106 protein-coding genes and 7 pseudogenes (2 of these 113 cut by a window edge) are annotated in these 115343 nt (G+C 64.9%); 63 read left to right on the plus strand and 50 right to left on the minus strand.

Annotated features, from left to right (window positions below):
* From istA to XH87_RS26825, 6 genes and pseudogenes are all read left to right on the plus strand, one after another.
* Positions 1-328 (plus strand): annotated as a pseudogene (gene istA, locus XH87_RS26800) (IS21 family transposase) (its annotated part extends 1163 nt beyond the left edge of the window); the annotation flags it as partial.
* An 8-nt stretch (positions 329-336) separates the two neighbouring features.
* Positions 337-1060 (plus strand): annotated as a pseudogene (gene istB / locus XH87_RS26805) (IS21-like element helper ATPase IstB); the annotation flags it as partial.
* A gap of 137 nt (positions 1061-1197) precedes the next feature.
* Positions 1198-1497, plus strand: a complete 300-nt coding sequence (locus tag XH87_RS26810; protein ID WP_271589537.1) for a DUF427 domain-containing protein — start codon at positions 1198-1200, stop codon at positions 1495-1497.
* A 59-nt stretch (positions 1498-1556) separates the two neighbouring features.
* Positions 1557-3320 carry an MOSC and FAD-binding oxidoreductase domain-containing protein gene (locus XH87_RS26815; protein WP_271589538.1) on the plus strand — a complete coding sequence of 588 codons (1764 nt, stop codon included), beginning with the start codon at positions 1557-1559 and terminating at the stop codon, positions 3318-3320.
* A 28-nt stretch (positions 3321-3348) separates the two neighbouring features.
* A complete protein-coding gene (locus XH87_RS26820; RefSeq protein WP_271589539.1) occupies positions 3349-3780 on the plus strand; it encodes a VOC family protein in 432 nt (143 codons plus the stop codon).
* A gap of 195 nt (positions 3781-3975) precedes the next feature.
* Positions 3976-4293 carry a hypothetical protein gene (locus tag XH87_RS26825; protein WP_271589540.1) on the plus strand — a complete coding sequence of 106 codons (318 nt, stop codon included), beginning with the start codon at positions 3976-3978 and terminating at the stop codon, positions 4291-4293.
* A 24-nt stretch (positions 4294-4317) separates the two neighbouring features.
* Here the strand turns inward: XH87_RS26825 and XH87_RS26830 are convergent, their stop codons facing one another.
* The gene (locus XH87_RS26830; protein ID WP_271589758.1) at positions 4318-5310 is read right to left on the minus strand and encodes an AraC family transcriptional regulator; all 993 of its coding nucleotides are present in this window, start codon (positions 5308-5310) and stop codon (positions 4318-4320) included.
* Between the two features lie 120 nt (positions 5311-5430).
* On the opposite strand from XH87_RS26830, the gene XH87_RS26835 reads away from it, so the two are divergent.
* The 3 genes from XH87_RS26835 (at position 5431) to XH87_RS26845 (ending at position 7870) form a co-directional block, all read left to right on the plus strand.
* Entirely contained in the window at positions 5431-5967 is a 537-nt protein-coding gene (locus XH87_RS26835) for a carboxymuconolactone decarboxylase family protein (protein WP_271589541.1), read from the plus strand.
* A gap of 47 nt (positions 5968-6014) precedes the next feature.
* Complete coding sequence (locus XH87_RS26840) at positions 6015-6521, plus strand: YkgB family protein (protein ID WP_158668436.1); 507 nt, start codon at positions 6015-6017, stop codon at positions 6519-6521.
* Positions 6522-7642: 1121 nt separating this feature from the next.
* Complete coding sequence (locus XH87_RS26845; RefSeq protein ID WP_271589542.1) at positions 7643-7870, plus strand: hypothetical protein; 228 nt, start codon at positions 7643-7645, stop codon at positions 7868-7870.
* 260 nt (positions 7871-8130) lie between these two features.
* On the opposite strand, the gene XH87_RS26850 is transcribed toward XH87_RS26845, so the two are convergent.
* The 3 genes from XH87_RS26850 to XH87_RS26860 all read right to left on the minus strand — a co-directional run bounded on the left by XH87_RS26850 (position 8131) and on the right by XH87_RS26860 (position 11851).
* Complete coding sequence (locus XH87_RS26850) at positions 8131-9078, minus strand: aldo/keto reductase (protein ID WP_271589543.1); 948 nt, start codon at positions 9076-9078, stop codon at positions 8131-8133.
* A 104-nt stretch (positions 9079-9182) separates the two neighbouring features.
* A complete protein-coding gene (locus XH87_RS26855) occupies positions 9183-10613 on the minus strand; it encodes an MDR family MFS transporter (RefSeq protein ID WP_271589544.1) in 1431 nt (476 codons plus the stop codon).
* A 62-nt stretch (positions 10614-10675) separates the two neighbouring features.
* Entirely contained in the window at positions 10676-11851 is a 1176-nt protein-coding gene (locus XH87_RS26860) for an HlyD family secretion protein (RefSeq protein ID WP_271589545.1), read from the minus strand.
* 155 nt (positions 11852-12006) lie between these two features.
* Here XH87_RS26860 and XH87_RS26865 point away from each other — a divergent pair.
* The 5 genes and pseudogenes from XH87_RS26865 to XH87_RS26885 all read left to right on the plus strand — a co-directional run.
* Positions 12007-12204, plus strand: a pseudogene (locus tag XH87_RS26865) (TetR/AcrR family transcriptional regulator); the annotation flags it as partial.
* 75 nt (positions 12205-12279) lie between these two features.
* Complete coding sequence (locus tag XH87_RS26870; protein ID WP_271589767.1) at positions 12280-12648, plus strand: TetR family transcriptional regulator C-terminal domain-containing protein; 369 nt, start codon at positions 12280-12282, stop codon at positions 12646-12648.
* Positions 12649-12723: 75 nt separating this feature from the next.
* Positions 12724-13227 (plus strand): hypothetical protein, encoded by a 504-nt coding sequence (locus XH87_RS26875; protein ID WP_271589546.1) that lies wholly within the window; start codon positions 12724-12726, stop codon positions 13225-13227.
* 333 nt (positions 13228-13560) lie between these two features.
* Positions 13561-14244, plus strand: a complete 684-nt coding sequence (locus XH87_RS26880) for a response regulator (protein WP_271589547.1) — start codon at positions 13561-13563, stop codon at positions 14242-14244.
* Complete coding sequence (locus XH87_RS26885) at positions 14241-16202, plus strand: sensor histidine kinase (RefSeq protein WP_271589548.1); 1962 nt, start codon at positions 14241-14243, stop codon at positions 16200-16202. The genes XH87_RS26880 and XH87_RS26885 overlap by 4 nt, the downstream gene beginning before the upstream one ends.
* A 137-nt stretch (positions 16203-16339) precedes the next feature.
* Here XH87_RS26885 and XH87_RS26890 read toward each other — a convergent pair whose 3' ends face one another.
* On the minus strand, positions 16340-16630 hold the full coding sequence (locus XH87_RS26890; RefSeq protein WP_035700964.1) for a hypothetical protein: 291 nt from the start codon (positions 16628-16630) through the stop codon (positions 16340-16342).
* Between the two features lie 235 nt (positions 16631-16865).
* Between XH87_RS26890 and XH87_RS26895 the strand changes: the two genes are divergently transcribed.
* Positions 16866-17090: a cysteine rich repeat-containing protein gene (locus XH87_RS26895; protein ID WP_158668676.1), complete on the plus strand. Its 225-nt coding sequence runs from the start codon at positions 16866-16868 to the stop codon at positions 17088-17090.
* Positions 17091-17160: 70 nt separating this feature from the next.
* Here XH87_RS26895 and XH87_RS26900 read toward each other — a convergent pair whose 3' ends face one another.
* On the minus strand, positions 17161-17583 hold the full coding sequence (locus tag XH87_RS26900; protein WP_035700812.1) for a GFA family protein: 423 nt from the start codon (positions 17581-17583) through the stop codon (positions 17161-17163).
* Positions 17584-17672: 89 nt separating this feature from the next.
* Positions 17673-18461: a methanethiol S-methyltransferase gene (gene mddA / locus XH87_RS26905; protein WP_271589549.1), complete on the minus strand. Its 789-nt coding sequence runs from the start codon at positions 18459-18461 to the stop codon at positions 17673-17675.
* 133 nt (positions 18462-18594) lie between these two features.
* On the opposite strand from mddA, the gene XH87_RS26910 reads away from it, so the two are divergent.
* Positions 18595-20142 (plus strand): winged helix-turn-helix domain-containing tetratricopeptide repeat protein, encoded by a 1548-nt coding sequence (locus XH87_RS26910; protein ID WP_271589550.1) that lies wholly within the window; start codon positions 18595-18597, stop codon positions 20140-20142.
* Positions 20143-20355: 213 nt separating this feature from the next.
* On the opposite strand, the gene irr is transcribed toward XH87_RS26910, so the two are convergent.
* On the minus strand, positions 20356-20841 hold the full coding sequence (gene irr / locus XH87_RS26915; protein ID WP_271589551.1) for a Fur family transcriptional regulator Irr: 486 nt from the start codon (positions 20839-20841) through the stop codon (positions 20356-20358).
* Positions 20842-21285: 444 nt separating this feature from the next.
* Here irr and XH87_RS26920 point away from each other — a divergent pair, with 444 nt between their 5' ends.
* From XH87_RS26920 to XH87_RS26975, 12 genes and pseudogenes are all read left to right on the plus strand, one after another.
* Positions 21286-22836 (plus strand): ABC transporter substrate-binding protein, encoded by a 1551-nt coding sequence (locus XH87_RS26920; RefSeq protein ID WP_271589552.1) that lies wholly within the window; start codon positions 21286-21288, stop codon positions 22834-22836.
* A gap of 202 nt (positions 22837-23038) precedes the next feature.
* A complete protein-coding gene (locus XH87_RS26925) occupies positions 23039-24010 on the plus strand; it encodes an ABC transporter permease (protein WP_271589553.1) in 972 nt (323 codons plus the stop codon).
* Positions 24007-24846, plus strand: coding sequence for an ABC transporter permease (locus tag XH87_RS26930; RefSeq protein WP_271589554.1), 840 nt, complete (start codon positions 24007-24009; stop codon positions 24844-24846). Before XH87_RS26925 ends, XH87_RS26930 begins: the two co-directional genes overlap by 4 nt.
* 2 nt (positions 24847-24848) lie before the next feature.
* On the plus strand, positions 24849-26468 hold the full coding sequence (locus tag XH87_RS26935) for an ABC transporter ATP-binding protein (protein WP_271589759.1): 1620 nt from the start codon (positions 24849-24851) through the stop codon (positions 26466-26468).
* A 367-nt stretch (positions 26469-26835) separates the two neighbouring features.
* Complete coding sequence (locus XH87_RS26940; RefSeq protein WP_199763053.1) at positions 26836-27012, plus strand: hypothetical protein; 177 nt, start codon at positions 26836-26838, stop codon at positions 27010-27012.
* Positions 27009-27218 (plus strand): hypothetical protein, encoded by a 210-nt coding sequence (locus XH87_RS26945; protein WP_035700793.1) that lies wholly within the window; start codon positions 27009-27011, stop codon positions 27216-27218. Before XH87_RS26940 ends, XH87_RS26945 begins: the two co-directional genes overlap by 4 nt.
* 277 nt (positions 27219-27495) lie before the next feature.
* A pseudogene (locus XH87_RS26950) lies at positions 27496-27888 on the plus strand (AEC family transporter); the annotation flags it as partial.
* A gap of 112 nt (positions 27889-28000) precedes the next feature.
* Positions 28001-28438, plus strand: coding sequence for an AEC family transporter (locus XH87_RS26955; protein ID WP_271589555.1), 438 nt, complete (start codon positions 28001-28003; stop codon positions 28436-28438).
* A 182-nt stretch (positions 28439-28620) separates the two neighbouring features.
* Positions 28621-28941: a hypothetical protein gene (locus XH87_RS26960; RefSeq protein WP_271589556.1), complete on the plus strand. Its 321-nt coding sequence runs from the start codon at positions 28621-28623 to the stop codon at positions 28939-28941.
* Between the two features lie 225 nt (positions 28942-29166).
* Positions 29167-29892: an outer membrane protein gene (locus XH87_RS26965; protein WP_035700959.1), complete on the plus strand. Its 726-nt coding sequence runs from the start codon at positions 29167-29169 to the stop codon at positions 29890-29892.
* Between the two features lie 163 nt (positions 29893-30055).
* A complete protein-coding gene (locus XH87_RS26970; RefSeq protein ID WP_271589557.1) occupies positions 30056-32212 on the plus strand; it encodes a methyl-accepting chemotaxis protein in 2157 nt (718 codons plus the stop codon).
* 237 nt (positions 32213-32449) lie between these two features.
* Positions 32450-33511, plus strand: coding sequence for an MBL fold metallo-hydrolase (locus tag XH87_RS26975; RefSeq protein WP_271589558.1), 1062 nt, complete (start codon positions 32450-32452; stop codon positions 33509-33511).
* Positions 33512-33573: 62 nt separating this feature from the next.
* Here XH87_RS26975 and aroQ read toward each other — a convergent pair whose 3' ends face one another.
* Positions 33574-34005: a type II 3-dehydroquinate dehydratase gene (gene aroQ, locus XH87_RS26980; RefSeq protein WP_035700781.1), complete on the minus strand. Its 432-nt coding sequence runs from the start codon at positions 34003-34005 to the stop codon at positions 33574-33576.
* Positions 34006-34337: 332 nt separating this feature from the next.
* Here aroQ and hemA point away from each other — a divergent pair, with 332 nt between their 5' ends.
* A complete protein-coding gene (hemA, locus tag XH87_RS26985) occupies positions 34338-35567 on the plus strand; it encodes a 5-aminolevulinate synthase (protein WP_035700778.1) in 1230 nt (409 codons plus the stop codon).
* A 315-nt stretch (positions 35568-35882) separates the two neighbouring features.
* Positions 35883-39392, plus strand: coding sequence for a PAS domain-containing hybrid sensor histidine kinase/response regulator (locus XH87_RS26990; RefSeq protein WP_271589559.1), 3510 nt, complete (start codon positions 35883-35885; stop codon positions 39390-39392).
* Positions 39393-39402: 10 nt separating this feature from the next.
* On the opposite strand, the gene XH87_RS26995 is transcribed toward XH87_RS26990, so the two are convergent.
* The 6 genes and pseudogenes from XH87_RS26995 to XH87_RS27020 all read right to left on the minus strand — a co-directional run bounded on the left by XH87_RS26995 (position 39403) and on the right by XH87_RS27020 (position 43401).
* The gene (locus XH87_RS26995) at positions 39403-40227 is read right to left on the minus strand and encodes an SDR family NAD(P)-dependent oxidoreductase (protein ID WP_271589560.1); all 825 of its coding nucleotides are present in this window, start codon (positions 40225-40227) and stop codon (positions 39403-39405) included.
* A gap of 16 nt (positions 40228-40243) precedes the next feature.
* Positions 40244-40807, minus strand: a complete 564-nt coding sequence (locus XH87_RS27000; RefSeq protein WP_271589561.1) for a cytochrome P460 family protein — start codon at positions 40805-40807, stop codon at positions 40244-40246.
* Positions 40808-40880: 73 nt separating this feature from the next.
* Positions 40881-41906 carry an alpha/beta fold hydrolase gene (locus XH87_RS27005; protein ID WP_271589562.1) on the minus strand — a complete coding sequence of 342 codons (1026 nt, stop codon included), beginning with the start codon at positions 41904-41906 and terminating at the stop codon, positions 40881-40883.
* Positions 41903-42301, minus strand: a pseudogene (locus tag XH87_RS27010) (Ohr family peroxiredoxin). The gene XH87_RS27005 and the pseudogene XH87_RS27010 overlap by 4 nt, the downstream one beginning before the upstream one ends.
* A 176-nt stretch (positions 42302-42477) precedes the next feature.
* Positions 42478-42669, minus strand: a complete 192-nt coding sequence (locus XH87_RS27015) for a hypothetical protein (protein ID WP_271589563.1) — start codon at positions 42667-42669, stop codon at positions 42478-42480.
* 60 nt (positions 42670-42729) lie between these two features.
* The gene (locus XH87_RS27020) at positions 42730-43401 is read right to left on the minus strand and encodes a response regulator (RefSeq protein ID WP_035700954.1); all 672 of its coding nucleotides are present in this window, start codon (positions 43399-43401) and stop codon (positions 42730-42732) included.
* Between the two features lie 291 nt (positions 43402-43692).
* On the opposite strand from XH87_RS27020, the gene XH87_RS27025 reads away from it, so the two are divergent.
* Positions 43693-45327 carry an MFS transporter gene (locus tag XH87_RS27025; protein WP_442868306.1) on the plus strand — a complete coding sequence of 545 codons (1635 nt, stop codon included), beginning with the start codon at positions 43693-43695 and terminating at the stop codon, positions 45325-45327.
* 68 nt (positions 45328-45395) lie between these two features.
* Here XH87_RS27025 and XH87_RS27030 read toward each other — a convergent pair whose 3' ends face one another.
* Both XH87_RS27030 and XH87_RS27035 read right to left on the minus strand, forming a co-directional pair.
* On the minus strand, positions 45396-45869 hold the full coding sequence (locus tag XH87_RS27030; protein WP_035700759.1) for a secondary thiamine-phosphate synthase enzyme YjbQ: 474 nt from the start codon (positions 45867-45869) through the stop codon (positions 45396-45398).
* 46 nt (positions 45870-45915) lie between these two features.
* A complete protein-coding gene (locus XH87_RS27035) occupies positions 45916-46431 on the minus strand; it encodes a hypothetical protein (RefSeq protein ID WP_271589564.1) in 516 nt (171 codons plus the stop codon).
* Here XH87_RS27035 and XH87_RS27040 point away from each other — a divergent pair.
* The 6 genes from XH87_RS27040 (at position 46409) to XH87_RS27065 (ending at position 49427) form a co-directional block, all read left to right on the plus strand.
* The gene (locus XH87_RS27040) at positions 46409-46732 is read left to right on the plus strand and encodes a hypothetical protein (RefSeq protein WP_271589565.1); all 324 of its coding nucleotides are present in this window, start codon (positions 46409-46411) and stop codon (positions 46730-46732) included. The genes XH87_RS27035 and XH87_RS27040 overlap by 23 nt on opposite strands.
* A 51-nt stretch (positions 46733-46783) precedes the next feature.
* Positions 46784-47158, plus strand: coding sequence for an AtpZ/AtpI family protein (locus tag XH87_RS27045; RefSeq protein ID WP_271589566.1), 375 nt, complete (start codon positions 46784-46786; stop codon positions 47156-47158).
* A 112-nt stretch (positions 47159-47270) separates the two neighbouring features.
* A complete protein-coding gene (locus tag XH87_RS27050; protein WP_271589567.1) occupies positions 47271-48020 on the plus strand; it encodes a F0F1 ATP synthase subunit A in 750 nt (249 codons plus the stop codon).
* A gap of 53 nt (positions 48021-48073) precedes the next feature.
* Entirely contained in the window at positions 48074-48304 is a 231-nt protein-coding gene (locus tag XH87_RS27055) for a F0F1 ATP synthase subunit C (RefSeq protein WP_007599451.1), read from the plus strand.
* Between the two features lie 65 nt (positions 48305-48369).
* A complete protein-coding gene (locus tag XH87_RS27060; protein ID WP_271589568.1) occupies positions 48370-48936 on the plus strand; it encodes a F0F1 ATP synthase subunit B in 567 nt (188 codons plus the stop codon).
* A gap of 5 nt (positions 48937-48941) precedes the next feature.
* On the plus strand, positions 48942-49427 hold the full coding sequence (locus tag XH87_RS27065; RefSeq protein ID WP_035700745.1) for a F0F1 ATP synthase subunit B family protein: 486 nt from the start codon (positions 48942-48944) through the stop codon (positions 49425-49427).
* A 98-nt stretch (positions 49428-49525) separates the two neighbouring features.
* Here the strand turns inward: XH87_RS27065 and XH87_RS27070 are convergent, their stop codons facing one another.
* From XH87_RS27070 to XH87_RS27090, 5 genes are all read right to left on the minus strand, one after another.
* Positions 49526-50179 carry a hypothetical protein gene (locus XH87_RS27070; RefSeq protein ID WP_271589569.1) on the minus strand — a complete coding sequence of 218 codons (654 nt, stop codon included), beginning with the start codon at positions 50177-50179 and terminating at the stop codon, positions 49526-49528.
* Positions 50180-50298: 119 nt separating this feature from the next.
* On the minus strand, positions 50299-50886 hold the full coding sequence (locus tag XH87_RS27075) for a GNAT family N-acetyltransferase (RefSeq protein ID WP_158671406.1): 588 nt from the start codon (positions 50884-50886) through the stop codon (positions 50299-50301).
* Between the two features lie 37 nt (positions 50887-50923).
* A complete protein-coding gene (locus tag XH87_RS27080; RefSeq protein ID WP_271589570.1) occupies positions 50924-52213 on the minus strand; it encodes a M16 family metallopeptidase in 1290 nt (429 codons plus the stop codon).
* A complete protein-coding gene (thrC, locus tag XH87_RS27085; RefSeq protein WP_271589571.1) occupies positions 52210-53628 on the minus strand; it encodes a threonine synthase in 1419 nt (472 codons plus the stop codon). The genes XH87_RS27080 and thrC overlap by 4 nt, the downstream gene beginning before the upstream one ends.
* Positions 53629-54176: 548 nt before the next feature.
* Positions 54177-54821 carry a response regulator transcription factor gene (locus XH87_RS27090; protein WP_035700717.1) on the minus strand — a complete coding sequence of 215 codons (645 nt, stop codon included), beginning with the start codon at positions 54819-54821 and terminating at the stop codon, positions 54177-54179.
* Between the two features lie 86 nt (positions 54822-54907).
* On the opposite strand from XH87_RS27090, the gene XH87_RS27095 reads away from it, so the two are divergent.
* Positions 54908-56248 (plus strand): histidine kinase, encoded by a 1341-nt coding sequence (locus tag XH87_RS27095; RefSeq protein ID WP_271589572.1) that lies wholly within the window; start codon positions 54908-54910, stop codon positions 56246-56248.
* Here XH87_RS27095 and XH87_RS27100 read toward each other — a convergent pair.
* From XH87_RS27100 to coxB, 9 genes are all read right to left on the minus strand, one after another.
* Positions 56245-56610: a nuclear transport factor 2 family protein gene (locus tag XH87_RS27100; protein ID WP_035700712.1), complete on the minus strand. Its 366-nt coding sequence runs from the start codon at positions 56608-56610 to the stop codon at positions 56245-56247. The genes XH87_RS27095 and XH87_RS27100 overlap by 4 nt on opposite strands.
* 115 nt (positions 56611-56725) lie before the next feature.
* Positions 56726-57478: an SURF1 family protein gene (locus tag XH87_RS27105; RefSeq protein WP_271589573.1), complete on the minus strand. Its 753-nt coding sequence runs from the start codon at positions 57476-57478 to the stop codon at positions 56726-56728.
* Entirely contained in the window at positions 57475-57876 is a 402-nt protein-coding gene (locus XH87_RS27110) for a DUF983 domain-containing protein (RefSeq protein ID WP_158669011.1), read from the minus strand. Before XH87_RS27110 ends, XH87_RS27105 begins: the two co-directional genes overlap by 4 nt.
* Before the next feature lie 89 nt (positions 57877-57965).
* A complete protein-coding gene (locus tag XH87_RS27115) occupies positions 57966-58862 on the minus strand; it encodes a cytochrome c oxidase subunit 3 (RefSeq protein ID WP_035700703.1) in 897 nt (298 codons plus the stop codon).
* Between the two features lie 78 nt (positions 58863-58940).
* Complete coding sequence (locus XH87_RS27120) at positions 58941-59594, minus strand: cytochrome c oxidase assembly protein (protein WP_158669010.1); 654 nt, start codon at positions 59592-59594, stop codon at positions 58941-58943.
* A gap of 5 nt (positions 59595-59599) precedes the next feature.
* Positions 59600-59776 carry a hypothetical protein gene (locus tag XH87_RS27125; RefSeq protein WP_035700697.1) on the minus strand — a complete coding sequence of 59 codons (177 nt, stop codon included), beginning with the start codon at positions 59774-59776 and terminating at the stop codon, positions 59600-59602.
* Positions 59773-60717 (minus strand): heme o synthase, encoded by a 945-nt coding sequence (locus tag XH87_RS27130; protein ID WP_271589574.1) that lies wholly within the window; start codon positions 60715-60717, stop codon positions 59773-59775. Before XH87_RS27130 ends, XH87_RS27125 begins: the two co-directional genes overlap by 4 nt.
* Before the next feature lie 61 nt (positions 60718-60778).
* Complete coding sequence (ctaD, locus tag XH87_RS27135) at positions 60779-62395, minus strand: cytochrome c oxidase subunit I (protein WP_271589575.1); 1617 nt, start codon at positions 62393-62395, stop codon at positions 60779-60781.
* Positions 62396-62482: 87 nt separating this feature from the next.
* Positions 62483-63337: a cytochrome c oxidase subunit II gene (coxB, locus tag XH87_RS27140; RefSeq protein ID WP_271589576.1), complete on the minus strand. Its 855-nt coding sequence runs from the start codon at positions 63335-63337 to the stop codon at positions 62483-62485.
* Between the two features lie 446 nt (positions 63338-63783).
* Between coxB and XH87_RS27145 the strand changes: the two genes are divergently transcribed.
* The 4 genes from XH87_RS27145 to XH87_RS27160 all read left to right on the plus strand — a co-directional run bounded on the left by XH87_RS27145 (position 63784) and on the right by XH87_RS27160 (position 67224).
* Entirely contained in the window at positions 63784-64317 is a 534-nt protein-coding gene (locus XH87_RS27145; protein WP_271589577.1) for an invasion associated locus B family protein, read from the plus strand.
* A 112-nt stretch (positions 64318-64429) separates the two neighbouring features.
* Positions 64430-65857, plus strand: a complete 1428-nt coding sequence (gene tldD, locus XH87_RS27150; RefSeq protein ID WP_035700726.1) for a metalloprotease TldD — start codon at positions 64430-64432, stop codon at positions 65855-65857.
* The gene (gene lepB, locus XH87_RS27155) at positions 65854-66630 is read left to right on the plus strand and encodes a signal peptidase I (protein WP_158669006.1); all 777 of its coding nucleotides are present in this window, start codon (positions 65854-65856) and stop codon (positions 66628-66630) included. Before tldD ends, lepB begins: the two co-directional genes overlap by 4 nt.
* Positions 66631-66654: 24 nt before the next feature.
* Positions 66655-67224, plus strand: coding sequence for a nucleotidyltransferase family protein (locus XH87_RS27160; protein ID WP_271589578.1), 570 nt, complete (start codon positions 66655-66657; stop codon positions 67222-67224).
* Positions 67225-67347: 123 nt separating this feature from the next.
* On the opposite strand, the gene XH87_RS27165 is transcribed toward XH87_RS27160, so the two are convergent.
* From XH87_RS27165 to XH87_RS27175, 3 genes are all read right to left on the minus strand, one after another.
* Positions 67348-67926, minus strand: coding sequence for a PAN domain-containing protein (locus XH87_RS27165; RefSeq protein WP_271589579.1), 579 nt, complete (start codon positions 67924-67926; stop codon positions 67348-67350).
* A gap of 112 nt (positions 67927-68038) precedes the next feature.
* Positions 68039-69409, minus strand: a complete 1371-nt coding sequence (locus XH87_RS27170) for a glutamate--cysteine ligase (protein WP_271589580.1) — start codon at positions 69407-69409, stop codon at positions 68039-68041.
* 99 nt (positions 69410-69508) lie between these two features.
* Entirely contained in the window at positions 69509-70003 is a 495-nt protein-coding gene (locus XH87_RS27175; RefSeq protein WP_035700674.1) for a MarR family winged helix-turn-helix transcriptional regulator, read from the minus strand.
* Between the two features lie 159 nt (positions 70004-70162).
* Between XH87_RS27175 and XH87_RS27180 the strand changes: the two are divergent.
* Both XH87_RS27180 and XH87_RS27185 read left to right on the plus strand, forming a co-directional pair.
* Positions 70163-70455 (plus strand): annotated as a pseudogene (locus XH87_RS27180) (glutathione transferase GstA); the annotation flags it as partial.
* A gap of 234 nt (positions 70456-70689) precedes the next feature.
* Positions 70690-70998: a hypothetical protein gene (locus XH87_RS27185; protein ID WP_271589581.1), complete on the plus strand. Its 309-nt coding sequence runs from the start codon at positions 70690-70692 to the stop codon at positions 70996-70998.
* Positions 70999-71300: 302 nt separating this feature from the next.
* On the opposite strand, the gene XH87_RS27190 is transcribed toward XH87_RS27185, so the two are convergent.
* From XH87_RS27190 to XH87_RS27205, 4 genes are read right to left on the minus strand one after another with little or no spacing between them, the layout of a single operon-like run.
* The gene (locus XH87_RS27190) at positions 71301-73514 is read right to left on the minus strand and encodes an FAD-dependent oxidoreductase (RefSeq protein WP_271589582.1); all 2214 of its coding nucleotides are present in this window, start codon (positions 73512-73514) and stop codon (positions 71301-71303) included.
* 18 nt (positions 73515-73532) lie between these two features.
* Complete coding sequence (locus XH87_RS27195) at positions 73533-74741, minus strand: acetyl-CoA C-acetyltransferase (RefSeq protein ID WP_271589583.1); 1209 nt, start codon at positions 74739-74741, stop codon at positions 73533-73535.
* A 56-nt stretch (positions 74742-74797) separates the two neighbouring features.
* Positions 74798-76588: an acyl-CoA dehydrogenase C-terminal domain-containing protein gene (locus tag XH87_RS27200; protein WP_271589584.1), complete on the minus strand. Its 1791-nt coding sequence runs from the start codon at positions 76586-76588 to the stop codon at positions 74798-74800.
* 41 nt (positions 76589-76629) lie between these two features.
* Positions 76630-77016 (minus strand): nuclear transport factor 2 family protein, encoded by a 387-nt coding sequence (locus XH87_RS27205; RefSeq protein WP_271589585.1) that lies wholly within the window; start codon positions 77014-77016, stop codon positions 76630-76632.
* A 202-nt stretch (positions 77017-77218) separates the two neighbouring features.
* Between XH87_RS27205 and XH87_RS27210 the strand changes: the two genes are divergently transcribed.
* The 6 genes from XH87_RS27210 (at position 77219) to XH87_RS27235 (ending at position 84761) form a co-directional block, all read left to right on the plus strand.
* Positions 77219-77809, plus strand: a complete 591-nt coding sequence (locus tag XH87_RS27210; protein ID WP_271589586.1) for a PadR family transcriptional regulator — start codon at positions 77219-77221, stop codon at positions 77807-77809.
* Between the two features lie 84 nt (positions 77810-77893).
* Positions 77894-78367: a type II RES/Xre toxin-antitoxin system antitoxin gene (gene parS, locus XH87_RS27215; protein WP_271589587.1), complete on the plus strand. Its 474-nt coding sequence runs from the start codon at positions 77894-77896 to the stop codon at positions 78365-78367.
* Positions 78364-78867, plus strand: a complete 504-nt coding sequence (locus XH87_RS27220; protein ID WP_271589588.1) for an RES family NAD+ phosphorylase — start codon at positions 78364-78366, stop codon at positions 78865-78867. Before parS ends, XH87_RS27220 begins: the two co-directional genes overlap by 4 nt.
* 456 nt (positions 78868-79323) lie before the next feature.
* Positions 79324-82764, plus strand: coding sequence for a hypothetical protein (locus tag XH87_RS27225; protein ID WP_271589589.1), 3441 nt, complete (start codon positions 79324-79326; stop codon positions 82762-82764).
* Positions 82765-83076: 312 nt separating this feature from the next.
* Complete coding sequence (locus XH87_RS27230) at positions 83077-83994, plus strand: sulfite exporter TauE/SafE family protein (protein ID WP_158669685.1); 918 nt, start codon at positions 83077-83079, stop codon at positions 83992-83994.
* A complete protein-coding gene (locus tag XH87_RS27235; protein WP_158669686.1) occupies positions 83991-84761 on the plus strand; it encodes a TIGR02186 family protein in 771 nt (256 codons plus the stop codon). The genes XH87_RS27230 and XH87_RS27235 overlap by 4 nt, the downstream gene beginning before the upstream one ends.
* Positions 84762-84830: 69 nt before the next feature.
* Here XH87_RS27235 and XH87_RS27240 read toward each other — a convergent pair whose 3' ends face one another.
* Together XH87_RS27240 and XH87_RS27245 are read right to left on the minus strand one after the other, a co-directional pair.
* Positions 84831-85604, minus strand: coding sequence for an MBL fold metallo-hydrolase (locus XH87_RS27240; protein ID WP_271589590.1), 774 nt, complete (start codon positions 85602-85604; stop codon positions 84831-84833).
* A 12-nt stretch (positions 85605-85616) separates the two neighbouring features.
* Positions 85617-86528 (minus strand): DMT family transporter, encoded by a 912-nt coding sequence (locus XH87_RS27245; RefSeq protein ID WP_271589591.1) that lies wholly within the window; start codon positions 86526-86528, stop codon positions 85617-85619.
* Positions 86529-86638: 110 nt separating this feature from the next.
* Between XH87_RS27245 and XH87_RS27250 the strand changes: the two genes are divergently transcribed.
* On the plus strand, positions 86639-87502 hold the full coding sequence (locus tag XH87_RS27250; protein WP_035700659.1) for a LysR family transcriptional regulator: 864 nt from the start codon (positions 86639-86641) through the stop codon (positions 87500-87502).
* Between the two features lie 23 nt (positions 87503-87525).
* On the opposite strand, the gene XH87_RS27255 is transcribed toward XH87_RS27250, so the two are convergent.
* Positions 87526-87795, minus strand: a complete 270-nt coding sequence (locus XH87_RS27255) for a hypothetical protein (RefSeq protein ID WP_333909199.1) — start codon at positions 87793-87795, stop codon at positions 87526-87528.
* 203 nt (positions 87796-87998) lie between these two features.
* Here XH87_RS27255 and XH87_RS27260 point away from each other — a divergent pair, with 203 nt between their 5' ends.
* The 3 genes from XH87_RS27260 to XH87_RS27270 all read left to right on the plus strand — a co-directional run bounded on the left by XH87_RS27260 (position 87999) and on the right by XH87_RS27270 (position 91771).
* Entirely contained in the window at positions 87999-90515 is a 2517-nt protein-coding gene (locus tag XH87_RS27260) for a glycogen/starch/alpha-glucan phosphorylase (protein ID WP_271589760.1), read from the plus strand.
* Between the two features lie 67 nt (positions 90516-90582).
* Positions 90583-90951 (plus strand): hypothetical protein, encoded by a 369-nt coding sequence (locus XH87_RS27265; protein WP_271589593.1) that lies wholly within the window; start codon positions 90583-90585, stop codon positions 90949-90951.
* A 4-nt stretch (positions 90952-90955) separates the two neighbouring features.
* Positions 90956-91771: an acyl-CoA thioesterase gene (locus XH87_RS27270; protein ID WP_271589594.1), complete on the plus strand. Its 816-nt coding sequence runs from the start codon at positions 90956-90958 to the stop codon at positions 91769-91771.
* A 222-nt stretch (positions 91772-91993) separates the two neighbouring features.
* Here the strand turns inward: XH87_RS27270 and XH87_RS27275 are convergent, their stop codons facing one another.
* The 3 genes from XH87_RS27275 to XH87_RS27285 all read right to left on the minus strand — a co-directional run bounded on the left by XH87_RS27275 (position 91994) and on the right by XH87_RS27285 (position 97304).
* The gene (locus XH87_RS27275; protein ID WP_035700623.1) at positions 91994-93610 is read right to left on the minus strand and encodes a phosphoenolpyruvate carboxykinase; all 1617 of its coding nucleotides are present in this window, start codon (positions 93608-93610) and stop codon (positions 91994-91996) included.
* 285 nt (positions 93611-93895) lie between these two features.
* Positions 93896-96490, minus strand: coding sequence for a CHAT domain-containing tetratricopeptide repeat protein (locus tag XH87_RS27280; protein ID WP_271589595.1), 2595 nt, complete (start codon positions 96488-96490; stop codon positions 93896-93898).
* 64 nt (positions 96491-96554) lie between these two features.
* The gene (locus tag XH87_RS27285; RefSeq protein WP_158669691.1) at positions 96555-97304 is read right to left on the minus strand and encodes a HugZ family pyridoxamine 5'-phosphate oxidase; all 750 of its coding nucleotides are present in this window, start codon (positions 97302-97304) and stop codon (positions 96555-96557) included.
* A 241-nt stretch (positions 97305-97545) separates the two neighbouring features.
* Here XH87_RS27285 and XH87_RS27290 point away from each other — a divergent pair, with 241 nt between their 5' ends.
* From XH87_RS27290 to XH87_RS27310, 5 genes are all read left to right on the plus strand, one after another.
* Positions 97546-98247 carry a response regulator transcription factor gene (locus XH87_RS27290; RefSeq protein ID WP_008542552.1) on the plus strand — a complete coding sequence of 234 codons (702 nt, stop codon included), beginning with the start codon at positions 97546-97548 and terminating at the stop codon, positions 98245-98247.
* A gap of 203 nt (positions 98248-98450) precedes the next feature.
* A complete protein-coding gene (locus tag XH87_RS27295; protein ID WP_199763070.1) occupies positions 98451-100247 on the plus strand; it encodes a sensor histidine kinase in 1797 nt (598 codons plus the stop codon).
* An 11-nt stretch (positions 100248-100258) separates the two neighbouring features.
* A complete protein-coding gene (locus XH87_RS27300; RefSeq protein ID WP_271589761.1) occupies positions 100259-100783 on the plus strand; it encodes an HPr kinase/phosphorylase in 525 nt (174 codons plus the stop codon).
* Between the two features lie 133 nt (positions 100784-100916).
* The gene (locus XH87_RS27305) at positions 100917-101318 is read left to right on the plus strand and encodes a PTS sugar transporter subunit IIA (protein ID WP_007597752.1); all 402 of its coding nucleotides are present in this window, start codon (positions 100917-100919) and stop codon (positions 101316-101318) included.
* A complete protein-coding gene (locus XH87_RS27310) occupies positions 101315-101632 on the plus strand; it encodes an HPr family phosphocarrier protein (RefSeq protein ID WP_271589596.1) in 318 nt (105 codons plus the stop codon). The genes XH87_RS27305 and XH87_RS27310 overlap by 4 nt, the downstream gene beginning before the upstream one ends.
* 145 nt (positions 101633-101777) lie before the next feature.
* Here XH87_RS27310 and XH87_RS27315 read toward each other — a convergent pair whose 3' ends face one another.
* Positions 101778-103403 carry a glycosyltransferase family 39 protein gene (locus tag XH87_RS27315; protein WP_271589597.1) on the minus strand — a complete coding sequence of 542 codons (1626 nt, stop codon included), beginning with the start codon at positions 103401-103403 and terminating at the stop codon, positions 101778-101780.
* Positions 103404-103518: 115 nt separating this feature from the next.
* Between XH87_RS27315 and lepA the strand changes: the two genes are divergently transcribed.
* Complete coding sequence (lepA, locus tag XH87_RS27320) at positions 103519-105330, plus strand: translation elongation factor 4 (RefSeq protein ID WP_035700612.1); 1812 nt, start codon at positions 103519-103521, stop codon at positions 105328-105330.
* Positions 105331-105625: 295 nt separating this feature from the next.
* Here lepA and XH87_RS27325 read toward each other — a convergent pair whose 3' ends face one another.
* The 3 genes from XH87_RS27325 to XH87_RS27335 are packed head-to-tail and all read right to left on the minus strand — an operon-like array spanning position 105626 to position 108613.
* Positions 105626-106642, minus strand: coding sequence for a methyltransferase (locus tag XH87_RS27325; protein ID WP_442868307.1), 1017 nt, complete (start codon positions 106640-106642; stop codon positions 105626-105628).
* 25 nt (positions 106643-106667) lie between these two features.
* The gene (locus tag XH87_RS27330) at positions 106668-107642 is read right to left on the minus strand and encodes a Bug family tripartite tricarboxylate transporter substrate binding protein (RefSeq protein WP_271589599.1); all 975 of its coding nucleotides are present in this window, start codon (positions 107640-107642) and stop codon (positions 106668-106670) included.
* Positions 107639-108613 carry a DUF1127 domain-containing protein gene (locus XH87_RS27335; protein ID WP_271589600.1) on the minus strand — a complete coding sequence of 325 codons (975 nt, stop codon included), beginning with the start codon at positions 108611-108613 and terminating at the stop codon, positions 107639-107641. The genes XH87_RS27330 and XH87_RS27335 overlap by 4 nt, the downstream gene beginning before the upstream one ends.
* Positions 108614-108777: 164 nt before the next feature.
* Between XH87_RS27335 and XH87_RS27340 the strand changes: the two genes are divergently transcribed.
* The gene (locus tag XH87_RS27340; protein WP_271589601.1) at positions 108778-108942 is read left to right on the plus strand and encodes a hypothetical protein; all 165 of its coding nucleotides are present in this window, start codon (positions 108778-108780) and stop codon (positions 108940-108942) included.
* A gap of 237 nt (positions 108943-109179) precedes the next feature.
* Positions 109180-109509 (plus strand): annotated as a pseudogene (locus XH87_RS27345) (winged helix-turn-helix domain-containing protein); the annotation flags it as partial.
* Positions 109510-110394: 885 nt separating this feature from the next.
* Here the strand turns inward: XH87_RS27345 and XH87_RS27350 are convergent.
* Entirely contained in the window at positions 110395-111618 is a 1224-nt protein-coding gene (locus XH87_RS27350) for an OpgC domain-containing protein (protein ID WP_271589602.1), read from the minus strand.
* A 380-nt stretch (positions 111619-111998) separates the two neighbouring features.
* Here XH87_RS27350 and XH87_RS27355 point away from each other — a divergent pair, with 380 nt between their 5' ends.
* A complete protein-coding gene (locus XH87_RS27355; protein ID WP_271589603.1) occupies positions 111999-113153 on the plus strand; it encodes an acyl-CoA dehydrogenase family protein in 1155 nt (384 codons plus the stop codon).
* A gap of 92 nt (positions 113154-113245) precedes the next feature.
* Here the strand turns inward: XH87_RS27355 and XH87_RS27360 are convergent, their stop codons facing one another.
* On the minus strand, positions 113246-115343 hold the 3' portion of the coding sequence (locus tag XH87_RS27360; RefSeq protein ID WP_442868317.1) for a putative bifunctional diguanylate cyclase/phosphodiesterase. The gene runs 47 nt beyond the window's last position; only the last 2098 of its 2145 coding nucleotides appear in the window; its start codon lies off the right edge, out of view — the gene reads right to left on this strand; it ends in the stop codon at positions 113246-113248.

The following is a 115343-nucleotide window of genomic DNA, read 5'->3' on the forward strand; positions in this document are numbered from 1 at the left end:
ACCCGGCGCCTTGCGCAACGGTGCTCCCTTCAAAGACTGGGTGCTGCCGGCCGCGATCGAGCGGATCCGACGCAAGCTTGCCAGCACCGACGATGGCAATCGGCAGATGGTCGACATCCTCGACGCGGTGCTGACTGACGGTCTACCCGCGGTGGAAGCGGCCTGTGCCGAAGCGCTCAATCACAGCGTCCATTCCGCCGATGTCGTTCTCAATATCCTGGCCCGTCAACGTGAACCCGCCCCACCGGCCAACATCATGACGCCGGCCGCACTGACGCTCCGTCATGCACCGATCGCCGATTGTGCCCGCTACGACAACCTCCGGAGGACCATCTGATGGAACGAACCCAAATCTTCGACCTCATGGGCGAGCTCAAGCTCTACGGCATGAAGGCCGCCTTCGACGAGATCATGGCAATTGCCGTCAAGCGCCAGCACGAACCTCAGCGCATTGTCGGCGACCTGCTCAACGCCGAGATCAACGAGAAGCAAAGCCAGGTCGATCAAATACCAGCTCACCATTGCCAAGCTGCCGCTTGCCAAGGACATCGCCGACTTCCAGTTCGATGGCACGCCGATCAATCAGACGCTCGTCAATGATCTCGCTGGCGGCGGCTTCATCGCCCAACAACGTAACGTCGTGCTGGTTGGCGGCACCGGCACAGGCAAAACCCACCTGGCCATTGCCATCGCCAGAAGCTGCATCCGATCCGGTGCCCGCGGCCGCTTCTTCAACGTAGTCGACCTCGTCAATCGCCTCGAGACCGAGACCCGCAATGGACGGCAAGGTCGGCTCGCCGAGCATCTGACCCGGATGGACTTCATCGTGCTGGATGAACTCGGCTATTTGCCCTTCGCCCAGTCCGGTGGCCAGCTTCTCTTCCACCTCGTCAGCCGGCTCTATGAGCGCACTTCCGTCATCGTGACCACCAATCTCGCATTCGGCGAATGGCCGACCGTGTTCGGCGACGCCAAGATGACCACCGCGCTGCTCGACCGGCTGACCCATCACTGCGACATCGTCGAGACCGGCAACGATAGCTGGCGATTCAAAAGCCGAGACGACGATCACGCCACCCGCGCTCGTCTCGCCTCCGCTATCCCGGCCAGCTCCGACGAGACGAGCGCTACCAACAAACCCCGCCGCGCAAAGGGGTCAAAATTGGACGCCGATGAGGGGTCAAATTTGCAAGCCGATTGACAGATATCGACGAATCTGCCCTCACTCCGGTGAAGCTTCAGACTTTCTGTCCGTACAAGGGTCTCTGCAGCTATTATTCCATCGGAGAGGCCCGCCAGGCGGCCTGGTCCTACCTCGACGCCTATCCCGAAGTCCGCCGTATCTCCAATTTTGTGTCATTCGAGCCGGACATCGTGACAGTCCATCTCGACGGCACGCAGATGCGTCTCGAAGCCGGCCAGTCGGTCGTTCCACACGGTCCCGATCGCAATCTTGACATCGCCGAGGTGGCTCCTGCGCCGACGCCTGGGGGCTAGCCCAAACGGGCTGCAACCGGCTAAAAAGATACCCCGGATCGGTCGAAACGGAGCGGCACATGGCGCGACTCCTGTCGGTGAATGTCGGACTTCCTCGCAACATCGCCTGGAAGAATCGCACCATACGCACCGGGATCTGGAAAAATCCGGTGCATGGCCGCTGTCGGGTCGGCCGATTGAACCTGGACGGAGATGGTCAAGGCGATCTGGGCGGCCACGGAGGCGAGCAACGAGCGGTCTTCGTCTACCAAATTGAAGCATATCGCTACTGGCAGAAGCAGTTGGGCCGCACCGATTTCGTCCACGGACAGTTCGGCGAGAATTTCACGATCGAAGGACTGCCCGACGATGCCGTTTGCATAGGCGATCGCTATCAAATCGGCCGCGCCGTGTTCGAGGTCACTCAACCGCGCGTGACCTGCTATCGCGTCGGCATTCGGACCAACGAGCCGAGGATGCCGGCACTGCTGACGTCCAGCGGACGGCCGGGGTTCTACTTCCGCGTCCTGCGCGAAGGCGAGGTCGGCGCCGGCGACGAAATCGTGAAGGTGGGAGAGGCAGACGAGCGGATAACCGTCGCCGAGATCAACGCGCTGCTCTATTCGCCCAATCACCCGCGCGATCGACTGGAGCGCGCCTTGCGGATCGAGGCGCTTTCGCAGGGATGGCGCGCGTCATTTGAGGCATTGCTTCAGAGCCAGACGACTGATGCGAGGAGGAGCGGCAACGCAGGCCTTGCTCCGGCAGCCGCGTCACATCCGGTCACTCCGGGATTTCGGCCGCTCGTCGTTGCGTCGATCGATCGAGAGGCCTTGGACGTCATCTCTCTTTCACTGCAGCATCCGGATCGTGAGCCACTGCCGCCGCCTCTGCCCGGCCAGTACGTGGTCCTGCGCCTTCCGCGAACCGAGGGCCCGCCGCTCATTCGCAGCTACTCAATCTCGGGTCCTCGATCGACAGAGGGCTATCGGATCAGCGTCAAGATCGAGCCGAATGGAGCGGCCGGAAATTACCTGAACGAGCACATCCACGCAGGCGATATTGTCGAGGTGAGTTCTCCGCGAGGAGGATTTACCCTGGAATCCGGGGAGCGGCCGGTGGTGTTGCTCAGCGCGGGGATCGGGGCAACGCCCGTTCTGGCCATGTTGTACGCCCTGGCAGCGGCCCGCGCGACACGACAGGTTTTCTGGCTGCATGCGGCGCGCGACGGGCGGCATCATCCGTTCGCGCATGAGGTACGCCGCCTGATGCTTGCCCTCCCCCAGGGCCGCAGCTTCGTCTGCTACAGCAGACCGGATCCCCGCGACAAGTTGGGCGAGGATTTCGATGCTCCTGGCCGTCTGTCGCAACCGGCCTTCGAGGACATCGGCATCCCGCATGAGGCGGATGTCTACCTCTGCGGGCCGGCTCGTTTCATGGCGGACATGAAACAGGCGCTCGCAGCGTTCGGTATGTCTCCCGGGCGGGTTCATATGGAAATCTTCAATGGCGGCGAGTCATTGACGCCCGGCATCGTCGGCGCAGCCATGCGAGCTCCGCACCCGCCCAAGGACGCCGCCGACAGCGGCCCGCTGGTATCCTTCGCGCGAAGCGGTATCGCCGTCCATTGGAAGCCATCGGCTTACGCAAGCATTTTGGAGTTGGCCGAGGCATGCGACGTTCCGGTCCGTTGGTCGTGCCGGACGGGCGTCTGTCACAATTGTGAGAGCGGCTTGATTTCCGGCGCGGTGGCCTATGAGCCGCTACCGCTCGATCAGCCGGCCGACGGCAATCTTCTGATCTGCTGCTCACAGCCGGTTCGGGACGTCGTGATCGATTTGTAGATCGCAAGGCGCAATCAGCGGGGCCATCATGAAGTTTTCGGTCGAGGTGATTACCGTTCCCGTGGCGGACGTCGAGCGGGCGCTGCGCTTCTATGTCGATCAGGTCGGCTTCGTGCTCGACGTCGACTATTCACCGAATGGCACATTCCGCGTGGTGCAGCTCACGCCCTCCGGCTCGAGCTGCTCGATCCAGATCGGCAAGGCCATCACCGACGCGCCCCCTGGATCGCTTCGTAACGCCTATCTCGTCGTCACGGACCTCGAGGCCGCGCGCCGCCACCTGCTGGAACGCGGCGTTCAGGTCAGCGATATCAGGCACAAGACGCCGATCGCCGCCTGGGACGGACGCTTCGCCCCAGGCCTCGATCCCGCGCGCGGGGACTACGCCAGCTTCGCCGACTTTTCGGACCCGGATGGCAATAGCTGGGTGCTCCAGGAACGAGGCTACCGCAAGGCTTGACGCGTGCGGCAACGTCCAGACAGGTCGTGCCCGGCGCAAGAGGCCGCTTCGACCCACGACCGGTCCCGTTCATCGATGCTTGCGAGACGAAAGAGCATATCTTCGAGATCGCGCAGCATTCAGCCCTTCGCCTCCATGACTATCGTGCCCCGCGAGGAGCCGCTCATTCCGAGCCTCCACCAAGGGAGCGCCAACATGTCCCATAGCTCGAACCAAACCAACTCGATCCGTTCCGCATTTGCAGGCCTTGTCCTCGTCGCGCTGCTGGCGCCCGCGCTTGCGGCCGATCGAAACACCTCCATCGATGCCCTTCCCGATCTGCCGGTGCGTGCGGCCGAGCATTTGGCTTCGGCCGAGCTGACGTCGCACCTGCCCTGGCTCGCTCCAGTCGGCCACCACCAGCCGAGCCGCGCCGACGCGCCTCAATCGGGCTCTCTGTCGGCCTGGGAGCGCGAGCAGCAACGACGCGATCAGATGCTGGATCGAAAGCTGATCATCTGCCGTGGATGCTGAGGTTGCCGCCTCGAGCGCGCTTGCCTATGCATTTTCGCCCCTCGATATCGCCTCTGCGCTCGCCAGCTCCAGCCCCTCAATCGTCGCTGGAGCCTGCGCCGCCTTTCGCCATTGCGCAGGGGTCAGGCCCATGTGGGCCTTGAACGCCCGCTGGAACGCCGCCTCCGACAGATAGCCGACCGCTTCCGCCACTGCTCCGGTCGAGATCGACCCTTTTCTCAATTCATTCGTTGCCAGCGTCATCCGGATGTCGGTCAACAGATCGCTCGGCGAACGTCCGACCTTCTCCTGGAATTGACGCGCAAGCGTCGCACGCGACATGTTGGCGAGCTGCGCGAACTCGGGCAGCGTCCATGCGCGCGCAGGCTCGTTGAACATCGCCGCGACCACCGGCGCGAGGCGCGGGTGACCTGCCAGAGCAAGCAGCCCGCGCGGTGCGTCCCCGGTCTCGCTGGCGAGGCGGAGCACGAGCGCGAACATCGCCGTCGACAGCGCGTTCAGCATCGCGCGGCCACCGAGATGATCGCTTGCCGCCTCGCCGCGCATCAGGGCAACGAGGCCCGCGAGCTGCCCGGCAGTATCCAGCTCGCCGGCCCGCGAGCTGGCACGCACGATGAGGACCGGCGGCAGATAGCTGCGCAGCAGCCGGTCATGCGGCGAGGCGATCGAAAAATGTCCGCACAACAGATCGAGCCGCGCGTCCGAGCCGGGATTTTCGCTGATCGTGAAGTTGAGTGACGCGCGGTTGTGAGCCTTCAGCGGCGCAGCGCCGCCGCCGTCGTGCATGACATGTCGTGGATTGCCGGGCAGCAGGAGAATGTCTCCGGCTTCCAGCCGCAGCGGCTTGCCGCCGGCCGGGTCGTCCAAGATGGCCGAGCCACCAACGACCGCGTGATAGGGCATCTCATTCGCCTCGCCCGGCCCCTGCTCGATCCGCCAGGGCTCACCGTAGGAGCAGCGCAGATCCAGGCGACCGCGCACTGGCATCATCTCGAACAGCCGGCTCAGCCAATCCATCATACCCTCTCAATCGAGACGAATGAGCATATATAGGAGCTTTTATAGCATTAAATATCTCATACCCGGACCATATTGTCACTCCGCAATCGTTCACCACCCCAACCAAGGAGTGCCACCATGTCCCGTCTTCCCATCCCGAACCTCGAAGCCGACGCTGGCGCGTCCGGCCAGGTCTACGCCCAGATCAAGAAGGCTATCGGCAGCGTGCCGAACACCTTTGCGGCGCTCGCCGCCCACGGCCCGGCCGCGCTCAAGGCCATCCTCGCTGCAGACACCGTGCTCGCCTCCGGGAGCCTGACCAAGTCCGACAGGGAGATCATCAAGCTCGTGATCAGCGAGGCCGCCCGCTGTGACTATTGTGTCGCCGCCCACAGCCATCTCGGAAAGCTCGTCGGCCTGACACCGGAGGTGCTGAAGCAGATCCGCGACGGTCGGCCGACTGGCGATGCCCAGCGTGATGCGCTGGTCGCCTTCGTCGACAAGCTCGCGCGCACCAGCGGCACGGTCAGCGACAAGGATTTCGCTGCGATCAAGGCTGCCGGCTACAGCGACGCACAGCTCGTCGACATCAGCCTCGCCTTCGCCACGACCGTGTTCACCAACGTCTTCAACCGCATCAACGACACCGAGATCGACTTCCCCGCCGTCGCGTGAAGCCACTGAGCGAAGTGTCAGATCTCAACCATGAAAGGATCACGACCATGACTACGCTTTCCGCAACTGCCCAAAACCCGATTGTCCGTGCGCTGAACGGCTCTGGCCTGCTCGCGGAAGACCTCGACTACCACGTCGTCCGCGCCTCGATGGTGATCATGTTTTTCTTCTTCGGCTATCAGAAGTGGTTTCCATATGAGTTCGAGCGGCTGGTCCCCTTCATCAGCAACGGGCCGTTGATCTGGTGGCTCTATCCCGCGTTCGGCCACGCCGGCGCCAGCTATTTCCTCGGCGTCTCGGAATGGACCTTCGGCGCACTGTTGCTCGCGGGCTTCTGGAGCCACCGGCTCGGCGTGCTCGGGGCGCTGGGCTCGACCGGCACCTTCATCGCGACCGTCACCATCATTCCCTTCATGCCGGAGGGTTGGGACGTCGCCGCGGGAGGCTTTCCCGCAATGACGGGCAACGTGCCCTTCCTGATGAAGGATGTCGTCCTGCTCGCTGTCTCCTTCTATCTGCTGCGGCAGGACCTAGTTCGCCTGACGCGGCAATAGGGTGGCACCCTGCTGAAGCGCGAAGCGTCGCCGGCGAGAGTCCACCTCGCCGGCGATTGCGCGTTCGCGAAGGTCTTCCACCCTGCGATCGGGCGCGAACGCAAGCAGGCTTCGCATCGGATCGTACCTTCCTGCGGTTGGCCAAGGTAGCCTGCCTTGGCAGCCGCACGTCGGCGGGTTCATCGCATTCTCGATCCGGCATCATGGAAACAATCCGCGAAGCTTCTTCCTTCACGGACCTTCTCGCCGACATCAACCGCGTGGCGACCTACGACTTGTGGCGATGATTGGCAGGATGAGCGGAGACACTTCAATTTTCAAACAGCAGGGCGCGCCTCCACGACCTCGCGACGCATGACGCCCGAGTCTTGTGCTGCTCTCGACGCCCTTCCTTGGAAAGGGCGCAGGGAAGGCCGGGCGCCGGCTGGCACCCGCGGTCCGCTGTGCGCAAATTGCGCGAAAATAGATGCACAGCGGCATACAGGGCAGCCCGGACATCCCGGCCTTTCCCTGCGCAGTGGTTTGACGGCTTATGACGTGCTCTCCCCGGGGAGCGATGCACTATTGCCGCCGTCGTCTTGCGGATGATCGGTGCGCGGACCCGGTCGGGCTGCCTCACCACCGCAAGCCTTGACGCACAGACCCCGGGCGTCAGGACCACACGCTTTTGCCGTACGCTGGAATCGCACCGGTCGTGTGCGCGCCGCTCAACCGCTCACGGGCCAAACCCGCCCTGCGATTGCATGCGCGCCGATGCGCTCCGCGCCCACCGCCACCCGGCCCGCGTATCGTGACGATCGCGAAACGCCCCTTATCCTTGGGCCGGGATGATCGACATATACGATATTTCCGAATTTCGGTCAATCGGAATCTTGGAGACGCGCACATTGTCTTGGCTGCCCCCCAACGCAGCGCCAACGGCGGGCGTCTCGAAGGATGGCCACAGGGAAATCGCTCTCAAGTGCGGGTGTTGCCCCCGAGCGCGGAAGCGAGCCGGCACCTGCCACGCGACCGTCGCGCGACCGGATAAGCGTCGCGCCCGAACCGCCAGTGGCCGTTCGACTTCCACGCGCCAGTACCTATATCCTGTCGCAACCGATGTGATGCAGCGGACAGCTTCGATGGCCAGGAGACGCACGACGGACGCCGACGACCTTCCCCGCTATTTCGTCTGGGTCCGGGGACTCGAGGGGCCCGAGCCGCAGAAATGGACGGCGATGGATTTCGGCGTCGGCGATTGGAAGCGACCGCTCGTGCTGGCGTACCTGGAACTCCCGGAAGACGAGCGGCCCCTGTCGCTGTCAGTCCTGGCGCGGCGGTATCCGCCACCGCGAGTCGAACCTTCGTGAGCGGGGTGTGTACTCATAACGCCGGCCCCCCGCAAGAGAAGGCGGAAGTCACCTCGCTTGACGTGATCGGCGGCTTGTGACCCGTAGCGGACTTCGGAAGCCGAGGGATTTCGCTCTCTCGCGACGGCGACGCGAGCAAGCACCGGGTCATTCGGAGTTGCTGCCGGCAACCTATACCACCAGTTTGGCGCCGAGTACCCCCGCCGTGCCTCAAGACAATTCTCTATCTCCTGCCCGGAAACTCATCATGCCGACGCAGTTCATTCAACTCGTCGCGCCCGAGGAATAAATCCCGGTATGCCGGTCTCGACCACGGCGTTGAACCTGACGGTCGTGGTGATACCTTCCCGGATGTCCCGCATGGCGTCGTCGGGCAGGGCGGAAATGTCAAAGCTCTCCTGGATGCGTTGTGGTTTGGTCGAGGTGGTCAGGAAAGCGGTGCCGCGCTGCACAGCCCAGGCCAAGGCCACCTGAGCCGGCGTTTTGTGCACACGCTGCGCGATCGCAGCAATCACGGGATCTTCCAATACGCTTGGCTCCATGGCGTGTCCCAAGGCTGCAAACGCCTGCAGTACGATTCCGTGCTCTTGGCAGAAATCGAGCAGATCCCATTCGGGCAGATATGGATGCGATTCGATCTGCACCATCGCGGGCCTGATCCGCGCGGCCGCGACGATCTCGCGCAAATTCTTCAGCGTGATGTCAGATAGACCGATCGACTTGCAGTGACCATCGTCGACGAGCCGCTCCAGTGCACGCCATGTCTCCAGCAACGTCACGCCTGGGTCATAGATTACCTGGCCGCGATCGTCCCGCGGGTCCTGCTCGTCGCCGGGTTGAAAAGCAAACGGCGTATGGACGATATAGCAATCGATCGTGTCGAGTTGCAGTCGGCGGCGGCTGGCGTCGAAGGCCGGCTTGACGCGCTCGGGACGGTGATTTGTGTTCCAGAGCTTCGTGGTTACGAACAGATCCTCTCGCCGAAGCGTTCCCGCCCTGAAGGCGTCCTGGATAGCTTCGCCTACCGCTGCCTCATTGCGGTAGCGTTCCGCGCAATCGAGATGTCGAAATCCCGCTTCCAGTGCAGCCCTCGTGGCTTGTTTCGTTGCGTTCTGATCCTGAATGAGTGTGCCAAATCCGACAGCGGGAATTGTCCCGGATTCGTGGGTGGAAATCCTCGTGTAGCGGAGCGCGCTGGAAGCTGTCATGTTCCTGCTTTCTTGTTTGAGCTCGGCCGCCGCAGATGCGGCGTCCGTCGAGTGCGACAGACTGAGACTGTTCGATGCGGTCTCATCTCACCATTCCACGGTCCTCAACCTGTCGGCCGCGGTTTGCGAAGAAAAAGCACCAGCGGGCTCACGACGAGCATGGCGAACATCATAATCTTAAACTGACCGATGACCGCGACGACAGCCGCCTGGTGGGTGACCATGCCATTGAGCGCCGCAAGGCCGGGCTTGGCCATTGATCCGGCGACATGCGCGGCGGTCCGGTAGGGCATGAGGTCCTTGGCGAGCGCGACATGCATGGCCTGGGTGTTGCCGTAGAAGAAGATCTGCACCACGGCAATGCCTATCGTGCTGCCATAGAGCCGCGACAGGTTGATGAGTGCACTGCCTTCCGGGCGGAGCTTCGGATCGAGCGTACTGAACGCGGCTTTGGCGAGCGCCGGAATCACCACGCCGAGCCCCGCACCTTGGAGGAAGCCGGCCTCGGCGACCGGGCGCCAATCCATCGCCGGCGAATATCCGAGCATCAGCCAATTGGCGTAGACCACCAGTGCCATTCCGCCAACCAGAAACGGGCGGTAGTCGACTTGCGCCGGGACCAGGCTCGTCAACAGCACCCCTCCCACGAGCGCAACGCCCCGCGGGATCGTCATGTAGCCCGTGGTGTCGACCGGGTAGTTGAGCAGCTCCTCCAGCATCGGCGAGGTCAAAGCCAAGGTCGGCAGCAGGACGAGGCCGACGGCGAAGGAGATCATCGTCGAGAGGACGAGATTGCGATCCCTGAACAGCGCCGTGCGGAGAAAATGCTCCTTCGTCGTCATGACGTGCACGACGAACAGATAGAATCCCAGAATGGAGACGACCGCCTCAATCCGGATTTCCATGGAGTCGAACCATTCCAGGCGCTCGCCGCGGTCGAGCAGCACTTGCAGGCCGATCATGCCGAGCGAAAAGGTCGCCAAACCGAAAAAGTCGAAGGGTTGCGTTCGCTCCGCCCTCTTGTCGCGAAGCCAGAACGCCATCGCGAGAAATATGAATGCCGTCATCGGCAGGCTGACATAGAAGATCGAACGCCAGCCGAGATATTCACTGAACCAGCCGCCGATACTCGCTCCGCTGCTGATGCCGAGAAGAGAGCACACCGTCCAGGCCAGGCTCAGGCGGGCATGCCGCGTGGGTGGCTGCACCTCAAGCAGGATCGCCAGCGAAAGCGGCGCAAGCGGGCCGCTTGCAACTCCCTGGACGATCCGGGCGAGCACGAACTGGACGGACGTCGTCGCCAGCGTATCCAGCACAAGACCTAGCGCGAAGATGATGAGGGAGAATTGGTAAACCGACTTCCGTCCACAGCGTCCCGCAAGCCAGCTCGTGACCGACATGGCTACGGCGCTTGCCGCGATATAGGAGGAAAACACCCACCCGACCTCGTCATTGGCCATCGAGAGGGTTCCCTGGATATGCGGTAGCGCCGCATTGGGCAGCGAGATGTTGACGGCCTGCATGTAGGTTGCCATGAGAGCCGCGAGCGAGATGGCCCGATGGCTATCCGCTGCAACGGTCGATGGAACGACGGCACTCATCTGAGCCCCGCCGCATAGGTTGGCTGCAGCAGGTGGCGCAAGCTCCCACGATAGCCGGTATCGACCCGCGCGGTGACACTGATGCCCGAAAACAATGGCCTGCTCGCGTCAAAGTCATCGAGCTCGAGACGCACCGGCAGACGCTGGACCACCTTGACCCAATTTCCGGTCGCATTTTCGGGCGGCAGGACCGAGAAATCCGATCCGGTGCCGGGGCTCATGCTGACGATGTGCGCCCTGAATTTGCGATCGGGATACGCGTCGACCTCTATCGTTGCCTCCTGACCCGGACGCATATGGGTCAGCCCTGTCTCGCGAAAATTTGCTTCGATCCAGACATGACGGCTCGACAGCAGCGAAAACACCGGCGCTCCGGCATTGACGAAGCCGCCGATCTGTAGATCGTCGACCCTGGTGACGACACCGTCGTCGGGCGCCGTCACCGTCGCATAGGAAAGATCGAGCCGGGCACGGTCAAGCTGGGCCTTGGCCGCACGAACCGTCGGATGGCGATTGACGTCAATGTCCGGATCGCCGTCCAGAGCCACGATTGTGCTGGCGATCTGCTGCTCAATCGACGAAATGCGCTGGCGCGAGACCTTGAGATTCGTCTCGGCTCGCTCGAAGACCGCACGCGGGGTAAAATCGGAGGCGACCAGCATCTTTTTGCGGTCGTACTCGCGCGCGTCGAAGTCGGCGGAATCCCTCGCCGACTGCAGCTCGGCCTGCTGCTGGCGGTAAGTCGCCTTGAGCCCCTCGATCTGGAGGCGCGCGCTGCCGAGCCGCGCCTCCGCCTGATCGACAGCGATCTGGTAGGGCTCCGGGTCGATTCGGAACAGGACCTGGCCCTGCCGGACATTCTCGTTATCGTGCACGGCGATCTCAATCGCTTGGCCGGAAACTCGGGCGTTGACGGTCACTTTCGCGGCCCGAACGAACGCGTTGTCGGTCGAGACGTAAGGTTCTTGCACGAGATACACGACGGCTCCGAGTGCCGCCGCCATGAGAGGCAGAGCGAGCATGAGCGGTCGGCGCAACCGCTCCATCACGCTCCTTCGGGGTAGCGCGACCGCGCGGTCGAGCGGCGAGTCGTCGACAGTTCGATCAACTCGCGCCTCCGCAGAGCTCTCGCGAAACTCTTCACGCTCGCCCTTCGAGCCGGCGACGGGCAAAAGATCTAGCCGCATGGAAAGCCCTCACCTCTATTCCATTTCGTAACGTTCGTTACAATTAATTCACAGCGGCACGACAATCAAGGGGCTCCCAGTTGTTTTTTATAGCGGATGTTATAAATATGCCTCAGCACACGACGACCGAGATTTTCGACATGCCCCGAAGAAAGAGCGAAACGGCAGCGGCACCTCGCGGGCGGCCGCGTGCCTACGATGCGAAGGCAGCCCTGAAGCAGGCGACCGAGACCTTCTGGAGGACCGGGTATTCGGGCACCCCGCTGGACAAGATCGCGGCTGCAACTGGAATGAGCCCGCCGAGCCTCTATGCGGCATTCGGCAACAAGCACGAACTCTATCTCGAGGCTCTCGCAAGCTATTGGGAGATGACCCTGGCTGCGACGCGCGAGGCCCTCGCGGGGGACCGTCCCTTGGCCGAAGCGTTGATGCTTGCCTATGAGGCGGCGCTGTCCTTCTATTTTTCGCGCAAAGGCTCCGCGCGCGGCTGCTTTGTGATCGGGACAGCGGTAGCCGAGGCGGTCGAAGATGCAGAGATCCGGAAGAGTGTTGCCGCCGGGCTCCGCATGCTCGACGGCGATTTCGAGGCCCGGTTTCGCACGGCGCGCGACAGAGGCGAGTTGAAGCAAGATGCTGATCCGGAGGCACTTGCACTGCTTGCGTCAGCCACGATGCACACCATTGCAATCCGGGCGCGAGCCGGAGCTCGACGCGCGGACTTGAGGGAGATCGCTCATAAAGCGGTGACCGTGATCTGCGGAAGCCCTTCGGCGTCGCACTGACTCCAACCAACCCAGCTCGTAGACGTGCCTAGGCGCCCCTCTCCAGATCCAGAGCCCCGATGTGATTGGCTTCGAATGATCGAAAAAAGCGCCATGATCCAGCTTCTCGCCGCTTTTCTGCTCATGAAAGCTGACGGGTGCAATGCCGAGATACGGATCGTGAACGATCCCGGCGGCGGGATCGGAAACTATGTTGCCCGGGACGAATGTCTGCGGGCCACAGGCGATGCGATCGTAATCGACGGGTATTGCGCATCCGCCTGCACGATCGTTGTCGGTATTATTCCTCGTGACAAGATATGCGTGACTTCTCGCGCCGAACTCCTGTTCCATGCCGCCTACAACCCGGCCCCGCGTGTCCGCAGGCAAACCAAACGCGAAGCTACCGACCTTCTGTATTCGCTATACCCAATCGAAGTTCAGCGTTGGATCAATCAGCGTGGGGGACTGACCCGGCGCGGAACGTTGTTGAGCGGAGCCTCGCTTGCAGCAATGTATTCACGGTGCTCCGGGCACGAAACGCAGGGAGCGATCACTGCTCATCTGCCACGCGAAACTCGCCAATTCGTCGGACATTAACGTAGCGACCCAACGGTTCCGATCGCGTTGTGATCCAAGGTTTCTAAAGGGGGTTGATCGTGCTCAGACTAGACTGCCGATGAGATCGGCCGCCGCGCGTTAAGTTGGCATCTGACCTTTGGTCAACGGTTAGCCATGCGGCTCAACCTCGCGACCCGGATTCGTTCATATCTCTCAAAGCAATATAGGACATGTTCCGGAGGCTGCATGGAGCCTTGGTCCCCCTGGGGACCGTATCATTGCCGCCCCCATGATTATGGGTGTCACCGCGTCCGCGCTGCGGCTAGACTTGCCTCGCACCGCGGGGGACACGCGGGTCGCGGGACGATGATCATGACCGAACAGGGCGAGACGGGTGAAGCCATCACCATCCTCCTCGTCGAGGACGACGCGCCGACCTGCTGGCGGCTGCAGAATGCGCTGGTCAAGGCCGGTTACGAGGTGCGTAGCGCCGGGACGCTCGCGGAGGCGCGGCAGGCCCTGAGCGGCGGCGCGCCGCGCGTGCTGCTGACCGACCTGCGGCTGCCCGACGGGCACGGCGTCGAGCTGATTCGCGAGATGAGGCAGCGCTCTCCAGACACCGAGATCATGGTGATCTCCGCGCTCGGCGACGAGGAGAGCGTGATTTCCGCAATCACGGTCGGCGCCACCGGCTATCTGCTCAAGGACGCCTTTCCCACCGACATCGCCACCACCGTGCGCGACCTGGTCGCGGGACATTCGCCGATCTCGGCCTCGATCGCCCGTTTCATCGTCCGCAGAACGCAAGGCGCCGCACAGAATTCGGCGGAGCCGCCGCCCGGGCCTGCGCTCAACACGGCGAGGCTGACCCCGCGCGAGATCGACATCCTGTGGGGCATCGCAAAAGGCTTCAGCTATGCCGAGATCGCGAACCATCTCGGCCTGTCTAGGCAGACCGTGCCCGGCCACATCAAGAACATCTATCGCAAGCTCGAAGTGCACACGCGCAGCGAAGCGGTGTTCGAGGCGGTGCAGCAGGGCCTGATCAAGCTGTGAGCGAGATCGCGGCCAAAGCACCTACGAAGGCACCCAGGAAGGCACCTGCGAAGGCACCGGCCAAACCCGCACGGCGCCGGCTGCTGGCCTCGCGCCTCGTGCCCTATCTGCTGCTCCAGGCCCTGATCGTGATCGCCACCATTCTCGGCCTGCGGCTGCTGCAGCCGAGCGACCCCGAAGACTTCGCGTTAAGCGATTTTTCGGCGCGGGAAGACGGCCTGACGCGCCCCGTGACGCTGCCGCATTTCACGTCGTCGCGCTACGCCCTGGCCGACCCGCCGTTCTACACCGGCGCCTTCGCGTTCCGGAGCGCCGATGCGGCCTCGGGCTGGTCGGTGTACCTGCCGCGCTTCAGCAACGCGGTGGAGGTCGCCGTCAACGGCGTCGTCGTGCTCGACTCCCGGCGCGATGCCAATGCCAACCGGCCCGACCGCAACACACCTGAGATCGCAGCCATCCCCGCTTCGCTGCTGCGCGAGGGCAGCAACGAGATCACGGTGCGGCTGTTGGTGTGGGGACCATTGAAGGGCTTTCTCGACACCGTCTATGTCGGGCCGGATGCCGCCCTGCGCCCGGCCTATGAGACACGCACGCTGCTGTTCGTCACGCTGCCGGTGGTGTTCTCCGCCTGGCAGGCGATCCTGGCCGTCATCCTCGCGATCATGTGGCTGATGCGGCGCCACGAGCCGGTCTATGGCGTGCTGGCCGCCGCGATGGTGCTCGGCGTGGTGCAGGCGTTCGCGCCGCCGCCGGTGCCGCCGGCCACGGTATCCCGGCTTGCCGCGGTGCTGCTGGCGTCCGCACCGATCGAGAGCGCGCTGATCGTCGTGTTCGGCGTGCTGTTCTTCGGCTGGCGCTGGCCGCGCTACGGCACGCTGCTGTTCGTGCCCGGCGTCGTGGTGTTCGTGGTCGGGCTGATCGGGGGCCCGCCGCTGCCGCGCGTCCTTTTCCTGGTGCTCGGCATCCCCACCGTCGGGCTCTGCCTGTTCCTGATGGCCTGCGTCACGGCAACCGCGGTGGTGCGGCGGCAGGACGCGGCGAGCTTCACGATCGGCTGCGCGGTGACCATCGTGCTGGTCTGCTGGATCCAGGACATGCTCACCGTGCTCGAGATCTCGGCCAACGATCGCATCTTCGTCTCGCGCCTGTCCTATTCGGCGATGCTGGTCGCGATCGGCGCCGGGCTGACCTGGCGCTTTGCCCGCGCGTTGAACCAGGTCGACAGCTTCGCCGGTCAGCTCGTGACGCGCGTGCGCGAAGCCGAGGAAAGGCTGAAAGCAAGCTTTGCCCGCGAGGAGGAACGCGCCCGCGCCGCTGCGCTCGCCAACGAGCGCACGCGCCTGATGCGGGACCTGCATGACGGCCTCGGCGGCCAGCTCGTGAGCATCGTCGCACTGTCCGAGCGCGGCAGCGAGGGCGCGACCATCACGGATGCCGCCCGCGCGGCGCTGAAGGATCTGCGCCTCGTCATCGATTCCATGGACGACATCGGCGGCGACCTGATGCTCGCGCTCGGCTCCTGGCGCGAGCGCGCCACGGCGCAATTGCGGCCGCACGACATCGCGCTCGACTGGCGCGTGGCGACGCCGCAGGGCCTGCCGCTGCATCCCGAGCTCAGGCCATGGCACGTCATCCAGATCGTGCGCATCCTCGACGAGGCCGTGACCAACGCGGTCAAGCACGCGCAGGCCCGCCACGTCGCGGTCACCATCGAAACGCATGACGGCGGCCTGGGGCCTTGCGGCGTGATCAGCGTCACGGATGACGGAAGCGGCTTTGCGATGGCCGGCAATGGCGAAGCCGCGGGCGCGGGCCAGACCGCGCGCGGCCTGCGCAACATGAGAAGCCGCGCCGCGCGCTGCGGCGCTGTGCTCGATCTGAATTCCGATGCCTCGGGCACGCGCGTGCGGCTGCAATTGCCGCAGCGTTTCCCCGACAGCGACGCGGCTGCGGGCTGAAAGGCCCCCTCCCCGAACGTGTGAGGCGCACGGAGAGAGGGGACGGGCCAGGACATCTGCCTGCGGAGGACGGGGGGTGTTCGTCCGCAGGCCCCGTTGGCCCGAAGCGATGCAATCAATTCAATCGAACGAAAATATCAGCGCACGCCGACGCGATTGACCGGGCCGCCGCGATTCATCGGCGTACCTGCGCGCACGCCGACGCCGGGCGCGCCGAGACCGGGGGTCGCGACCGCAGCCCGCGCAACCGGCGCTCCCGGCGCCACCACCACCGCCGCAGTCGGCCGCGCCACGCAGCCCTTGGGCACCCCGACGGTCTTGCAATAGACCACCGCCTGCGCCGGGCTGGTGCCCAGCGACACCATCGCCGCGCCCGCCAGGGCCATGATCGTCAGCCCGGCGCTCAGCGCTCCAGCTCTCTTCGCCATCTTGCTCTCCTGCTTCCCGTTCGGCGTCCCGATGCAATCACCGGGTTTCGCAGCCGAGGTGCAGCCTGAATGGCAAAAGTCGGCGCGCCGATACATGCCATGAAAATGGGGGTGCGGCGGTCGGGAGGCCGAGCCGACGCCATGAACATGGCATGGACCGGCGCCCCGGCTTCGCGGGATGGTCCGGGCCGCGTGATCCCGGTCGGGACCAACGAGGATTCCAAAGAGGTGCTTTATGAAGATTTCGGTTCTTGCCGCGCTGCTGCTCGCCGCGGCCGCCCTGCCCGCTGCTGCACAGTCCGGCCCATCGCTCCAGGAGCAAATGGCCTGCCGCGGCGACGCCAGCAAATTCTGCGCCGAACATGTCGGCAAGCCGCCGCAGATGAATGCCTGCCTGCGCGAGAACAAGTCGAAGCTCTCGGATTCCTGCCGCAAGGTCGTCGAAGCGCGCGGAGGCTAGTCCGTCATCCGTCTCCCTTGGGAGAAAGCAGAGAGGGCGGCGCACTGCCGCCCTCATGAAGCCAGCGCCGCTATTCCTGCATCATCTCGCCGCTGCCGCCGAACTCGGCCGGAAAATCCTTCAGCTTGGGCAGGCCGTCGCGCATCGGCAGCACGGTCTCGGCATAGTTGACGTGGACGCCGGGCGCGAACGCGAGGGTCGGGATGGTGGCGGTGAAGACGTCGACCAGACCGAGCGGCGGATGGTTGGTCATGAGATGGCCGCCGCATTTCCTGCAATATTTGCGCTGGCTGAGCGGCGTCTTGGCGAAGGTCTCGACATTCTGGGCGCCCTCGGTTATGCGCACCGCCTCTGGCTTCCACAGGCTGAAGGCGTTGACCGGGCCGCCCGACCAGGAGCGGCAGGAGCGGCAATGGCAATAGCCCATCGCCTCCGGCGCGCCCGTGACCTCGACCGTCACCGCGCCACAGAAGCAGTTTCCGACATGTTTCATTTGGACGTCACCGTTTTATGAAGGATCGTTATCGCGCGTCGGCGCCCCGCGCGTCCGGCTTTCGGCGGGCGCGCGGGGCGGGGCCGAGACTATACTGACCGGCGCCAGGGAATAAGCATCGACACCCGTTGTTTGTACTGCCGGTACTCGTCGCCGAAGAGCGCGACGAGATCGCTCTCCTCCAGCGCGATGCCGACGAAGATGTAGAGCGTGGTCACGGCCGCGAACAGCAGATGCCCCGCGGTCATGACCGGCGCCGCCCAGAACGCGATGATGAAACCGAGATAGATCGGATGACGGACGAACTTGTAGAGCAGCGGCGTCTTGAAGCGCGGCGGCGCCGCTTCCTTGCCGACGAGGTGGTCGGTCACCTGATTCAATCCGAACAATTCGAAATGGTTGATCATGAAGGTCGAGGTGAACACCAGCACCCAGCCGGCGAAGGACAGCGTGACCAGTGTCACGGCGAGATCCGGATTCTCGACGTTCCATATGATCGACGGCAGCGGGCGCCACTGCCAGAACAGCAGGAGCAGTGACAGGCTCGCGAACAGCACGTACGTGCTTCGCTCGACCGCCTTGGGGACGAACTGCGTCCACCAGGCCTTGAACTGCTTGCGAGCCATCACGCTGTGTTGAAGGGCGAACAGCGTCATCAGGAGGAGATTGATGATGACGGCCTCGACCGTCGGCGTATCGCTTCCGGTGTCGATGGTCTTGGGAACCATCACTCCCATGACGAAGCCGATGGCGTAGAGAACGGTGACGAAAAATACGAGATACGCCGCAATTCCGTAAAGAAAGGCGATGAACCTGAAGATGCGTGAGCCCGTAACCTCCGGGCCGATGGAATGAACCTGGTGATCGATTTGGGTCATGAAACGCTCCGTTGTGCCGAGACATCGACACGGTTTGGTATTCGCACCATGCCGGATCGGACGCCCTGAGACTTTCGCGGACGGTTGATTTTCGCCTGAGACGACTTTGATTTTTGCTTGAGACGACGAAAACGTGCGATTTCGCTTTGAAAACAACGTGCTCGACGGTGACCTTCGGGAGCTCATTTGCGACGGGGCAGCTGTTCCGTTGCAGCCGCAGGTGTTCGATCTCTTGCTTTATCTGGTCGCGCAACGCGAGCGTGTGGTCAGCAAGGATGACCTGATCAGCCAGATCTGGAGCGACCGCGCCGTCTCGGATTCCGCCCTGAACAGCCGGATCAACGCCGCGCGCAAGGCGCTGGGCGATGACGGCGCGACGCAGCGGCTGATCAAGACCATTCCGCGCAAGGGCTTTCGCTTCGTTGGCGAGGTCCGGGAAGAAACGGCGGCATCCCCGGCGCGGGCGGAAGCCAAGCCTGATCCCCCGCGCGCGGCCGACCGTCCGGCGATCGCGGTGCTCGCCTTCGAAAACATGAGCGGCGATCCCGCGCAGGACTATTTCGGCGACGGGATCAGCGAGGACATCCTCACGGCGCTGTCGAAGCAGCGCTGGTTCATGGTCATCGCCCGCAACTCGTCCTTCACCTACAGGGGACGCGCGGTGCACATCGGGCAGATCGCCGAGGAACTCGGCGTCCGCTACATCGTCGAAGGCAGCGTGCGCAAGGCGGACAACCGGGTGCGCATCACCGCGCAGCTCAACGACGCCGTGTCGGGAAACCATCTCTGGGCCGAGCGCTACGACCGCGAGCTCGTCGACGTCTTCGCCGTGCAGGACGAGATCACCAACGCGATCGCCGCGGCGATCGAGCCGCAGATCCATGCGGCGGAGAATTTTCGCGCCCATCGCAAGCCGCCGGCGAGCCTGGACGCCTGGGACCTGCTGATGCGCGCCTTGTCGCATTTCTGGCGCGTGACGCGGCGGGATCACGAGGCCGCGCGGGCGCTGCTCGAACGCGCAATCGGAATCGATCCGAATTACGGCCAGGCGCTGTCGGTGCTGGCCGTGAACGACATGTTCGGCGTGCATCTCGGCTGGGCCGAGCTGGCCACCGTCGCCCCGGTCGCCGAAGCCGCTGCGCTCGCAGCGGTGCGCTGCGACCATGAGGACGGCTGGGCGCATGCCGCGCTCGGCAGCGTCTGCTTCTCGACACGCAGGCTTGCGGACGCGCTGTCCGAGTTCGAGCAGGCGCTCGCGCTCAATCCGAACTTCTCGCTGGCGCAGAGCTATTACGCACTGGCGCTGTCCTATGCGGGACGACCTAAGGATTCGTTCGAGGCCGCGCAACGGGCGATCCGGCTGTCGCCGCGCGATCCGTCGCTGGCGATCTATCACGGCATCGCCGCCTATGCGCGCTTCACCGAACGGCATTATGACGAGGCCATCGCGCTGGCGCGCGAGGCGATCCGCCATCGCGGCGACCTCACCGGCGCCTACCGCGTCCTCGCGGTCTGCGCCGGCATGACGGGCGACGGGACGCTTGCGGCGATGGCGCTCGGCGAGCTCCGCCGCACCCAGCCGGGCATCTCGCTGCACTGGATCGCGACGCAACTGCCGTGGGCCAATGACCGGGATCGCGAGCACTATCTCGAGGGATTCCGGCGCGCAGGATTGCGGTAAGGCGCGACGCTGCTCTTACCCTCCCCTGGAGGGGGAGGATCGGCTCACATTGAGCGAAGCGAAATGTGAGACGGGGTGGGGTGACGGTCTCCCCACGTCCAACAGTGCCCGAGTGGAGAGATCACCCCACCCCGCTCGCGCTGCGCGCGATCGACCACGGGCGAGCTACGCTCGTCCCGGACCCCTCCAGGGGAGGGTAAGAGCACAGTGGCGCTACTTTCGCTTCCGGCGCAGGTGGACGATGACGTCGAGCCGCGCGATCTCGTGGCCGGGAAGCGCCTCGGGCACCTGGGTGAAAGCCAGGCCGTCGGCTACGTCGACCAGCATATCCTCGCCTTCGAGATAGAAGTGCGGATGCACGGACGTGTCGGTATCGAAGAACGACTTGATGCCGTCGGCCGCGATCCTGCGCAGCAGGCCGGCTTCGGTGAACTGGTTCAGCGTGTTGTAGACGGTCGCGAGGGACAGATACGCGTTCGCCGCCATCGCCTCTTCATGGAGACTCTCTGCAGTGACGTGACGATGGCCGCCAAGGAACAGCAATTGGCCGAGCGCCAGGCGCTGGCGCGTCGGACGCAGGCCGGCATTGTTCAGCAGCTGCAGGCAGTGCTGCACGCCCGCCTCCGGCGATAGATCGAGGCCGACGACGTCAGGCCCACTATCGTCGCCCGCAGGGATAGTCGTGGCCTGAATGTCCATCGATCACGTCTCACGGCCCAGGGGAACAGGACGCGCAGCGCGCGTCCAGTTGCCATTCGATCGCAAAAGCGGTCGCCCGGCTTTGATCCGGATCAAATTCGGCGGATCCGTCTCTGAGGCGCCTGCCGAGCGGCAGCCCGGCGCTCGGCACAGCATGATGGCCTGATGCTTTTGGTCGCAGGCGCACACTTGTGCAATCACCATCGGCATCTGCTCAAGGCCCCTGGTCGCCCGAGCCAGCCTGACGTGGCAGAGGAGCCGACGTCAAAACAGGACGCGCTGTACATTTTTTGTGCGAACACTGTCGAGACTTTCATCTTGCGGCGCCGAACGAGACTGTGTGAGCCTCGATACCGGATGGGGACTGGGATGGGCCGACCGTAGCTTTGCACGCGAGGACGTTGCGAAGCGTCTACGGCTGGTCTCGCTTGAGAAAGATACGACATGCCGAAAAGAGTGTTGCTTGGTCTTCTCCTGGCTTGCGGCCTCGCGGCCCCGGCACTGGCGCAAGAGCCGAAAACGGGTGGCACGATCAATGCCGTGATCCAGCCCGAACCGCCCGGCCTGATGCTTGCGCTGGTCCAGAACGGCCCGACCCAGATGGTGTCGGGCAACATCTTCGAAGGCCTGCTGCGCTACAGCCCGAAGCTCGAGCCGCAGCCGGAGCTTGCCGAGAGCTGGAGCATCAGCGAGGACGCAAAAACCTACACTTTCAAGCTGAGGAAGGGCGTGACCTGGCATGACGGCAAGCCCTTCACCGCCGCCGACGTCCTGTTCTCGATCGAGATGCTGAAGAAGACGCATGCGCGTGCCCGCACCAACCTGGCGCAGGTCGACAAGATCGAGGCGCCTGACGACTACACCGTCGTATTCACGCTGAAGCAGCCATTCGGCCCCTTCCTCGGCATCTTCGAGGTCGGCTCGATGCCGATGGTGCCGAAGCATCTCTACGAAGGCACCGACTGGAAGACCAATCCCTACAACAACGCCCCCGTGGGCACCGGCCCCTTCATGTTCAAGGAGTGGCAGAAGGGCTCGTTCATCCGCCTGGTCAAGAACCCGAACTATTACGAGAAGGGCAAGCCCTATATCGACGAGATCTACTGGCAGATCATTCCCGACGCCGCGGCGCGTTCGGTGGCGTATGAGACCGGCAAGGTCGACGTGCTGCCCGGTGGCTCGGTCGAGAATTTCGACGTGCCGCGGCTCTCCAAGCTGAAGGACACCTGCGTCACCGGCGCGGGCTGGGAATTCTTCTCGCCGCTGGCCTGGCTGTGGCTCAACAACCGCCAGGGCCCTCTCGCCGACAAGCGGGTGCGGCAGGCGATCATGTATGCGATCGACCGCGACTTCGCCAAGGACGTGATCTGGAACGGGCTCGGCAAGGTCGCGACCGGTCCGTCCGCCTCGACCATCAAGTACTACACCGACGACGTGGAGAAATATCCGTTCGATCCGGCCAAGGCCAAGGCGCTGCTGAAGGAAGCCGGCTACAAGGGCGAGAAGATCCGCCTGCTGCCGCTCGCCTATGGCGAGACCTGGCAGCGCTGGGGTGAAGCCGTGAAGCAGAACCTTCAGGACGTCGGCATGAACATCGAGACCATCGCCACCGACGTTGCCGGCGGCAACCAGAAGATCGCCGACTGGGACTACGACATCGCCTTCACCTATCTCTACCAGTACGGCGATCCAGCGCTCGGGGTCGGCCGCAACTACATCTCCAGCAACATCGCCAAGGGCCAGATGTTCAACAACGTCGAGGGCTATACCAATCCGGAGATCGACAAGCTGTTCGCCGACGGCGCGGTCGCAACCCCGGATTCCAAGCGCAAGGAGATCTACGAGAAGGCGCAGAAGATCCTGGTCGAGGACGTGCCGGTGGCCTGGATGCTCGAGCTGCAGTTCCCGACCATCACGCGCTGCAAAGTCAAGAACCTGATCACCACGGCGATCGGGGTCAACGACGGCTTCAAGGACGCATGGCTCGACAAGTGAGCCCGTCCTTCGCCTCTCCCCGTCTGCGGGGAGAGGTCGAATGTGCGCATAGCGCACATTCGGTTGAGGGGGAGTCTCGACGAGTCCGACTGCTGATACCCTCGCGGAGAGCCCCCTCACCCCAACCCTCTCCCCGCAAGCGGGGCGAGGGAGTCACTCCGCCTCCGTGGCTCCAGGTCACATCACCAATATGACTCACTAGATGCTCTCCTTCGTCGCTCAGCGTGTCGTGAAGGGCGTGATCGTCCTGCTCGCGATCGTCGTCCTCAATTTCTTCCTGATCCGGCTTGCGCCTGGCGACCCCGCGATGGTGATGGCTGGCGAGGCCGGGGCCAGCGATCAGGTCTTCGTCAAGCAGCTCCGGGAAAAGTTCGGCCTCGACAAGCCGCTCCCGGAGCAGCTCTTCATCTACGTCAAGGGCGTCGTCGGCCTCGACCTCGGCTTCTCCTTCCGCCAGCAGGCGCCGGTCGCAAAGCTGATCGGCGAACGGCTGCCCGCGACGCTGCTGCTGACGCTGACCGCATTTGCGATCTCGCTCGCGCTCGGCATCCTGTTCGGCACCTTCGCCGCGCGCTTTGCCGGCACCTTTCTCGACACCGGCATCACCGTGTTCGCGCTGGTCTTCTACGCCATGCCGATCTTCTGGGTGGCGCTGATGGGCATTCTGCTGTTCTCGGTCGCCTTCGACTGGCTGCCGAGCTTCGGTTACGAGACGGTCGGTGCCAATCTCACCGGCCTTGCCCATGCGCTCGACGTCGCCAAACACCTGATCATGCCGGCGATGACGCTCGGCCTGTTCTTCATGGCGACCTACACCCGCATGACGCGCGCCTCGATGCTGGAGGTGAAGCGGCTCGACTTCGTCAAGACGGCGCGTGCGAAGGGTCTCTCCGATGCCGTGATCCAGCGCCGCCATGTGCTGCGCAATGCGCTGCTTCCCGTCGTGACGCTCGCCGGCGTCCATTCGGGCACGCTGATCGGCGGCGCCGTCATCACCGAGACCGTGTTCGCCTGGCCCGGCATCGGGCGCCTGATGTACGACGCCCTGCTGCAGCGCGACTACAATCTGCTGCTCGGCGTCTTCGTGATCTGCTCCGCCATGGTCCTGATCTTCAACCTCATCACCGACCTGGTCTACCGACTGGTCGACCCACGCATCGAATTCGCCTCATGAAACAGTTCTGGAAATCGATGCTGAAAAGCCCGAGCGGCGTCGTCGGGCTCATCATCCTGCTGCTTGCGATCTCGGTCGCGGTGTTCGGACCGATGCTGTTCCCGAACTCGCCCTGGCGCATGGTGCAGCGGCCGTTCCTGCCCCCCTTCACGCTCTCGACCGTGCCGCTCGGGACCGACGCGCTCGGTCGCGACGTGTTCGCCGGCATGATCTTCGGCGCACGGGTCTCGCTGCTGGTCGGCCTCGTCTCAACCCTGGTCGCCCTGATCGTCGGCGTGCCGATCGGCGCCATGGCCGGCTATTTCGGCGGCAAGGTCGACGATGCGCTGATGCGCTTCACCGAGTTCTTCCAGACCATTCCGAGCTTCGCGCTGGCGATCGTGCTGGTCGCGATCCTGCAGCCTTCGATCTATTCGATCGTGGCCTCGATCGCGGTGGTGAGCTGGCCGCCGGTGGCCCGCCTCGTCCGCGGCGAGGTGCTGTCGCTGCGCACGCGCGAATATGTCCAGGCCGCCGTGGTCACCGGCCAGAGCAACAGCTGGATCATCCTGCGCGAGATCCTGCCCAACGCGTTGTCGCCCGTGATCGTGCTGGCCTCGCTGATGGTGGCGACCGCGATCCTCCTGGAATCCTCGCTGTCTTTCCTCGGCCTCGGCGATCCCAATCTGATTTCCTGGGGCTACATGGTCGGCGCCGGCCGCACCGTGATCCGCCAGGCCTGGTGGATCACGGTGTTCCCCGGCATCGCCATCCTGATCTCTGTGCTCGGCCTCAATCTGATCGGAGAAGGCCTCAACGACGCCCTCAATCCGCGCCTGTCGCGGGAGGGCCGCTGATGATGACCGCCCCGCCCGCCGTCACCATCAGGAACCTCAGGATCGCGCTGCCCAAGGGCGCCGAACGTCCGTTCGCCGTCGACGGCGTCTCGCTGGATCTGCGGCCCGGCAAAATCGTCTGCGTGGTCGGCGAATCCGGCTCCGGCAAGTCGATGTGCGCGCATGCGCTGATGGGCCTGCTGCCGGATACGGTCTCGGTCGCCTCCGGCGAGATCCAGTTCGAAGGCCGCGACCTGCTCGAGCTCGACGACGACGGCTGGCGCGACCTGCGCGGCCGCCGGCTGGCGATGGTCTTCCAGGAGCCGATGACCGCGCTCAATCCGCTGATGCGGATCGGCGACCAGATGGCGGAGATGTTCGAGGCGCACGGCCTGCTGACGCCGAAGGAGCGGCGCGCGAGAGCGCTGGCTTTGGCGCGGGAAGTCGGCCTGCCCGACCCCGAACGCATCGTGCGCGCCTATCCGCACCAGCTCTCCGGCGGCCAGCGCCAGCGCGCCATGATCGCGATGGCGCTCGCGCTCGAACCGGCCGTGCTGGTCGCGGACGAGCCGACCACCGCGCTCGACGTCACCACGCAGGCGCAGATTCTCAAGCTGATCCGCAATCTCCAACGCAACCGCAACATGGCGGTGATGTTCATCACCCACGACTTCGGCGTCGTCGCCGATATCGCCGACCAAGTCGTGGTGCTCCGCCACGGCAAGGTCGTGGAGGAAGGCCCCGCCGCAACCGTCTTCAGCGAGCCGCAGCACGATTATACCAAGGCGCTGCTGGCCGCCGTGCCCTCGATGGACCCGCCGGCACGCAAGCCCCTCGACGACCAGGCCAGGGCGGTCGAGGTGATCGGGCTGGACAAGACCTACGTCACATCAGGCGGCTGGTTTCGCGAGGACCGCCGCGTCGATGCCGCACGGGCGGTCAATTTCAACATCCTCAGGGGCGAGACGCTCGGGCTCGTGGGCGAATCCGGCTCCGGCAAGTCCTCCGTGGCGCGCCTCGTGATGCGGCTGATCGAGGCTGATCGCGGCACGGTGCGGATCGGCGAGACCGATCTCACCCAGCTGTCGGGCAAGGCGCTGCGCGCCGAACGCCATCGCATCCAGATGATCTTCCAGGACCCGTTCGCCTCGCTCAATCCGCGGCGCAAGATCGGCCACATCATCGCCGACGGGCCGATCGCAGCCGGCACCGATCCGAAGATGGCGTTCGACCGCGCCCGCGATCTCCTCAAGATGGTCGGCTTGGACGCCGGCGCGCTCGAACGTTATCCGCACGAATTCTCCGGCGGCCAGCGCCAGCGCATCGGCATCGCACGCGCGCTCGCGCTCGAGCCGGAGATCATCGTCGCCGACGAGGCCGTCTCGGCGCTCGACGTCTCGGTACAGGCGCAGGTGTTGAAGCTGCTCGAAGACCTCAAGGCGCGGCTCGGGCTGTCGATGCTGTTCATCACCCACGATCTGCGCGTCGCCGCCCAGATCTGCGACCGCATCGCGGTGATGCAACGCGGCGCCATCGTCGAGCTGAAGCCCACCGCGCAGCTGTTCGCCGCGCCCGAGCATGCCTATACGCGCGAGCTGCTCGCGGCGGTGCCGGGTCGCAAGGAGCGGGCGCCTGCGGCCTGAGTGGGCGGTCGGGGCGGATTTGCCGGCTTTCGAGATGGTTCCAAGAATTTGCACGCTGCAGGAGGCGAAACATATTCGATCCAGCAGCATTTGCTTCGTGAGACTTTCCTCGCTGACGGGCGCAAGGACAGGCCGACACGGCATTCGCCCGCTCGGCTGCCGAAGCTGCTCAACTGACGTGAGGTGGTGGACGGCCTCACAACCCAGCGCGTGAGAACACCGGCGCCGGGATTCCGTGGCGCGGTCACGCGCTTTTTATTCGGTCGTGACCACCGCGCCGCTTCAAAGTCGCAAGCGGCACCATAGATCTTTATTGAATGGTCAGCGTCATCTCATGACGTTTCACCAGCCGAAATTCGGAGTCAGCATGGGCGAAGTCATTCGATTTGTCTCAAGATCCGAGCGCGAGCGAGCGCGTCTCATCCAGGAGGCACGCGCCATCTACGACAGCATCTTCCCGCCGGCAGATCCGGCGAGCGAAGGGCAGGACAAACCGGCGATCGGTCGCACATATATCGGCCGCGACGGGGGCAACGCATCGTGATCAAAATCATCGCCGTGCTTTGCAGCCTCGCCTCTCCCGCCAATTGTCACGAGCAGATCGTCACCACTTCGGACTTTGCGCAAGTCTCGGTGCAGTCCTGCCTGATGGGCGCGCCGCAACTCGCCGAATGGATGAACCAGCATCCGGCCGAACGACTGGCCGCATGGCGGTGCGTGATCGGTCAACAGACCGGCCGTGGAATTTAAGCTCGGGCGTCTCGATTCGGCGGAGTAAGCCGTTCTCGTGCCCCGGACGCAGCGCAGCGCTTCCCCGGCGATGCGAAGCATCGTCCGGTCCAGCGGTGCGCTGCAGAGCCGGGGGCCCATCGCAGCGCCGAGCCTTGCAGCCCCTGGGTCCCGGCTCGCGCTTCGCGCGTCCGGGACACGCCACCAAGCCTGCTCCTCGCTGAACGTTGGGCAGTGACGTCACTCCATTGCCGGGGTAACCTCTCGTTGCGGCCATTGGCAGCAAGGGGGAAGCCGGATGGAGGTCGCCAGCCTCGTTCTTCCCGTATTCGCGATCATCGTCACCGGCTGGCTCGCTGGCGAGGTTGGCTATCTCTCCCGCTCGCTTGCCGATGCCCTGGTCCACTTTGCCTACAATGTGGCGATGCCGGCGCTGCTGATCGTCACGATCGCCCAGGAGCCGGCGCGCAATCTATTGGAATGGCGCTTTCTGCTCGCGTTCGGCGGCGGTTCACTCATCTGCTTCGCGCTGGTGTTCCTGCCGCTCCGCACGGGTGGCAAACACGATCTTGCCAGCAGCACCATCCAGGGGATGGCGGCGGCGATGACCAACACCGGTTTCGTCGCGCTGCCGATCCTGCATGCGATCTACGGCCAACCCGCCGTCCTGCCCGCAGCTGTTGCGACGGTGTTCGTTGCCGCCGTGATGTTTCCGATCACGGTAATTCTGCTGGAAGGGCGCGGTGCACGCGGGCCGTCCGCGCTCTCCACGGGGCTGGCAAAGCAAGATCCCGCTCAATCCCATGGTGCTGTCGACCTTCATTGGGCTCGCGTGGGCGGTGATGGGATGGCCGATTCCGGCGCCGGTCGAGGCCTATCTCAACATGATCGCTGGCGCGCTCACGCCGTGCGCGCTGTTTGCTATCGGGCTTGGCTTGTCCGTGGAAGGCCTGCGATCCAACCTGAAGGCGGCGTTTGCACTCGCGGCGGTGAAACTGGTGGTCATGCCGCTCATCGTCTACGGACTCTGCGTCGTCATGGGCCTCAACCCTCTGTACACGGTTGCGGCCGTCGTCTGCGCAGCCGTACCGACGGCGAAAACCGTGTATGTCCTCGCGCATGAGCACAAGGTCGAGGAGAAGCTGGTCGCGGCCACGGTCTCGATCACGACGATGCTGTCGGTCGCGACATTGCTGGTCGCACTCTATCTGCTCTCCGGACTGATGCGTGGCGCAGGTTGAGCGGCCACCGGCTTCCGCCTCGCTCTCTGTCTCGTGACGATGCTCCGGGGGGAGACCAAGTTGGACACGCCGACCGGGGGTCGGTTTCGAGACGCAGCGCGGGGCACGCACCCGCCGCCTTCGGATAGACCCGAATCAGCGCTAATGCATTGCGTTCGGTGACTCCCTGGACGCAAGGCAGCATGACCGGCGCCGAACTGAAGCAGCTTCGCAACGACCTCTCCGATGCCCTCGAGCGCAAGCTCACGGCGGCTGACATGGCCATGCTTTGCGGATTGCCGGAGAGAGGGGGCGCCGACACCATCCGGCGCTGGGAGGTCAGCGGCCCGACGCCGGAGGCGACCCGGGTGCTGCGCGTGCTCGCAATGGCGAGCGAGCGGTATCCGATCCTCGAGAAGTTCGACATCTTCGATCGTCACGACGTGCGCGAGGAAGACCGGCCGGCAAAGCGCGCGGCCTTTCGCGCGCAGATGCGCGATGAGGTGCGGCGGCGTCTTGGTTAACAAGGAGCGCGCGCAAATTACCCATGACGCGCGACGTTAAGCCTTCCTTTACCACTTCTTAAGCCGCCATTAAGCACGAAAATCATTTACACCCCAATAAGTTAAGCTGGCTGTCGCTGTGCCATGGATGTGACAGCATTTTCATCAAAAGCGAGCTATCTGCAAAACCAACGACGGCGCGGAAAGCGCGCCTGCCGGGGACCTTACGTGTTGGAGTTCGAGACGATGAAGAAGATTCTGTTTGCGACCGTGGCGCTGCTCGTGGTGGGCGCGGCTGCGCCGGCCGTCGGCGCCGACCTCGGCAACCGCAACTACTACAAGTCGCCCGCGCCGGCCTACGCCGCGCCGATCTACAATTGGACGGGCTTCTATCTCGGCGCCCATGTCGGCGGCGCGTTCTCCAGCGACAACAATTTCAATGGTCTCTCCACCGGCAGCAACGGCAATGGCCGCTTCCTCGGCGGCGTGCAGGTCGGCGCGGACTGGCAGCTCAACCCGTACTTCGTGGTCGGCGTCGAAGGCCAGTATTCCTGGCTGTCCGGCAGCGTCGGCGCAGTCTTCCCGGGCGGCATCGCCTATACCAACGACCAGCGCGGCCTCGGCTCGATCACCGGCCGCGTCGGCTATACCTGGGGTCCCGGCCTGCTCTATGTGAAGGGCGGCTACGCCTATTCGGACAACAACGAGAAGGTGACTGTCGGCGGCGTGCCGACCGGCTTCATCATCGATGGCGATCACCGCAACGGCTACACCGTCGGCGCCGGCCTGGAATACATGTTCGCCCCGAACTGGTCCGCCAAGGCCGAGTACCAGTACTACAATTTCGGCGACGCGCACTTCACGGCGGGCCCGCTGGTGGGCACCGGCAACTTCACCACCGACGACCACACCTTCAAGGCGGGCGTCAACTACCGCTTCAACTGGGCAAGCCCGGCCGTCGCGAGCTACTGATCGGTTACCAAGATCTTATCACGATGAAGGGCCGGCCTCGTTGCCGGCCCTTCTTTTTTCGCTCTGCGGAACATGCGCAAGCAGTTGCCTCAATTGCGATTTTTTAACGGGTGCCGCCGATACTGCCGCCACAACAGAAGCAAGAACATTGGGGGAATTTTCGATGGCGATCCGTCTGGGCCTTGGCCGATTCCTTGGCCGTTTCCGTCCTCGTTTCAAAATGCCGAAATGGGGCGTGCGCGGCAGCCTGTTCGCGGCCTTCGCGGTGATCGCGGGCATGGGTCTCGTGATCGCGACCGGCGCCGGCCTGGCGCTGCAGAATCTCGGCGGACGCATGACCGAACTGAGCGGGCGGGACATTCCGCGCCTCGCCGCCAGCCTGCAATTGTCGGCACAGAGTGCGAGCCTTGCGGCGCAGGGACCGGCCCTGCTTGCGGCGCAAAGCGAGGACGCCCTGAATGAACGCACCAAGAAGCTGAGGGAATTGCAGGAGCAGACGCAGCAGAAGCTCACCGAGATCATCGAGCTCGGCGGCGACAAGAGCGTCGTCTCCGGACTCAGCGACACGATGAAGAGCATCAACGAGGCGGCTCAGAGCCTGGCGAAGGCCGCCCGCGAACGGCTCGATATCGCGGCCCTCCATGAGAAGCAATATGATGCGCTTCGCAGCGCGCAGGGTGCGTTCGTCGGTGCGGCGAGCCCGGCGATGCTGGACGCACAGACCCGGGTCAACGCCATTCTCGGCTCAGCCGACCTGTCCGCCGCAGATGCCACCGACGCCGCGCAGACCGTCGGTCAGCTCGGCAACGTCGTCGCCAGCGGCAATCTCGCCGCCGCCGACATGAGCGCGGCGCTGTCGGCGAGCACGAGCGACAAGCTCGACGACATCCAGAAGGAATTCAAGACGGCTCAGGGACGCCTGCGCTCCAACCTCGATCTGTTGCCGGACAACCAGGGCAACAAGATGCTGCGCGAGGCGGCGGAAAAGCTGCTCGCGCTCGGCACCGGCAAGACCGGCGTGTTCAATCTGCGCGAGAAGGAGCTCGACTCCATCGACTACGGCCAGACCATCCTGGACGAGACCCGCAAGCTCAATGTCGGCCTCGGCATCAGCGTGCAGCAGCTCGTCGACGGCGTGCAGAAGGAGACCAACACCTCGACCTTCCAGGCGCGGCAGGAGATTTCGCTCGCCACGTCAGTCATGCTGGCGCTGGGCGCGTTGATGCTGGTCGGCTCGGCGCTGTTCGTCTGGCTCTATGTCGGCCGCAGCATCCTGCGCCGGATCGGCGCTCTGCATCAGTCGATGCAGCTGCTCGCGAACGGCGACATCGAAACCGAGATCTACCGCTCGAAGAACCACAACGACGAAATCTCGGTGATGGCGAACACGCTGCAAGTGTTCCGGGAGAGCATGATCGAGGCCCGCGCGCTGACGAACGAGCAGGACAAGGACCGCATCGCCAAGGCCGAGCGTGCCGCGCACATCGAAGCGAAGATCGGCGAGTTCGAAAGCACGGTGCGCTCCGCGCTCGACAATCTGGCGCAGTCGGCCAATTCGATGCAATCGACCGCGCAGAGCATGTCGAACACCGCCGACCAGTCCAACGCGCTGGTGAACGCGGTCGCCTCCGCCGCGGAGGAAACCTCGGTCAACGTGCAGACCGTGTCGGCCGGCACCGAGCAGCTGTCCTCCTCGATCCAGGAGATCAGCCGCCAGGTCGTGACCTCCGCCGAGATCGCCAGGAAGGCCGTCGACGAAGCGGGAGCGACCGACGCCACCGTGCAGAGCCTTGCCGACAGCGCGAGCCGCATCAGCGTCGTCGTCGACCTGATCCAGACCATCGCCTCGCAGACCAATCTGCTCGCGCTCAACGCGACCATCGAGGCCGCGCGCGCGGGCGAGGCCGGACGCGGCTTCGCCGTGGTCGCCTCGGAAGTGAAGAGCCTGGCGAGCCAGACCGCCAAGGCGACGGACGAGATCCGCACCCAGATCGCCAGCATGCAGTCAGTCACGACCTCCGCGGTCGGCGCCATCCAGGGCATCGGCCGGATCATCGGCGAGATCAACGACGTCACCACGACGATCGCAGCCGCGGTGGAGGAGCAGGGCGCCGCCACGCGTGAAATCGCCCGCAACATCCAGCATGCCGCCGGCGGCACCAGCGAAGTCTCCAGCAACATCGTCGGAGTCTCCACCGCTTCCGCGGAAGCCGGCACGGCGGCAGGCGAAGTGCTGAGCGCCTCGGACGCGCTCCGGCGCGAGGCCGATATGCTGCGCGCGGAAATCGATGCGTTCCTCAACGACATGCGGGCGGCCTGATTGTCATTCCCGGGGCCGCCTCAAAGAGGCGAACCCTGAATCTCGCGCGACAATCCCCGGATTCTCGGGTGCGCAACCGCGCACCAGAGTTCGCGCTCAGGCGCGCCCCGGAATGACGGCGCTTTTGGACGGCGCTCCATCCGGGCTGCGGAAAACCGCCGGTATGCCGGCCATGCGGAGACCACGGCCGTCCTTTTTCGGCTGGCGCCCCGCTCGCGCTGGGTTTAAGCGGGTAGCATGAGCTCAAAAACCGACACCGCACAGTCCTCGGCCGAGGCCCTGCGCTACCCCTGGGAACAGCACCCCGGCCACGAGGAGATCGTGGAGGTACGGCCCGGCGTGTTGTGGGCGCGGCTGAAGCTGCCGTTCCGCCTCAACCACGTGAACATCTATCTGCTCGCCGACGGCGACGGCTATGCCATGGTCGATACCGGATTCGGCAACGAGGAGACGATCGAGGCCTGGACGAAACTGTTCGAGGGGCCGCTGAAGGGCGTCAACATCACGCGCCTGATCGTCACCCACTCCCACCCCGACCATGTCGGCCTCGCCGGCTGGATCGTCGAGCGCTTCAACTGCCCGCTGGTGATGTCGCAGGTCGAATATCTGCAATCGGTCTATCACCAGAACCGCGGCACCGAGGAGCGGCGCGAGGCGCAACGGCTGTTCTTCCGCCGTCACGGCATGGACGAGTCGCTGACCGAAAAATTGCTCGGCCGCGGCCAGGACTATCTCAAGCGCGTCTCGGTGCTGCCGCCGTCCTACCGCCGCATCTCGCATGGCGACGACGTCGTGATCGGCACGCGCCGCTTCAAGGTGATCACCGGCGGCGGCCACGCGCTCGACCAGGTGATGCTGTATTGCGCCGACGACAAGCTGTTCCTCTCCGCCGACCAGGTGCTGAGCAAGATCTCGCCGAATGTCAGCGTCTGGGCGGTCGAGCCCGACCAGAACTCGCTCGGCGAATATCTGGCCTCGCTCGCCAGCCTCACCACGACGCTTCCCTACGACGTGCTGGTGCTGCCCGGCCACGGCGTGCCGTTCTACGGATTGAAGACCCGTATCAAGCAGCTCGCCGACCACCACGAGGAGCGCTGCCGCCTGATCGCGGAAGCCTGCCGCGAGGTGCCGCAAACCTCGCGCGCATTGGTGCCTGTCGTGTTCAACAAGCATGTGCTGGACGAGCACCAGATGGGCTTTGCCGCCGGCGAACTGGTCGCCCATGTCAACTACATGATCGTCGAGGGGCGCCTGGCGGCCGAGATGCAGGACGGCGTGCTGCAGTTTCGGACGACGTGAGCTCTTTCTTCGCCTCTCCCCGCAAGCGGGGCGAGGGAGCAGACCACTGCCGCGGCTACCACTCACTTCATATTCGCGATCGCATGCAGCGCCGCGATGTAGCCGAACGGTCCCAGCCCGCAGATCACGCCGGTCGCCACGAACGAGATCCTGGAGTGCCGGTGGTATTCATCGCGGGCATGGATGTTCGAGATGTGGACCTCCAGCACCGGGCCTTCGAATGTCTTGATCGCGTCCATGATCGCCACCGAGGTGAAGGAAAAGCCGGCGGGGTTGATGACGATGGCATCGGCGTCCTGCCGCGCCGACTGGATCAGATCGACGAGCGCGCCCTCGTGGTTGGACTGGTGGAAGGCGAGCTTGAGCCCGAGCCTTGCGGCGGCCTCCTCGCAGCTCGCGTCGATCTCTGCGAGCGTCGTCGTGCCGTAGATGTGCGGCTCGCGGATACCGAGCATGTTGAGATTGGGACCATTGAGAATCATGACACGCTTCATCGGGGCTTCCTTTCGCATGGGCTGTCCGATTGACCGACCCGCCGTCCCGGCCGGGCCAGGCCATGGCGCCGGTGCGACCGCTTCCCCCATCATGGATGCAGTGCGCGCCATGGACAAAATGTCCATGGCGGCCCCGGCCTCCCGGCAACTCCGGTCCGGCCGGCAGCCCCGCGTTAGGCGGTTGATCCAAATCAACAATCGCGGCCGGACTGGCGGTTATCAATTGGCACGCTCGCCGCGCCTCAAATGTGTGCTGGCGCATAGACATCGGAGCTGGAAAAGCTCTAAAAATGGGCGGCCGTCATGGCCGGGTTCCGTTGCAGGTTTTGCCGATGGATTACAACCAGTTCTTCGACTCCGCCCTCGATCGTCTCCACGCCGAGCGGCGCTATCGCGTGTTCGCCGACCTCGAACGCACGGCCGGCCGGTTCCCGCACGCGGTCTGGCACTCGCCCCAGGGCAAGCGCGACGTCGTGATCTGGTGCTCCAACGATTATCTCGGCATGGGCCAGCACCCGAAGGTGGTCGGCGCCATGGTCGAGACCGCGACCCGCGTCGGCACCGGTGCCGGCGGCACCCGCAACATCGCCGGCACGCACCATCCGCTGGTCCAGCTCGAAGCCGAGCTCGCCGATCTCCACGGCAAGGAAGCCGCGCTGCTGTTCACCTCGGGCTATGTCTCGAACCAGACCGGCATCCCGACCATCGCAAAGCTCATCCCGAACTGCCTGATCCTGTCGGACGAGCTCAACCACAATTCGATGATCGAGGGCATCCGCCAGTCCGGCTGCGAGCGGGTCGTGTTCCGCCACAACGATCTCGCCCATCTCGAGGAGCTGTTGAAAGCGGCCGGCCCGAACCGGCCGAAGCTGATCGTCTGCGAGAGCCTCTATTCCATGGACGGCGATGTCGCGCCGCTCGCCAGGATCTGCGATCTCGCCGAGCAGTATGGCGCGATGACCTATGTCGACGAAGTCCACGCCGTCGGCATGTACGGCCCGCGCGGCGGCGGCATCGCCGAGCGTGATGGCGTGATGCATCGCATCGACATTCTCGAGGGCACGCTGGCAAAGGCGTTCGGCTGTCTCGGCGGCTACATCGCCGCCAATGGCCAGATCATCGACGCCGTACGCTCCTACGCCCCGGGCTTCATCTTCACCACCGCGCTGCCTCCGGCGGTCTGCTCGGCCGCGACCGCTGCGATCAGGCACCTGAAGACCTCGAGCTGGGAGCGCGAGCGCCACCAGGACCGCGCCGCCCGCGTCAAGGCAATCCTCAATGCCGCCGGCCTGCCGGTGATGTCGAGCGACACCCACATCGTACCGCTGTTCGTCGGCGATCCCGAGAAGTGCAAGCGGGCCTCCGACCTCCTGCTCGAACAGCACGGTATCTACATCCAGCCGATCAACTATCCGACCGTTGCCAAGGGCACCGAGCGCCTGCGCATCACGCCCTCGCCCTATCACGACGACGGCCTGATCGATCAGCTCGCCGAAGCGCTGCTCCAAGTCTGGGACCGCCTCGGCCTGCCCCTGCGCGAGAAGTCCCTGGCCGCGGAGTAGGGTTCTTACCCTCCCCTGGAGGGGGAGGGTCGGCTCACATTGAGCGCAGCGAAATGTGAGCCGGGGGGTGACGGTCTCTCCACCTCGAACGCTGCCCGTGCCGAGAGATCACCCCACCTCGCACGCGCTGCGCGCGATCGACCCTCCCCCTCCAGGGGAGGGTCGGCGCCCGTGGGTGCACGCTCGCACCTTGACGACAAGCCCGGTTCCTCCCCCGGCGCGACATTTCGCTGTCGCCTACACCCGTCCAACGCGCTAGATTTGCAGGGAAAATGAGACCGGGCGCGTTGGCGCCCAGGGAGAAGCGCGCTCACCATGCTGCACGACTGGGGCGTGATCGCCGCCGCTTTCGGTTATATCGGCTTCCTGTTCCTGGTGGCGAGCCATGGCGACCGCCGCTCGCCGGCCGGGCGCGGTCGCGCCTCCGGGCTGATCTATCCGCTGTCGCTGGCGATCTACTGCACCTCCTGGACCTTCTTCGGCTCGGTCGGCTTTGCCACCCGCACCTCGACCGACTTCCTCGCGATCTATGTCGGCCCGATCCTGATGATCGGACTCGGTGCCGGCGTGTTGCGCCGCGTGATCCAGCTCGCGAAAGCCCAGAACATCACCTCGATCGCCGACTTCATCGGGGCGCGCTACGGCAAGAACCAGGCGGTGGCGGCGACCGTCGCGCTGATCGCGATCATCGGCTCGGTGCCTTATATCGCGCTCCAGCTCAAGGCGGTCGCCTCCTCGCTCGAAACGATCCTGGGCGAAGACCAGGCCTTCTCCCACATCCCGATCTTCGGCGACGTGGCGCTGCTGGTGATGCTGGCGATGGCGGCCTTCGCCGTGCTGTTCGGCACGCGGCAGACCGACGCCACCGAGCACCAGCACGGCCTGATGCTGGCGGTTGCGACCGAATCCATCGTCAAGCTGATCGCCTTCCTCGCCGCCGGCATCTTCGTCACCTTCTGGATGTTCTCGCCGCAGGAATTGATCGAGCGCGCCATGAAGACGCCGGAGGCGGTGCGCGCCATCAACTACGCCCCGTCGATCGGCAACTTCCTGACCATGACGCTGCTGTCGCTGTGCGCGATCATGCTGCTGCCGCGTCAGTTTCACGTCAGCGTGGTGGAGAATTCCTCGGATGCCGAGGTCGGCCGCGCGCGATGGCTGTTCCCGCTCTACCTCGTCGCCATCAATCTGTTCGTGATCCCGATCGCGCTCGCCGGCCTCGTGATCTTCCCGTTCGGCGCCGCCGATCCCGACATGTACGTGCTGGCGCTGCCGATGGAAGGCGGCGCTGATCTGCTCAGCATCGCCATCTTCGTCGGCGGCCTGTCGGCGGCGACCGCGATGGTGATCGTCGAATGCGTCGCGCTCTCCATCATGGTCTCGAACGACCTCGTGGTGCCGCTGGTGCTGCAACGTCGGCCGGAGGGGCGCGCCGGCGGTGCCGATTTCAGCGACTTCCTGCTGCGCTCGCGGCGGCTCGCGATCTTCGCCATCATGGTGATGGCCTATTTCTATTATCGCGCGCTCGGCAATACCCAGCTCGCGGCCATCGGCCTGCTCTCCTTTGCCGCCATCGCCCAGCTGGCACCGAGCTTCTTCGGAGGGCTGCTCTGGCGGCGCGCGACCGCGCGCGGCGCCATCGGCGGCATGCTGGTCGGCTTCGTGGTGTGGCTCTACACGCTGTTCATACCGAGCTTCATGGATTCATCGACATCAGGCATCCTGCTGCTCCAGCACGGCCCGCTCGGCATCGAGGCGCTGCGGCCGCAGGCGCTGTTCGGCGCCGACCTGCCCCCTCTGATGCACGGCGTCATCTGGTCGCTGTCGCTCAACATCCTGACCTATGTGCTGCTGTCGCTGGCGCGCCAGCCGTCTTCCATCGAGCTGTTGCAGGCCGATCTGTTCGTGCCGAACACGCTCGCACCGATCTCCCCCAGCTTCCGCCGCTGGCGCGCCACCGTCACCGTGCAGGACATCCAGACCACGGTGGCGCAATATCTCGGACCCGACCGCGCGCGGCATTCCTTCGAGGCCTTCTCCGCGCGGCGAAACGTGCTGCTGGAGCCCGGAGCACCTGCCGATTTCGAGCTGCTGCAACACGCCGAGCACCTGATTGCCTCCTCGATCGGCGCGGCCTCCTCCCGCCTCGTGATGTCGCTGCTGCTGCGCAAGCGGACGGTCTCCGCCAAGGCCGCGCTGAAGCTGCTCGACGACTCGCATGCGGCACTGCATTTCAACCGCGAGATCCTCCAGACCGCGCTCAACCATGTGCGCCAGGGCATCGCCGTGTTCGACGCCGATCTGCAACTGATCTGCTCCAACCGGCAGTTCGGTGATCTCCTCAATGTGCCACCGCATTTCATCCAGTTCGGCACGCCCTTGCGCGAAATCCTGGAATGCATCGGTGTCGGCGATCCGCACGATCCGCTCGGGCGCGAGGCCCTGCTGAAGCGGCGCCTGGCCGCCTACACCACCGACAGCGAGCCTTATCTCGAACGCCTGCCGGAACGCCACATGGTGATCGAAGTGCTCACCAACCGCATGCCCGGCGGCGGCTTCGTCATCACCTTCACCGATGTCACGCCCACCTTCGAAGCAGCGGAGGCGCTGGAGCGCGCCAATGCGACGCTGGAAAAGCGCGTGCGCGACCGCACCGAGGAGCTGACGCGGCTGAACTCCGAGCTGGCGCTGGCCAAGAGCGCGGCGGAGGACGCCAGCATCTCCAAGACGCGTTTCCTCGCCGCTGCCAGCCACGACATCCTCCAGCCGCTGAACGCGGCGCGGCTCTATGTCACGAGCCTGGTCGAGCGCCAGCACAACGGCGAGGAGACGCGGCTGGTCGAGAACATCGACGAATCGCTGCAGGCGATCGAGGAGATCCTCGGCGCACTGCTCGACATCTCCAGGCTCGATGCCGGCGCGATGACGACCTCGATCTCGAGCTTCAAGATCGGCGACCTGATGCGGTCGCTGGAGATCGAGTTCGCACCGATCGCGCGCGCCAAGGGGCTGGAGCTCGCCTTCGTGCCCTGCTCGCTCCCGGTCAAGTCGGACCGCCTCCTGCTGCGGCGCCTGCTCCAAAACCTGATCTCGAACGCGATCAAGTACACCCCGCGTGGCCGCGTGCTGGTTGGCTGCCGCCGCCACGGTCAATCGCTGAAGATCTGCGTTTACGACACCGGCGTCGGCATCCCCACGGTCAAGCGCGGCGAGATCTTCAAGGAATTCCACCGCCTGGAGCAGGGGGCGCGGATCGCGCGCGGCCTGGGGCTCGGCCTTTCGATCGTCGAACGCCTGGCGCGCGTGCTCAAGCACGGCATCGCCATCGACGCCAATGCCAGCGGCGGATCGGTGTTCTCCGTGACGGTGCCGACGGCCAAGGCGATCACCCATACCGCGGCCGTGACCAGCGCGACGCCGCTGGCGCGCACGCCGATCTCGGGAGCGCTGATCGTCTGCATCGAGAACGATGCGGCGATCCTCGACGGCATGCGCACGCTCTTGAAGGCCTGGGACGCCGAGGTGATCGCGGTCGCCGACCCCGAAGGCGCGATCGCCGCGATCGAAACGGCCGGCCGGCGCGTCACTGGCCTGCTCGTCGACTATCACCTCGATCGCGGCAACGGCATCGCCGCCATCCGCGAGATCCGCCGCCGCTTCGGCGACGCCATCCCCGCGATCCTGATCACGGCCGATCGCAGCCCCGCCGTGCAGATCGCCGCGCGGGACGAGAAGATCGCGGTGCTCAACAAGCCCGTCAAGCCGGCCTCGCTCCGTGCCCTGCTGGGTCAGTGGCGCACGCAGCAGATGGTGGCGGCGGAGTGAGACGCGCGGGTCAGTAGTCGGTCGATACGCTGAGCGCGCGCCACCTCTCCAATTCCTCGAGACGAAGCCTGTCCGCCGCCGCAATGGCGTTCACGGCGTCGCTGCCGAGGGCAATCCGCAAGGGCGGGCGATCCATGTCGACGAGCTTCAACACGACGGCTGCAGCCTTGGCCGGGTCGCCGGGCTGGCGGCCATCATAGTCGCGCTGCATCCTGACGGCGGCGCCAACGACAGCGTCGTACTCCGGCCGTCCCTCGCCGGCCGCATGCGCAGCCTGGGCAAAGCCGGTGCGAAAGCCGCCGGGCTCGACGATCGTCACGCTCACGCCGATCAACGCCATCTCGCGCGCCAGCGATTCCGAAAAGCCTTCGATCCCCCATTTCGCGGCCGAATAGGCCGCGCGGGCCGGAGCACCAATGCGCCCACCGACGGACGAAACCTGCACGATGTGCCCGCGGTGCTGACGACGCAGCACGGGAATCGCGGCCTTGGTGACGATGACGGTGCCGATCAGGTTGACCTCGATCTGGTGACGGAACGTCTCCAGGCTCGTATCCTCGACCGATCCGAGATCGCCGTAACCGGCGTTGTTGACGACCACATCAATGCCGCCAAATGTCTGCACGGCGAGGCCGACCGCTGCTTGCGCTGCCGCCTCGTCGGTCACGTCGAGGGTTGCAAGCCGAAGCCTTTCGCCGAAGCGCTCAAGCAGCGATTCAAGCGGTTTTGGGTCCCGGGCCGACGCAAGCACGCGATCTCCCGCTGTGAGCGCGGCTTCCACGATGGCCCGGCCAAGCCCGCGTGAACTGCCGCTGATGAACCATGCTTTCGACATGACGGTCTCCGGATGCTCAGGGCGCCAGGCGCGTGAAGACGTAATCGCGGCTCCTGACGCGGGCCTCGTGGCAGGCGAAGCAGGTGCGATGCTGGGCCTCGTCCACCGGCGTGCCGTTGATGAAGCGGCCGAACCCCCAGCCGCCGGTGGCAGCGTATTTCCTGGAATCCTTGACCATCACCTGGACCGTGGTGGCGGCGCCGGGAATCGTTGCGGACGCGAATTCCGGCGATTGCTTCCGCTTCCAGGCGCGCTTGACCAGAATGGTGCCGTCCGGGAACGGGAGTTTCCCGGCCTGATAGGCGTCGATTGCGGCCTGGTTGCCGACCACAGCGCGAAGCTCGTCGAGCGGCGCCGCCTCCTCGGCCGGCGCGACCAGCTCCCACTGCTTGTAGCCTTGCGGAATCGTGACGCCGAAGATCGGTGAGGCATCCACCGCGCTCTGATCCGCGGGCCCCTCTGCGGAGGCGATCGTGACGAAATACGGCACGCAGGTCAGGAGCACGACAAGCAGGACCACCGTCAGCACGATCATCGTGGCATAGAAGGACTTCTTTTTTTCAGGTTCGGTTGACGACATGATGTTCTTCAAGCTGGGTTCAACGGGGCGATCGTCGATCCAGCCGGGCTGGACCGAGGCTGCTGGCAGATGCTCAGGCGCCATCGGCGTCGATGACGGCCTTGGCAAAGGCTTGTGGTGCTTCCTGCGGCAGATTGTGGCCAATGCCGCCGGTGATCAGGCGAAACTCGTATCGGCCCGAGAATTTCCCGGCATAGGCGCTCGGATCGGGATGCGGCGCGCCGTTGGCGTCGCCTTCCATCGTGATGGTCGGCACCTCAATCTGCGGAGCCGCCGCGAGCTTCTTTTCGAGATGCTCGTACTTCGCCTCGCCCTGGGCGAGCCCGAGCCGCCAGCGGTAATTGTGGATCGTGATTGCGACGTGATCCTTGTTGTCAAGCGCCGCCGCGCTTCGGTTGAAGGTGGCGTCGTCGAACTTCCACTGCGGCGAGGCGAGCTTCCAGATCAGCTTGGCGAAATCGTGCGTGTACTTCTCGTATCCGGCGCGGCCGCGCTCGGTCGCGAAGTAGAACTGGTACCACCATTGCAGTTCTGCCTGCGGTGGCAACGGCGCACTGCCGGCAGCCTGGCTGGAAACCAGATAGCCGCTGACCGACACCAGTGCGCGGCAGCGGTCCGGCCACAGCGCGGCGATGACGTCCGCGGTGCGCGCGCCCCAGTCGAACCCGGCGACGACGGCTTTCTTGATATCGAGCTTGTCCATCAGCGCGATGATGTCGACGGCCATCGCCGCAGGCTCGCCGTTGCGCGGCGTCTCACTGGAGAGGAAGTGCGTCGTGCCGTAGCCGCGCAAATAAGGGACGATCACGCGATAGCCGGTCTTCGCCAGGATCGGCGCGACATCGACAAAGGCGTGAATGTCGTAGGGCCAGCCGTGCAGCAGGATCGCGACGGGACCGTTCGAGGGCCCCACCTCCGCATAACCGACGTTGAGGACGCCGGCGTCGATCTGCTTGATCGCCCAGGACGCATTCGATGCGGAGGATCGCAGCGGTTCCGTCTCGGCACGTGCAAAATCGATCACGCCGAGACCAACGGCGACAGCTCCTGTGGCGATGCCGAGAAACTGGCGGCGGTGCTCATCGATGATCTGCTTCATGGCGTTGCGACCTCCTGGTGGTTGATGATGCTGCGTCGATGCGCTTCAGCGACGATGCCCTGTGCGGTCTCGCGATCGAGACCCGGCAGGCTGACGTTGAGGCGCGCCCGAAGCGCATAAGTGCCTTCATCGAGAAGAAGATCGATTTCCGTATCGATCGCACTTTTTCTGGGAAGCACGATTTTCCGCTTGCGGGCTGCCATTTCCATCGCGCCTTCGAAGCAGGCCGACCAGCCGGCTGCGAACAATGCTCGGGATTGGTGCCGATGCCTGCGCCACCTGGCGGCGACAGCCTGACGTCGAGGCGGTCGTCGGACCTGCGCGATATGCCGTCGTGTCGGCCGTCACTGGTGTGGGTCTTGGCCGTATAGAGTGCTTTTTGCCGCTTGCGTCATGAATGTCTCCTTGCCATCGCGCAACTGACTAGCAGCGGTGACCGCAGGATACTCGTTTGGACTTGTGAGAAATTGTGAGGTCACCACGCGCGCGCCTCACAAGGCTTGCATGCGTGGTCTGCTGTCGATGCAGCGGCGCACTTGCCGCGATACATCACCACGCTCTCAGGCCGCGGCTATTGCTTCGTGGCGCCGATCTCGCAGGCGAGACTTCCGGCAGCACGGCGCTCCGCACCGAGGATGGAATTGCCGCCGGTCAAGCTGCCGCGGCGGCACAGCTGGCGCGTGAATTCTGGTTGCAGGGCCGGCACGCGGACGCACTGCAACTGGCGCAACAGACCGTCACTGAGGCCGCGCAGATGGAGCACCCGAGGGCTCCGAAACGGCGGATATCAGAGCGGCCAACGTGCTTTTGCAGCGACCTGACCTCACCCCGTCGGCGTGCCCTGCGTCCACTGGCCGCCGGCGATCTTTGCGGCGGCGATGACGGCCTGGGTGCGGCTTTCGACGCCGAGCTTTTGCAGGATGGCCGAGACATGCGCCTTGATGGTGGCCTCGGAGACGCCGAGCTCATAGGCGATCTGCTTGTTGAGAAGGCCCTCCGACAGCATCATGAGGACCCGGACCTGCTGCGGCGTCAGCGTCACCAGGCGGTCGCGCAGGCGTGTCATGTCGGGGTCGGCCGCGGCGGACAGGTCGGTGTCGGCGGGAACCCAGACGTCGCCGTCCATCACCTTGAGGATGGCGTCACGCAACGTCTCGACGCCGAAACGCTTGGGAATGAAGCCGGAGGCGCCGAAATCGAGCGAGCGGCGAATCGTGGCGCTGTCGTCGGAGGCCGAGACGATCACGACCGGAATCGCCGGATATTGCGCGCGCAGATAGATCAGGCCGGAAAAGCCGGAGATCCCGGGCATCGAGAGGTCGAGCAGGATCAGGTCTACCTCGGAGGTCTGTTCCAGGAGCGTGGTCAGATCCTCGAACGATCCCGCCTCGTCGATCCTGGCCGAGGTCAAAACGCCGGCCACCGCCTGCCGCAGCGCGTCGCGGAAAAGCGGATGGTCATCGGCGATGACGAGATGGGTCGAGGGAGCGTTCATCGTTCTCTTGCTGTCGTTCACGCCGGGCGGCGAGTCAACGCCGCAGCCGGTCAATTCTTCCCCGAGCGGCCGTGGCATGCAAGTGCACAATATCCCTTTGCTGCAAAGGGGTTAATCCGGGAGCCCCGTGACTGCGCGCCGGCGCCCGATACCGCTCGTCAGCTGCGCATCCGTGCGCAAGGCCGAAAGTCGTATTGGGGCTGGTTTCACGCCGATGTTACTTTCCGCGCAAGCCTAAATTGATCCGGCATGGCCGGACGCGCGGCTTGCACTAACTCTGGGAGCGAAACGATGACAATGGCTGCCACAGCGGGCTCGGGAGTCCGCACCGGGGGAATGACTGCCGAGGAGCGAAAAGTGATTTTCGCGTCCTCGCTCGGCACCGTTTTCGAGTGGTACGACTTCTATATCTACGGAACGTTGGGTGCGTTCCTGGCGAAATATTTCTTCTCTAACGTCCCGCCGAACGTCGGCTTCATCTTCGCCTTGCTCGCCTTCGCGGCCGGCTTTGCGGTTCGCCCGTTCGGTGCACTGATCTTCGGCCGCCTCGGCGACATGATCGGCCGCAAATACACCTTCCTCGTGACCATGACTCTGATGGGCGTGGGCACGTTCTTCATCGGTCTCTTGCCCGGCTATGCGACCTGGGGCCTCGCCGCGCCGATCGTGTTGATCGGCCTGCGTCTCGTCCAGGGCCTTGCGCTCGGCGGTGAATATGGCGGTGCGGCGACTTACGTTGCCGAACATGCCCCGCAGAACCGGCGCGGGTACTACACCTCCTGGATTCAGACCACCGCGACCCTCGGCCTGTTCCTGGCCCTGCTGCTCATCCTCGGCATCCGCACCGTGATGGGCGAAGAGGCTTTCGGCGATTGGGGCTGGCGCATTCCCTTCCTGCTGTCTGGCGCTCTGCTGGTCGTTTCGATCTGGATTCGCTTGAGCCTGAACGAATCGCCGGTATTCCAGCGCATGAAGGAAGAGGGCAAGACCTCGAAGCGCCCGCTCACCGAGGCTTTCGGCGAATGGAATAATGCCAAGATCGCGATCCTGGCGTTGTTTGGCGCAACCGCCGGTGAAGCGGTGGTGTGGTACGGCGGACAATTCTATGCGCTGTTCTTCCTCACCCAGACGCTGAAAGTCCCGGCCGTAACCGCGCAGATCATGATCGTGATCGCGCTCGCGCTGGGCACGCCCTTCTTCGTCATCTTCGGCATGCTGTCCGACAAGATCGGCCGCAAGCCGATCATCCTGACGGGTTTCCTGCTGGCGATGGTGACCTACTTCCCGATCTTCAAGGGCATCACCCACTTCGCTAACCCGAAGCTGGAAGCGGCGCTCGCCGCATCACCGGTGAAGGTCATCGCCGACCCCAGCGAGTGCTCGTTCCAGTTCAAGGCGACCGGTACCGAGAAGTTCACGACGGGATGCGACATCGCCAAGGCCGCGCTGGTGAATCTGTCGGTGAACTACCAGACCGAAGACGCACCGAAGGGCACCCCGGCTCAGGTCAAGATCGGCGAGCAGGCTCTGAGTGCGACGGCCCCGGATTTCGCCAAGGCTTTGCCCGCGGCGATCAAGGCTCACGGCTATCCGGCTTCCGCCGATCCGAACGAGATCAACTACGTCATGACGACGGTCCTGCTCTGGGTTCTCGTGATCTACGTGACCCTGGTCTATGCACCGATCGCCGCCTGGCTGGTTGAGCTGTTTCCGAGCCGCATCCGCTACAGCGGCATGTCGCTGCCCTACCATATCGGCAACGGATGGTTCGGCGGCTTCCTGCCGGCGACGGTCTTCGCAATCGTCGCGGCGACGGGAAACATCTATTCGGGCCTGTGGTACCCTGTCGCCATCGCCGCGATGAGTCTGGTGGTCGGATTCCTGTTCCTGCCGGAAACCAAGGACGTCGACATCAAGCAGATCTAGTCGAGATCAGCCGGAACCAAGGCTCCGGCGATCGGACACGAACGGCCGCGGATTCCGCGGCCGTTTTGTTATGACGTCGCGCCGACGAATTGCAGCACCACCTCGCGCCGGTGCGGGCGCTTGCGATGCTCGATCAGATAGATCGCCTGCCAGGTGCCTAGCGCGAGCCTGCCGTTGAGGACGGGAATCTGGAGCGAGGTCGCCGTCAACATCGTCCTGACATGCGCCGGCATGTCGTCCGGTCCTTCGGTGTCGTGGGTCCACCCGGCATTCTCCGGCGCGAGCCGGGACAGCGCGGTCGTGAGGTCGACGAGCACGGAAGGATCGGCGTTCTCCTGTATCGTCAGCGAAGCCGAAGTATGGCGGATGAACAACGTCAACGCGCCGTCACGCGCGAGCGCCTCGGCGACGAATTTTGCCGCCTCGCTGGTCAGATCAGTGAAGCCGCGGCCCGGCGTCTGCACAGTGAGCAGTGACGATATGACGGTCGCGGCTTGCGCCGACGAAGGTATCGAGCGGGTGACGGATCTGGCTGATGTCATGAAAGGTCTCGATCGATCGAACACTGCGGTGACGCGGAGGCGCCGTTCAAATCTTCCCCGACACGTCCTTCTGCACGCGGTTGGCCATGTCGATCAGCCGCCGCCAGGCCTTCTCCAGAAATGACATCACGCGATCGAGGTCCTGATCGCTCGGCAGCGGGATCTCGATCTTGCGCTCGCCCTCGGCGACCTTGGGCTCCGCCTTCTTCAGCGGGTCGGATTTCGGCAATGCCTCGTCGATCTTGCCCGACACCGTCGGACCCGCCGCGAGCTGCCCCTTCAGCCTCTCGACCTCGGCCTGGAGCCTGCCGATCTCGGCGTCGAGCGCGGTCCGCTCGTCAGGCACCGCGTAGCAGGCCCAGCCGGCATCGTTCTTGGTGCAGGTCGATACCGTGCCGGTGCGCGTGTCGAGCCGCAGCACGCCCTCGGGGATCGGCGTCATGCTGTAGCGACCATTTTCGCCGTCGGGCGCGGATTGCGCGGCCACGGAGCCGCCGCTGACGGCCATCAGCGCGGCAGCCGCCGCAAACCATGAGGTTGTGGATGACGTCGCTGGTCTCATTGCCCTCTCCGCCACGGCGCTGCTGCGGCGCAATCCTACACCCCATCAGGCAATTCGCCGCCCAAAACCCGCCTCTGAAATCAACGAACGCGATGGCCTCTTTGATCCCGGCAGTGTGGCGAAAGGACAGCAGCATACGCCGATCGTGAGCAGACCTGCTGCGGTGCGGCGTCACGCTGTGTGCGGCGCTGTCGCGCACGCCAATATCGTCAATAAAATCAGTTACATGACCGAAAGCGACGCAATCGTGACTTGGCTTGACTTGATTATGGGCCATCAGTATGGTCCGCGCGGCTTTTGAGGGTGACGGGCGTAATTTCCATTCAGCCGCGGCGTTTCGGGTCTTCGTTGCATGACACAGGGCACGGGACACGGCGATGATGGGGATCGCGATAAATCGTCCGAGGAAGCCGCGCTTTCCGAACGGCTCGGAAGTCTTGATCAGCGGTTGTCCGAATTTCGCGACCGCCGGACCAGGACCGAGCAACCCGCAGGCGACGATGGAGACAGAGCGGCCAGAGCCTCGGCGATGGCGCTTGGTTTCCGGTTATCCTCGGAGTTGATCGCCGGCGTCGCTGTCGGGGCGGGGATTGGCTGGGGTTTCGACCGCTTGCTGTCGACGTCGCCTTTCGGATTTATCGTGTTCCTGCTGCTGGGCTTCGTCGCCGGCGTGGTGAACGTGGTGAGAACGGCGGGCGCGGGTCAAAACAGGCGCGGTGGTTCGTGAGCCGATCCCACCAGGAGAGGAATGATCGTGCCGGCCTCGCCGGTACGGGCCGGCCCGGCCGGCAGACCGAGACCCGCCGGCATTGCCCGGCAGACCAAGAGATGCCGCGCTGATGAAAATCGACCCGATCCACCAGTTCAACATCGAGCCTCTCTTCACCCTGGGCCATATCGGCAATCACACGATCGCCTTCACCAATTCGTCGCTCTACATGCTGGTGGCGGTGGCGATCATCTCGATCCTGATGCTTGCCAGCGGCACGCAGCTGGTTCCGGGGCGTCTGCAGTCGGTCGCTGAAATCTCTTACGAATTCGTCGCCTCGACCATCCGTTCGACGGCCGGCGCGGAAGGCATGAAGTTCTTCCCGCTGATCTTCTCGCTGTTCATGTTCATCTGCGTCTCGAACCTGGTCGGCATCATCCCCTACACCTTCACGGTGTCGAGCCATCTGATCGTCACCGCGGCGCTCGCGCTTATGGTCTTCTTCACCGTCCTGATCTACGGCGTCGCCAAGAACGGCCTGAAATTCTTCAAGATCTTCGTTCCCCACGGCGTCCCCATCTACATCCTGCCGCTGGTCATGTTCATCGAGATCCTGTCGTTCTTCCTGCGGCCGGTCTCCCACAGTGTTCGTCTCTTCGCGAACATGCTGGCCGGCCACATCGCGTTGAAGGTGTTCGCGGGCTTCGTCGCCATGCTCGGCTTCTCGCTCGGCGCCATCGGCTGGGTCGGCGGCGTGCTGCCGCTGGCGCTCACGGTCGCGCTGACCTCGCTCGAGATCCTGGTCGCGTTCCTCCAGGCCTATGTGTTCGCGATCCTGACCTGCATCTACCTCAACGACGCCATTCATCCGGGACACTGAGCGGTCCGGGGAATTTCCACCCACAACCCCATCTTTCTTCCAAGGAGTCTAAAATGGATCCGGCAGCAGCAAAACTTATCGGCGCGGGCATCGCGTGCATCGGCATGGGCGGTGCGGGCGTCGGCGTGGGCGTGATCTTCGGCAACTACCTCGCCGCAGCCGTGCGTAACCCTTCGGCCGCTCAGGGCCAGTTCGGCAACCTGATCTTCGGCTTCGCCGTGACCGAAGCGCTCGGCATCTTCTCGCTGCTGATCGCGTTGCTGCTGCTGTTCGTTCCGCTCTGAGGACGACGTTTTTCGCGCCGTTCCAATCCTTGGGACGGCGCGCGTGACAGCAACAGGAGAACTCCATGGCTGAGAGTCATGGCGGCGCGAAAGGTCCGGCGGCGGGCGCTCACACCGAGGCTGACGGTGGTCACCACGGTGGCGGTTTTCCGCCGTTCGAGAGCAGCAGCTTTGCTTCACAGCTGGTGTCGCTCGCGATCTTCTTCGTCCTGCTTTACGTGATCGTGTCCAAGCTCGCCTTGCCGCGCATCGGCGGTGCGATCGAGGCGCGTCAGAACAAGATCGAGGGCGACCTCGCCGAGGCGCAGAAGCTGAAGGACCAGTCCGACGCGGCGCTGAAGGCCTATGAAAGCGAGCTCGCTGCGGCGCGCACGCGGGCGCAGGCGATCGGCAACGAATCCCGCGACACGGCGAATGCGCAGGCGGATGCCGAGCGCAAGGCGCTGGAAGAGCAGTTGGCGGCCAAGCTCGCCGGGGCGGAGAAGACCATCGCCTCGACCCGCGCAACCGCCATGAGCAACGTCCGCGGCATCGCGGCCGATGCGGCAGGCCAGATCGTGCAGCAGCTCACCGGCGTCGTTCCGGATACCGCGTCGGTCAATGCCGCGGTCGATGCGTCCTTGAAGGGTTAGTCGAGATGTTCTTCGAACCTGAATTTTGGGTCGCCGTCGCCTTCGTGATCCTGATGGTCGTGTTCGGCTATCTCGGGATCTTCAAGACGGCGATGACCGCGCTCGATCATCGCGCCGCCCGCATCAAGGCCGAGCTCGACGACGCCGCGCGCCTCAAGCAGGAAGCGGCCAAGGTGCTCGCCGACTACAAGGCGCGCAGCGCCACGGCCGAGCGCGAGGCTGCCGACATCATCGCCAACGCCAGGGCCGAAGCCGAGCGCATCGCGACCGAGGCCAAGGCGAAGATGGAAGACTTCGTCGCCCGCAGAACCAAGACCGCGGAGAGCAAGATCGCGCTCGCCGAGGCCCAGGCGCTAGCCGATGTCCGCGCCGCAGCCGCGGAAGCCGCCGTCCAGGCGGCTTCCACGATCCTGTCGCAGTCGGTCAAGGGCCCAGTCGCCGACGACCTGCTCGCCAAGGGCATCAACGAAGTCAGGCAGAAGCTGAACTGAGGGCGTCGCCTTCAAATAAAAAAAGCCGGCGCGACGAGCGCCGGCTTTTTTGTTTCTGCGAGATGCTTCCTCGTCGTCGTGGCTGAAATCGTAGCCAGCTACTTCCTCTTCCCCCGTGCCTTTGGCTCGGGCGTGAGCGCCTGCGGGTCGAAGCCGACATAGAAGATGTAGGAATCGGCGGCCGCGGCCGAGGGCACCGGGTAGGACAGATCCTCGGCGACGAAGGTGAAGGGCACGCTGCCACTCTCCGACATCTCGACCGTGGTCCGGTAGGCCTTCGAGGCAATCACTTTCTCGCCGACGCCACCCTGCACCACCGCGACGCGTAACGGGACGTCGACCGTAGCAGGCGCACCGGCCGGGCCGGCGATGACGCGGCCCTGGATTCCGATCCGGGCGGTGATGTCGCCGCCGTTCCGGACGCATTCGCGCGCCATTTTGGAGATCGTGGCCTGGAAGCGGATGTCGTTCCCGACGGCCGGCTTGCCGGCAGCGCCGACCGCATAGGTGGAGGCGCCGGAGCGCACGGTGACCTGCGGGCAATCGACGTCGTCATCGGCGGGCTGGCCGGGCGCGGGCGCCGGCTTGGGCTCGGCCGGCTCGTCCGACTTGCCGCCGAACAGGCTCTTGAAGCGGTCGGTCAGGGACTGGGCCGCCACCGGCGAGACGGACGCGAGCGCAACCGACAACATCAACGCGACCGCTGTCCCCCGCCGCAACGCATTCCGCGATGTCCGAAGCTCCTTCACCATCGACGCCCATACTCCATGAGAATGTCCGGCCGATCGGCCGGCCCCAGCGCGTTATATCGCCAAAATCGGCGAACCCAAGGCAGCAAAAAGGGGGACTTTGGCGGCGCGAATCAGGCGGCTCAGCCGCGGAAATCCTCGTGGAGCAGACCGAACAGCAGGTGATCCTGCCAGACCCCGTTGATGCAGAGATAGCGGCGCGCCAGGCCCTCGCGTGAGAAGCCACACTTCTCCAGCACGCGGATCGACGGCGCATTGGTGGGGATGCAGGCGGCCTCGACCCGGTGCAGATTGAGCTCGCCGAACAGCGTCGGCAGCAGCACCCGCAGCGCGGCCGTCATGTAGCCGCGATGGGCATGGGGCTGGCCGACCCAATAGCCGATGGTGCCGGCCTGCACGATGCCGCGCCGGACATTGGCCAGCGTGATCCCGCCGAGCAGGGCGCCGTCGAGCTCACGGAAGATCAGAAAGGGATAGGAGCGGTCCGCGGCAATGTCCTCGGAATAGCGGCGCAGGCGGCGGCGGAAGCCGGACCGCGTGAGATCGTCCGACGGCCAGATCGGCTCCCAAGGCGTGAGATAGTCGCGGCTGGTCTCGCGCAAATGAGCCCATTGCAGGAAGTCCGACATTTGCGGCGCGCGCAGCAACAGCCCGTTGCCGCGCGGCGCGAGGGCGGCGGGTCCACTGGATGGCAGGCGAAAGAGGGCCATGGTGATGCTTTCCGGGGCGGGGCCCCTGGCACAGCTCCTAATGCAGCCGCGCCCTGGCGCGCGCCCGGGTCAATCCTTCCGCAAAAGATACTGCCGTGTCCAGACCCCTGCCACTGCCCAGTGCGACAACGGCAGGCCGGCTCCGCGACAGCAGCGCACGCGCCGCGTCCCTGGTCGATTCGATGCTGACGGCTTCGATCCGGGCTACCAATTCCTGCACCGTCTGCGGCCGCCCATAGGCGAGCACATGCCGGGCAAGCTGCTCGGCACGGGAGGAGCAGCTCTCCAGCGCCATCAGCAGACCCGCCTTCATCTGCGCCTTGGCCCGGGCGATCTCGGCCTCGGTCAGCGTCTCCACCGAATCATTCATGATGTCGACCACGACCTCCATCATCTCCGGCGCATCAGCCGGATCGGTGCCGGTGTAGAGGCCGAAGAAGCCGGTGTCGGTATAGGGCGCGTGGAACGAATAGATGGAGTAGCAGAGACCGCGCTTCTCGCGCACCTCCTGGAACAGGCGCGATGACATTCCGCCGCCGAGGATGTTGGTGAAGACCTGGAGCGAGAACAGCGACGGGTCGCTCTGCGGCACGCCTTCCAGCGCCAGCGTCAAATGGGCCTGCTCGAGCTCGCGATGCACCACCTTGGTGCCGCCCTTGCCGAACTGAGCGGTTTGCGGATTCGGACCCGGCGTCCCCTCGAAACTGGCAAAGCGTCTCTCGGCCTCTGCGACGACCTGCTTGTGGTTGACCGCGCCGGCCGCCGCCACCACCATGTCGGGTCCGCGATAATGCGTCGAGAGGTAGCCGCGCAGCATGTCGCGGTTGAAGGCGCGCAGCGTCTTGGCCGTGCCGAGCAGCGAACGGCCCATCGGCTGATCGGGATAGCAGAGCTCGTTCAGATGCTCGAACACGACGTCGTCGGGTGTATCCTGCGCGGCACCGATCTCCTGCACGATGACGTTCTTCTCGCGCTCCAGCTCGTCGGGCTCGAAGGCGGGATTGGCGAGGATGTCGGCGAGCACGTCGAGTGCGAGCGGGACGTCGGCCTTCAGCACGCGCGCGTAATAGGACGTGGTCTCGGTCGAGGTGCCGGCATTGAGGTCACCGCCGACCGCCTCGATCTCCTCGACGATCTCGCGCGAGGAGCGCGTGGTCGTGCCCTTGAACGCCATGTGTTCGAGCAGGTGCGAGATGCCGTGCTCGTTCGGCTTCTCGTCGCGCCCGCCGACGCCGGCCCAGACGCCGAGCGCCGCGGTCTCGAGATGGGGCATCTCGTCGGTGACGACGGTCAGGCCGGAGGCAAGTTTGGTCATCTCGACGCTCATCCGGCAACTCCCTGCTTTGCGGCGCGGCTGACCGACAGCACGAACCGCTCGACCTCGGCCTGATCGTTCTTCATCACCCTCATGTGTTCGGATTTGGTCATCAAGCCGTCGAGCCAGGCCGGCAGTTGCGGCCGCTGGCCGCAGGCCGCCTCCACAGCGTCGGGGAATTTGGCCGGATGGGCTGTGGAGAGCACGATGCTCGGCACCCTCGTGTCGGTGGTGTCGCGGTCCGCGACAGCGAGCGCCACCGCCGTATGGGGATCGACCAGTTCACCCGCTTCGCGCCAGGCGGCGCGGATCGCGGCCGCAGTCTCGGTCTCGTCGGCGCGCCCGGCATCGAACTCCTCGCGGATCGCGGCGAGCGCCGCATCGGGCAGCACGAAGCGTCCGGACTGCTTCAGCGACTCCATCAGACGGCGCACGCCTGCCGCATCGCGGCGGCTGGCTTCGAACAGCAGCCGCTCGAAGTTCGATGAGATCTGGATATCCATCGACGGCGACGCCGTCGCGTGCACCTCGCGCACTTCGTAAATTCCGGTCTTCAGCGTGCGCGCCAGGATGTCGTTGACGTTGGCGGCGATGCGCAGGGTGCGCACCGGCAGCCCCATGCGCTTGGCGGCATAGCCGGCAAAGATGTCGCCGAAATTGCCGGTCGGCACGACGAAATCGACCGCACGCGCCGGCGCACCGACGGCAACGGCGGAGGTGAAATAGTAGACCACCTGGGCGACGATGCGCGCCCAGTTGATGGAATTGACGCCGGACAGCGAGGTCGCATCGCGGAAGCGGTGGTTGTTGAACATCCCCTTCACGAGCGCCTGGCAATCGTCGAAGGTGCCCTCGATGGCGAGCGCATGGACGTTTGCCGCGCCGGTCGAAGTCATCATCCGCCGCTGCACCTCGGAGATGCGGCCGTGCGGAAACAGCACGATGAGGTCCACATTCTCGAGCCCCGCAAAGGCTTCGACCGCGGCGCCGCCGGTATCGCCGGAGGTGGCGACCACGATCGTGGTGCGCTGGCCGCGCTTGGCGAGCACATGGTCCATCAGCCGCGAGATCAGCTGCATCGCCACGTCCTTGAAGGCGAGCGTCGGACCGTGGAACAACTCCAGCACGAACTGGTGCGGCGACATCTGGCGTAGCGGCACCACCGCGGGGTGGCGGAAGGTGGCATAGGCCTCGTTCGCCATACGACCAAGCTCGGCGTCCGTGATCTCGCCGCCGGCGAAGGGCCGGATCACGTCGACCGCGACCTCCCAATAGGGGCGACCGAAGAAACCGGCGATCGTCTCGGTCGGGAGCTGGGGCCAGGTCGCCGGCACATACAGGCCACCGTCACGGGCGAGCCCGGTGAGCATCACGTCGCAGAAGCCGAGTTCGGGGGCCTCGCCCCTGGTCGAGATATAACGAGTCAAACTGCCCTCCAAAGGCCGGCCGAGTCGGAGCTCGATCTAAGCCTTTGATTTTACGAAATTACTTGTCAACAGCCAGAGGCTTTGGGCCACCATAAAGTGTTTTGCGGCATCAGGAAACCGCTTCCGGCCCGCCCCTTATCCCATGAAAAAGGGCTGCGGCTTTGCCGCAGCCCTTCTCTTGGAAGGTCTGTCGTTGTGTGCAGACCGGTTTGCTTCGTCGGGGTCGCCGAGCCGTCAAAACTGTTCCGGCAAGCTTTCGTCGCCCGTCACGAAATCGTCAAGAGCCAAAACCGCGCCAGCCGAAAAATGTTCCTATTCTTCCCGACCGGCTGCGAGCGTTCGCCCGTGCGATAGAGCCGAGCCTTGATTTCCAGATGCCGCTTTTTCCCGATCCATTGTCCCGTTGCAGGAACGAATGCAGCCTCGGTCCATTGTGCCCCGTGGATGGTGTCAGCCCGTTGCCCATGCATTGCCCGGCCAACGGCGGCGTCGATCCGTCGACCGAGCCGCTGCATCCTGGATGCAGCCGGTTCGGTCGCTTCGGAAGCTCAGTTCATCCCGATTTCGACGGCGATCCGGATCAGGTCGGAGTGATTCTTGGCGCCCAGCTTCTGCTTGAGCAGAGACGTGGTGTTGGCGACCGTCTTGTAGGAGATGCCGAGCGCCTCGGCGACCTCGACGATCTTGTCGCCGCGTCCAAGCAGGCGGAGAATCTCCAGCTCCCGCGGTGTCATCTGCGAGGCAGGATTGGCCTTGATCGCCGCGCCGGAAAACGTCACGGCCTCCGCAAGCTGCGGCGAGATGAAATTGTCGCCCGCGACCACCTTGCGCACCGCTTTCAGCAGGATCCGGGGATCGTCGCCCTTGGAGACATAGCCCTGCGCCCCAAGCTCGACTGCCCGCACCACGAAGGCCGGATCGTCGTTCATGCTGAACATGATGATCTTGGCGTCGGGATCATCCTTGCGGATGCGCCGCATCAATTCGAAGCCGGAGACATCGGGCAGGCCGATGTCGATCACGGTGACGTCGGGCCGCTTGCTGACATAGGCGCGATGACCGGATTTGGCGTCGCTCGCCTCGTCAATGCGAATTGAATGGTCGGATGCGAACAGGGTGCGGCAACCGGACAGCACCACGGGATGGTCGTCGACGATCAGGACCCTGGTCGCCAGCTTGGCGGTATCTTGCATCGCGCACTCTCTTGTTTTTCGACTCATAGACCGACGGGAATAAATGGAAAGGGCAAATCCCGCCGATGCGCGTTAGAATTGGCCTAATGTGGCAACGACTTTCGTTCAGGACGCAACTGTTTCTTCCGCTCGGCGCCAGCTTTCTCGCGGCGTCGATCCTGGCTGGCGTGCTGCTCCAGATATTCGCAACGGGCCAATTGGCGGAGGAGAGCGAGCCTAGGCGGCGTTCGACAGCGGCCATCGCCGCCGCGCTCAACAACACCCTGCGCGCATCGGACGATCCACGGCAGACGCTCGACGCCTTTGTCCATTCCCTGGACACCTCCTCAGATATCCAATTCCGCGCCGTGGATGCAGGTCCCGCGCCTTCACCGAAGGGCGGCCTGCGCAAGCCGCATGGCGTGCCGCAATGGTTCATCGACCATCTCGCCGTCCCCGACATGGACGCGGCATCCCCGGTGATGATCGACGACAGACGCGTCGGCGATATCGTGCTCCTGCAGGACATGTCGGCCGATCTGTTCGAGAAATGGATCGGCTTTGTTGCGCTCACCAGCCTGGTCGCCGCGCTGATGGTTCTGACCGGCGCGATCGCCTATGTCTTGGCGGGATCTATCCTGCGGCCTCTGCAAGATCTCAGCCGAGGTCTCACGCGAATACGACAGGGTGACTACACCAGGCCGATCCCGGTCGGAGGCCCGCCGGAAATCCGGCAAGGCTGCGAAGAGGCGAATGCGCTGGCCGCAACGCTGGCGCAATTGAGCCAGGACAATCGCCGTCTGATGCACCGCCTGGTGTCGCTCCAGGACGACGAGCGGCGCGATCTCGCCCGCGAATTGCACGACGAGCTCGGACCGCTGCTGTTCAGCATCCGCGCCGGCACGATCGCGCTGGTCGCGGCCGCACCGCCGGAAGGACATTTCGGCAATTCGGGACAGGACCTGCTGCAATCGGTCGAGGCGCTCCAGCAGACCAACCGTCGTATTCTCGACCGGCTGCGGCCGCTCTATATCGAGGAGCTGGGCCTTTCGACCAGCGTGCAGACGCTGCTCCGGAATTTTCGCAGGCAGGCGCCGCATATCATCCTGACGGACACGATCGATGCCGATCTGAACGTGATCGACGGGCCGTTGGCCCAAACCGTGTATCGGGTGATCCAGGAGGCACTGACCAACGTGCGACGCCATGCCAACGCCGGCAACGCCCATGTACGGGCGACTGTCGCCAGCGAGATGCTCGTCATCGAGATTTCCGACGACGGCGGCGGTTTTCCCGCGGACAATGTCTTCGGCCGGGGCTTGACCGGCATGCATGAGCGCGTGCGCGCGCTCAGCGGATCGCTGTCCCTGTTGCGCGTCGATGAGCGAACTTACGTGCGCTGCCGTCTTCCCGTCGAGACGACGCGGGACGCGCCGTCATCAGGCTAGCATACGCAGCCATCATGCGCGTTCTGTCGCGCCGGCTCGCACCGCGTGCTGCGGATCTTGCCTTCCGGGCTGAAGCAGAACGAGGCCTGAATGCGCAGCGCGCCCGCGACGGAATATTCGAGATCGACGCCGTGGGGCGCCGGATGGATTTCCTCCAGCCCGAAACCTGCCGAGGCGAAGGCGCTGAGCCGCGGCCGCCAATAGGCCTCGAGCTCGCTGCGGCCGTGATATCGCTGCGTGCCGTTGCAGGTGCATTCGAGCCTGGCGTCGTCGGCATAGAGATCGAGCAGCGCGGCGAGGTCTCCCTCCCGGCAGGCGTCCACCCAATCGACGATAATTCCCATCTGGTCGAAATCGCTCACGCCGCATCCTGTCTGCCGCGGAAAATACCTGCCGCTTAGGACCACACTCGTGAATATGCGCTGAACAATAAACCCCGGGCGATACCGGGCCTGCTCGACGCATCTCCGGCTGAGCTCAGCTCCGCCGCCGGCCTCTTGCCCACACGGCGAAGGCGATCAGCACGGCGCCTGCAAGCGTGAACCAGGTAACAGCATATTGCAGGTGATCGTCCTTCAGATTCACGTCGAGCGGCCCCGGGCGCGGAATGCCATTCGCGGGCGCTGGATGCTCGAGGTCGATATAGAACGGCGCAACCGCGCCCCAGCCAAGCGCGCTTGCGATACCCGGATGATCGCGCACGAACCAGAGCCGCTTGTCGCGGTTCTCCGCCGGCGTCAGCCAGCCTGGCGCCTCGGGAAAGCGCAGATAGCCGGTGAGCGCCACCGGCTCGCCCGTGACGAGCTTCTTCACCGCGCGATCCTCGACACCGCGATCCTGCATCGTGTTTTCGACGAAGCCCGCATCGATCACGACCGTCCCGCCGCCGGGAAGTCGCGCCGGCAGGAACGCCCAGGTGCCGGGCCCGGAAACGTCCTTGCGTACCGCCGAGCCGGAGGAATAGACCATCGCATCGGGCTGGGCTGCGTAGGTTGCGGTGAAGCTGACGCGGCGGAATTCGTCGCGCGCGGGATTGAGGCCAGCCCATAGCGCCGGCGGCGGCAGTGCCACGGGCGCTGCCGCAAGCCGATCGGTGAGTGCCGCAATCAGCTCGTGCTTCGCGGTCCGGCGCTGCAACTGCCAGACACCGAGTGCGACGAACACAGCCGTCAGGAACAGCGTGAACAGCGCGAAGCCGCCCACGCGGGCCTTGCGCGCAGGCTCGTTCATTTCGCGCGATCGACCAACCGGCCCGGCGCCGCCTTGTGGTGGAATTGCAGCGCGATCAGCAGCGATTTCATCGCACGCAGCGGCAACAGCGTGGTGGCGAGGATCAGCGGCAGCCAGAGCGCCGCGTGCAGCCAGAACGGCGGCTGGTACTTGACCTCGACGACGAGCGCGCAGCCGACGACGATGGCGCCGGCGAGCATGATGATGAAGATCGCCGGACCATCGCCGGTATCGATGAAGGCGTAGTCGAGGCCGCAACGGTCGCAGGCGGGCGCGAGCGTCAGAAAGCCCGCATAAAGCTTGCCCTGGCCGCAGCGCGGGCATTTGCAGGCAAGCCCGCGCATCGCGCTTTGCAGGACGGTGGTTTGGGACTGGGGATCGCTGGCGGTGTCGTTCATGATGGCGGACCCTATCACAGTTTCCGCCGGAACTTCCGGCCGGAAAGCGAAAGGGCGGCCCTGGGGCCGCCCTTTCTGATCGGTTCGGCTCAGTGCGCGGCGTGGGCCATGGCCTCGGCGCCGCGTCCCCAGACGTAGATGCAGAGGAACAGGAACAGCCAGACCACGTCGACGAAGTGCCAGTACCAGGCGGCGAACTCGAAACCGAGATGCTGCTTCGGCGTGAAATGGCCGGCATAGGCACGGAACAGGCAGACCAGCAGGAAGATGGTGCCGACCAGCACGTGGAAGCCGTGGAAGCCGGTCGCCATGAAGAACGTCGCGCCGTAGACGTTGCCGGCAAAGGAGAACGCTGCGTGGCTGTACTCATAGGCCTGCACGCAGGTGAACGCCGCACCGAGCAGGACGGTGAGGATCAGGCCGTATTTCAGGCCCTGGCGGTCGTTCTCGAGCAGCGCATGGTGCGCCCAGGTCACGGTGGTACCTGAGGTGAGCAGGATCAGCGTGTTCAGGAGCGGCAGATGCCAGGGATCGAAAGTCTCGATGCCCTTCGGCGGCCAGGTGCCGGGGACCGCGCAGGCACCGGGCTGGGTGCCGAGGCCGCAGCCGAATACCGCGTCGCGGGTGGCGTGGACGGCGTCGGCCGGAAACAGCGCCGCGTTGAAATAAGCCCAGAACCAGGCGACGAAGAACATCACCTCGGAGGCGATGAACAGGATCATGCCGTAGCGGTGATGCAGCTGCACGACGCGGGTGTGGTCGCCCTTGTACTGGGCTTCCTTGATCACGTCGCCCCACCAGCTCGCCATGGTGTAGAGCACGCCCACGGCGCCGACGCCGAACACGATCGGCGCGGCGGAGAACATGTGGTGCATCCAGGCGATCGCGCCGACCGCCATGATGAAGGCCGAGAGCGAGCCGACGGCCGGCCACGGAGAGGGATCGACCAGGTGATAGTCGTGATGCTTGGTGTGCGCCGTGGCCATTTCCGTCTCTCTCCTCAATCCCGTGCCTGTCAGGCACTTATCCCCTTGTTTCCGACCCTTCGAGCGCGAGCCCGGCGGTCAGAGATTTCCCTTGCGCTTGTCGCCTTCGCCCGATGCCAGCGGCTTCACCACGGGCTCCTTCACCGGATAGAAGGTGTAGGACAGCGTGATCGTGTTGAGCCCGTCGTTCTCGTGATCGTCGGCGATCGACGGATCGACGTAGAACACGACCGGCATCTCGCGCTTCTCGCCAGGCGCCATGGTCTGCTCGGTGAAGCAGAAGCAGTTGATCTTCTGGAAGTAGGAGCCGACCGTCAGCGGCGCGACATTGTAGGCGGCCTGGGCCGACGTGGTGCGCGCGGCCTGGTTGGTCACGGTGTAGAAGACCGTCACGACCTCTCCGATATTGACCTCGATCTCGTTCTGCTCCGGCTCGAATTTCCAGGGCAGGCCAGGCGCGACGTTGGAATCGAAGCGGACCGAGATTTTTCGTGCGATCGGCCCGGTGGCCGGCGCGGAGGTCGCCACTTGCGTCGTGCCGTTGAAACCGGTGGCGCGGCAGAACCAGTTGTAGAACGGCACCGCCGCGTAGGACGCACCGACCATCAGCGCGACCACGCCGCCGCAGATCGAGGCGACCACGACATCGCGACCCAGCCCGCGGCGCTTGGCCGGCTTGAGATTGGCCGGCTTCGCGCTGATATCCCGCGATATGGTCGGCTCGTGATCCATGTTTCCTACATCGGCCGCACGAGGACTGCCGGCCCCTTGACCATGGTCACGGCGAAGAACAGCACCACGAGGACACCGAGCGCCAAAGCAATGGCGATAGAGCGCTGGCGACGGCTCTTCTTCTGCGCCTCGGTGAGGACGATTCCATCTGGCTCGGGTTTGTCGGCCATCGCTGTGATCATGCGCCCCCAACCATCGGAGCCAGCGCCCGATACACAACCTCGGCCAGCAGGGTCGCGAACAGCGCGAACAGATACAGGATCGAGAAGGCAAACAGCTTGCGGGTGGCACGCAGCGACTGGCTGCGCTCGCGGCGCATATAGACGTTGATCGCGAGCACCAGCATGCCGGCGCCGAGGATCAGCGAGACGATGCCGTAGACCGCATCGAAATAGCCGAGCGCCCAGGGCGCCGCTGCGACCGCGATCAGCACGATGGTGTAGAGCAGGATCTGGAGGCGGGTCGCGTCGGGACCGGCGACGTTGGGCAGCATCGGAATGCCGGCGCGCGCGTAGTCGTCGGAGCGGAACAGCGCCAGCGCCCAGAAATGCGGCGGGGTCCAGAAAAAGATGATGGCGAACAGCAGCAGCGGCTCGACGTCGACCGTACCCGTCACCGAGGCCCAGGCCACCACCGGCGGCAGCGCGCCGGCGGCGCCGCCGATCACGATGTTCTGCGCGGTCCAGCGCTTCAGGCCCATCGTATAGATCACGACGTAGAAGAAGATGGTGAAGGCGAGCAGCGCGCCCGCGATCCAGTTGACGAGGATGCCGAGCGTCATCACCGAGAAGAACGCGAGCGTCATGCCGAACGCCATCGCCTCGGGCTTGGTGATGCGGCCGCGCGGGATCGGCCGGTTCGCGGTTCGCGACATCTTGGAGTCGATGTCGCCTTCGAGTGCCATGTTGAGCGCGCCTGAGGCGCCGGCACCGACGGCGATGCAGAGCAGCGAGGTGAACGCGAGCACCGGGTGGAAATGCCCCGGCGCCATCGCCATTCCGACCAGCGCGGTGAAGATCACCAGCGACATCACGCGCGGCTTGAGCAGCGCGATGTAATCGCCGACCTCCGCTTCGGAGATGCGGGGATTGATGTCGATGGCGTTCTGGTCGAGGACGGACACTTAGATCTACTCGCTTCGTTATAGCGCCGCGGCGCCCGTCACGGGCGCCGCGGAAGATTGCTTACTGCACGCGGGGCAGCACTTCGAACTGGTGGAAGGGCGGCGGCGAGGACAGCGTCCACTCCAGCGTGGTCGCGCCGGCGCCCCAGGGGTTGTTGCCGGCCGGCACCTTGCGGGCGAAGGCGTCGATCACGCAGTAGAGGAAGATCAGGACGCCGAAGCCGGAGATGTAGGAGCCGACCGACGAGACCAGGTTCCATCCGGCGAAGGCATCGGGATAATCGACGTAGCGGCGCGGCATGCCCGACAGCCCGAGGAAGTGCTGCGGGAAGAACACCATGTTGACGCCGACGAAGGTGACCCAGAAGTGCGCCTTGGCCAAGGTCTCGTTGTACATGTAGCCCGACATCTTCGGGAACCAGTAGTACCAGCCGGCGAAGATCGCGAACACCGCACCGAGCGACAGCACGTAGTGGAAGTGCGCGACGACGTAGTAGGTGTCCTGCAGCACGCGATCGACGCCCGCGTTCGCCAGCACGACACCGGTGACGCCGCCGACCGTGAACAGGAAGATGAAGCCCACCGCCCAGATCATCGGGGCGCGGAATTCGATCGAGCCGCCCCACATGGTGGCGACCCAGGAGAAGATCTTCACGCCGGTCGGAACCGCGATGACCATCGTGGCCGCGACGAAATAGGCCTGCGTCGCCGAGGACATGCCGACCGTGTACATGTGGTGCGCCCACACCACGAAGCCGATGCCGCCGATCGCGACCATGGCGTAGGCCATGCCGAGATAGCCGAACACGGGCTTGCGCGAGAAGGTCGAGACGATCTGGCTGATCATGCCGAAGCCGGGCAGAATCAGGATGTACACCTCGGGGTGGCCGAAGAACCAGAACAGATGCTGGAACAGCACGGGGTCGCCGCCGCCGTCGGCCGCGAAGAACGTCGTGCCGAAATTGCGGTCGGTGAGCAGCATGGTGATCGCACCGGCGAGCACCGGCAGCGACAGCAGCAGCAGGAACACCGTCACCAGGATCGACCACACGAACAGCGGCATCTTGTGCAGGGTCATGCCCGGCGCGCGCATGTTGAAGATGGTGGTGATGAAGTTGATGGCGCCGAGAATCGACGAGGCGCCCGCCAGATGCAGCGACAGGATCGCGAAGTCGACGGCCGGGCCCGGATGGCCGGAGCTCGACAGCGGCGCGTACATGGTCCAGCCGGCGCCGACGCCGTTGGCGCCCGGCTCACCCTCGACGAAGGTCGACATCAGGAGCAGAGCGAAGGAGGCCGGCAGCAGCCAGAACGAGATGTTGTTCATGCGCGGGAATGCCATGTCGGGCGCACCGATCATGAGCGGCACGAACCAGTTGCCGAAGCCGCCGATCATCGCGGGCATGACCATGAAGAAGATCATGATCAGGCCGTGGGAGGTCACGAACACGTTGTAGGTGTGCGTCTCGTGGAAGATCTGCACGCCCGGGTACATCAGCTCGGCACGGATCGCGATCGACATCGCGGCGCCGATGACGCCGGCGATGACCGCGAAGATCAGGTACATCGTGCCGATGTCCTTGTGATTGGTCGAGTAGACGTAGCGCCGCCATCCGGTCGGATGGGCGTGCTCGTCATGATGGGCGTGATCGCCGTGTGCCGCTGCGCTCGTTGCCATTTTCAAATCCTGCCTTGCGTCCCATTCGGACCTTTGGAGGTCCCGCCCTTTTATCGCTTTCAGTCCCTGAAAGCCGTCACGCGACGCCTATTGCGTCGGGCCGGCCGCGGAGGCGTAGGTGCTCGTGCCGCCGCTCGCAAATTTCTTCTTCGCCGTCTCGACCCAGGAGGCGAACTCCTGGTCGCTCACCACACGCACGGCGATCGGCATGAAAGCGTGATCCTTGCCGCACAGTTCCGAGCACTGACCATAGTACATGCCGGTCTTGGTGGCCTTGAACCAGGTCTCGTTCAGGCGGCCTGGAATGGCGTCGATCTTGATGCCGAAAGCCGGCACCGCGAAGGCGTGGATGACGTCGGCACCCGTGGTCTGGACGCGAATCACCTTGTTGACCGGCACCACCATCTCGTTGTCGACGCCGAGCAGGCGGGGCTGCTTGTCCTGCGCCATCAGCGAGTCGAACTCGAACTTGCCGTTGTCGGGATAGGCATAGGACCAATACCACTGCTTGCCCGTCGCCTTGATGGTCAGGTCCGCCTTCGGCACGTCGAGCTCCAGGAACAGAAGCCGGAACGACGGCACCGAGATGCCGACCAGGATCAGCACCGGAACGAGCGTCCAGGCGACCTCGATCAGCGTGTTGTGGGTGGTCCGCGACGGCACCGGATTGGCCCTCGCATTGAACTTGATGACCACGATCACGAGCAGCGCCAGGACGAACAGCGTGATCAGGGCAATCAGCACAAACAGGAAGTTGTGGAACCAGACGATATTGTCCATCACCGGGGAACCGGACTGCTGAAGCGTCCACTCCCACGGCGCCGGCTGCCCGAGCTCGGCGAATGCCGCACCACCCGTCCCCAGCGTGATGCCAGCCGCCACCAAGGCGATGGTGGCCAATCCCAGCAATTGCCGGCCCACCCGACCCATCGACATCCTCATGCCGTTCGCGCTCCCCTTACGAAATCACCCCAAGTGCATTCCCCTGTTTCCGGGAAACGCTTATTCGACCCGCCAGTCCGACAAACCGCCACGCAAGAATACCTCTAAGAGGAATTGGGGCCAGATCGCTAGAACGCGAAATCAAGCCTCTCAAACCATAATTCTTGATCTATCGCAATGCAGTCTTGAGCCCCGTCTGTCAGCCATCACCGGCAAGATATTTCCCAGTAACATCAGACAAAAATACCGTTTCCCGGGATGCTGCGGCTTGACAGCGGAATTGCCCGCGGTAGGCACTGGCGCGTGGCCGCGCAGGAGCCTGATTCGTGCGGGCGGCGGCGGCACGAGGCGGCGCGGAATTTGCTTGGAATTGCCTTCAAGGCGCCGTCATTCCCGTATCAGTCCGCCAGGTGCAAGCGAAGAAGGCGAGCAGAGGGACCGACCCGATGGGGCTTTCGAGATCGATGGCAAAGCCGGCTAACGGCCTTCCGGCGCTGGCCGCCCTCCTGGCTGCGATCATTCTCCTGGCGTTTCCCGGCCTCGCTCATGCGCAGGGCGCAGTCCGCTCCGTCCACGGCGACTGGCAAATCCGCTGCGACACCCCGCCCGGCGCCCAGACCGAGCAATGCGCCCTGATCCAGAGCGTCGTGGCGGAAGACCGCTCCAATGCCGGCCTGACCGTGATCGTGCTCAAGACCGCCGACCAGAAGAGCCGCTTGATGCGCGTGGTCGCCCCGCTCGGGGTCCTCTTGCCCTCCGGTCTCGGACTCAAGCTCGACAACCAGGACGTCGGCCGCGCCGGCTTCGTCCGCTGCCTGCCCAACGGCTGCGTCGCCGAGGTTGTCCTCGAAGACAAGCTGCTGGGCCAACTCCGCAGCGCCAAGACCGCGACCTTCATCATCTTCGAGACGCCGGAGGAAGGCATCGGCTTCCCGCTCAGCCTGAACGGGCTCGCCGAGGGCTATGACAAGCTGCCGTAACGGCGGCTCATATTGGCGATCCTATTGTTTCCGTAATGTGAGGCTTGGCGCCCTCGCGGAACCAGTCCGAAACCATTATCTTGCCCCACATCTTCAGATAATGGACGGACGCATGACCAACCCCGCCACAACCTCCCTGCTCGAGCGCGCCAATCTCGATCGCGACCAGGTTCGCCACGAGGTCGCGCGCGGGCTTTCGGGCGCCGACGACGGCGAACTGTTCCTGGAATACAGCCAGACCGAAGCGCTGATGTTCGACAATGGGCGGCTGAAGCAGGCGACCTACGACACCTCGCAGGGTTTTGGGCTTCGCGCCGTCAAGGACGACGCGGTGGGTTACGCACATTCCTCCGATGTCTCGCTGCCGGCGCTGATTCGCGCCGCCGACGCGGTCGCGGCCGTGCGCGGCGGCTATTCGGGCAGCTTTGCGGCCCCGCCGGCGCATACCAACGTGCGGCTCTATAGTGACGACAATCCGCTCGATGCGCCCGGCTTCGAGACCAAGGTCAAGCTGCTGGCCGAGATCGACGCCTATTTGCGCGACAAGGATCCGCGGGTTCGGCAGGTCAGCGTCAGCCTCGGGGCGACCTGGCAGGTCGTCGAGATCCTGCGGCCCGACGGCGAGAGCTATCGCGACATCCGTCCGCTGGTGCGCGTCAACATCTCGGTTGTCGCCGGCCAGGGCGACCGCCAGGAGAGCGGCAGCAAGGGCTATGGCGGCCGCGCCGGCTATGCCGAATTCATCGAGAGCAGGAACTGGCGCGAGGCCGCCGACGGGGCGCTGCGCGAAGCGCTCGTCAATCTGGAATCTGTTCCTGCTCCCGCCGGCGAGATGGACGTCGTGCTCGGGGCCGGCTGGCCCGGCGTGATGCTGCATGAAGCGGTCGGCCACGGCTTGGAGGGTGACTTCAACCGCAAGAAGACCTCTGCGTTCGCCGGCCTGATGGGCCAGCAGGTCGCGGCCAAGGGCGTCACCGTGGTGGATGACGGCACCATTGCCTCGCGGCGCGGCTCGTTGTCGATCGACGACGAGGGCACGCCGACCAACCGCACCGTGCTGATCGAGGACGGCATCCTCGTCGGCTACATGCAGGACCGCCAGAACGCGCGCCTGATGAACATGAAGCCGACCGGCAACGGCCGTCGCCAGGGCTATGCCCATGTGCCGATGCCGCGCATGACCAACACCTACATGCTCGCGGGCGACCGCGATCCGGCCGAGATCCTTAGCTCGGTGAAGAATGGCGTCTTCGCCGCGAATTTCGGCGGCGGCCAGGTCGACATCACCTCGGGCAAATACGTGTTCCAGTGCACCGAGGCCTACAAGATCGAGAACGGCAAGTTAGGGGCCCCGCTCAAGGGCGCCATGCTGATCGGCAACGGGCCGACCGACCTGCATCGCATCCGCATGATCGGCAACGACCTTGCGCTCGATACCGGCATCGGCACCTGCGGCAAGAACGGCCAGGGCGTGCCTGTCGGCGTCGGCCAGCCGTCGCTTCTGATGGAACGCATCACGGTGGGTGGAACGGGCGCATGAGCGTTGAGAAAGCAACTGTCACCCCGAAGCGGAAAAGCAGCGGCTGGGGTGGGCAACTCGTGCAGCTCGCCGGCATCGTCGCTGCGGTCTTCATCGCCAAGGGCGCGCTCGCCGAGCCGTTTTACGTGCCGTCGGGCTCGATGGAGCCGACGCTGTTGATCGGCGATGCGCTGCTCGCCTCTAAATTCCCCTATGGCTACGGCACCTCGTCGCTGCCGATTCAGATCAACCTGCCCGAGAGCGGCCGCGTCTTCGCGGAGACGCCGAAACTCGGCGACGTCGTCGTGTTCCGCTGGCCCGGCGATCGCTCGCAGGCCTGGGTCAAGCGCGTCGTGGGTCTGCCCGGCGACCGCATCCAGATGCGGCAGGGTCAGCTCTTCATCAACGACCGCCCCGCCGAACTCAAGCCGGACGGCGTCGGTGCGGCCGAGAACGACAATGGCAGCAGCGAGCCCGCCTACCGCTATGTCGAGACGCTGCCGAACGGCGTCTCGCATCTGATCTTCAAGATGCGCGACAACGGCCCGCTCGACAACACGCCCGAGGTGACGGTGCCGGCCGGGCATCTCTTCGTGCTCGGCGACAACCGCGACAACTCCGCCGACAGCCGCGTGCCGCTGCGCTCGGGCGGCGTCGGCCTGTTGCCGATCGACAATCTGATCGGCCGTGCCGATGCGGTGCTCGGCTCCTGGGATCTCGGCATGCGCGGCCAGCCGGTATGGACCTGGCTGTCCGGGTTCAGGTTGGCACGGTTCTTCACCGCGGTGCATTGAGCGGCAGCACGCGCCACCCTCACGATGAACCGCGACGAATTCCTCGCAACCGCGCTGAAGAATCCAGCCAACGTCGCGATCATCGATGAACTGGCGCGACACGGGCTGCCGGATGCGTGGCTGGTCGCAGGATGCCTGGTGCAGACAGTGTGGAACGTGCTCACGGGCCGCGCGATCGACCACGGCATCGCCGACTACGACGTGTTCTATTTCGATTCCGATACCTCGTGGGAAGCGGAGGACGCGGTGCTCCGCAGGCTGCATGCGCGGCTCGCGCATCTTGGCGCCAAGGTCGAGGTCCGCAACCAGGCGCGGGTGCATCTGTGGTACCCCGACAAGCATGGCCTGCCCTATCCGCCGCTGGCGCGCTCGACCGACGGCATCGACCGCTTCCTGACGCAGAATACGCAAATCGGAGCGAGACGCGCGGGCGAGAGTTTCGACGTCTATGCGCCCCACGGATTCGATGACGTCGCAAGGCTGATCGTGCGGCCCAACCGGGCGCCAAATTTTTCCATCGCCAATTACGAGGCGAAGGCTGCGCGATGGAAGGCTCTGTGGCCGGAGCTCACGGTGATCGGGGCGGATGCATAAGCCTGACGTGTCCCGGACAAGGCGCATCGTGAAACGATGCGGCGCAGAGCCGGAACCCATGACGCAACCGAATGTGCTGTGGCATCGGCCCCCGCTCTGCAGTGCGGCGCACGAATACGAACACTACCGCACCACGCCCGACGTGAATCCCGCCTTGCGGCGCGGCGGCTTGATTTCCCTCTTCAGGAAACAGTGCGCCTCTCGTCCGGTGTAGCCGGGGCGAGCATAGGTGAAGGCGCGGCATTTGTTGTCGGCGGTACACGCAGCCTTGCAGACCTCCACGCCCTCCCCCACCTTCAGCTCGAAATTGCGCAGATCGCCGCCGGGGCGGTCGATCGACGTCTCGACGCCCTCGACCCGCGGCTCGATCACGCCGGCGCCACGCACCCCCGAGATACAGCAACTGCCCGGCACGCGCGCCGGCACGGTGTTCTTCAGCCAGCACACCGCCGAGCCGCCCTCGACGTCGGGATAGCTGAAGCTCCAGGAGCGGCAGCGGCGATCACGCTCGCACAGCAGCGCGCAATCCTCGGGATCGCCCGACGCGACCGGCGTGCTGAAATAGTCGCCGCCGGGCCGGTCGAACGCGGTCTGGGCGCGCGCCGGCACACTCGCGAATGCGAGCGATAGCAGCGCGACACATGCCACGACGCTTGCCAGGACCTTTGCCATGATGGCTCCGGTCAGATGGCCCTTCCCCATCGGAACAGCTTTCGAATTATTGACGACGCTCAGGTTTTTTCAGCCGGTCATTTGATCGCCGCAAACCTGTATGGGCGATGAACGGCTCAACTCCCGTCGTTGGCCTAAAGGTCTAGAACGCGTACTCCGCGTAGGCCGGTTCCACCGAACCCTTCCAGGGACCGTTGAACTTCTCCAGCATCTCCTCCGCCGGCGTCCGGCCGGAATCGATGATGCGATCGAGCGGCTCGAGGTGCCGGGTCTCGTCGCGGCCAAGCTGGTCGATCCGGCCGCGCCGGCGCAGGCCGGCATGCGCAAGAACGAGGCACTCCTTGGCGATCTCGAACAGATAGCGGTCCCTGATCCGCGCCTTGAAGCCGAAGCGCGGCACGTCGTCGCGCAGCGCCTGACGCTCATGCACGGTCCAGTGCTTCACCATGTCCCAGGCGGCATCGAGCGAAGCGTCGTCGTAGAGCAGCCCGACCCAGAACGCCGGCAAAGCCGGTAACCGGCCCCACGGGCCGCCGTCGGAACCGCGCATCTCGAGATAGCGCTTGAGCCGCACTTCCGGGAAGATGGTCGAGAGATGGTTGGCCCAGTCCGACAGCGTCGGACGCTGGCCCGGAAGGTTGTTGTTGCGGCCGTCGAAGAACGCGCGGAACGAGGACCCCGACACGTCGATGTACTCCTCGTCGCGCTTGACGAAATACATGGGCACGTCGAGCGCGTAGTCGACATAGCGCTCGAACCCCATGCCGTCCTCGAACGCCCATGGCATCATGCCCGAACGCGCGTTGTCGGTATCGCGCCAGATTTCGGACCGAAAAGAGAGGAAGCCGTTCGGCTTGCCCTCGGTGAAAGGCGAATTGGCGAACAGCGCGGTGGCGACCGGCTGCAGCGCGAGCGAGACGCGCAGCTTCTTGACCATGTCGGCTTCGGAGGAGAAGTCGAGATTGGTCTGCACCGTGCAGGTCCGGTACATCATGTCGAGGCCGTACTGACCGACCTTCGGCATGTAATTGGTCATGATCTTGTAGCGGCCCTTGGGCATCACCGGGATATCGGCGCGCGACCAGGACGGCGTCATGCCGAGCCCGAGGAAGCCGATGCCGAGCGGTGTTGCGATCTCGCGCACCTGGGCAAGGTGCGCCATCAACTCGCTCTGGGTCTGGTGCACGTTCTCGACCGGCGCGCCGGAGAGCTCGAACTGCCCGCCCGGCTCGAGCGAGATCGCGCCGCCGCCGGTGACGTCGTAGAGGCCGATGATGTTGCCCTTCTCCATGATGGGCTCCCAGCCGAGCAGGAGCTTCATGCCCTCGAGCAGCGCGCCGATGCCGCGTGCGCCCTCGTAAGGCACGGGACGGTGGCCTTCGAGCGTGAACGGCGTCTTCTCGTGCTCGGTGCCCAGGCGGAATTCGGACGGGTCCTTGCAGCCGGCCTCGAACCACGCGACGAGCTCGTCGCGTGATTGCATCGGCGTCATATCGATCTGGTCTCGCGCCATATCAAACTCTAATCAAAAGCGCTTCGACCGAACGCGCGCGGGTGACAGGGATGGTCCGCGAACCCACCGGTTGCGCGGACAAGCGGGTTTGCCGCGCGATCATCGCGACGGCATGCTTTCGTTGACGCCCGCGGGCGGCAGTTTCATCTCGCCGCACGAGCAGCCCAGGCGGTCGAGCAGACCGCTGAGCTTGACAGCGTCGGCATCAGACAATTTCGAACCGACATATTTCTCGATCGCAGCCGAATAGGCGCCCCACATCCGCTTCTGCAGCTCGCGGCCGGCCTCCGTGATCTCGACGAACTGGCCGCGCTTGTCGATCTTGCATTCGCGCCGCGAGGCGAGGCCCTCGTCGACGAGGCGGTCGATTAGGCGCGAGGTGGAATATTGCGGGATCAGCATCTGCCGTTCGAGTTCGACCGGCCGCAATTCGCCCGAGGGCGCCCGCGACAATTCGAGCAGCGCATCGTACCAGGCCAGCGGTGGGAAGCCGGCCTTCTTCAAGTCCTGCTCGACGCAATCGAGCACGCGGCTCTGCACCCGCATCAGGCGGATCCAGGCGGCTGTTGCCTCGGTCGATGGTTTGCGTTTCATGGTCCCGCTCAAGCTCGTCGCCCGTCTCTTACCCCATTCGATGCACCTGCATCAATCTTGACTATTTCAAGCACGTGCATGTAGTTGCTCTTTCGGCCGAACCAAGCATCCGGCGGAGAAACTCCGTGAAACCCGTACGATTCGGCCGGTGCCTGCTCGCTGTCGCCACATCGCCCTCCTGAAAGCCGGCCCGCCCTATGATCTGGTCGAGGTCGAATCGGCGCCAGGAAGCTCGAAAATGGCGAGGAATATCTGAAGCTGAACCCTGAGGGGCAGGTCCCTGCGCCGGGCCTCGACAGCGGTGAGATCGTGACCGAAGGCCCGGTGATTGTCCAGAAGATCGCCGTCAGGCCCCGGCCGAGGCGCTGGCGCCGGTCCGCGATGGTTCCGAGCGCCGCAAGCTGAATTCCGCCCCTTCCGAACTGCGCAGGAGCTTTGGTCCGCTGTTCGCAGAGCACGACAGGCGAGGCGACGAAGACTCGGATCGATGATCCGGCTCCTTGCTCTCACCATTGGCGGAATCCGAAGATTCAAAACGCGCTGACATCAATTTTACGAGCATTGTCGGGGTTAACAATAACTCTGCGTTGTATACGCCGCGGCCGTCGCCATCCTTGTGAGAGCACTCCGCTTGGCTCAGCTTCAGCGAGGGAACACGACGCAGACCACTGGACCGGGAAGCTATTGTGACGGCTGTACTCCTTCTCCTGCTCGCGAGCGCAATCACTGGCCTTGCGACGGGGCTGACCTTCCGAGTCTGGACTCTGCTACTGGTCTCGCCGGCAACCGCGATCCTTGCCGCGACAGTCCTTCAGACCTCGGGCTTTGGATTTTGGACGGGCATTCCAATCGTCGTCGGCTGCCTGATTGCCGGCCAGCTCGCCTATCTGGCGGCGACGTTCCACCTGCACAGGGGCGAGCTCTCAATGCAGGACGACATCGACGGCGAGCCAGGCAAGCACGGCCATCGCGATATCAAGAAGGAGGACGAGTAGGACGAGGCCGCCCCACGAAGGAATTTTTCTGCGCCGCCGGAGCAGCCTGCGGCGCGGCCACGGCCGCCCCTGCAGCAACAAGGGGGCGTATCTCATCGCAACGCCGGCTGCGCTGTCTTGAAACACCGTGGGGATCATTGCGGGACACCTTCAACGCCAATGGGCCATCCGGTGGAACATCAGCAAGAGCGGTGCCAGGGCCGAGCGAGCGTCGCCCCGCCGGCGCGCCAGTCGGAAAATAAGAAAGGCCGGATCGATGATCCGGCCCTTTGTTTCTGCGTGCCTTCCGGGCAACAGCTCACTCAGGCCGCTGCCTTCTTCGGCGCAAAGCGGCCGTAGAAGGTCTCGCCCTTCGCAGCCATCTCCTCGAGCAGCTTCGGCGGGGTGAAGCGCGAACCGTATTTCGCCTCGAGCTTGCGGCAGAGCTCGACGAACTTCTTCGTGCCCATGAAGTCGATATAGGACAGCGTACCGCCGGTGAACGGCGCAAAGCCGAAGCCGAGGATCGAGCCGACATCCGCCTCGCGCGGATCGGTGATCACGTGGTCCTCCACCGTGCGCGCGGCTTCCACCGCCTGCACCACCAGGAAGCGCTGCTTCAGTTCCTCGATATCGAGCGTATCAGGGTCGAGCTGCTTCGGCTGCAGCGCCGACAAGCCCGGCCACAGGCTCTTCTGGCCCTTGCCCTTCTCGGGATAGTCGTAGAAGCCCTTGCTGTTCTTGCGCCCCAAGCGGCCCTGCTTCTCGACCATCTCCACCATCAGCTTCTTCTGATCGGGATTGATGGCGTTGGGACCGAGATCGGCCTCCGTCGCCTTCATGATCTTGAGCCCAAGGTCGAGCGCGACTTCATCCGACAGCGAGAGCGGGCCGACCGGCATGCCGGCCATCTTGGCGCAGTTCTCGATCATCGCCGGCGGCACGCCTTCCAGGAACATCTCGTTGCCTTCGGCGACATAGCGGCCGACGCAGCGGTTGGCGAAGAAGCCGCGAGAATCGTTGACCACGATCGGCGTCTTGCCGATCTGGCGGACGTAGTCGAGCGCGGTCGCAAGCGCGACATCGCCGGTGTTCTTGCCGAGGATGATCTCGACCAGCATCATCTTCTCGACCGGCGAGAAGAAGTGGATGCCGACGAACTTGCCCTGATCCTTGAAGGATTCAGCAAGAGAAGTGATCGGCAGCGTCGAAGTGTTCGACGCGAAGATCACGTCGGGCTTGAGATATTGCTGCGCCTTGGCGAAGGTCTCGGCCTTGACCTTGCGGTCCTCGAACACCGCCTCGATGACGAGGTCGACGTCCTTCAGCGCGGCATAGTCCGCCGTCGGCGTGATGCGCGCGAGCAGCGCTTCGGCGTCACCAGGCTTGGCACGGCCCTTCTTGATCTGCTCCTCGATCACCTTCTGCGCGTGCGCCTTGCCCTTGTCGGCGCTCTCCTGGTCGCGGTCGATCAGGACGACGTCGAGACCGGCGCGGGCCGAGACGTAGCCGACGCTGGCGCCCATGAAGCCGGCGCCGATCACGGCGATCTTCTTCACCTTGGTCGGGGCCACGTCCTTCGGGCGGCGCGCGCCCTTGTTGAGCTCCTGCATCGACAGGAACAGGCTGCGGATCATCGCGGCCGCTTCCTTCGAGCGCAGCACCGAGGTGAAGTAGCGCGACTCCACGCGCAGCGCGGCATCGATCGGCAGCTGCAGGCCCTCGTAGACGCAGCTCATGATGGCGCGCGCGGCCGGATAGTTGTCGTAGGTCTCGCGGCGGTAGATCGCGTTGCCGGCCGGGAACATCATCATGCCGGCCTTGGAGAACACCGGGCCGCCGGGGAGCTTGAAGCCCTTCTCATCCCAGGGCGCGACGGCCTTGCCGCCGCCCCTGATCCAATCCTTCGCGGCCTTGACGAGGTCGGCGGCGGGAACGATGGCATGGATCAGGTTCAGCGCCTTGGCCTTCTCGACCGTGACGGGATCACCCTTGAGCAGGATCGTCATCGCGTCCTGCGGGGGCACCAGGCGCGGCACGCGCTGGGTGCCGCCAGCGCCGGGGAACAGGCCGACCTTGACCTCCGGCAGGCCGAGACGCGTCTTGGGGTTTTCGGCCGCGACGCGATAATGGCAGCACAGCGTGATCTCGAAGCCGCCGCCGAGCGCGAGGCCGTTGATCGCGGCCGCCCACGGCTTGCCCGACGTCTCGATCGAGCGCAGCACCAGCGAGAAGCGGCGGCTCTGGTCGAACAGCATCTGGTTCGCCGCGGTCTCGCCCTGCTCCTTGAACACCTTGGCGTAGGCCTGGTTCATGCCCTCGAGCATGGAGAGGTCGGCGCCGGCACAGAATGCCTCTTTCGCGGAGGTGATGACGACGCCCTTCACCGCGGCGTCCGCCGTGGTCGCCTTGACGATCGCCTCCAACTCATTGGTCGAGGTCTCGTCGAGCACGTTCATCGAACGGCCCGGGATGTCCCAGGTGACGAGCGCGATACCGTCGGAATCGGTTTCAACCTTGAAGTTCCTGTACGACATGCTGGTTGCTCCCTACCCTTACACGCGCTCGATGATGGTCGCGGTGCCCATGCCGCCGCCGATGCACAGCGTCACCAGGGCGGTGGACTTGTTGGTGCGCTCGAGCTCGTCGAGCACGGTGCCGAGGATCATCGCGCCGGTCGCCCCTAACGGATGGCCGAGCGCGATCGCGCCGCCATTGACGTTGATCCTGGCGTTGTCGATGTCGAAGGCCTGGATGTAGCGCAGCACGACGGAGGCGAAGGCCTCGTTGAGCTCGAACAGGTCGATGTCCGACTTCTTCATGCCGGAACGCGCGAACAGCTTTTCGGTGACGTCGACCGGACCGGTCAGCATCATCGCAGGCTCAGAGCCGATGTTCGCGAACGCGCGGATTTTTGCCCGCGGTTTCATGCCGTACTTCGCGCCCGCTTCCTTGCTGCCGAGCAGCACGGCGCCGGCGCCGTCGACGATGCCCGACGAATTGCCGGCGTGGTGCACGTAATTGACGCGCTCGACCTCCGGATGCGACTGCACCGCTACGCCGTCGAAGCCGCCCATCTGCGCCATCATCGTGAACGACGGCTGCAGCTGCGCCAGCGACTGCATCGTGGTCGAGGGACGCATGTGCTCGTCCCTGGCGAGGATGGTGAGGCCGTTGATGTCCTTGACCGGCACCACCGACTTGTCGAATCGACCCTCGTCCCAGGCCTTGGCCGCGCGCTGCTGGCTCTGCACGGCGTAGGCGTCGACGTCGTCACGCGAGAAGCCGTACTTGGTCGCGATCAGATCGGCCGAGACGCCCTGCGGCATGAAATAGGCAGGCACCGCAATCGAGGGATCCATCGGCCAGGCGCCACCGGAGGCGCCGATGCCGACGCGGCTCATCGATTCGGCGCCGCCGCCGATCACCAGTTCATGCTGGCCGCTCATGATCTGCGCCGCAGCGAAGTTCACGGCATCGAGGCCGGACGCGCAGAAGCGGCTGATCTGCACGCCGGGCACGGCATCGCCGAGGCCGGCCTTCAGCGCGGCGAAGCGCGCGATGTCGGAACCAGCCTCGCCGACGGGATCGACCACGCCGAGCACGACGTCGTCGACCGAATCTTCCGGCAGGCTGTTGCGGTCCTTCAGCGCCTTCAGTGGCACGGTGGCGAGCGCGAGCGCCGTGACCTCGTGCAGCGCGCCGTCCGCCTTGCCGCGGCCGCGCGGGGTGCGAACGTGGTCGTAGATGAATGCCTCAGGCATGACGCCCTCCTGATGTGATGTTCAGACGCGGTTGGGAGCAGGCTGCGGAAGCAGGCTCAGAACGCTTCCGCCGGCAATTCCATGATGGTGGCGCAGCCGGCCTGGATACGCGCGAGATTGGCCGCGGTCTCCGGCAGCATCCGCTCCATGAAGAAGCGGCCGGTGACGAGCTTGGTCGAGAGATAGGGGCTCGCCCCGCTCTCGGCAATCTTCCCTAGCGTCACCTTGGCCATCTTCGCCCACATGTAGCCGAGCGTGACGAAGCCGAACAGATGCAGATAGTCGGTCGCGGCGGCGCCGGCATTGTCCGGCTTCGCCATCGCATTCTGCATCAGCCAGGTCGTGGCCTGCTGGAGATGGCCGAGCGAGGTCGAAAGCGGCGCGATGAACGGCTTCAGCGCCTCGTCGCCGCCGTTCTCCTTGGCGAAGGCCATCACCTCGCCGAAGAAGGCCATGATGGCTCGGCCGCCGTCGCGCGGCAGCTTGCGGCCGACGAGGTCGAGCGCCTGGATGCCGTTGGCGCCTTCATAGATCATGGCGATGCGCGCATCGCGCACGAACTGCTCCATGCCCTGCTCGGCGATGTAGCCGTGGCCGCCATACATCTGCTGCGCCTGCACCGCGTTGGCGAAACCGTAGTCGGTGAGGAAGCCCTTCAGCACCGGCGTCATCAGGCCCATGTGGTCGTCGGCGGCCTGGCGATCCCTGGGATCTTCGGAGCGGTGGGCGACGTCGCTCTTCAGCGCGGTCCAGATCACGAAGGCGCGCGCGGCCTCGTTGAAGGCGCGGATCGAAAGCAGCGTGCGGCGCACGTCGGGGTGCACGATGATCGGGTCAGCCTGCTTGTCCGGCGCCTTGGCGCCGGTGAGCGCGCGGCCCTGGATGCGCTCGCGCGCATAGGCGACGGCGTTCTGATAGGCGACCTCGGACTGCGCGAGGCCCTGCACGGCGACGCCGAGGCGGGCCTCGTTCATCATCACGAACATGCCCTGCATGCCCTTGTTCTCTTCGCCGATCAGCCAGCCGGTGGCGTTGTCGTAGTTCATCACGCAGGTGGAATTGCCGTGGATGCCCATCTTGTGCTCGATCGAGCCGCAGACGACGCCGTTGCGCGCACCGACCGAGCCATCCGGCTTCACAAGGAACTTGGGCACCACGAACAGCGACACGCCCTTGATGCCGGCGGGCGCGCCCTCGATACGGGCGAGCACGAGGTGGATGATGTTGTCGGCGAGATCGTGCTCGCCGGCCGAAATGAAGATCTTGGTGCCCGTGATCTTGAAGCTGCCGTCGGGCTGGCGCACCGCCTTGGTGCGGAGCATGCCGAGATCGGTGCCGCAATGCGGCTCGGTCAGGTTCATGGTGCCGGTCCATTCGCCGGCGATCATCTTCGGAACGTAGGTCTGCTTCTGCTCCGGCGTGCCGTGCACCAGGAGGGCCGCGGTCGCGCCCATGGTGAGGCCGCCATACATCGAGAACGCCATGTTGGCGGAGATCTGGAATTCGTTGACCGCCTGGCTCAGCGTCACCGGCAGGCCCTGCCCACCATATTCAGTCGGGGCCGACAGGCCGAGCCATCCGCCCTCGGCGACCTGCTTGAAGGCGTCCTTGAAGCCCTTCGGCGTGGTGACGCTGCCGTCATCGCCGCGCTTGCAGCCTTCGAGATCGCCGACGCGATTGAGCGGCTGCAGCACCTCTTCGGCGAGCTTGGCGGCTTCGCCCAGAATCGCTTCGCGCACGTCGCTCGACGCATCGGAGAAGCCCGGCAGATTGTCGTAGCGGTCGATCTGGAAGACGTCGTTGAGCAGGAAGTTCACGTCTTCGACGGGGGCTTTATAGATCGGCATGGTGGTCTCCCGGCAGGAGGCTTGAAGGGATGATGTTGGGCTTATGATTGGGCGGCGGCAAGCTGCTCCGCCATCAGGCGGTGCAGCATGTTGATCGCCTTGAGCGGACGCACCATCACCTTGAAGTGGGTGATGCGTCCCTCGCCGTCGAAAGTGATGATGTCGACACCGTTGATCTCGATGCCGTCGATGACATTCTTGAATTCGAGCACGGCGCCATTGTCGCTGAGCCACTCGCCGACATAGGTGAAGCCGGGACCGCCGAGCACCTTCTCGGCGCTGGCGAGGTATTTGAAGGTGATGTCGCGGCCGCGCTGCGGCGTGTGCACCACGGGGCTTTCGAACACGGCGTCGGGATGCAGGAGGTCCCAGAGCGCGGTGCGGTCATGAGACTTCATGTAGGCGTACCAGGAATCGAGGCCGGTCATTCGCAGCTGCCTCCCTAAAGGCCCGGACAAAAAACGCGAAAACAACCCCATGCACAGTAGCGTGGCGATTGATTTCGCTGGGTTTTTCGGATCGGATCTTGCGCCCGGCCCGATGTGTCCCGATATGCACATTGACGCATATGCGCCAATGCGCATAAAGTCAAGCGGCATGGGCGAGGTGGAAGAAACAAGGAGTCCGGTGATGGCCCTGGGCGACGCGATCCTCGCATGCCTGACGGAACGTCCGATGACGGGCTACGAGCTCGCCAAGACGTTCGATTCCTCGATCGGCTTCTTCTGGAAGGCCGACCACCAGCAAATCTACCGCGAGCTCTCCAAGCTGCGCGACCGCGGCTACATCCAGGGCCGCGAGGTCGTGCAATCGGGCAAGCCCAACAAACTAGTGTATACGCTCACCCCCGAAGGCAGAACAGCGCTGCGGCACTGGGCCGCGCGGCCAAGCACGCCGGCCTCGACCAAGGACGATCTCCTGGTCCGCCTCCATGCGCTCGACAGCATCGACATCGAGCCGCTGCGCGCCGATTTGATGGCCCGGCTCGAGCACCACCGCGACCGCCACGCCAACTACGAGCGCATCCTGAAGAAGCGATTCCCCGACGGCACGGCGGAAGGCCGGCTCGATCTCGGCAATTTGCTCCTGCTCCGCTTAGGGGCTCGGCACGAGCAGATGGTGGCCGATTTCTGCGAGGAGACACTCGAGGCGCTCTCGGCGATGAGCGGCAAGGCCACGGTGGTACCGCTGGAGGACGGCAAGCGGGAGGGGAAGGGGTGAGGCTGGCCCGCCGACCGTCTTGCCACGCACTTGAAACTGACGACGCCACTTGTCATATTTGATACGACAAGTGGCGAGGCCCCTATGGACGAATTTGCTCAATCCCGTGACGTAGCCCGGCTGACAGCGGTTGCCCGGCTTCTCGGAGGGACCTCGACCTTCCGGAAGATGCCCCAAAGCCCGCTGGAGGCTCACGAAGCTCTCGTCAGCGGTCTTCCATCCAAGGCGCTGGTGTATCTGGTCGCAAACTTCGCGTCGCTCCGCTGGGACGATTCTCTCGAGCGGGCGATCGGAATGAGCCATCGAACGTACCAGCGCCATACGGCCGAAAATATTCGACATCTCAGCCCCGAGCAGAGCGGCCGCGCCTGGAAGCTCGCGGAGATATTGGCCAAGGCGACTTCGATCTTCGGATCGAAGGAAGAGGCCGAACATTGGCTGGAGCGTCCAGCGATCGGTCTCGATCAGCGCAAGCCGATTGACCTGCTGGCGACGCCAGCAGGCATTGAACTGGTCGAAGACTTTCTGACGCGGCTCGAATACGGCGTTTACGCGTGACGCCGCTTCCCACCGCGCTCGGTGGCTCCGAGCTGGTGGCCTGGCGTCTCGATCAATCGAAATATGCATCGACCTGGGACAGTGGCGAGGGCGCCTTTCTCGCCGGCGGTCGCTGGAACAGCAGAGGCGTTCGCGCGGTGTATTGCTCGATCGATCCCGCAACAGCGATTCTCGAAGTCGCCGTCCATAAAGGATTTCGAGCGCTGGACATGGTGCCCCATGTGATCACGTCCGCGACCATCGATCCCACCGGCGTCTTCGTGGTCGAGCCCGGCACTGTTCCAAATCTCAATTGGCTGAGACCAGGCATACCAAGTGCCGGCCAGCAGGCATTCGGGGATGAGCTGCTTGCGAAACACAGGTTCATTGTGATTCCAAGCGTGGTCTCGACAGCGAGTTGGAACGTGATCTTCATCGCTGCAACTGCGGCGGGCGCCTACAAGCTGAGATCCCAGGAGCCATTCGCACTGGACACGCGCTTGCACTCGCCCGGTCGCTAAGCCGCGCGCGGCGCTGTCGGCGATGAGCGGCAAGGCCACGGTAGGGCCGCTGGAGGATGGCAAGCGCGAGAAGGGCTAGGGGAGCCGCGACGCTACGGGAGACCGTCACCACACCACCGGCGTCATGCCCCGCGAAGGCGGGATCCAGTACTCCGAGGCAGCGCGGCTGGAATCGATCGGCTGCGGCGTACTGGATCGCCCGCCTTCGCGGGCGACGACAGCAGAGTGTATGGCGGCAGCATTCCGCCAAGGATGCAGCCCCAGCATGCTCCCGGTTCCCCCCGCCCAACTTTAAGACAGCGGCGACGCGTTCCTTAACCCGTTATTTACCGTAACAGGAAAAAGTCGGTCTTCGAGGCAGACGACCCGCGCCAAATTCGATTGTACTTACAACCGGAACGCGTGGGGAGGCTGGAGGCGCCGGGTGGGGCGCCGGAGTCGGAACCGGACAGAGTCATGAATTCGCGCGTATCGTGGAGTGTCGACGGCATCGATCCATCCGTCCGGGAGCGGGCCGAAGCTGCTGCGCGCAGAGCCGGCATGTCGCTCAACGATTGGCTGAACTCCACGCTCGGCGAGACTGCCCCGCCGAACTTTCGCGGACCCTACGACCAGCGGCCGCAACACGTGCCGAGCCAGGGACCAAGTCAGGAGAGCCGCGAGGTCGCCGATATCCACCAGCGACTCGACGCGATCACCCAGCAGATCGAACGGATTTCCAAGCCCGCTCCGCGTCAGGACTCTTCAAGACCAGACGTCTCGCGTGAGCAGGGCGTCGCACGCCAGCTCAACGACGCGATCTCGCGGCTCGATGCGCGTCTGTCGCAAATCTCCCGTCCGCAGCGGCAACCGCAGCAGCCGCAGGCCCCCCGGCCCGCCGCGGCCGACACGCGCCAGCGCCAGGCCGATGCCGTCGAGCGCGCGGCCGCGCAGGTCTATCGCAGTTCACCACCCCTGAGCCCGGCTTCGTTCGACGTCGCGGTCGCCGAGATCACGGCGCGCCAGAGCGAACTCGACGGCTTTGCGCCCCGTCCGATGCCGCCGCGTGCCGCACCGTCGATCGCGCCCAATGCAGCTCCCTGGGCCGCTCCTTCGGCACCCCCGATGGCGCCGCCCGCGCCTGCCTACACGCCGCCGCCACCGCAGCCGGGGCCGGACTTCTCGTCGCTCGAACGCCATCTGCTCAGGATCACGAGCCAGATCGAGTCGCTGCAGCGTCCCGACAATACCGAGCAGGCGATCGCCGCCTTCCGCAGCGAGCTTGCGGAAATCCGTGCGGCCATCACCGAGGCGATGCCGCGGCGCGCGATCGAATCGATCGAGAACGAGATCCGCTCGCTGCACCGTCGCATCGACGAGACCCGGTCCAACGGCACCGACGGCCAGGTCCTGTCCGGCATCGAGCATGCGCTGTCCGACATCAAGCAGGTGCTGCGCACGCTGACGCCGGCCGAGCAGCTCACCGGCTACGACGAGGCGATCCGCAATCTCGGTGCCAAGCTCGATCTGATCCTGCGCGCCAATGACGATCCCTCGACAGTGCAGCAGCTCGAAGGCGCGATCTCGGCGCTGCGCGGCATCGTCTCGAACGTCGCGTCCAACGAGGCGTTGGCGCGGCTTTCCGATGACGTGCAGCTGCTGTCGTCCAAGGTCGACCAGATCACCCGCGCGTCCGGCCACGGCGACGGTTTTGCGGTGCTGGAGCAGCGCATCGCCGCGCTCACCGCCGCGCTCGAAACCCGCGAGCGGCCCCAACCATCCGAGAGCACCGAGCATCTGGAAGCCGCGATCCGCGCGCTGTCGGACCGTTTCGACCGCATGCAGGTCGGCAACGATTCCACATCCACCTTCGCGCATCTCGAGCAGCGCGTCTCCTATCTGCTGGAACGGATCGAAGCCGCCTCCGATCCGCGCAACGGCAATTTGAGCCGCGTCGAGGACGGGCTGCACGACATCCTCCGCCACCTAGAGCGGCAGCAGGCGACCTATGCGGCCCTCGCAGAAAGCCGCAGCTCGGCGCCGCCGGCCGATTCGGGCGTGGTCGATCTCGTCAAGCGCGAGCTCTCCGACATCCGCTTCAGCCAGGCCGAGACCAACCGCAGCACCCAGGACTCGCTCGACGCCGTGCACAGTGCGCTCGGCCACGTCGTCGATCGCCTCTCCATGATCGAGGGCGATCTGCGCGCAGTGCGCACCGCGCCGCCGGCCCCTGCACCGCAGCCGATGCCGATGGCCGCGCCGATGGAGCCCGCGCCGGTGGCGCGTGAGCCGCGACCGCAAGCACAGCCGCCGAAATACGATACGAAGCCGGAGCTGCCGAACCCGGCTGCCATGCAGCAGCCGCCGCACTCCGCCTTCGTCGCCGCGCCGCGCGAATTCCACGCCGCCGCGCCCGCCGTCCCGCCGCCGGTGCCGGCGGCACCGCAAGTCGCACCACCCTTGCCGCCGCGTGCGATCAGCGAAATCCTGGAGCCGCACACCGCCCCCGGGCGGGCCGCGCTCGCGCCGGAATTGCCGCCGGATCATCCGCTCGAACCGGGCACGCGGCCGGGCGGGCGCGTTGCCACGCCGTCCGAGCGCATCGCCGCCTCCGAAAGCGCGATCAGCGAAATCCCCTCCGCACCGAAAGAGCCGGTGTCGTCGTCGAGCTTCATCGCGGCCGCGCGCCGCGCGGCGCAAGCTGCCGCCGCGCAGCCGCCCGAGAAGCCGGCCCGTGGCGCCAAGGCCGCGATTGCCCGCGCCAAGGACAAGGGCCAGGAAGGTGCCTCGACCATCACCTCGAAGATCCGCTCGCTGCTGGTCGGCGCGAGCGTGGTCGTGATCGTGCTCGGCACCTTCAAGATGGCGATGAACCTGCTCGAAGGCGGCGGCCCGTCACCGACGCCGCAGGCGATGCAGGACAATCCGAGCGAACCGGCACCGCAGGCCGCGCCATCGCCGGTCGAGACCAGGCCAGCCGCGCCGGAACAGATCACGCCGTCGATGACCTCGCCGACGCCGATCGGACGGCAATCCCAGAACAACGCCCCGCCAGCACCTGCCGCCAATCCGGGCAGCTCGGCCTCGGTTGAAATCCCCCCCGCTCCGGCGGCGGCGGTGCCGCCGCCGGCCTCCAGCGACGTCACCGGCGCGCTGTCGGGCACGAGCCGCGCCAGGCTCGGCCTCGTCCAGGTGCCGCCGAGCGAGCGACTGCCTGACGGTATCGGCGGCCCGGCCTTGCGCACCGCCGCGATGAAGGGCGATGCGACCGCGGCCTATGAGATCGGCGTGCGCTTTGCGGAAGGAAAGGGCGTCGCCACGAATTACGACGAAGCCGCGAAATGGTACGACCGCGCGGCGCAGGCCGGCGTGGTGCCCGCGACCTTCCGCCTCGGCACGCTCTACGAAAAGGGCCTTGGCGTGAAGAAGGACGCCGACATCGCCCGCCGCTACTACACGCAGGCCGCCGAGCGCGGCAACGCCAAGGCGATGCACAACCTCGCGGTGCTCGATGCCGACGGCGGCGGCCGCGGCGCCAACTACAAGAGCGCGGCGCAGTGGTTCCGCAAGGCGGCCGATCGCGGCGTCGCCGACAGCCAGTTCAACCTCGGCATCCTCTATGCCCGCGGCATCGGCGTCGAGCAGAACCTCGCCGAATCCTACAAATGGTTCAGCCTGGCGGCCGCGCAGGGCGACGCCGACGCGGCCGGCAAGCGCGACGACGTCGCCAAGCGCCTCGACCCGCAATCGCTCGCCGCCGCCAAGCTCGCGATCCAGACCTTCAGCGCCGAGCCACAGCCCGACGACGCCGTCAACGTTGCGACCCCGAACGGCGGCTGGGACAGCGCGCCGCAGGCAAGCGCAAAGCCGGCGCCGAAGCAAGCCGCAACCAAGCGCTCGGCTTCCGCGGCGCATTAAGCGGCTTCTTGTCGTCGCCCGGCTTGACCGGGCGACCCAGTATTCCAGAGGCCGGCGTTGAGGAGCTCGCTGTCACAACAACGGGCGCGGCGTACTGGATGCCCCGGTCAAGCCGGGGCATGACAGCGGAGAAGGTGGCGGGAGCCGCGGCGCGCGGTGACCAGCCGACTGATCTCACTTGACGCATTCACCACGCGCGAAGTTCCCGGTCCCGCCCGCCAGCGAATTCCGCTATTGAGGGGCGCGGCAATCGTTCCGTCCTTTCCGCGAGCATTCCGCGTTCGTCGATCCATCTCGCCGGTGCGTGGTTCAATGCAGCTCTATCTTCCGATCGCCGATCTTCCGGTCAACGTCTTCCTGGTGCTGGCGATGGGCGCCGCGGTGGGCTTCGTGTCCGGCATGTTCGGGATCGGCGGCGGCTTCCTGATGACGCCGCTTCTGATCTTCATCGGCATCACGCCGGCGGTCGCGGTCGCCTCCGTCGCGAGCCATATCGCGGCCTCGTCCTTTTCCGGCGCCCTCTCCTACTGGCGACGGCGCGCGATCGATCCGGCGCTGGCGAGCGTCCTGCTCTGCGGCGGCGTGGCCGGCACGACGCTCGGCGTCTGGACCTTCACGCAGCTGCGCGCGCTCGGCCAGCTCGACCTGATGATCGCGCTCTCCTACGTCGTGCTGCTCACCACCGTCGGCAGCCTGATGTTCTCGGAAGGCCTGCGCGCGTTGATGCGGACCCGGCGCGGCGCGCTGCCGCCACGGCGCACGCACAACTGGATCCACGGCCTGCCGCTGAAGATGCGGTTCAAGCGCTCGAAGATCTATCTCTCGGTGATTCCGGTCGTGGTCGTCGGCATCGTGATCGGCTTCATCGGCGCCATCATGGGCATCGGCGGCGGCTTCATCCTGGTGCCGATCATGATCTATCTGCTGCGGGTGCCGACCTCGACGGTGATCGGGACCTCGATGGTGCTGACGCTCGTCACGATGCTGTTCGCGACCATGCTGCACGCCGTGACCAACCACCTCGTCGACGCCGTGCTGGCGCTGATCCTGATGGTCGGCGGCGTCACCGGCGCCCAGTTCGGCGCCCGCGCCGGCCAGAAGATCCGCGGCGAGCAGCTGCGGTTGCTGCTCGGCCTCCTGATCCTCTCGGTCGGCGTCCGCTTCGCAATCGAGCTGGTGATCCAGCCCTCGGATCTCTTCACCATCCGCGAGCTCGGAGTGAGCGGATGACGCGCACGCTCCTCGCAATCGTTCTCGTCCTGCTGCTCGGCGGCGCTGCGCGGGGCGAGCGGCTGATCGTGTCGGTCTCCAACCACCGCGTCACGGTGACACCGGACTATTCCGGCGAGGAGCTGGTGCTGTTCGGCTCGGTGGAGAAGGACGCCACGACGCCCGCCGACCGCATGGCTTACGATCTCGTCGTCACCGTGAAGGGCCCGCGCGCCGACATGGTGACACGGCGCAAGGAGCGCACCTTCGGCATCTGGATCAACGCCGACTACCGGCAGTTCCTGCAGGTGCCGAGCTATCTCGCGCTGTTCGCCAATCGCCCCTTCGATGCGATCACCTCGCCCGAGATCGCACGGCGGCAGCAGATCGGGCTCAACAACGTGCTGCTGACGCAGCGGGTCGGCGGCGATTACGCCGACGTGGTGCCGAACGACGCGTTCCGCTCGGCCTTCATTCGCCTGCGCACGCAACGCGGCCTCTATCGCGAGGATCCGAGCGCGGTGACGTTCCTGACGCCGACGCTGTTCCGCACCGGCATTCCACTGCCGGCGGAGGTGCCGATCGGGACCTATGAGGTCGAGATCAAGCTGTTCGCGAACGGCGCGTTCATCGGCAAGACCGAAACCGCATTCGAGATCGTCAAGGTCGGCTTCGAGCAGTTCGTTGCGACCACGGCGCGGCAGAACGGGCTGATCTACGGCCTCGCCACGGCGGCGATGGCGCTGATGACGGGATGGATGGCGTCGATCGTGTTCCGGAAGGATTGAGGGGGCGCGTCCTGCCTCCCCACCGTCAAGCCAGGCCATGACGAGGAGGAGAGAGCGAGTTACACCACGCTACGGCGCCTCGACCACCGTCGGCACGCCCGGCTCCAGCAGGCGCAACCGCGTCCCGAAGCCGAGCGCGTCGAAGGTCTTGCGCAGATCCTCGCCGTTCTGGCGGAAATGCGCCCAGCCTTCGGTATGCAGCGGCACGATCATCGCGTCGGGAAAGGCACGCGCGGTCTCGATGGTGTCGTTGGTGTCCATGGTGAGATGGAACGGCCCGCGCGTCTGCGCCGCGCCCGCGAAGGGCAGCACCACGCCGCACTTGAAGCGGCGCGCGACCTCGGCGACGCCGTCGAACCAGGTGGTGTCGCCGCTGATATAGACCGCGCTGGTATCCTCCCGGCTCGACGACACCACGAAGCCGATGACATCACCCGACAGCGGCTCGATGCCGGCCGGGCCGTGGCGCGCGGGGGTCGCGGTGATGGTCAGCGTGTTGCCGTCGTCGTCCCTGAGATGCGCGACGCTCCAGGGCGCGAGGCCCTCGACATGACCGCCGAGGCGCTTTGCGCCCGCCTCCGTCGTCAGCACGCGCTTGACCTTGAAGAGATAGTCGCGGCCGGAATTGTCGAGATTGTCGGAGTGCTGGTCGTGGCTGAGCAGCACCGCGTCGACCGGTCCGATCGCGTCGGGCCTCATGGCAGGTCCGATCGTCTTCTCCAGCTTCACATGCGGCAGTTGATAGGCGCCGGGCGCGTCGAACGTCGGGTCGGTGAGCAGGCGGAAGCCGTCGATCTCGATCAGCGCGGTGGGGCCCCCGATCAGGGTGATGGAAACGGGCATGATGAACTCCTGTTACGAGACGGGCTTCGCGGGGCGCGTCACCAGATAAATGCCGAGCGCCACCGGAATGATCCCGAGCAGATCGCGGGCCTCGACGTGCTCGCCGAGCACGAGGAACGCGAACAGCATGCCGAGCGGCGGCATCAGGAAGTGATAGGCGCTGGCGGCGGTGGCGCCACACACTTTCAGGAGATGAAACCAGAGCCAATAGGCGAGGATCGAGCCGCCCAGCACGAGGAACGCGAAGGCGCCGATCAGGCTCGGCATGAGGTCGATCGCGTGGATATCGGCGAAGGCGAACGCGACCGGCGTCAGCACGATGCCGGCAGCCAGGTTCTGCACGCCGTTGCCGATCCACAAGGACCCCTTCGGCGCCAGCAGCTTGAACAGGATGGTGCCGGCCACGATGGAGGCGAGCGAGGCCAGCGTGAAGACGATGCCGTGCAGGCTGTCAGTGCCGACCGAGAGGCGATGCCAGACGATCAGGGTGACGCCGATGATTCCGAGAAGAAGTCCGCCTGCCTTGCGCCAGGTCATGCCCTCGCCGAGCAGCAGGGCCGCCAACGCGGCGGTGAATACCGGATTGGCCGAGACAATCAGGCCGCCGAGGCCCGCCGAGACCGATTGCAGGCCGGTGTAACCGAGGCCGAGATAGAGCGCGTTGTTGGCGATGCCGAGCACCGCGAAGATGGCGGCATCGCGCCAGGACAAGGACCAGCCCTCGCCGCGGATCAGCGTCGCACCCAGGATCAAAATGCCCGCGAGCGAGAAGCGCGCGGCGAGCAGAATCAGCGGCGGGCAATGGGTGACGCCGATCTTGCCGGCGACGAAGGCGTAACTCCAGAGCAGGCAGAACAGGCCGATGACGAGCGGCAACGTGTTGAAGCGGCTGCGGGGTGCGGGAAGCGAGGTCGCAAGGGACATGAGGGCATTCTCGGATGTTTTTCTTCTCGCCCTCGATCTAGGGACGCGGCTTGTCATTTGAAAATTAAATGATTAACTTCGCATCAGTGGATTTTCGAATGGAGGCGGCGATGCTCGATCTGGAGCTCCTGCGCAGCTTCGTCTCGGTCGTGGAGGCCGGCGGCTTCACGCGCGCCGGCGAGCGCGTCCACCGCACGCAGTCGACCGTAAGCCAGCAGATCAAGCGGTTGGAGGAGGATGTCGGTCAGGTGCTGCTGCACCGGGACGGCAAGGACGTGCGGCCGACCGAGGCCGGCGAGCGGCTGCTCTCCTATGCGCGGCGGCTGCTCTCGCTCGCGGAGGAGGCTCGCGACGTGCTGCGCCAACCTGGTAGCGAAGGCGCGATCCGGCTCGGCATTCCCGAGGATTTCGCGGCGTACCGGCTGACCAAATTGTTGGGCGCGTTCTCGCGCTCGCATCCGGGCCTGCGGCTCGACGTGCGCGCCGACCAGAGCAAGCATCTCGCCCGCGATCTCGAACGCGGCGAACTCGACCTTGCGCTGTTCAAGCGCGCCGCCGGCGAGAAAGGCGCCATCGCGGTGTGGCCCGAGCGGGTGCACTGGGTCACCAGCAAGAGCCATCCGGTGGATGTCGACGCCGCATCCGTGCCGCTGATCGGTTTCCCGACCGGCTGCCTCTACCGTGCCGGCGCCATCCACGCGCTGGAAAGCATCGGCCGCGCCTGGCACATGGCCTATTCCTCGTCGAGCCTCGCCGGCATCCAGGCCGCGGTCGCCGCCGGCATGGGCCTCAGCATCTTGTCGGAGATGTCGATCCAGTCCGACCACCGCGTGCTGACGGCAAAGGAGGGCTTTGCACCGATCAGCAAGACCGAGCTCGCACTGATGGCTTCGCCGGATGCGAGCCCGGCTACGCTGCGGCTTGCGGATCGTCTCGCGGAGTTTTGCGATGCGGTGCAGACGAAGGCGGCTTGAGTGCGCCGGATCTGCGACGGCTCCTAATTCGCCGCGGACAGCAGTCGGTCGCCGCAGGCATTTGCGTAAAACTTGCCGCCGCATTGGCGCTTGATTGCAGCGCAGCGAGCGGCGGGCGACGCATTCTGCGGGACCGTGAAGCCACAACTGAGGCCATCGGCGCTGCGACCGGATTTGCCGGCGGCAAACGCCGCGCTGGAGGCGCTGATGCAGATGACGAGCAGGGCCGTTGTAGCGATTTCGATCGGCAGTCGTGTCAGCAGTCTCGTCAGCGGTCTCATCAGCATTCTCATGGGGCGCCTCCACACTGATGGCTGAATCTTTCGTAATCTAGCACCGAATCCCGGTTTCTCCGCACTTGTCCGGGTTCCCAACTCGGCCCGTTCCTTGCATAAATTTACGCCATCGCAGTGCTCGGCCGCACGGGCGGCAGTTCCGATGCGAAGGCAGGGCGCGTAGAGTGAGCAGTGTGTCTTACGACCAGGAAGTGACGGCTTTGCAGGATTCATCGTTCCAGCCCAGTTCTCCCGCCCCGGGGCAACCCATCGACGAACTCGCGCTGGCTGAGATCAAGGGCGCGATCCTGGCGAAGCTGCGCCTTGCCATCGGCAAGGACGCGGGCATGGCGACCAGGCACGACTGGTATCAGGCCGCGGCGCTGGCGCTGCGCGACCGCATCGTGCATCGCTGGCTCACGGCCGAGAAGCACAGCTACGATGCGGGGCGCAAGCGGGTCTATTATCTCTCGCTCGAATTCCTGATAGGTCGCCTGTTCTCCGACGCACTCAACAACATGGGGCTGCTGAAGATCTTCGAGGTCGCGCTCGGCGATCTCGGCGTGTCGCTGCCGGAGCTGCGCAAATGCGAGCCGGACGCTGCGCTCGGCAATGGCGGCCTTGGCCGCCTCGCCGCCTGCTTCATGGAGAGCATGGCGACGCTGTCGATCCCCGCGATCGGCTACGGCATCCGTTACGATTACGGCCTGTTCCGCCAGATCATCAACCAGGGCTGGCAGCAGGAATATCCCGACGAATGGCTGAGCTTCGGCAACCCCTGGGAATTGCAGCGGCCGGAGGTGATCTACGATGTCAATTTCGGCGGCGGCGTCGAGCATGTCGACGACAAGGGCCGCGATCGCGCAATCTGGCATGCCGGCGAGACGGTGCAGGCGATCGCCTATGATACGCCGATCGTCGGCTGGCGCGGCCATCACGTCAACGCGCTCCGCCTGTGGTCGGCGCGCTCGCCCGATCCGCTCAAGTTAGATGCCTTCAACAAGGGCGACTATGTCAGCGCCAGCGCCGAGCAGTCGCGCGCGGAGGCGATCTGCAAATTCCTCTATCCGAACGACGAGAGCCCGGCGGGCCGCGAGCTGCGGCTGCGCCAGGAATATTTCTTCGTCTCCGCTTCGCTGCAGGATCTGGTCAAGCGGCACCTCGCCTCCGACGGCCAGCTGCGCAGCCTGTCGTCCAAGGTCGCGGTGCAGCTCAACGACACCCATCCGAGCCTTGCCGTCACCGAGCTGATGCGGATCCTCGTCGATTTGCACAATTTCCGCTGGGACGAGGCCTGGAAGATCACGGTCGCCACGCTCTCCTACACCAACCACACGCTGCTGCCCGAGGCGCTGGAGACCTGGCCGGTCGAGCTGTTCGAGCGGCTGTTGCCGCGGCATCTCGAGATCATCTACCGCATCAACGTGCAGCATCTGGCGCTGGCGGAGGCGCGCTGCCCCGGCGACATCGACTTCCGCGCCTCGGTCTCGCTGATCGACGAGAAGAGCGGGCGCCGCGTGCGCATGGGCCAGCTCGCCTTCGTCGGCTCGCACCGCATCAATGGCGTTTCGGCGATGCATTCGGACCTGATGCGCGAGACCGTGTTCCACGATCTCAACCACCTCTATCCCGGCCGCATCACCAACAAGACCAACGGCATCACCTTCCGCCGCTGGCTGATGCTGGCGAACCCGAAGCTGACCGACCTGTTGCGCGAGACCTGCGGCGAGGCCGTGCTCGACGATCCCACCCAGCTCTCGCTGATCGAGGCGCGCGCCAGCGACGTCGAGTTCCAGAAGAAGTTCCGCAGCGTCAAGCACCACAACAAGACACAACTCGCCCGCCTGATCGGCGAGCGGCTCGGCATCAAGGTCGACCCGGGCGCGCTGTTCGACGTGCAGATCAAGCGCATCCACGAGTACAAGCGCCAGTTGCTCAACATCATCGAGACGGTCGCGCTGTACCAGTCGATCAAGGACGACCCCAACGGCAATTGGGTGCCGCGGGTGAAGATCTTCGCCGGCAAGGCGGCGGCCAGCTACCGCTATGCCAAGCTGATCATCAAGCTGATCAACGACGTCGCGGAGGTCGTCAACAACGATCCCGCGATCGGCGGCAAGCTCAAGGTCGTGTTCCTGCCCGACTACAATGTCAGCCTCGCCGAGGTGATCATTCCCGCCGCCGATCTCTCCGAGCAGATCTCCACCGCCGGCATGGAGGCCTCCGGCACCGGCAACATGAAGCTGGCGCTCAACGGCGCCATCACCATCGGCACGCTCGACGGCGCCAATATCGAGATCCGCGACCAGGTCGGCGCGGAGAACATCGCGATCTTCGGCATGGAAGCCGGCGACGTGATGATCCGGCGCAAGCAGGGGCTGGACGCCTCCGACATCATCCGCAACTCGCCGAAGCTCCAGCGCGCCATCAACGCGATCGGCACCGGCGAGTTTTCGGCCGGCGATCCCGGCCGCTTCGAATCCATCGCGCATGCACTGCGCTATCTCGACCACTACATGGTCAGCGCCGATTTCGATTCCTATTACGAGGCGCAGCGCGCGGTCGATGCGCGCTGGCTGGTCTCGCCGGCCTGGACGCGCGCCTCCATCCTCAACGTCGCGCGCATGGCCTGGTTCTCCTCGGACCGCACCATCCGCGAATATGCCGAGGAGATCTGGAACGTGCCGGTCAACCCGACCACGCCCGTGCTCCCGGACCTGCGCGACGCCGCGAGCTGATTTTCCGCGGCGTGAAATCGCTACCCCCGAGGTAATTGCTTTGGCAGGATAGCCGTCATATGACGGTTTGAACTTTCTCAAGCCGGAGTCGATCGTGCCCGTCGGCGAATATACGAGCCCGGATGGGCAGCTTCGATTGCTGGTCCTATGTCCCGACGGGGACTGGACGCTGGGTTTCGACGGTTTCCCCTGGCACACGCACGGCAGCATCCTCGCCAGTCTTTCCGGCAAGGACGAGGCAACGGCCATCGACCACTTCGTTGCCGATCTGACGAGCGGCAAGAGCGTCATCGCAATGAAACGCATCGGTAGCTCGGTGGCGGACGTCTGGGTCACGGACGATCCGGCAGACGATCTGTCGAGTTCGCGGAAATATGGTCCCGATGATGAGACGATGGAATTTCGTCTTTGGGACGGAAGCGTAGTGAAGGTTTGATCCAATGCACGCCAAGCTCCTGCATCCCTTCGACGACGCCACGCGCATCACCGCCGGTGACAGCAGCTGGCAGGGGCACACCAGCGAGGATTACTGGGCCTTTGTCGGCCCGTTCGGCGGCGCCACCGCCGCGACGATCCTGCGCGCGCTGATCGAGCATCCGCAACGCGCCGGCGATCCGCTGGCACTCACCGTCAATTACTGCGCGCCGATCGCCAAGGGCCCGTTCGATCTCGACGTGCGGCTGGTCAAGGCCAACCGCTCCAGCCAGCACTGGAGCGTCGAGCTCAGCCAGGGCGGCGGCGAGGTCGCGACGCTCGCCACCGCCGTGTTCGCCGAGCGCCGGCCGTCCTGGGAGCACCGGGTGGCGCAATATCCTGAAACAAAGCCGTTCGAAGAGACGCTGCCGTTTCCGAAAATCTCGGCGTCCTGGGCCAACCAGTACGAATTCCGTTTCGTCGAGGGCGAGATGCGGATCGGCCCGCAACAGGCCGAGCCCGCCAGCACCTATTCGAAGATCTGGATCAGCGACCGCACCCCGCGCAAGCTCGACATGCTGTCGCTGATGTCGATGTCGGACGCCTTCTTCGGCCGCATCTTCCATGCGCGGCGCGAGCTGGTGCCGTTCGGCACGGTGTCGCTGACGACGTATTTCCACACCGACGGCGAGGAGCTCGCCACTGAAGACATCACGCGCGTGCTGGCGACGGCCGACTCGAAGATCATGCACAAGAGCTACGCCGACCAGAACGCCGAGCTGTGGTCGCCGAACGGAAGGCTGCTCGCGACTACGACGCAGATCGCGTATTTCAAGGCGTGACTCTCTCCCCAATGTCGTCCCCGCGAAGGCGAGGACCCAGGGAGAAGTTTGGCGAAGATTCGGAGTGATCTTCTTCGCTGGCACTTGCACCGCACTCCCTCGATAGATCACGCGGCATGGGTCCCCGCGTTCGCAGGGACGACACTGAGGGTGTGGTTCGCGCCAGTGCCACAAACAAAAAGGGCGGCCTCACGGCCGCCCTTCCGTATTCAAGAGAGAGATCTACTCCGCCGCGAGCTTCACGTCCGGCGCCGCGGCGCGGACCTCGGCATCGACCTGGGCTTCGAACTTGGCGAAGTTCTTCTGGAACATGCCGACCAGGGCGCGGGCGGTCTTGTCGAACTCGTCCTTGTCCTTCCAGGTGTTGACCGGGTTGAGGATCTCGGCCGGCACGCCCGGCAGCGCAGTCGGGACCGCGAAGCCGAAATATTTGTCGGTGCGGAATTCGACGTTGCGAAGCGAGCCGTCGAGCGCGGCGGTGAGCAGCGCGCGCGTCACCTTGATCGGCATGCGGCTCCCGGTGCCGTACTTGCCGCCGGTCCACCCGGTGTTGACCAGCCAGCAATCGACATTGTGCTGGGCGATGAGGTCGCGCAGCATGTTGCCGTAGACCGAGGGGTCGAGCGGCAGGAAGGGCGAGCCGAAGCAGGTCGAGAATTCCGGCTGCGGCTCGTTGCCGAGCCCGCGCTCGGTGCCGGCGACCTTGGCGGTGTAGCCGGAGAGGAAGTGATACATCGCCTGCGCCGGCGAGAGCTTTGCGATCGGCGGCAGCACGCCGAAGGCGTCGGCGGCGAGCATCACCACGTTCTTCGGCTGCGGCGCGCGGCCGGTGCGCGAGGCGTTCGGGATGAAGTCGAGCGGGTACGCGGAACGCGTGTTCTCGGTCTTGGAGCCGTCGTCGAAATCGACCACGCGGGTGTCTTCGTCGAGCACGCAGTTCTCGAGCACCGCGCCGAAGCGCGTGCTTGCGGCATAGATCTGCGGCTCGGCCTCCTTCGACAGCTTGATGCACTTGGCATAGCAGCCGCCCTCGAAATTGAAGACGCCGTTCGGGCCCCAGCCGTGCTCGTCGTCGCCGATCAGCGTGCGGTTGGGATCGGCCGACAGCGTGGTCTTGCCGGTGCCCGACAGCCCGAAGAAGATCGCGGTGTCGCCCTTGGCGCCGACATTGGCCGAGCAGTGCATCGGCATCACGCCGCGCTCGGGCAGATAATAGTTCAGCGTGGTGAACACCGACTTCTTCATCTCGCCGGCATAATAAGACCCGCCGATCAGGACGATCTTGCGGGCGAAATCGATCGCGACCACGTTCTCCGAGCGCACGCCGTGGCGTTTAGGATCGGCGCGGAAGCTCGGCATGTCGATGATGGTGAGCTCCGGCACGAAGGTCGACAGCTCGATCGCCTCCGGACGGATCAGGAGCGTGCGGATGAACAGCGAGTGCCAGGCGAGCTCGGTGAACACGCGCGTCTTGATCCGGTAGGCCGGGTCGGCGCCGCCATAGAGGTCCTGCGCGAACAGCTTCCTGCCTTCGGCGTGCTTGAGGAAGTCCTGGTAGAGCGTCTCGAACTGCTCTGCCGTGATCGACTGGTTGCCGGCCCACCACATCTTCTTGTCGGTGGTGGCGTCGCGTACCGTGAACTTGTCCTTCGGGCTGCGCCCGGTGAACTCGCCCGTGTCGGCGCAGAGTGCGCCGTCGGCGGACAGCACCGCCTCACCCGCCGCGAGCGAGTATTGATAGAGTTGCGGCGCACCGAGGTTCCAGTGAACCTGCTCGAGATTCTTTAAGCCGAATTTGTCGGCGCCAAAGGCACCGTTGCGCACGCCCGTCTCTTGCACGAAAGAATCCTCCTAGAACCCGCGACACTCAGCGCGACCAAGTTTGGCGCCACCGCGGTCACCGTGATTATTGGGCCGTTCGGCCTCGGCTGAACGACCTAATACTGATGAACGCTGGCGTTGCCAAGCTGATCCCGCAGGATTTGGTTTATTCAAGGACCGCGCCAAACGTCGCGCATGTCAGCTCTGAGCAGGCACGTCACGAAATCACGAATGATCGCGCAACCAAACGCGCGTTTGCGCGTTACTTCCGGTTATTGCGACGCACAATCCTTGCGCCGCCTCTTACCTGACCTCACCCTCGCCGATCAGGGCGAACGGCCCCCACATCGCCGGATAGGCGTTGCGCGGTGACGAAGCGTCGTCGAGATAGATTAACATGGCGCGGCGCAAGGCTTCGGCACGACCGATCTTTGGTTCGTTCTTGAGCTGCGCGAACGTCGACGTGGTCAGGCGGGTGGCAGCTTCCGAATCCACGGCCCAATGCGAAACCAGCAGCGCGCGGGCGCCTGCGTAGAAGAACGAGCGCGCCAATCCCGACAGCGCTTCCGCGCCGGGCTTGTCGCCCGCGATGGTGTTGCAGGCGGACAGCACCACCCAATCGGCGTTGAGCTTGAGCTGGGCCACTTCGCTGGCCGTGAGAAGACCGTCGTCGAGCTCCGACGGCTGATCCGGAATGGAGAGTGCCAGCGAGGGCTCACCCAATCCCTTGACGTCGCCGGCAACGAGGCCGTGGGTGGCAAAGTAGATGATGCCGTATTGGGCAAGCGCTGCATGCTTCAGCGTCGTTTCGCTGGCATCGCGTCCGAGATGGATGTCGGCATCGGTGGCGCCGACGTCCCTCGCCACCGCATTCAGCTCATCGGCGGTATCGGGCAGTTGGGGCAAAGCCTGCGCCAGCCGCGCGCGATCGACGCCTGCGCCGCGCCAGAACTCGGCATAGGCCATCGTCGCGATGCTGCGCGCGGCGACCTTGCCGCTCGTGGCGCGCCGGCCGGCGGGCCCTACGGCTGCTGGGTCGAACACGGGATCGCCGAAACCGGTCATCGGCTTGACGCCTTGATCCCTGCGGGCGAAGGCGCGCAGCGATTTCAGGGAGATCACCGACGGCAGCACCGAGACGGCCTGACGCCGCAGCAGCCAGGCGGCGTCGCGATAGCCCTCGAGCCTGTCCGGGATCGCAGCCTGCGGCTTCTCCGTGACCAGCAGATGAAACGGCAATGCGGTCAGCGCCGCCGACGGCACGACCAGCAGGTTGCGCTTGTCCTTTGTCAGCGCCTCGACCGGGCCAAGCAGCGCGACATAGAGCTCGCTCGCGAGCGCAAGATCGAACAGTCCCGATCTGCCGGAGGCGTCGCGCGCCTTGCCGACATCCAATCCCTTACGGAAAGCAGCTACCTTCTGCGCCAGCGCATCCGCGCCGAGAGAAATCTCCCTCCAGTCGGTGCCCTCGCGCGTGATCGCGACGACATGGCTCTGATCGTCGGCGACGGAATAGATCACCATCGCCTCGTCGGCCGAGAGCAGCGACTGGATGTCCTTCACCGTCAGCGGCAGCGGGTTGGAGAGCGAGGCATAGTCGGGAAACTCGACGGCGAGCGTCTTCTGCAACCCATTGCGCGCGCTCGCGATCGCCGCGATCCGCGCGCGGCTGCGCTGCTCGGCCGCGGCGTCGCGTTGGGCGGATTGCTTCGACACCGCGGCGATGATCGCCTTGTCGAGCGCTTCGGACTCGGCCGCGAGATCCTGATCCTTGCGCACGAGCTCGGCGAGCCGGTCGCTGCCGGCGGCAAGCCGCACCGCGAGCTTGTTCACGGCGGAGGCGGCGGAAGATTGGGTGCCGCGCTGGATCGCCGCAAGCGCGTCATCGAGCGCCTTGTCGCTCGCCAGCAGCGATTGCTGCCGCGCAGCGAACAGAATCGGCAGCACGACTCGCAGCTGCGCACGATTGGCGGCGAGCGTTTTCTGCGCGAACGGCACAGCATCCGCAGTCCGTCCCGTCGCCTGCAGGAAATGGGCGAGATTGCTCGTCGACGTCGCGACATCGGGATGATCCGGTCCGAATGCACGCTCGCGGATCGCCAGAGCGCGGCGATAGAGCGGCTCGGCCTCGGCATAGCGCTGCTGGTGCTCGTGGAGCCCGGCGAGATTGTTGAGCGAGCGCGCGACATCGGGATGATCCGGCCCCAGCACCTTTTCACGGATCGCGAGCGAGCGCTTGATCGGCGCTTCGGCATCGGCGTCGCGATTGAGGTCGCGATCGACCTGACCGATATTGTTCAGGACGGTCGCAACCGCGGGATGCTCGGGCCCGGCTGCTTTCTGATAGATCGCGAGCGAGCGCCGGAACAGCGGTTCAGCCTCGGCGAGGCGCCCCTGCTTCACATAGAGCGTGGCGAGATTGTTCAGGGCGCGGCCGACATCAGGATGCTCGCGCGACAGACTCTTTTCGCTGACGGCGAGCGCGCGCTTGAACAGCGGCTCGGCCTCGGTGAAGCGGCCCTGGCGTTGATACAGCGCGGCGAGATTGTTCAACTCGGGCGCGATCAAGCCCGTGTCGAGGCCGAGCGCCTTTTCCATCAGCGCGATGGCGCGCTTGTAGACCGGCTCCGCCAGATCGTCGCGGCCCTGGCCGGCATGGACCTGGCCGAGATTGTTGAGCGCTGCGGACAGGTCGCGACCGTCGCTGGCCTTCTCCAGGCTCGCGACCATGGCCTGCGCCAGGGGTAACGCTTCCGCGTATTTGCCGACCTGACTGAGCGCATTGATCCGCGCCCCCTGTGCGGCGAGATCGCCCTTCCGGGCAGGGACCGGGGTGGCGAGCAAGGTGGTGATCGCGAGCGCCAGACCCGCGGCCGATGCCATACGATGACGCGTCATGACCCCTCTCGCTGCGAGCCCGAAAACCATCACGGTCATGGGTCGCAGCGACGGGTAACGGCGTTCAAGTGGTGGTGCCCTGGTCCATCTTCATGCGCGCTTCGCCAGCGAGGCGGACCAGCATCTTGCGCAGCGCCGTGCCATCCGTCACCCGCTCGGGAAAGTCCAGCCGCAGTGTGATTTGGCCGTCCTGCATGTCGAGGCCTTCAGGGTCACAGCCGGTGCAGCGCCAGTCGCCCTCGACGGCTTCGAGGAGCTTTGTTGCATAGAGATTCATGGCGTCGCGATGGTCGGCGTTCATGTGCTCGACGGCGCTCGCTTCGGCCGCGAGCAGATCATCTGCTCCGGTAAGGTCCGTGAGGAACTGATCAGGCTTGAGGTCGACGATCCGGCCAAAGCCCGCGACCAGATGAGTTCCCGTGGGTCGGATCCGGAAGAAGGAGAAATCCTTAAACGAAACAAAGCCCTCGGCCGAGGGATGGGCACTTAGATACCGTCGCTGAAGCAGATCCTTGTCGGTATCGGCCTCCTCTGCCCGGCCTGACAGCATGATCCGCGCGCCTTCGAGGGGATCGCCGGCCACGCGCTCGTCCAGCATCAGCGAGACCCTGGGGTCCGCGAGGATGTTCCGGGTATGCACGGCCAGGCGCGAGATCAGGAGGATCGGCGAGCCATCGGGGTGGCTGGCGAGGTTGACCAGGGAGCAATAGGGATCACCGCTGCCGACCATCAGCGTCGCCAGGGCTCCTTGCCGGGACCGCCGCAGGAGCGATTTGGCGAGCGTTCCGGGGTCGAAATTGCGAGTCGGTTGCATCGGCTTTCTCGGGTCAGGTGGTTGCATGGGGGGCCTTTTTTCGGGTAAACCGGGGCCCGGTTATGGGTCGAGACGCGGCGAATCTGCCGTGTTTCGTGGAACTTGGTCACACTTCAGCCCAGCTTGCATTGCTCGGTGACAAGGTTCGAACGCCAACTTTGGCACCCATGTATGCGGCGCATCACTGGATTGCTCGCCGTTTCAAGCCACGACCCAAACGGAAAGCAGAAAGCAGAGGCTCATGCCCACAATCGCTTTGGTCGACGACGACCGCAACATTCTCACATCCGTCTCGATCGCGCTGGAAGCCGAAGGCTACCGCATCATGACCTACACCGACGGCGCCTCCGCGCTCGACGGCTTCCGCACCACCCAGCCCGATCTTGCCATCCTCGACATCAAGATGCCGCGCATGGACGGCATGGAGACGCTGCGCCGTCTCAGGCAGAAATCCGACCTGCCGGTGATCTTCCTCACCTCGAAGGACGAGGAGATCGACGAATTGTTCGGCCTCAAGATGGGCGCCGACGACTTCATCCGCAAACCGTTCTCGCAGCGCCTCCTCGTCGAACGCGTCAAGGCGGTGCTACGCCGGTCGGCGCCCAAGGACCCGACCGTCGCGCCGAAGGAGAACGACGCCAAGGCGCTCGACCGCGGCCTGCTGCGCATGGATCCGGAACGCCATACCTGTACCTGGAAGAACGAGCCGGTGACGCTGACCGTCACCGAATTCCTGATCCTGCAGGCGCTCGCGACCCGGCCCGGCGTGGTGAAGAGCCGCAACGCGCTGATGGACGCCGCCTATGACGACCAGGTCTACGTCGACGACCGCACCATCGACAGCCACATCAAGCGGCTGCGCAAGAAGTTCAAGGTGGTCGACAACGAGTTCGAGATGATCGAGACGCTTTACGGCGTCGGCTACCGTTTCAAGGAAGCCTGAGGCTCACCCAGCTTCACGAAAGACGCGAGCATCGCCGGTTCCGATTCCATCGGGACCGGGATCGCTCCAAAGCGCGATGAGATCATCGCGCTTCAGGTTATCGTTTGAGCATGATCTTTTCGGAAAACCGCTACACACTTTTCCGGATCATGCTCTAGGATGCGGGGACCTTCTCGCAAGCTGTCCTAACGCGGGCGTAAGCATTGCTTGACCGAACGCAGCCTGATCCGAACCAGAGCGCCGGGGATATCGCATCCGACGGCGTTCCGGAGCACGTCGCCGATGACAAGCCGCAGGGCTGGCGGCCGCTGAACTGGGTAAAGCGCGCCGGGCAGTTCTTCTTCGCGCTGTCCTTCTCGAGCCTGACCCGCCGCATCGTCTCGCTCAACCTCGCCGGTCTCGTCGCGCTGGTGGCGAGCATCCTGTATCTGTCGCAATTCCGCGCCGGCCTGATCGATGCGCGCGCGCAGAGCCTTTTGGTGCAGGCCGAGATCATCGCCGGCGCGATCGCGGCCTCCGCGACCGTGCAGACCAACGCGATCACCATCGACCCCGACCGGCTGCTCGACCTCAAGCCGGGCGAGACCTATGGCGGCCCAGACGAATATTCGCCCCTGGACTTCCCGATCAACCCGGAGCGCGTGGCGCCGGTGCTGCGCACGCTGATCTCGCCGACCAAGACGCGCGCCCGCATCTACGACCCGAACGGCAGCCTGCTGGTCGACAGCCGCAATCTCGAAAACGTGCTGCGCTACGACCTGCCGCCGCCGGCCGAGAAGCCCGGTATCGTCGAGCGCGGCATGGTCGCGGTGCGCACCTGGCTGAACCGCGGCGACCTGCCGCTCTATCGCGAGCTCGGACCCGAGAACGGCAATGGCTATGCGGAGGTGAGCGACGCGCTTCAGGGCCAGAAGCGCTCGATGGTGCGGGTCAATGCGCGCGGCGAGGTGATCGTGTCGGTCGCGGTCCCCGTGCTGCGCTCGCGCGCGATCCATGGCGCCTTGATGCTGTCGACGCAAGGCGACGACATCGACCAGATGGTCACCGCCGAGCGCCTCGCCATCCTGAAGGTCGGCGGCGTCGCCGCCGCCGTCATGATCATGCTGTCGCTGTTGCTCGCGAGCACGATCGCCGGGCCCGTACGCCGGCTCGCCGACAGCGCCGAGCGCGTCCGCCGCCGCATCAAGGCCCGCATCGAGATTCCCGATTTCACGCGCCGCCGCGACGAGATCGGCCACCTCTCCGGCGCGCTGCGCGACATGACCAGCGCGCTCTACAGCCGCATCGAGGCGATCGAGATGTTTGCCGCCGACGTCGCCCATGAATTGAAGAATCCGCTGACGTCGCTGCGCTCGGCGGTCGAGACGCTGCCGCTTGCGCGCAACGAGACCAGCCGCGCGCGCCTGCTCGAGGTGATCGAGCACGACGTCAAGCGGCTCGACCGGCTGATCTCCGACATCTCCGACGCCAGCCGCCTCGATGCCGAATTGCAGCGCCAGGATGCGATCCCGGTCGACCTGCGCCGCCTGCTGACGACGCTGGCGTCAGTCGCCAATGAAACCAAGCTCGGCCACGACGTCGCGGTCGAGACGCGCTTCGAGGGCCGCAGCCCCACCGACGCCTTCGCCGTGACCGGCCACGATTCGCGGCTCGGGCAGGTGGTGTCCAACCTTCTCTCCAACGCACAATCGTTCTCGGAAGCCGGCAGCAAGGTGCGCCTCACTTGCCGCCGCGCGCGTGGCGAGATCGAGATCGTGGTCGACGACGACGGCCCCGGCATTCGCGACGACGCGCTGGAGCGCATCTTCGAGCGTTTCTACACCGACCGTCCGCATCAGGGTTTTGGCCAGAACTCAGGCCTCGGTCTGTCGATCTCCAAGCAGATCATCGAGGCCCATGGCGGACGCATCTGGGCGGAGAACCGTCCCGGCCCGCTGGATGCCGACGGCGCTCCGACCATTGCCGGCGCGCGCTTCGTGGTCAGGCTGCCGGCGCTATGAGCCAAGGTAGTTTGAACGATGGCGGGCCCAGCATTCACGCCTCCGCAGTCAAGGTCGGGGCTTTTGCCGTGCTGATCCGCGGGCCCTCGGGCTCCGGCAAGTCGCGGCTTGCCTTTGATCTGATCATGGCGGGCCGCTCGGGCGTGGTCGAAAGGGCCGTTCTGGTCGGTGATGACCGTGTCCATCTGGCGACAGTCGGCCATGAAATTGAGGTCCGCCCCGCGCCGGTATTGGCCGGCCTGATCGAGATCCGGGGCCTGGGAATCCGCCGCTGCGACTTCGTGGAGCATGCGACCGTCGGTCTCGTGGTCGATCTGGACGCCGCCGACGCGGAGCGCCTGCCTGCGGCGGAATCGTTGAAAACCAGCATTTCTGGTGTCGAAATACCGCGAATTCCCGTCGGGCGCGACCATTCGCCCCTCCCCTTGGTTGTTGCGGCCTTGACCACTACCAAGAGTTCATCTTCCGTTAACCCTTCCGGCGATTGTTTGAAGGGAAATGGTAACCATATGAACCCCACTATCGCGACCGAATAGACCGGCGCAGCTCCCCTTATCCATCCGTCTATATTCAGGGAGATACGCAACATCCCCTCTTGCGCGGGGGCTCTGGATGGTCAAAGTGGCGCGTTCGTGCGGTGCACCAAAAGCGCCCGCGAGGAGTTTTCCGATGATTGGTCTAGTACTTGTGACCCACGGGCGCCTTGCCGACGAATTCAAGGCGGCGCTTGAACATGTCATGGGTCCACAAAAGCAAATCGAAGCGATCACGATCGGCGCCGAAGATGATTCCGATCTCTGTCGAAGCGACATCATCGAGGCGGTCAATCGCGTCGATTCCGGTGACGGCGTTGCGATCCTTACCGACATGTTCGGCGGCACGCCCTCGAACCTTGCAATATCCTGCATGAGCCGCCCCAAGGTCGAAGTGCTCGCGGGCATCAATCTTCCCATGCTGGTGAAGCTCGCCAAGGTTCGCGAGGAGCGGCCGCTGCCGGACGCGATCGCGATGGCCCAGGAAGCGGGCCGCAAATACGTCACCATCGCCAGCCGCGTGCTCGCCGGCAAATGAGTGGCGAGGCGCCACAATCGGGAACCGGCGTGCCCGCTGGCGCGATCTCCAAGGATCTCCTGATCGTCAACAAGCGCGGCCTGCACGCCCGCGCCTCCGCGAAATTCGTCCAGGCGGTGGAGCGCTTCGATGCGCAGGTGTGGGTGACGCGCGGCGGCGAGACCGTCGGCGGCACCTCGATCATGGGCCTGATGATGCTCGCCGCTGGTCCCGGCACGACGATCACTGTGGCCGCCGCCGGCACGGATGCCGAAGCCGCGCTCGCGGCGATCACCGAGCTCGTCGAGAGCAAGTTCAACGAGGAAGGGACTTAGTCCTTCTCTCGTGTCCCGGACGCGGTGCAGCGCGTAGCGATGCGCCGCCGAGCCGGGATCCATGCATCACCGAACTGGACCCCGGATCAGCAGCGCACCGCTACGCGCTGCGCTTTGTCCGGGGAACGCCAGCTAGGTTGAACCACTATTTCGCCGGCGGCGCGATGTAGACGTTCCAGCTCATCGACGGACCGGCCTTGCCGTGGGTGAAGCGGCGCGTCGTCATCACGATGCGCTCGGCATTCGGCGCGGTCTCGGACACCCATTTCTCGAGCTTCGGCAGGCGTTCGTCGGTCGCATCGAACACGCCGATGAAGCCGTATCTCTTGACGTCGTCGAGCGAGGTCAGCCCGGAAGCCCAGGCTTCGTTCGGCGTGAACGGGCTGGGGTGATCGGGGCTGTAGAACACCATCGGCTGTATCGTTTCCATCGTTCCCACGACGACGGCCCAGCGCGAGGCGAAGCGCGCGTGCCAGGCCTGGGTCAGCTCGCGGGCCAGCTCCGAGCGCGCGCCATAGGTCGCGGTGTTGCCGGCATTGGCCGCCATCTCGCGCGCGGCGATCCAGGGCGAGGCGGCCAGCGTCGCGGCGCTGAGCACGAGCCAGATCGCGGCGATGTTGAACAGCACGGCGCCCTGCACCCGCAACGCGGGAATCGCGACCAGCGCGAGCGGGACCAGGAAGAACAGCGAGATGCCCCAATCGGTCTTCATGTAGATGCTGAAGACCAGCGCCCCGAGCGGCGGGCCGAACGCGACGATGATCTGGATGATCCAGACGTTGAGCGCCTGCGGGAGATTGACGCCGGAATTTCCGCCGCGCGCCCAGGCACGCGTGACGATGCGCAAGGGAGCGCGCAGCAGCAACCTGGCCCAAGGCGGCACCAGCGCCATGGCCAGCGCCGCGAGCGCCACCGGCAGCGCCAGCAGCGCGAAATTATGCACGAAGTAGCCGGCGACGAGCTGATGCACCTCGCTTTTGTCCTGGAGGCTGTAGGTGTCGCCGGCATAGGTCAGCGGCACGAAATGCACATCCGCCAGCCAGACGAGGTGCGGGATCAGCGCCAGCACCATCGTCACGATGGCCACCCACGGCGCCGGTGACAGCAGGAATCTTGCGCGATCCGGATGGATCAGCGCGGCAAGGCCGATGGCGCCGATCATGGTCAGCACCCAATATTTGGTCATCAGCGCCAAGGCGCCGGCAAGCCCGAGCCAGATGCCGGACTGCCAGCTCCGCTTCTCGAACGCGTTGAGATAGGCAAGCACGAGCAGCGGCAAGGTGACGAGCTGCAGCAGATCCGGGTTGTACTTGAAACCCTTGAAATTGAAGATCGGGTAGAGCGCGATCATCACCACGACGAGGAACGCGCGCCGCGCATCCACCACGCGCAAGCTCACGAGCCAGCAGATCACCATGCCGACGCTCACCGTCGCCATCGCGAGCGCATAGGTCGCCCAGTCCGCCGCCGGGAACGCCTTGAACCAGAGGCCGGCCACCCAGCCCGACAGCGGCGGATGCTTGCCGTAGCCCCAGAGGAATTTCTGGCCCCAGCCATAGGCTTCTGCGACGTCCATGTGAACGTCCTGCGCCGCCTTCAGATTGATCAGGATGAAGGTCCAGAGCACCGCATGCAGGATGGCGAGCTGGATCACCAGCCAGAGGCGCGTCTCGGGCCGGATCGCACAGGCAACCAGCCAGGCCCGGAAGCGGTCGTAACTCAAGCGGGTCTTCGCCCGCGCTCTGGCCGTGGGAAGAGAAGTGGTCGACATGGGGCGTTTGCGTAGCGCGTTTTGGCCCGTCTTGGAATCAGCTTGGCGTGAAGAAAGGCCCTGAAAATACAGCAATATGGTTGCCGCACGGGGATGTGAGTGGTATCCCGCGCCCATGACGACCGTCCCCATTTCCAACATCCGCAATTTCTCCATCGTCGCCCATATCGACCATGGCAAATCGACGCTGGCCGACCGCCTGATCCAGATGACCGGCGGCCTCTCCGACCGCGAGATGGCGGGCAAGGAGCAGGTGCTCGATTCCATGGACATCGAGCGCGAGCGCGGCATCACCATCAAGGCGCAGACGGTGCGCCTCTCGTATCGCGCCAAGGACGGCAAGGATTACATCTTCAACCTGATGGACACGCCCGGCCATGTCGACTTCGCCTACGAAGTCTCGCGGTCGCTGGCGGCGTGCGAAGGTTCCCTGCTGGTGGTCGACGCGAGCCAGGGCGTCGAGGCGCAGACGCTCGCCAACGTCTATCAGGCGCTCGACAACAATCACGAGATCGTCCCGGTCCTGAACAAGGTCGACCTGCCCGCGGCCGAGCCCGAGAAGGTCAAGCAGCAGATCGAGGACGTCATCGGCATCGACGCCTCCGACGCGGTGATGATCTCGGCCAAGACCGGCCTCGGCGTCCCCGACGTGCTGGAAGCCATCGTCACCCGTTTGCCGCCGCCGAAGGGCGATCGCGACGCGACCTTGAAGGCGCTTTTGGTCGACAGCTGGTACGACGTCTATCTCGGCGTCGTCGTGCTGGTGCGCATCGTCGACGGCACCATGAAGAAGGGCCAGCGCGTGCGCATGATGGGCACCGGCGCGGCCTACGATGTCGAGCGCGTCGGCTTCTTCACGCCGAAGATGCAGCAGGTCGACGAGCTCGGCCCCGGCGAGATCGGCTTCATCACCGCCGCGATCAAGGAAGTCGCCGACACCCGCGTCGGCGACACCATCACCGACGACAGGAAGCCGGTCACCGAAATGCTGCCGGGTTTCAAGCCGGCAATTCCGGTCGTGTTCTGCGGCCTGTTCCCGGTCGATGCCGACGATTTCGAGACGCTGCGCGCCGCCATGGGCAAGCTGCGGCTGAACGACGCCAGCTTCTCCTTTGAGATGGAAACCTCGGCCGCGCTCGGCTTCGGCTTCCGCTGCGGCTTCCTCGGGCTGTTGCACCTCGAGATCATCCAGGAGCGGCTGTCGCGCGAGTTCGACCTCAATCTGATCGCGACGGCGCCGAGCGTCATCTACAAGATGAAGCTCACCGACGGCACCGAGATCGAGATCCACAATCCCGTCGACATGCCCGACGTGGTCAAGATCGAGGAGATCCAGGAGCCCTGGATCGAGGCGACGATCATGACGCCGGACGAATATCTCGGCAGCGTGCTGAAGCTGTGCCAGGACCGCCGCGGCTCGCAGAAGGAGCTGACCTATGTCGGCTCCCGCGCCATGGTGAAATACGATTTGCCGCTCAACGAGGTCGTGTTCGACTTCTACGACCGCCTGAAGTCGGTCTCCAAGGGCTACGCCTCGTTCGACTATCACCTGACCGACTACAAGCCGGCCGATCTCGTCAAGATGCAGATCCTGGTCAATGCCGAGCCGGTCGATGCGCTCTCGATGCTGGTCCACCGCACCCGTGCCGAGGGGCGCGGCCGCGCCATGGTCGAGAAGATGAAGGAGCTGATCCCGCCGCACATGTTCCAGATCCCGATCCAGGCGGCGATCGGCGGCAAGGTGATCGCCCGCGAGACGGTGCGCGCGCTGCGCAAGGACGTCACCGCGAAATGCTACGGCGGCGACATCACCCGTAAACGAAAACTTCTGGAGAAGCAGAAGGAAGGCAAGAAGAAGATGCGGCAGTTCGGCAAGGTCGACATCCCGCAGGAAGCGTTCATCGCCGCGCTGAAGGTGGATAGCTGAGGCGGGGATGGCCGGGTCAAGTTCGGCCATGGCGACGAAGGCGAAACCAAATTTCGTGACAGGACAGGTCTGATCCGAGCCGTTCTGGCCCGGACAACTAACCCGGACAACCAAAATGTCGAAAACAACCCCATGCACAGTAGACGGGGGCTTGTTGGGATTGAACTTTTTCGATTATCGGAATTCCGTTTGACCCGTCGGGCAAGACAGGGGGATGATGCCAGGATCGCAACGTATGTGACCGGCAGCGCCGGAGAACGCGACGCGGCACATTGAGGCTCGGTAGTTGGCGCAGTCAGTGTCCAACCTTTATGAATTGGAGCAAGCTGAACGAGCCGATACCACTCGTGCCGACGAAGGCAAAGCCGGCCGGGATGGCCAGCCTGAGATACTCGGCTTCCGTCCGCTCGCAACCGCCGGGCCCCCTCAGCATGTTGAGGTCGCTCATGGCGCAGGAGCGGTCCTGGGCCTCGGTCGTGGCAAGCTCCGGCATGATCCGCTCGATCACAATCAACGTTCCACTGGCCGGCAGCGCATCCCGGCAGTTGCGCAGAATGACCTCGCAACGATCGTCCTTCCAATTGTGCAGGATGCTCTTCATCAGGATCGTGTCCGCGCCGCCCGGAACCCTTTCAAAGAAACTTCCGGCGACGAAACGGCAACGATCGGCGATGCCAAGCCGGTCAAAATGCGCATGCGCTCCAGCCTCGCAGCGCGCAAGGTCGAAGGCGATGCCCTCGAGATGTGGGTTGTGCATGAGTACACTGCCGATCAATTCGCCGGTGCCGGCACCGAGGTCCATGACAACGCGCGCGACCGCGAAGTCGTGGGCTGCAACGATCCTTGGAACAATGGACAGGGTGAGGTTGGCCATCGCGGCGTTGAACCGGCGGTTCCATTCCGGCGCATTGCTTGTCGCGGCATAGCGATCGTCGCCGTCGCCGCGCAACTCGCCCGCGCTCTTCCCGGAGCGAACCGAGTCGACCAGTCCGCTCCAGGACTGCGCCAGCATTTCGCCCTCAAAGAGAACCCAGTCCTTGAATGATGGATCGGCGGCCTCGTCGAGCTGCCGCCCGAGATCGGTCATGGCAAACCGGTCCCGGTCCACCTGCCTGCACAGGCCAAGTGTCGTCAGGCCCACGAGCAACCTGCGCAGCGCGCTTGCATCGACGGACACCAGCCGGGCGAGTTCGGACACCGATTTCACCTCATCGCCGATCGCCTCGGCGAGATTGAGCTTCGCCGCCGCATAGATCACCGCGGTGATGCGATGCGACTGCACGAGATCATGCACGGACGCCCGCTGGCTCATGTGTTGCCTCCTGTCAAATGCCGCTTCAGTCGGTCGGGACGAACCCCGTTGCCTCGACGATCGCCTTCCACCGGTCGGATTCGGATGCGATCAGCCGGGCGAAGTCTCCCATGGCGATCGCGTCGGGTTCGACAGCCAGCTTTGCCATGCCGGCCCTGACCTCGTCGGTGCGCAAGGCCGCCTGGATTGCGGCATTGAGCTTGCTGACGATCGGCGCCGGTGTCTTGGCCGGAACGAAAAACGCAAACCATGTGAGGTCCTCGAGCGAGGGATATCCGGCCTCCCGCACCGTTGGCACCGCTGGAACAAACGGGCAGCGGCGCGGCCCGGTGGTCGCCAGCGCGCGGAGATCACCGGACTGGACGAGCCCGAGCGAGCTGCCGATCGGCATGACGGTCGCAGCAATCACGCCCTTGACCAGATCCTGAATCGCGCCACCACCCTGATAGGGCACGTGAAGAAAGTCGAAGCCGGCGGTGCGGCCCAGCATCGTGCCGAGAAAATGCAGCGTGGTTCCGGCGCCCGGCGTGCCAAAGGTGGCGAGCTTCGGATTGGCGCGGCACCAGGCCACGAAATCCGCCAGCGTCTCGACGTCGGCCGGCATCTTCGGTCCGACCGTCAGCAATGTCGGCGACGAGGCGACGGTCGACACCGGCGTGAAATCCCGCGGATGGTATCTCAGATTCTTGTAGACGTGCGGAAAGAATATCATGAACCCGAGCGGCGCGAACAGCATGGCCGATCCATCCGCGTCGGCGCCCTTAACAGCCTCCACCGCGATGCGACCGCCTGCGCCCGGCCGGGTCTCAACCACGATGGCTTCCGCATAGCCGCTCATCTGTCCGGCCACGAGCCGCGCCATGGCGTCCTGCAGCCCGGGCGAGAAGCCCGTCACGATGTGTACGGTCTTTGAGAGCGGCTGTGCGAGCGCGCGCGGCACAAGATGCGTGGCGGTGAGCGCGGCAGCGGCGGTCGACAGCACGTCACGACGCGTGATCATCGCCTGTCTCCCTGACCAAGGCCGACGCTTCCGCGCGGGTTCTCCCTTTCGAACCTGACTATCGCGGCAGCATCCGCAGGCTCGGATGTATCGGGTCGCACGAACACAAAACGGGACATCGCAGATATCTGCGCGTCCTCACGGCCATCCTGGCCGATCAGGATGAGGCCTGCTCCGCCATTGGCTACCGTCAGGACGACCGCTTCACCCGTCCACGTCTCGATAGGCTCCATCCCAATGATGAGAAACTCACCGATCGGCTGGTCCAAATATTGAAGTCTCAGCTGGGGCGCGATTTCGGGCGGCGCCAGAACGAAGCCGAGCTCTTGCGCGCGCGCATAGATCTCCCGCAGCGACGATGTCTCGCCTCGAAAGCCGAGCTCGGCAACCGACACGGTAACAAGCATGACTGCCGCCTTCCTGCTGCTCAGAGTAAAGGCCGGTCCGGCCAGTATCTCAGCCGCCGCGTTTCCGACGCCGCACCCCATTTCACTCATCGCGTTGCGAAGAGCGAAAGTATCCGTGAACGTACCGGTCAGGATCGTCTTCCACACTGAAACATCTGCAGCGTGGCCAACCGGAATGGCCGACCCAGGAGCTGGCGGAACTGATTTGACCGCCAGATGTCTTCGCAGGACATCTTGCGCAGTGCATTGAGCCTCGGCGCGATTTGCGGAAATCAGGCCAAGCAGGTGAAAGAGCAACAAGATCGCAAGCGCATTGCCAATGCGCCGGTGTGTCGAACAATGGGGCCTTGCCCTGGCTTGCTGCAAGGCAATGTAGTCAATCTCTGCGCGCGTCGCGCCGATATCCATCAGCTCCCGATCGCTGAGGGCAGAGAGAGCGGTTCGTACCCTCCGCCGTCTGCGGCGTTCCTGCCATGCACTCCAGAGCCGCAGGAAAAGGGTGGCAGCCTGTTGCGCAGGTGTGGCAGTCCGTCGCACCGGTGCAACGCCGTGGATGGCACTCATCGGCGATATCCCTTGGCGATACCTCTACCGATGGCAGGATGCCAGGATGTCGCCAGACACGCTTGACGGGCGGCTTACATTTTCCTGACCAGCGGCTTACTTTACGCCCCACCAGGTGCACGGGCGGCTTCATCCAACGGAGTGTTGGCTACAGGAGTGGCAACTTGCGCCATCTCTTCGATGAATACCTGCTCGACACGGACCGGCGCGAGCTGCAACGCGGGGCTGATGCTGTTCCCGTTGCGCCACAGGTCTTCGACTTTCTCGACTACTTGACAACTCACGGGGCGGCGTGCGCGAGCGCAACGATCCGTGCTGCAAGCGCTTGAATGCAATCCAGATCTTCGTGCCAATCTGCGGAATCTGGCGCCGTTTCGCCGCGCAGATGACTTCGCGATCTTCGCGGAGGCTCTCCGCGAGGCGGGCCTTCCAGACAGGCGCGACGCTGCGCCCCCGGACGGGGCGGACTGCTTCGCGGCTTACATTTTCCCCGCCGAAGGCCTATTGTCCGCGGACAACTGCTCCCGCGCCCTCGGAGGATGGAGGGCAGGCCTGGAAATGGTGCCATGCGCTATTTCTTCGAGGACTGTGCGTTGGATACCGAGCGGCGCGAATTGCGACGCGGACCCGATGTCGTGCCGACGACACCCCAGGTTCTCGATCTGCTCGAACATCTGATCCGCAGCCGGGATCGCGTCGTCAGCAAAGACGATCTCGTCAACGCGATCTGGAATGGTCGAATCGTATCCGATGCCGCGCTGACGACGCGGCTGAACGCCGTCCGACGCGCGATCGGCGACTCCGGCCAGCAACAACGTCTTATCAAGACATTTCCGCGAAAGGGCTTTCGTTTCGTGGGCGTCGTGCACGATGAGGATCGACGACCAGCAACCGCTGCAGCGGCTACGGCTCTGGTGACGTCTGCCAGCGCTGTCGGCGGACGGCGATCCGCTGGCCGGCTGGAGGACCTCAGAGGTCGTCTGAAGCTCGTCGGCAGAGTGCTGGCGTCGATCGCCGCCATCGGCGCAATCGCCGGCGGCGCTGCCGGATACTGGAATGTCTGGAACGCGGTCCGCACTGATGCAAAACGGGAAGCTCAAAACATCCAAGGACAACCGACAGTCAGGCCCGAGATCGCGCCTCGTCTCTCTCTCGTCGTGTTGCCCTTCGCCAGCCTCAACGACGATCGGGCGCAGGACTCCTTTGCCGACGTTATCTCGACAGATTTGACGACCGATCTCGCGCGAACGGCCGCCACCATGGTTGTCGGACGCGATACTGCCTTCACCTACAGGAAGAAGCCGCTCGATTTGCAGCAGCTCGGGACGAATCTCGGCATCCGCTGGGCCGTGCAGGGCGCGGAGAGGCGCAACGGAGACCGGGTGCGGGTCAACGTATCTCTCACCGACCTTCAGACCACCCGTGACATCTGGTCAGATCGGTTCGACGGCGACCTCGCAAATCTGGCCGTCCTGCGCGAGACCATCACAGCGCGGCTCCTCTGCGTCGCACACCTGCACCTCCGCCAATATGAGGAAGCCTTCCAACAGTGCAGCCGCTCCTTGAATATGACCGGCGCGGACTTTCAAGCCTACATGAGTCTGATCTCGGCCCTCGGGTGGACGCAAATGGAACGGACACGCGGAGGCAACGAAACTGCGGCGCAAAACACATCCTGAGTCCACGTGACTGCGATCCATGACACGTGCGGGCCATCGCTCGATCTCGGCCGCATCGCGGCCTGACGGTGGAATATTGCACCCGAGCATTCGCGTTCAAAGTTACAACGGCCTGAGATTGGGAAACATGCCGCGATCGATTGCGGCGAGCGATATCGCCAGGGCGCTCATCAGGCCCAGGCCCAGGAGCGTGACCAGCGTTTGCGATGCCAGGCTGTTCGAGCCCAGGCCGAGCAGCGCATGAGCTGCAAAGGACAGCAGAACACTGGCGCAATAGATCGCGAGCGAATACTCGCCGCATCGTATCAGCGGCCGCAATGCTCCGGCCTTCAAGATGCCGGCATTGCTCGGAAGGAGGCGCCAACAGAGCAGTGCGAGCGCGGCAAAATGCAACAATCGCAGGATATCGAGATTGGTCTTGTCGACCGGATAGATCAGACGCGACAGCCACCCCGGCACATAGGCTTCGATCGCGTGGATCTGCCAGCCCAGGGTGATCACGAACGAGAACAGCACGTAGCCCACCGCCAGCGCAGCAAGAGCCCGGGACTTGAGAACGGCAAGTTGCCAAGCGCCGCGGTTTGCGCCCCACCAGATACCGATCACGAACAGCAACTGCCAGTTCAACGGATTGAAATAGAGTTGCCCCCTTGGATAGGCCGGAATGTACCAGTCAAACAGATGGGCAAGGACGTAAAGAGCCACTGATCCGGTCAGGGCCAACTTCCAGGCCCGAATCGTCAAAGGCAGGATCAGGATGAGCGCGAAGTGGAGTATGACCATCAATAACAGAGGGTCCAGATTGACCGGAGAATAGCGCAACAGTGCCGCCTGAAGCAGTGTTTCCCTGGGCTTTTGCAGCAGGATGGCCAGGTTGGCGTGATCGAGCATGTCGGGCTGCCATACCGCGATGTAGGACACCACCACCAACAACAGGACGACGGTCAGAATTTGCGCGATATAGATTTCGAACGAACGCCGCAACATGCGCAGGCCCGCAACCGCAAAGCCAAACCGGCGAAACAGGTCACCATATACGATGCCGGACGCGAGGCCCGACAAGAACACGAGAATTTCTGCCGCATCACTGAAGCCGAAGTTCTTGGGCGTGAACCTGTTCAGATAGACTTCCGGGATGTGGTCGATAAAGATCCACCATAGCGAGAGTCCGCGAAACAGGTCGATCCGAAGATCCCGCTCCACCAGGGGTGGCGGTATGGTCGCAATCCACTTCACGCCCGCGCGCTGCCTCTCTTGATCGGAGCGCTCGCCGCGGCGGGCGCCTGCCTGGCCGGTGCGGTGGTATCGTAGTCGCCGGCTCTTCACGTCAATCGACCGTTAAGGGTACATTGCCGCGCTGCTACGGTCCAGAAAGCACGCCGCCGCAGTTGCCATCATCGCCGAGACATGCCGAGGATGCGGGCGACGCCCTCATTTCCGCCCTGCATCGGCCGGCCTGGCCGCAGCAGCGTGAGCGGCGGCGTCGCCGCAAGTATCCGATGTCGCATCGTGTTTCTCCCGAGGTTTCGCATTCGCCGCGATTGTGGGGATCGCCCGGAGACTTCGACTTGACACATGTCAACCGAACCGCCGCGGCAGGCCATGACACGTTCATTCCGGCCGACGCCCATCGCCTTGATCCCATCAGCCAAATGGACCAACATCGCGCCTCTACCGCTCACGGCAGAAGGAGCGAGACAACGCGGATGTCCGAGCTTCCCGGATTTGGTCTGGTCGAGCGGGCGCGAGCGATCGCGCCACTGATTGCGCGCGAGGCCGACGAGATCGAGCGGACGCGGCGGCTGACGCCCGACGTCGTGGCTGCGCTGATCCAGAACGGGCTCTACCGCGCGCTGCTGCCGCAAAGCCTCGGCGGCGCCGAGGCCCCCATCGAAGCCTTCATGCAGATGCTGGAGGAAATCGCCAAGGCGGATGCGTCCGCCGCCTGGTGCATCGGCCAGTGCGGCGTCTGCGCGATGATCGCGGCCTGGCTCGACCACGATGCCGCGCAGGAAATATTCAACACCCCGCCCGGCATCCTCGCCTGGGGCGCGGTAGCGCATGAGGCGCGCGCGGTCGAGGGCGGCTATCGCGTCACCGCGCGCTGGGACCTTGCCTCGGGCTCGCGGCAGGCGAACTGGCTCGGGGCGCATGTCCGCATCGTCGGGGCTGACGGCGTGCCGCGCAAGTATGCCGACGGATCGCCGGAGGTGCGCACGATCCTGTTTCCGGTTGCGAGCGCGACCTTGCACGACGTCTGGCAGGCGATCGGGCTCGCGGGCACCGGCACGGATTCCTATGAGGTGAACGACCTCTTCGTCCCCGAGCGATTCACGGCGTTTCGCGACGTGCCGTCGGCGCTGCGCGAGAAAGGCGCGCTCTACAGGATCGGCACCGGCTCGACCTTCAGCCTCGGCTTTGCCGCAGTGTCGCTGGGCGTCGCGCGCGCCACGCTGGATGCCGCTGTCGCGCTGGCGCGTGGAAAGCATCAGTCGCTTGCGGCCGGCGCCATGCGGGACAACCAGGCCGTCCAGGGGCTGATCGGCCGCACCGAGGGCAATTTGCGCGCCGCCCGCGCCTATCTCTACGCGACGGCGGATGCGATGTGGCGCGATCTTGCTGCGACCGGCGAGTTCAGCGCGGCGCATCGCAGTGCGGTCCGGCTAGCGGCAACCTGGACCATCCATCAATCGGCAAAGGTGGTGGATACCGCCTATCACATGGCAGGCGCCACGGCCGTGTTCCGCAGCCAGCCGTTCGAGCGACGCCTCCGCGACATGCATGCGATCGCCCAGCAGATCCAGGCGCGGGATGCGCATTACGAGGATGTGGGGAAGGCGATTTTGGCAGGGGGACGCTGAATGGCCGCCGCAACGATGGTGCGCTCCCTCTCCCGCAAGCAAGCGGGAGAGCTTGATGGAGAGAGCGGTGCGTCCCTCAGGTCAGTAGCCGCTCACGCCACCAACGCCGCGTCCTCGTCGCCATCGATGCCGCGCTGCGCCTGCAAGAGGCTGACGATCTCCGCATTCGGCCGGGCCTTGCTGAACAGAAAGCCCTGGCCTTCGTGACAGCCTTCGGCGCGGAGGCAGCTGAGTTCGGCTTCGGTTTCGACGCCTTCGGCGGTGATGGTGACGCCCAGGCCCTTGCCGAGGCTGACGATGGAACGGATGATCGCCTGCGCCTCGCGATTGGCCCCTAAATCGCGCACGAAGGATTGGTCGATCTTGATCTTGTCGAAGGGGAAGCTGCGCAGATAGCTGAGGCTGGAATAGCCGGTGCCGAAATCGTCCATGGAGATGCGCACCCCGAGCGCGCGCAGGGCGTGCAGCGTCGCCAGCACCTGCGCGCTCTTCTCCAGCAGCAGCGTCTCGGTGATCTCGAGCTCGAGCCGGCGCGGCGGCAGGCCGGAATGTTTCAGCGCGTCCGTCACCACCGAAAGCAGATTGCCGCTGCGGAACTGCAGCGGCGACAGGTTGACGGCGACGTGGACGTCGTCGGGCCAGGCGGCGGCATCCTGGCACGCCCGGCGCAGCATCTGCCCGCCGAGGGGATTGATCAGGCCAGTGTCCTCGGCGACCGGAATGAATTCGGCCGGCGAGACCATGCCGCGCTCGGCATGCGGCCAGCGCACCAGCGCCTCGAAGCCGGTGATGCGGCCGCTCTGGAGATCGATCAGCGGCTGGTAATAGGGACGGAGCACGTCGTTCTGGATGGCGTCGCGCAGCTCGACCTCGATCTTGCGGCGACTCTGCGCTTTCGCATCCAGCGCGGCCTCGAAGAAGGCGAAGGTGCCGCGCGCGTCCAGCTTGGCGCGCGACAGCGCCATGTCGGCGCTCTTGAGCAGCTTCTCGGAATCATCGCCGTCGCCGGGCGCCATCGCAATGCCGATCGAGGCGCCGATCACCACGGAATGGCCGTCGAGCAGATAGGGATCGGCGATGGCCTCCAGCAGGCGCTTGGCGAGCATCACCGCGTCCTCGGGACGCGTCAGGCCGCTCTGCACGATCGCGAACTCGTCGGAATTCAGCCGCGCCAGCGCGTCCTCTTCGCGCAGGGTCGAACGCAACCGCTTGGCGACGCCGCGCAGGAGCTTGTCGCCGACCGCATGTCCCAGCGTGTCGTTGACCGCCTTGAAATTGTCGAGCCCCAGCATCAGCACCGCGACCTTCTCGGCGCTGCGACGCGTGTGCACGAGCATCTCGTCGATCTGCTGGCGCAGCAGCGTGCGGTTCGGCAGGCCGGTCAGCCCGTCATGCTGGGCCATGAAGGCGAGCCGCGCCTCGGCGCGCTTGCGTTCGGTGATGTCCATCAGCGCGAGCAGCGCCGCCGGTCGCTCGGCATAAGTCAGCTCGCGGGAGTAGATCGCAAGGTCGATCAGCGTCCCGTCGGCCTTGACATGCTTCCAGGTGCGGCCGGCCTGTTCCTCGCCGGTCGCATCGGCGGTCCAGGGCGGCTCGCTGTCGAAGGCCTGCAGGGAGCGGACCTTCAGCTTTTCGAACTCCGCCCGGCTGTAGCCGTAATGGGCGACCGCGGCATCGTTGACGCCGAGAATGCGCTCATCGTCGAGCGCGCAGACGATCATGGGCACGGGATTGCCGTCGAACAGCAGGCGGAACGAGGCCTCGCGCTGCTTCAATTCGGTGATGTCGACGCGCAGGCCGACGACGCCGCCGTCGTCGGTCAGGCGCTCGTCGATCAGGATGACGCGACCGTCCGACAGCTTCTGCTCGTGGCGCGCACCGGGCTGATAGAGCTTTTGCAGACGTTCGGCGATCCACTCGTCCTCATGACCGATGGCCTCGGGATAGTCGCCGCGGGCGACGCCGATGCGCAGCGTGTCTTCGAGGCGCGCGCCTTCCTCGAACAGATCGGCGGTCTTGCTGTAGATCTCGGCGTATTTCCTATTCCAGAGGAGGTAACGGCCTTCGGCATCGAGGAACACGATGCCCTGCGGCAGGATATCGATGGCCTGGCGCAGGCGTTCATGGGATTTGCGTGCTTCCGCAATCGCGGCTTCCGCCTCGGCGCGGCTGCGCAGGACCTCGTCGCGC

Origin of the sequence: Bradyrhizobium sp. CCBAU 53415 (assembly GCF_028128735.1) — a bacterium.
Taxonomy (GTDB): Bacteria; Pseudomonadota; Alphaproteobacteria; order Rhizobiales; family Xanthobacteraceae; genus Bradyrhizobium.

Bases quoted from the DNA above. Each gene is read 5' to 3' on its own strand.
- XH87_RS26815 (WP_271589538.1), top strand. From the start codon at position 1,557: ATGGCGCGACTCCTGTCGGTGAATGTCGGACTTCCTCGCAACATCGCC.
- XH87_RS26820 (WP_271589539.1), top strand. From the start codon at position 3,349: ATGAAGTTTTCGGTCGAGGTGATTACCGTTCCCGTGGCGGACGTCGAG.
- XH87_RS26825 (WP_271589540.1), top strand. From the start codon at position 3,976: ATGTCCCATAGCTCGAACCAAACCAACTCGATCCGTTCCGCATTTGCA.
- XH87_RS26830 (WP_271589758.1), bottom strand. From the start codon at position 5,310: ATGGATTGGCTGAGCCGGCTGTTCGAGATGATGCCAGTGCGCGGTCGC.
- XH87_RS26835 (WP_271589541.1), top strand. From the start codon at position 5,431: ATGTCCCGTCTTCCCATCCCGAACCTCGAAGCCGACGCTGGCGCGTCC.
- XH87_RS26840 (WP_158668436.1), top strand. From the start codon at position 6,015: ATGACTACGCTTTCCGCAACTGCCCAAAACCCGATTGTCCGTGCGCTG.
- XH87_RS26845 (WP_271589542.1), top strand. From the start codon at position 7,643: ATGGCCAGGAGACGCACGACGGACGCCGACGACCTTCCCCGCTATTTC.
- XH87_RS26850 (WP_271589543.1), bottom strand. From the start codon at position 9,078: ATGACAGCTTCCAGCGCGCTCCGCTACACGAGGATTTCCACCCACGAA.
- XH87_RS26855 (WP_271589544.1), bottom strand. From the start codon at position 10,613: ATGGCAACCTACATGCAGGCCGTCAACATCTCGCTGCCCAATGCGGCG.
- XH87_RS26875 (WP_271589546.1), top strand. From the start codon at position 12,724: ATGATCGAAAAAAGCGCCATGATCCAGCTTCTCGCCGCTTTTCTGCTC.
- XH87_RS26880 (WP_271589547.1), top strand. From the start codon at position 13,561: ATGACCGAACAGGGCGAGACGGGTGAAGCCATCACCATCCTCCTCGTC.
- XH87_RS26890 (WP_035700964.1), bottom strand. From the start codon at position 16,630: ATGGCGAAGAGAGCTGGAGCGCTGAGCGCCGGGCTGACGATCATGGCC.
- XH87_RS26895 (WP_158668676.1), top strand. From the start codon at position 16,866: ATGAAGATTTCGGTTCTTGCCGCGCTGCTGCTCGCCGCGGCCGCCCTG.
- XH87_RS26900 (WP_035700812.1), bottom strand. From the start codon at position 17,583: ATGAAACATGTCGGAAACTGCTTCTGTGGCGCGGTGACGGTCGAGGTC.
- mddA (WP_271589549.1), bottom strand. From the start codon at position 18,461: ATGACCCAAATCGATCACCAGGTTCATTCCATCGGCCCGGAGGTTACG.
- irr (WP_271589551.1), bottom strand. From the start codon at position 20,841: ATGGACATTCAGGCCACGACTATCCCTGCGGGCGACGATAGTGGGCCT.
- XH87_RS26920 (WP_271589552.1), top strand. From the start codon at position 21,286: ATGCCGAAAAGAGTGTTGCTTGGTCTTCTCCTGGCTTGCGGCCTCGCG.
- XH87_RS26925 (WP_271589553.1), top strand. From the start codon at position 23,039: ATGCTCTCCTTCGTCGCTCAGCGTGTCGTGAAGGGCGTGATCGTCCTG.
- XH87_RS26930 (WP_271589554.1), top strand. From the start codon at position 24,007: ATGAAACAGTTCTGGAAATCGATGCTGAAAAGCCCGAGCGGCGTCGTC.
- XH87_RS26935 (WP_271589759.1), top strand. From the start codon at position 24,849: ATGACCGCCCCGCCCGCCGTCACCATCAGGAACCTCAGGATCGCGCTG.
- XH87_RS26940 (WP_199763053.1), top strand. From the start codon at position 26,836: ATGGGCGAAGTCATTCGATTTGTCTCAAGATCCGAGCGCGAGCGAGCG.
- XH87_RS26955 (WP_271589555.1), top strand. From the start codon at position 28,001: ATGGTGCTGTCGACCTTCATTGGGCTCGCGTGGGCGGTGATGGGATGG.
- XH87_RS26960 (WP_271589556.1), top strand. From the start codon at position 28,621: ATGACCGGCGCCGAACTGAAGCAGCTTCGCAACGACCTCTCCGATGCC.
- XH87_RS26965 (WP_035700959.1), top strand. From the start codon at position 29,167: ATGAAGAAGATTCTGTTTGCGACCGTGGCGCTGCTCGTGGTGGGCGCG.
- XH87_RS26970 (WP_271589557.1), top strand. From the start codon at position 30,056: ATGGCGATCCGTCTGGGCCTTGGCCGATTCCTTGGCCGTTTCCGTCCT.
- XH87_RS26975 (WP_271589558.1), top strand. From the start codon at position 32,450: ATGAGCTCAAAAACCGACACCGCACAGTCCTCGGCCGAGGCCCTGCGC.
- aroQ (WP_035700781.1), bottom strand. From the start codon at position 34,005: ATGAAGCGTGTCATGATTCTCAATGGTCCCAATCTCAACATGCTCGGT.
- hemA (WP_035700778.1), top strand. From the start codon at position 34,338: ATGGATTACAACCAGTTCTTCGACTCCGCCCTCGATCGTCTCCACGCC.
- XH87_RS26990 (WP_271589559.1), top strand. From the start codon at position 35,883: ATGCTGCACGACTGGGGCGTGATCGCCGCCGCTTTCGGTTATATCGGC.
- XH87_RS26995 (WP_271589560.1), bottom strand. From the start codon at position 40,227: ATGTCGAAAGCATGGTTCATCAGCGGCAGTTCACGCGGGCTTGGCCGG.
- XH87_RS27000 (WP_271589561.1), bottom strand. From the start codon at position 40,807: ATGTCGTCAACCGAACCTGAAAAAAAGAAGTCCTTCTATGCCACGATG.
- XH87_RS27005 (WP_271589562.1), bottom strand. From the start codon at position 41,906: ATGAAGCAGATCATCGATGAGCACCGCCGCCAGTTTCTCGGCATCGCC.
- XH87_RS27020 (WP_035700954.1), bottom strand. From the start codon at position 43,401: ATGAACGCTCCCTCGACCCATCTCGTCATCGCCGATGACCATCCGCTT.
- XH87_RS27025 (WP_442868306.1), top strand. From the start codon at position 43,693: ATGACAATGGCTGCCACAGCGGGCTCGGGAGTCCGCACCGGGGGAATG.
- XH87_RS27030 (WP_035700759.1), bottom strand. From the start codon at position 45,869: ATGACATCAGCCAGATCCGTCACCCGCTCGATACCTTCGTCGGCGCAA.
- XH87_RS27035 (WP_271589564.1), bottom strand. From the start codon at position 46,431: ATGAGACCAGCGACGTCATCCACAACCTCATGGTTTGCGGCGGCTGCC.
- XH87_RS27045 (WP_271589566.1), top strand. From the start codon at position 46,784: ATGACACAGGGCACGGGACACGGCGATGATGGGGATCGCGATAAATCG.
- XH87_RS27050 (WP_271589567.1), top strand. From the start codon at position 47,271: ATGAAAATCGACCCGATCCACCAGTTCAACATCGAGCCTCTCTTCACC.
- XH87_RS27055 (WP_007599451.1), top strand. From the start codon at position 48,074: ATGGATCCGGCAGCAGCAAAACTTATCGGCGCGGGCATCGCGTGCATC.
- XH87_RS27060 (WP_271589568.1), top strand. From the start codon at position 48,370: ATGGCTGAGAGTCATGGCGGCGCGAAAGGTCCGGCGGCGGGCGCTCAC.
- XH87_RS27065 (WP_035700745.1), top strand. From the start codon at position 48,942: ATGTTCTTCGAACCTGAATTTTGGGTCGCCGTCGCCTTCGTGATCCTG.
- XH87_RS27070 (WP_271589569.1), bottom strand. From the start codon at position 50,179: ATGGTGAAGGAGCTTCGGACATCGCGGAATGCGTTGCGGCGGGGGACA.
- XH87_RS27075 (WP_158671406.1), bottom strand. From the start codon at position 50,886: ATGGCCCTCTTTCGCCTGCCATCCAGTGGACCCGCCGCCCTCGCGCCG.
- XH87_RS27080 (WP_271589570.1), bottom strand. From the start codon at position 52,213: ATGAGCGTCGAGATGACCAAACTTGCCTCCGGCCTGACCGTCGTCACC.
- XH87_RS27090 (WP_035700717.1), bottom strand. From the start codon at position 54,821: ATGCAAGATACCGCCAAGCTGGCGACCAGGGTCCTGATCGTCGACGAC.
- XH87_RS27095 (WP_271589572.1), top strand. From the start codon at position 54,908: ATGTGGCAACGACTTTCGTTCAGGACGCAACTGTTTCTTCCGCTCGGC.
- XH87_RS27105 (WP_271589573.1), bottom strand. From the start codon at position 57,478: ATGAACGAGCCTGCGCGCAAGGCCCGCGTGGGCGGCTTCGCGCTGTTC.
- XH87_RS27110 (WP_158669011.1), bottom strand. From the start codon at position 57,876: ATGAACGACACCGCCAGCGATCCCCAGTCCCAAACCACCGTCCTGCAA.
- XH87_RS27115 (WP_035700703.1), bottom strand. From the start codon at position 58,862: ATGGCCACGGCGCACACCAAGCATCACGACTATCACCTGGTCGATCCC.
- XH87_RS27120 (WP_158669010.1), bottom strand. From the start codon at position 59,594: ATGGATCACGAGCCGACCATATCGCGGGATATCAGCGCGAAGCCGGCC.
- XH87_RS27125 (WP_035700697.1), bottom strand. From the start codon at position 59,776: ATGATCACAGCGATGGCCGACAAACCCGAGCCAGATGGAATCGTCCTC.
- ctaD (WP_271589575.1), bottom strand. From the start codon at position 62,395: ATGGCAACGAGCGCAGCGGCACACGGCGATCACGCCCATCATGACGAG.
- coxB (WP_271589576.1), bottom strand. From the start codon at position 63,337: ATGAGGATGTCGATGGGTCGGGTGGGCCGGCAATTGCTGGGATTGGCC.
- XH87_RS27145 (WP_271589577.1), top strand. From the start codon at position 63,784: ATGGGGCTTTCGAGATCGATGGCAAAGCCGGCTAACGGCCTTCCGGCG.
- tldD (WP_035700726.1), top strand. From the start codon at position 64,430: ATGACCAACCCCGCCACAACCTCCCTGCTCGAGCGCGCCAATCTCGAT.
- lepB (WP_158669006.1), top strand. From the start codon at position 65,854: ATGAGCGTTGAGAAAGCAACTGTCACCCCGAAGCGGAAAAGCAGCGGC.
- XH87_RS27160 (WP_271589578.1), top strand. From the start codon at position 66,655: ATGAACCGCGACGAATTCCTCGCAACCGCGCTGAAGAATCCAGCCAAC.
- XH87_RS27165 (WP_271589579.1), bottom strand. From the start codon at position 67,926: ATGGGGAAGGGCCATCTGACCGGAGCCATCATGGCAAAGGTCCTGGCA.
- XH87_RS27170 (WP_271589580.1), bottom strand. From the start codon at position 69,409: ATGGCGCGAGACCAGATCGATATGACGCCGATGCAATCACGCGACGAG.
- XH87_RS27175 (WP_035700674.1), bottom strand. From the start codon at position 70,003: ATGAAACGCAAACCATCGACCGAGGCAACAGCCGCCTGGATCCGCCTG.
- XH87_RS27190 (WP_271589582.1), bottom strand. From the start codon at position 73,514: ATGTCGTACAGGAACTTCAAGGTTGAAACCGATTCCGACGGTATCGCG.
- XH87_RS27195 (WP_271589583.1), bottom strand. From the start codon at position 74,741: ATGCCTGAGGCATTCATCTACGACCACGTTCGCACCCCGCGCGGCCGC.
- XH87_RS27200 (WP_271589584.1), bottom strand. From the start codon at position 76,588: ATGCCGATCTATAAAGCCCCCGTCGAAGACGTGAACTTCCTGCTCAAC.
- XH87_RS27205 (WP_271589585.1), bottom strand. From the start codon at position 77,016: ATGACCGGCCTCGATTCCTGGTACGCCTACATGAAGTCTCATGACCGC.
- XH87_RS27210 (WP_271589586.1), top strand. From the start codon at position 77,219: ATGGCCCTGGGCGACGCGATCCTCGCATGCCTGACGGAACGTCCGATG.
- parS (WP_271589587.1), top strand. From the start codon at position 77,894: ATGGACGAATTTGCTCAATCCCGTGACGTAGCCCGGCTGACAGCGGTT.
- XH87_RS27225 (WP_271589589.1), top strand. From the start codon at position 79,324: ATGAATTCGCGCGTATCGTGGAGTGTCGACGGCATCGATCCATCCGTC.
- XH87_RS27230 (WP_158669685.1), top strand. From the start codon at position 83,077: ATGCAGCTCTATCTTCCGATCGCCGATCTTCCGGTCAACGTCTTCCTG.
- XH87_RS27235 (WP_158669686.1), top strand. From the start codon at position 83,991: ATGACGCGCACGCTCCTCGCAATCGTTCTCGTCCTGCTGCTCGGCGGC.
- XH87_RS27240 (WP_271589590.1), bottom strand. From the start codon at position 85,604: ATGCCCGTTTCCATCACCCTGATCGGGGGCCCCACCGCGCTGATCGAG.
- XH87_RS27245 (WP_271589591.1), bottom strand. From the start codon at position 86,528: ATGTCCCTTGCGACCTCGCTTCCCGCACCCCGCAGCCGCTTCAACACG.
- XH87_RS27250 (WP_035700659.1), top strand. From the start codon at position 86,639: ATGCTCGATCTGGAGCTCCTGCGCAGCTTCGTCTCGGTCGTGGAGGCC.
- XH87_RS27255 (WP_333909199.1), bottom strand. From the start codon at position 87,795: ATGAGAATGCTGATGAGACCGCTGACGAGACTGCTGACACGACTGCCG.
- XH87_RS27270 (WP_271589594.1), top strand. From the start codon at position 90,956: ATGCACGCCAAGCTCCTGCATCCCTTCGACGACGCCACGCGCATCACC.
- XH87_RS27280 (WP_271589595.1), bottom strand. From the start codon at position 96,490: ATGACGCGTCATCGTATGGCATCGGCCGCGGGTCTGGCGCTCGCGATC.
- XH87_RS27285 (WP_158669691.1), bottom strand. From the start codon at position 97,304: ATGCAACCGACTCGCAATTTCGACCCCGGAACGCTCGCCAAATCGCTC.
- XH87_RS27290 (WP_008542552.1), top strand. From the start codon at position 97,546: ATGCCCACAATCGCTTTGGTCGACGACGACCGCAACATTCTCACATCC.
- XH87_RS27305 (WP_007597752.1), top strand. From the start codon at position 100,917: ATGATTGGTCTAGTACTTGTGACCCACGGGCGCCTTGCCGACGAATTC.
- XH87_RS27310 (WP_271589596.1), top strand. From the start codon at position 101,315: ATGAGTGGCGAGGCGCCACAATCGGGAACCGGCGTGCCCGCTGGCGCG.
- XH87_RS27315 (WP_271589597.1), bottom strand. From the start codon at position 103,403: ATGTCGACCACTTCTCTTCCCACGGCCAGAGCGCGGGCGAAGACCCGC.
- lepA (WP_035700612.1), top strand. From the start codon at position 103,519: ATGACGACCGTCCCCATTTCCAACATCCGCAATTTCTCCATCGTCGCC.
- XH87_RS27325 (WP_442868307.1), bottom strand. From the start codon at position 106,642: ATGAGCCAGCGGGCGTCCGTGCATGATCTCGTGCAGTCGCATCGCATC.
- XH87_RS27330 (WP_271589599.1), bottom strand. From the start codon at position 107,642: ATGATCACGCGTCGTGACGTGCTGTCGACCGCCGCTGCCGCGCTCACC.
- XH87_RS27335 (WP_271589600.1), bottom strand. From the start codon at position 108,613: ATGAGTGCCATCCACGGCGTTGCACCGGTGCGACGGACTGCCACACCT.
- XH87_RS27355 (WP_271589603.1), top strand. From the start codon at position 111,999: ATGTCCGAGCTTCCCGGATTTGGTCTGGTCGAGCGGGCGCGAGCGATC.